General features: G+C 33.9%; 114 protein-coding genes (2 of these 114 cut by a window edge). 68 read left to right on the forward strand and 46 right to left on the reverse strand.

The window, feature by feature from the left end; translation table 11 throughout:
• The 13 genes from AC1EU5_RS14580 to AC1EU5_RS14640 form a co-directional block, all read left to right on the forward strand.
• Positions 1–383, forward strand: partial view of a RagB/SusD family nutrient uptake outer membrane protein gene (locus tag AC1EU5_RS14580; protein ID WP_480193149.1) — the 3' end only. Its footprint begins 967 nt before the window's first position; 383 of the gene's 1,350 nt are visible here — the last part of the coding sequence; the start codon falls outside the window, past its left edge; its stop codon occupies positions 381–383.
• Between the two features lie 218 nt (positions 384–601).
• Complete coding sequence (locus AC1EU5_RS14585) at positions 602–1,303, forward strand: FadR/GntR family transcriptional regulator (RefSeq protein WP_480193150.1); 702 nt, start codon at positions 602–604, stop codon at positions 1,301–1,303.
• Positions 1,304–1,467: 164 nt separating this feature from the next.
• Entirely contained in the window at positions 1,468–2,775 is a 1,308-nt protein-coding gene (locus tag AC1EU5_RS14590; RefSeq protein ID WP_480193151.1) for an MFS transporter, read from the forward strand.
• 20 nt (positions 2,776–2,795) lie between these two features.
• Complete coding sequence (locus tag AC1EU5_RS14595; protein WP_480193152.1) at positions 2,796–3,560, forward strand: SDR family NAD(P)-dependent oxidoreductase; 765 nt, start codon at positions 2,796–2,798, stop codon at positions 3,558–3,560.
• Positions 3,561–3,571: 11 nt separating this feature from the next.
• Positions 3,572–4,327: an SDR family NAD(P)-dependent oxidoreductase gene (locus AC1EU5_RS14600; RefSeq protein WP_480193153.1), complete on the forward strand. Its 756-nt coding sequence runs from the start codon at positions 3,572–3,574 to the stop codon at positions 4,325–4,327.
• 83 nt (positions 4,328–4,410) lie between these two features.
• Positions 4,411–5,415: a sugar kinase gene (locus AC1EU5_RS14605; RefSeq protein WP_480193154.1), complete on the forward strand. Its 1,005-nt coding sequence runs from the start codon at positions 4,411–4,413 to the stop codon at positions 5,413–5,415.
• A gap of 65 nt (positions 5,416–5,480) precedes the next feature.
• A complete protein-coding gene (locus AC1EU5_RS14610; protein ID WP_480193155.1) occupies positions 5,481–6,527 on the forward strand; it encodes a PfkB family carbohydrate kinase in 1,047 nt (348 codons plus the stop codon).
• Positions 6,528–6,534: 7 nt separating this feature from the next.
• Positions 6,535–7,203, forward strand: coding sequence for a bifunctional 4-hydroxy-2-oxoglutarate aldolase/2-dehydro-3-deoxy-phosphogluconate aldolase (locus AC1EU5_RS14615; protein WP_480193156.1), 669 nt, complete (start codon positions 6,535–6,537; stop codon positions 7,201–7,203).
• Positions 7,204–7,214: 11 nt separating this feature from the next.
• Positions 7,215–8,489 (forward strand): Nramp family divalent metal transporter, encoded by a 1,275-nt coding sequence (locus AC1EU5_RS14620; RefSeq protein WP_480193157.1) that lies wholly within the window; start codon positions 7,215–7,217, stop codon positions 8,487–8,489.
• Positions 8,490–8,580: 91 nt separating this feature from the next.
• Positions 8,581–9,090, forward strand: a complete 510-nt coding sequence (locus tag AC1EU5_RS14625) for an EF-hand domain-containing protein (RefSeq protein WP_480193158.1) — start codon at positions 8,581–8,583, stop codon at positions 9,088–9,090.
• 25 nt (positions 9,091–9,115) lie between these two features.
• Positions 9,116–9,853 carry a YHYH protein gene (locus AC1EU5_RS14630; RefSeq protein ID WP_480193159.1) on the forward strand — a complete coding sequence of 246 codons (738 nt, stop codon included), beginning with the start codon at positions 9,116–9,118 and terminating at the stop codon, positions 9,851–9,853.
• Between the two features lie 67 nt (positions 9,854–9,920).
• The gene (locus AC1EU5_RS14635; RefSeq protein ID WP_480193160.1) at positions 9,921–10,484 is read left to right on the forward strand and encodes a toxin-antitoxin system YwqK family antitoxin; all 564 of its coding nucleotides are present in this window, start codon (positions 9,921–9,923) and stop codon (positions 10,482–10,484) included.
• Positions 10,485–10,542: 58 nt separating this feature from the next.
• Positions 10,543–11,157, forward strand: a complete 615-nt coding sequence (locus tag AC1EU5_RS14640; RefSeq protein ID WP_480193161.1) for an SCO family protein — start codon at positions 10,543–10,545, stop codon at positions 11,155–11,157.
• Between the two features lie 206 nt (positions 11,158–11,363).
• Here AC1EU5_RS14640 and AC1EU5_RS14645 read toward each other — a convergent pair whose 3' ends face one another.
• The 3 genes from AC1EU5_RS14645 to AC1EU5_RS14655 all read right to left on the reverse strand — a co-directional run bounded on the left by AC1EU5_RS14645 (position 11,364) and on the right by AC1EU5_RS14655 (position 14,369).
• A complete protein-coding gene (locus AC1EU5_RS14645) occupies positions 11,364–11,783 on the reverse strand; it encodes a hypothetical protein (RefSeq protein WP_480193162.1) in 420 nt (139 codons plus the stop codon).
• Positions 11,784–11,979: 196 nt separating this feature from the next.
• Positions 11,980–12,996: a UDP-N-acetylmuramate dehydrogenase gene (gene murB / locus AC1EU5_RS14650; RefSeq protein WP_480193163.1), complete on the reverse strand. Its 1,017-nt coding sequence runs from the start codon at positions 12,994–12,996 to the stop codon at positions 11,980–11,982.
• 182 nt (positions 12,997–13,178) lie between these two features.
• Positions 13,179–14,369 carry a pyridoxal phosphate-dependent aminotransferase gene (locus tag AC1EU5_RS14655; protein ID WP_480193164.1) on the reverse strand — a complete coding sequence of 397 codons (1,191 nt, stop codon included), beginning with the start codon at positions 14,367–14,369 and terminating at the stop codon, positions 13,179–13,181.
• Positions 14,370–14,517: 148 nt separating this feature from the next.
• Between AC1EU5_RS14655 and AC1EU5_RS14660 the strand changes: the two genes are divergently transcribed.
• On the forward strand, positions 14,518–15,852 hold the full coding sequence (locus AC1EU5_RS14660; RefSeq protein ID WP_480193165.1) for a retropepsin-like aspartic protease: 1,335 nt from the start codon (positions 14,518–14,520) through the stop codon (positions 15,850–15,852).
• A gap of 52 nt (positions 15,853–15,904) precedes the next feature.
• On the opposite strand, the gene AC1EU5_RS14665 is transcribed toward AC1EU5_RS14660, so the two are convergent.
• A complete protein-coding gene (locus AC1EU5_RS14665; RefSeq protein ID WP_480193166.1) occupies positions 15,905–16,360 on the reverse strand; it encodes a DUF1573 domain-containing protein in 456 nt (151 codons plus the stop codon).
• A 124-nt stretch (positions 16,361–16,484) separates the two neighbouring features.
• Between AC1EU5_RS14665 and AC1EU5_RS14670 the strand changes: the two genes are divergently transcribed.
• Entirely contained in the window at positions 16,485–19,121 is a 2,637-nt protein-coding gene (locus AC1EU5_RS14670) for a valine--tRNA ligase (RefSeq protein ID WP_480193167.1), read from the forward strand.
• Here the strand turns inward: AC1EU5_RS14670 and AC1EU5_RS14675 are convergent.
• Genes AC1EU5_RS14675 through rsfS form a run of 7 tightly spaced genes read right to left on the reverse strand, consistent with a single transcriptional unit; the run spans position 19,118 to position 24,575 of the window.
• Positions 19,118–19,387: an acyl-CoA-binding protein gene (locus AC1EU5_RS14675; RefSeq protein ID WP_480193168.1), complete on the reverse strand. Its 270-nt coding sequence runs from the start codon at positions 19,385–19,387 to the stop codon at positions 19,118–19,120. The two genes, AC1EU5_RS14670 and AC1EU5_RS14675, sit on opposite strands and share 4 nt — an antisense overlap.
• A gap of 29 nt (positions 19,388–19,416) precedes the next feature.
• Complete coding sequence (locus tag AC1EU5_RS14680; protein WP_480193169.1) at positions 19,417–20,028, reverse strand: YceI family protein; 612 nt, start codon at positions 20,026–20,028, stop codon at positions 19,417–19,419.
• A gap of 26 nt (positions 20,029–20,054) precedes the next feature.
• Positions 20,055–20,708: a phosphatidylserine decarboxylase family protein gene (locus tag AC1EU5_RS14685; protein ID WP_480193170.1), complete on the reverse strand. Its 654-nt coding sequence runs from the start codon at positions 20,706–20,708 to the stop codon at positions 20,055–20,057.
• Position 20,709: 1 nt separating this feature from the next.
• Entirely contained in the window at positions 20,710–21,504 is a 795-nt protein-coding gene (locus AC1EU5_RS14690; protein WP_480193171.1) for a phosphatidate cytidylyltransferase, read from the reverse strand.
• A gap of 1 nt (position 21,505) precedes the next feature.
• On the reverse strand, positions 21,506–22,105 hold the full coding sequence (locus tag AC1EU5_RS14695) for an LUD domain-containing protein (RefSeq protein ID WP_480193172.1): 600 nt from the start codon (positions 22,103–22,105) through the stop codon (positions 21,506–21,508).
• Between the two features lie 44 nt (positions 22,106–22,149).
• Positions 22,150–24,189: an ATP-dependent zinc metalloprotease FtsH gene (gene ftsH, locus AC1EU5_RS14700; RefSeq protein WP_480193173.1), complete on the reverse strand. Its 2,040-nt coding sequence runs from the start codon at positions 24,187–24,189 to the stop codon at positions 22,150–22,152.
• A 14-nt stretch (positions 24,190–24,203) separates the two neighbouring features.
• Complete coding sequence (gene rsfS / locus AC1EU5_RS14705) at positions 24,204–24,575, reverse strand: ribosome silencing factor (protein ID WP_480193174.1); 372 nt, start codon at positions 24,573–24,575, stop codon at positions 24,204–24,206.
• 76 nt (positions 24,576–24,651) lie between these two features.
• Between rsfS and AC1EU5_RS14710 the strand changes: the two genes are divergently transcribed.
• The gene (locus AC1EU5_RS14710) at positions 24,652–25,383 is read left to right on the forward strand and encodes a biotin--[acetyl-CoA-carboxylase] ligase (RefSeq protein WP_480193175.1); all 732 of its coding nucleotides are present in this window, start codon (positions 24,652–24,654) and stop codon (positions 25,381–25,383) included.
• On the opposite strand, the gene AC1EU5_RS14715 is transcribed toward AC1EU5_RS14710, so the two are convergent.
• Together AC1EU5_RS14715 and pyrE are read right to left on the reverse strand one after the other, a co-directional pair.
• Positions 25,380–25,769 carry an SRPBCC domain-containing protein gene (locus tag AC1EU5_RS14715; protein ID WP_480193176.1) on the reverse strand — a complete coding sequence of 130 codons (390 nt, stop codon included), beginning with the start codon at positions 25,767–25,769 and terminating at the stop codon, positions 25,380–25,382. The two genes, AC1EU5_RS14710 and AC1EU5_RS14715, sit on opposite strands and share 4 nt — an antisense overlap.
• A gap of 12 nt (positions 25,770–25,781) precedes the next feature.
• Positions 25,782–26,420 (reverse strand): orotate phosphoribosyltransferase, encoded by a 639-nt coding sequence (pyrE, locus tag AC1EU5_RS14720; RefSeq protein ID WP_480193177.1) that lies wholly within the window; start codon positions 26,418–26,420, stop codon positions 25,782–25,784.
• Positions 26,421–26,442: 22 nt separating this feature from the next.
• Between pyrE and AC1EU5_RS14725 the strand changes: the two genes are divergently transcribed.
• The gene (locus tag AC1EU5_RS14725; RefSeq protein ID WP_480193178.1) at positions 26,443–27,006 is read left to right on the forward strand and encodes an NUDIX hydrolase; all 564 of its coding nucleotides are present in this window, start codon (positions 26,443–26,445) and stop codon (positions 27,004–27,006) included.
• A gap of 73 nt (positions 27,007–27,079) precedes the next feature.
• Positions 27,080–28,702 (forward strand): SulP family inorganic anion transporter, encoded by a 1,623-nt coding sequence (locus AC1EU5_RS14730; protein WP_480193179.1) that lies wholly within the window; start codon positions 27,080–27,082, stop codon positions 28,700–28,702.
• Here AC1EU5_RS14730 and AC1EU5_RS14735 read toward each other — a convergent pair.
• The 3 genes from AC1EU5_RS14735 to AC1EU5_RS14745 are packed head-to-tail and all read right to left on the reverse strand — an operon-like array spanning position 28,697 to position 31,158.
• On the reverse strand, positions 28,697–29,683 hold the full coding sequence (locus tag AC1EU5_RS14735) for a TonB family protein (protein WP_480193180.1): 987 nt from the start codon (positions 29,681–29,683) through the stop codon (positions 28,697–28,699). The genes AC1EU5_RS14730 and AC1EU5_RS14735 overlap by 6 nt on opposite strands.
• Before the next feature lie 19 nt (positions 29,684–29,702).
• The gene (gene coaD, locus AC1EU5_RS14740) at positions 29,703–30,158 is read right to left on the reverse strand and encodes a pantetheine-phosphate adenylyltransferase (protein WP_480193181.1); all 456 of its coding nucleotides are present in this window, start codon (positions 30,156–30,158) and stop codon (positions 29,703–29,705) included.
• Positions 30,159–30,168: 10 nt separating this feature from the next.
• Entirely contained in the window at positions 30,169–31,158 is a 990-nt protein-coding gene (locus AC1EU5_RS14745; RefSeq protein ID WP_480193182.1) for a D-alanine--D-alanine ligase, read from the reverse strand.
• 127 nt (positions 31,159–31,285) lie between these two features.
• Between AC1EU5_RS14745 and AC1EU5_RS14750 the strand changes: the two genes are divergently transcribed.
• Together AC1EU5_RS14750 and AC1EU5_RS14755 are read left to right on the forward strand one after the other, a co-directional pair.
• Positions 31,286–31,822, forward strand: coding sequence for a PASTA domain-containing protein (locus tag AC1EU5_RS14750; protein WP_480193183.1), 537 nt, complete (start codon positions 31,286–31,288; stop codon positions 31,820–31,822).
• Complete coding sequence (locus tag AC1EU5_RS14755) at positions 31,822–32,847, forward strand: RluA family pseudouridine synthase (RefSeq protein ID WP_480193184.1); 1,026 nt, start codon at positions 31,822–31,824, stop codon at positions 32,845–32,847. The genes AC1EU5_RS14750 and AC1EU5_RS14755 overlap by 1 nt, the downstream gene beginning before the upstream one ends.
• A gap of 6 nt (positions 32,848–32,853) precedes the next feature.
• Here AC1EU5_RS14755 and AC1EU5_RS14760 read toward each other — a convergent pair whose 3' ends face one another.
• A complete protein-coding gene (locus AC1EU5_RS14760; RefSeq protein WP_480193185.1) occupies positions 32,854–33,321 on the reverse strand; it encodes an SgcJ/EcaC family oxidoreductase in 468 nt (155 codons plus the stop codon).
• A 95-nt stretch (positions 33,322–33,416) separates the two neighbouring features.
• On the opposite strand from AC1EU5_RS14760, the gene yaaA reads away from it, so the two are divergent.
• A complete protein-coding gene (gene yaaA, locus AC1EU5_RS14765) occupies positions 33,417–34,175 on the forward strand; it encodes a peroxide stress protein YaaA (protein WP_480193186.1) in 759 nt (252 codons plus the stop codon).
• On the opposite strand, the gene AC1EU5_RS14770 is transcribed toward yaaA, so the two are convergent.
• On the reverse strand, positions 34,172–35,596 hold the full coding sequence (locus AC1EU5_RS14770; protein ID WP_480193187.1) for an L-serine ammonia-lyase: 1,425 nt from the start codon (positions 35,594–35,596) through the stop codon (positions 34,172–34,174). The two genes, yaaA and AC1EU5_RS14770, sit on opposite strands and share 4 nt — an antisense overlap.
• 287 nt (positions 35,597–35,883) lie before the next feature.
• On the opposite strand from AC1EU5_RS14770, the gene dnaK reads away from it, so the two are divergent.
• The 3 genes from dnaK (at position 35,884) to AC1EU5_RS14785 (ending at position 39,948) form a co-directional block, all read left to right on the forward strand.
• Positions 35,884–37,794: a molecular chaperone DnaK gene (gene dnaK, locus AC1EU5_RS14775; RefSeq protein WP_480193188.1), complete on the forward strand. Its 1,911-nt coding sequence runs from the start codon at positions 35,884–35,886 to the stop codon at positions 37,792–37,794.
• A 324-nt stretch (positions 37,795–38,118) separates the two neighbouring features.
• A complete protein-coding gene (locus AC1EU5_RS14780; protein WP_480193189.1) occupies positions 38,119–38,568 on the forward strand; it encodes a DUF7738 domain-containing protein in 450 nt (149 codons plus the stop codon).
• Between the two features lie 90 nt (positions 38,569–38,658).
• A complete protein-coding gene (locus AC1EU5_RS14785; protein ID WP_480193190.1) occupies positions 38,659–39,948 on the forward strand; it encodes an NAD(P)/FAD-dependent oxidoreductase in 1,290 nt (429 codons plus the stop codon).
• Positions 39,949–39,999: 51 nt separating this feature from the next.
• Here the strand turns inward: AC1EU5_RS14785 and AC1EU5_RS14790 are convergent, their stop codons facing one another.
• Positions 40,000–40,455, reverse strand: coding sequence for a CAP domain-containing protein (locus tag AC1EU5_RS14790; RefSeq protein ID WP_480193191.1), 456 nt, complete (start codon positions 40,453–40,455; stop codon positions 40,000–40,002).
• A 135-nt stretch (positions 40,456–40,590) separates the two neighbouring features.
• Here AC1EU5_RS14790 and AC1EU5_RS14795 point away from each other — a divergent pair, with 135 nt between their 5' ends.
• The 4 genes from AC1EU5_RS14795 to AC1EU5_RS14810 all read left to right on the forward strand — a co-directional run bounded on the left by AC1EU5_RS14795 (position 40,591) and on the right by AC1EU5_RS14810 (position 45,250).
• Entirely contained in the window at positions 40,591–41,826 is a 1,236-nt protein-coding gene (locus AC1EU5_RS14795; protein WP_480193192.1) for a glycosyltransferase, read from the forward strand.
• Positions 41,827–41,901: 75 nt separating this feature from the next.
• Complete coding sequence (locus tag AC1EU5_RS14800; RefSeq protein ID WP_480193193.1) at positions 41,902–42,942, forward strand: helix-turn-helix domain-containing protein; 1,041 nt, start codon at positions 41,902–41,904, stop codon at positions 42,940–42,942.
• A 78-nt stretch (positions 42,943–43,020) separates the two neighbouring features.
• A complete protein-coding gene (locus AC1EU5_RS14805) occupies positions 43,021–44,328 on the forward strand; it encodes an NTP/NDP exchange transporter (RefSeq protein ID WP_480193194.1) in 1,308 nt (435 codons plus the stop codon).
• The gene (locus tag AC1EU5_RS14810) at positions 44,318–45,250 is read left to right on the forward strand and encodes an aldo/keto reductase (protein ID WP_480193195.1); all 933 of its coding nucleotides are present in this window, start codon (positions 44,318–44,320) and stop codon (positions 45,248–45,250) included. Before AC1EU5_RS14805 ends, AC1EU5_RS14810 begins: the two co-directional genes overlap by 11 nt.
• A 1-nt stretch (position 45,251) precedes the next feature.
• Here the strand turns inward: AC1EU5_RS14810 and AC1EU5_RS14815 are convergent, their stop codons facing one another.
• Complete coding sequence (locus AC1EU5_RS14815; protein ID WP_480193196.1) at positions 45,252–46,247, reverse strand: GlxA family transcriptional regulator; 996 nt, start codon at positions 46,245–46,247, stop codon at positions 45,252–45,254.
• Positions 46,248–46,364: 117 nt separating this feature from the next.
• Here AC1EU5_RS14815 and AC1EU5_RS14820 point away from each other — a divergent pair, with 117 nt between their 5' ends.
• The 5 genes from AC1EU5_RS14820 (at position 46,365) to AC1EU5_RS14840 (ending at position 48,644) form a co-directional block, all read left to right on the forward strand.
• The gene (locus AC1EU5_RS14820) at positions 46,365–46,679 is read left to right on the forward strand and encodes a hypothetical protein (protein WP_480193197.1); all 315 of its coding nucleotides are present in this window, start codon (positions 46,365–46,367) and stop codon (positions 46,677–46,679) included.
• 3 nt (positions 46,680–46,682) lie between these two features.
• Positions 46,683–47,339, forward strand: a complete 657-nt coding sequence (locus tag AC1EU5_RS14825; RefSeq protein ID WP_480193198.1) for a DUF2461 domain-containing protein — start codon at positions 46,683–46,685, stop codon at positions 47,337–47,339.
• A 2-nt stretch (positions 47,340–47,341) separates the two neighbouring features.
• The gene (locus AC1EU5_RS14830) at positions 47,342–47,677 is read left to right on the forward strand and encodes a TfoX/Sxy family protein (RefSeq protein WP_480193199.1); all 336 of its coding nucleotides are present in this window, start codon (positions 47,342–47,344) and stop codon (positions 47,675–47,677) included.
• A gap of 6 nt (positions 47,678–47,683) precedes the next feature.
• The gene (locus AC1EU5_RS14835) at positions 47,684–48,097 is read left to right on the forward strand and encodes a VOC family protein (RefSeq protein ID WP_480193200.1); all 414 of its coding nucleotides are present in this window, start codon (positions 47,684–47,686) and stop codon (positions 48,095–48,097) included.
• 175 nt (positions 48,098–48,272) lie between these two features.
• Complete coding sequence (locus tag AC1EU5_RS14840) at positions 48,273–48,644, forward strand: SnoaL-like domain-containing protein (RefSeq protein ID WP_480193201.1); 372 nt, start codon at positions 48,273–48,275, stop codon at positions 48,642–48,644.
• A 16-nt stretch (positions 48,645–48,660) separates the two neighbouring features.
• Here the strand turns inward: AC1EU5_RS14840 and AC1EU5_RS14845 are convergent, their stop codons facing one another.
• Both AC1EU5_RS14845 and purE read right to left on the reverse strand, forming a co-directional pair.
• The gene (locus AC1EU5_RS14845) at positions 48,661–50,694 is read right to left on the reverse strand and encodes a M3 family metallopeptidase (RefSeq protein ID WP_480193202.1); all 2,034 of its coding nucleotides are present in this window, start codon (positions 50,692–50,694) and stop codon (positions 48,661–48,663) included.
• Positions 50,695–50,792: 98 nt separating this feature from the next.
• Entirely contained in the window at positions 50,793–51,278 is a 486-nt protein-coding gene (gene purE, locus AC1EU5_RS14850; protein ID WP_480193203.1) for a 5-(carboxyamino)imidazole ribonucleotide mutase, read from the reverse strand.
• Positions 51,279–51,420: 142 nt separating this feature from the next.
• Between purE and AC1EU5_RS14855 the strand changes: the two genes are divergently transcribed.
• The 4 genes from AC1EU5_RS14855 (at position 51,421) to AC1EU5_RS14870 (ending at position 54,798) form a co-directional block, all read left to right on the forward strand.
• Positions 51,421–52,947 (forward strand): GH3 auxin-responsive promoter family protein, encoded by a 1,527-nt coding sequence (locus AC1EU5_RS14855; protein ID WP_480193204.1) that lies wholly within the window; start codon positions 51,421–51,423, stop codon positions 52,945–52,947.
• Positions 52,948–52,961: 14 nt separating this feature from the next.
• A complete protein-coding gene (locus tag AC1EU5_RS14860) occupies positions 52,962–53,603 on the forward strand; it encodes an alpha/beta hydrolase (protein WP_480193205.1) in 642 nt (213 codons plus the stop codon).
• 3 nt (positions 53,604–53,606) lie between these two features.
• Complete coding sequence (locus AC1EU5_RS14865; RefSeq protein WP_480193206.1) at positions 53,607–54,152, forward strand: Crp/Fnr family transcriptional regulator; 546 nt, start codon at positions 53,607–53,609, stop codon at positions 54,150–54,152.
• Positions 54,153–54,219: 67 nt separating this feature from the next.
• A complete protein-coding gene (locus AC1EU5_RS14870; RefSeq protein WP_480193207.1) occupies positions 54,220–54,798 on the forward strand; it encodes an NAD(P)H-dependent oxidoreductase in 579 nt (192 codons plus the stop codon).
• 2 nt (positions 54,799–54,800) lie between these two features.
• Here AC1EU5_RS14870 and AC1EU5_RS14875 read toward each other — a convergent pair whose 3' ends face one another.
• Together AC1EU5_RS14875 and AC1EU5_RS14880 are read right to left on the reverse strand one after the other, a co-directional pair.
• Positions 54,801–55,778 (reverse strand): polyprenyl synthetase family protein, encoded by a 978-nt coding sequence (locus tag AC1EU5_RS14875; RefSeq protein WP_480193208.1) that lies wholly within the window; start codon positions 55,776–55,778, stop codon positions 54,801–54,803.
• Between the two features lie 124 nt (positions 55,779–55,902).
• On the reverse strand, positions 55,903–57,591 hold the full coding sequence (locus tag AC1EU5_RS14880; protein ID WP_480193209.1) for a glutamine--tRNA ligase/YqeY domain fusion protein: 1,689 nt from the start codon (positions 57,589–57,591) through the stop codon (positions 55,903–55,905).
• A 144-nt stretch (positions 57,592–57,735) separates the two neighbouring features.
• On the opposite strand from AC1EU5_RS14880, the gene AC1EU5_RS14885 reads away from it, so the two are divergent.
• The gene (locus AC1EU5_RS14885; RefSeq protein WP_480193210.1) at positions 57,736–57,945 is read left to right on the forward strand and encodes a zinc ribbon domain-containing protein; all 210 of its coding nucleotides are present in this window, start codon (positions 57,736–57,738) and stop codon (positions 57,943–57,945) included.
• On the opposite strand, the gene mgtE is transcribed toward AC1EU5_RS14885, so the two are convergent.
• From mgtE to AC1EU5_RS14905, 4 genes are all read right to left on the reverse strand, one after another.
• Positions 57,942–59,291 carry a magnesium transporter gene (gene mgtE / locus AC1EU5_RS14890; protein ID WP_480193211.1) on the reverse strand — a complete coding sequence of 450 codons (1,350 nt, stop codon included), beginning with the start codon at positions 59,289–59,291 and terminating at the stop codon, positions 57,942–57,944. The genes AC1EU5_RS14885 and mgtE overlap by 4 nt on opposite strands.
• A complete protein-coding gene (gene rsmA, locus AC1EU5_RS14895) occupies positions 59,281–60,057 on the reverse strand; it encodes a 16S rRNA (adenine(1518)-N(6)/adenine(1519)-N(6))-dimethyltransferase RsmA (RefSeq protein WP_480193212.1) in 777 nt (258 codons plus the stop codon). The genes mgtE and rsmA overlap by 11 nt, the downstream gene beginning before the upstream one ends.
• A gap of 19 nt (positions 60,058–60,076) precedes the next feature.
• On the reverse strand, positions 60,077–60,406 hold the full coding sequence (locus tag AC1EU5_RS14900) for a DUF4286 family protein (RefSeq protein WP_480193213.1): 330 nt from the start codon (positions 60,404–60,406) through the stop codon (positions 60,077–60,079).
• A 71-nt stretch (positions 60,407–60,477) separates the two neighbouring features.
• Positions 60,478–62,262: a tetratricopeptide repeat protein gene (locus AC1EU5_RS14905; protein ID WP_480193214.1), complete on the reverse strand. Its 1,785-nt coding sequence runs from the start codon at positions 62,260–62,262 to the stop codon at positions 60,478–60,480.
• A 134-nt stretch (positions 62,263–62,396) separates the two neighbouring features.
• On the opposite strand from AC1EU5_RS14905, the gene AC1EU5_RS14910 reads away from it, so the two are divergent.
• Positions 62,397–62,540 (forward strand): hypothetical protein, encoded by a 144-nt coding sequence (locus AC1EU5_RS14910; protein ID WP_480193215.1) that lies wholly within the window; start codon positions 62,397–62,399, stop codon positions 62,538–62,540.
• On the opposite strand, the gene serS is transcribed toward AC1EU5_RS14910, so the two are convergent.
• The 3 genes from serS to AC1EU5_RS14925 are packed head-to-tail and all read right to left on the reverse strand — an operon-like array spanning position 62,537 to position 66,100.
• A complete protein-coding gene (gene serS, locus AC1EU5_RS14915; RefSeq protein WP_480193216.1) occupies positions 62,537–63,811 on the reverse strand; it encodes a serine--tRNA ligase in 1,275 nt (424 codons plus the stop codon). The two genes, AC1EU5_RS14910 and serS, sit on opposite strands and share 4 nt — an antisense overlap.
• Before the next feature lie 29 nt (positions 63,812–63,840).
• A complete protein-coding gene (locus AC1EU5_RS14920) occupies positions 63,841–65,175 on the reverse strand; it encodes an HTTM domain-containing protein (protein WP_480193217.1) in 1,335 nt (444 codons plus the stop codon).
• A complete protein-coding gene (locus AC1EU5_RS14925) occupies positions 65,156–66,100 on the reverse strand; it encodes a bifunctional riboflavin kinase/FAD synthetase (RefSeq protein ID WP_480193218.1) in 945 nt (314 codons plus the stop codon). Before AC1EU5_RS14925 ends, AC1EU5_RS14920 begins: the two co-directional genes overlap by 20 nt.
• 193 nt (positions 66,101–66,293) lie before the next feature.
• Here AC1EU5_RS14925 and AC1EU5_RS14930 point away from each other — a divergent pair, with 193 nt between their 5' ends.
• The 5 genes from AC1EU5_RS14930 to AC1EU5_RS14950 all read left to right on the forward strand — a co-directional run bounded on the left by AC1EU5_RS14930 (position 66,294) and on the right by AC1EU5_RS14950 (position 73,842).
• Positions 66,294–69,071, forward strand: coding sequence for a TonB-dependent receptor (locus AC1EU5_RS14930; RefSeq protein ID WP_480193219.1), 2,778 nt, complete (start codon positions 66,294–66,296; stop codon positions 69,069–69,071).
• 12 nt (positions 69,072–69,083) lie between these two features.
• A complete protein-coding gene (locus AC1EU5_RS14935; protein ID WP_480193220.1) occupies positions 69,084–70,712 on the forward strand; it encodes an SGNH/GDSL hydrolase family protein in 1,629 nt (542 codons plus the stop codon).
• A gap of 167 nt (positions 70,713–70,879) precedes the next feature.
• Complete coding sequence (gene atpD / locus AC1EU5_RS14940) at positions 70,880–72,394, forward strand: F0F1 ATP synthase subunit beta (RefSeq protein WP_480193221.1); 1,515 nt, start codon at positions 70,880–70,882, stop codon at positions 72,392–72,394.
• A gap of 81 nt (positions 72,395–72,475) precedes the next feature.
• Positions 72,476–72,769 carry a F0F1 ATP synthase subunit delta/epsilon gene (locus AC1EU5_RS14945; RefSeq protein ID WP_480193222.1) on the forward strand — a complete coding sequence of 98 codons (294 nt, stop codon included), beginning with the start codon at positions 72,476–72,478 and terminating at the stop codon, positions 72,767–72,769.
• Between the two features lie 182 nt (positions 72,770–72,951).
• Positions 72,952–73,842, forward strand: a complete 891-nt coding sequence (locus AC1EU5_RS14950) for a hypothetical protein (protein WP_480193223.1) — start codon at positions 72,952–72,954, stop codon at positions 73,840–73,842.
• A 102-nt stretch (positions 73,843–73,944) separates the two neighbouring features.
• On the opposite strand, the gene rseP is transcribed toward AC1EU5_RS14950, so the two are convergent.
• Positions 73,945–75,300 (reverse strand): RIP metalloprotease RseP, encoded by a 1,356-nt coding sequence (gene rseP, locus AC1EU5_RS14955; RefSeq protein WP_480193224.1) that lies wholly within the window; start codon positions 75,298–75,300, stop codon positions 73,945–73,947.
• A 93-nt stretch (positions 75,301–75,393) separates the two neighbouring features.
• A complete protein-coding gene (locus AC1EU5_RS14960) occupies positions 75,394–76,329 on the reverse strand; it encodes a T9SS type A sorting domain-containing protein (RefSeq protein WP_480193225.1) in 936 nt (311 codons plus the stop codon).
• A gap of 72 nt (positions 76,330–76,401) precedes the next feature.
• Here AC1EU5_RS14960 and AC1EU5_RS14965 point away from each other — a divergent pair, with 72 nt between their 5' ends.
• Positions 76,402–77,076 (forward strand): SCO family protein, encoded by a 675-nt coding sequence (locus AC1EU5_RS14965; protein ID WP_480193226.1) that lies wholly within the window; start codon positions 76,402–76,404, stop codon positions 77,074–77,076.
• A 32-nt stretch (positions 77,077–77,108) separates the two neighbouring features.
• On the opposite strand, the gene AC1EU5_RS14970 is transcribed toward AC1EU5_RS14965, so the two are convergent.
• The 5 genes from AC1EU5_RS14970 to AC1EU5_RS14990 all read right to left on the reverse strand — a co-directional run bounded on the left by AC1EU5_RS14970 (position 77,109) and on the right by AC1EU5_RS14990 (position 84,589).
• A complete protein-coding gene (locus AC1EU5_RS14970; RefSeq protein WP_480193227.1) occupies positions 77,109–79,118 on the reverse strand; it encodes a transglutaminase domain-containing protein in 2,010 nt (669 codons plus the stop codon).
• Positions 79,119–79,121: 3 nt separating this feature from the next.
• Entirely contained in the window at positions 79,122–81,026 is a 1,905-nt protein-coding gene (locus AC1EU5_RS14975) for a DUF3857 domain-containing protein (RefSeq protein WP_480193228.1), read from the reverse strand.
• A gap of 38 nt (positions 81,027–81,064) precedes the next feature.
• Complete coding sequence (gene dtd, locus AC1EU5_RS14980) at positions 81,065–81,517, reverse strand: D-aminoacyl-tRNA deacylase (protein WP_480193229.1); 453 nt, start codon at positions 81,515–81,517, stop codon at positions 81,065–81,067.
• Between the two features lie 2 nt (positions 81,518–81,519).
• Positions 81,520–82,458 carry a ribosome small subunit-dependent GTPase A gene (gene rsgA / locus AC1EU5_RS14985; RefSeq protein WP_480193269.1) on the reverse strand — a complete coding sequence of 313 codons (939 nt, stop codon included), beginning with the start codon at positions 82,456–82,458 and terminating at the stop codon, positions 81,520–81,522.
• A gap of 103 nt (positions 82,459–82,561) precedes the next feature.
• Positions 82,562–84,589 carry a dipeptidyl-peptidase 3 family protein gene (locus AC1EU5_RS14990; protein WP_480193230.1) on the reverse strand — a complete coding sequence of 676 codons (2,028 nt, stop codon included), beginning with the start codon at positions 84,587–84,589 and terminating at the stop codon, positions 82,562–82,564.
• Between the two features lie 86 nt (positions 84,590–84,675).
• Here AC1EU5_RS14990 and AC1EU5_RS14995 point away from each other — a divergent pair, with 86 nt between their 5' ends.
• On the forward strand, positions 84,676–85,710 hold the full coding sequence (locus AC1EU5_RS14995) for an SRPBCC family protein (protein WP_480193231.1): 1,035 nt from the start codon (positions 84,676–84,678) through the stop codon (positions 85,708–85,710).
• A gap of 33 nt (positions 85,711–85,743) precedes the next feature.
• Here the strand turns inward: AC1EU5_RS14995 and AC1EU5_RS15000 are convergent, their stop codons facing one another.
• Positions 85,744–86,307: a DNA-3-methyladenine glycosylase I gene (locus AC1EU5_RS15000; RefSeq protein WP_480193232.1), complete on the reverse strand. Its 564-nt coding sequence runs from the start codon at positions 86,305–86,307 to the stop codon at positions 85,744–85,746.
• Positions 86,308–86,369: 62 nt separating this feature from the next.
• Here AC1EU5_RS15000 and AC1EU5_RS15005 point away from each other — a divergent pair, with 62 nt between their 5' ends.
• From AC1EU5_RS15005 to AC1EU5_RS15060, 12 genes are read left to right on the forward strand one after another with little or no spacing between them, the layout of a single operon-like run.
• Entirely contained in the window at positions 86,370–87,485 is a 1,116-nt protein-coding gene (locus AC1EU5_RS15005; RefSeq protein WP_480193233.1) for an NAD(P)/FAD-dependent oxidoreductase, read from the forward strand.
• Between the two features lie 13 nt (positions 87,486–87,498).
• On the forward strand, positions 87,499–88,026 hold the full coding sequence (locus AC1EU5_RS15010) for a YceI family protein (protein WP_480193234.1): 528 nt from the start codon (positions 87,499–87,501) through the stop codon (positions 88,024–88,026).
• A complete protein-coding gene (locus AC1EU5_RS15015; protein ID WP_480193235.1) occupies positions 88,027–89,163 on the forward strand; it encodes an NAD(P)/FAD-dependent oxidoreductase in 1,137 nt (378 codons plus the stop codon).
• A complete protein-coding gene (locus tag AC1EU5_RS15020; protein ID WP_480193236.1) occupies positions 89,160–89,870 on the forward strand; it encodes a methyltransferase domain-containing protein in 711 nt (236 codons plus the stop codon). The genes AC1EU5_RS15015 and AC1EU5_RS15020 overlap by 4 nt, the downstream gene beginning before the upstream one ends.
• Positions 89,871–90,923 carry a type III polyketide synthase gene (locus AC1EU5_RS15025; RefSeq protein WP_480193237.1) on the forward strand — a complete coding sequence of 351 codons (1,053 nt, stop codon included), beginning with the start codon at positions 89,871–89,873 and terminating at the stop codon, positions 90,921–90,923.
• Positions 90,917–91,711: an enoyl-ACP reductase FabI gene (locus AC1EU5_RS15030; RefSeq protein WP_480193238.1), complete on the forward strand. Its 795-nt coding sequence runs from the start codon at positions 90,917–90,919 to the stop codon at positions 91,709–91,711. The genes AC1EU5_RS15025 and AC1EU5_RS15030 overlap by 7 nt, the downstream gene beginning before the upstream one ends.
• Positions 91,712–91,713: 2 nt before the next feature.
• Positions 91,714–92,148, forward strand: a complete 435-nt coding sequence (locus AC1EU5_RS15035; protein WP_480193239.1) for a 3-hydroxyacyl-ACP dehydratase FabZ family protein — start codon at positions 91,714–91,716, stop codon at positions 92,146–92,148.
• Positions 92,145–93,413: a beta-ketoacyl-[acyl-carrier-protein] synthase family protein gene (locus AC1EU5_RS15040; protein WP_480193240.1), complete on the forward strand. Its 1,269-nt coding sequence runs from the start codon at positions 92,145–92,147 to the stop codon at positions 93,411–93,413. The genes AC1EU5_RS15035 and AC1EU5_RS15040 overlap by 4 nt, the downstream gene beginning before the upstream one ends.
• Before the next feature lie 3 nt (positions 93,414–93,416).
• Positions 93,417–93,671: an acyl carrier protein gene (locus tag AC1EU5_RS15045; RefSeq protein ID WP_480193241.1), complete on the forward strand. Its 255-nt coding sequence runs from the start codon at positions 93,417–93,419 to the stop codon at positions 93,669–93,671.
• Between the two features lie 15 nt (positions 93,672–93,686).
• Positions 93,687–94,256: a 4'-phosphopantetheinyl transferase family protein gene (locus AC1EU5_RS15050; protein ID WP_480193270.1), complete on the forward strand. Its 570-nt coding sequence runs from the start codon at positions 93,687–93,689 to the stop codon at positions 94,254–94,256.
• Positions 94,257–94,262: 6 nt separating this feature from the next.
• Positions 94,263–94,688, forward strand: coding sequence for a hypothetical protein (locus tag AC1EU5_RS15055; RefSeq protein ID WP_480193242.1), 426 nt, complete (start codon positions 94,263–94,265; stop codon positions 94,686–94,688).
• A gap of 6 nt (positions 94,689–94,694) precedes the next feature.
• Entirely contained in the window at positions 94,695–95,144 is a 450-nt protein-coding gene (locus AC1EU5_RS15060) for a 3-oxoacyl-ACP synthase (protein WP_480193243.1), read from the forward strand.
• A gap of 180 nt (positions 95,145–95,324) precedes the next feature.
• Here AC1EU5_RS15060 and AC1EU5_RS15065 read toward each other — a convergent pair whose 3' ends face one another.
• The 4 genes from AC1EU5_RS15065 to lpdA form a co-directional block, all read right to left on the reverse strand.
• Positions 95,325–96,296 (reverse strand): ABC transporter ATP-binding protein, encoded by a 972-nt coding sequence (locus AC1EU5_RS15065; protein WP_480193244.1) that lies wholly within the window; start codon positions 96,294–96,296, stop codon positions 95,325–95,327.
• A 124-nt stretch (positions 96,297–96,420) separates the two neighbouring features.
• Positions 96,421–98,565 (reverse strand): prolyl oligopeptidase family serine peptidase, encoded by a 2,145-nt coding sequence (locus AC1EU5_RS15070; protein WP_480193245.1) that lies wholly within the window; start codon positions 98,563–98,565, stop codon positions 96,421–96,423.
• Between the two features lie 93 nt (positions 98,566–98,658).
• A complete protein-coding gene (locus AC1EU5_RS15075) occupies positions 98,659–99,099 on the reverse strand; it encodes a YybH family protein (protein WP_480193246.1) in 441 nt (146 codons plus the stop codon).
• On the reverse strand, positions 99,092–100,492 hold the full coding sequence (lpdA, locus tag AC1EU5_RS15080) for a dihydrolipoyl dehydrogenase (protein WP_480193247.1): 1,401 nt from the start codon (positions 100,490–100,492) through the stop codon (positions 99,092–99,094). Before lpdA ends, AC1EU5_RS15075 begins: the two co-directional genes overlap by 8 nt.
• Positions 100,493–100,641: 149 nt before the next feature.
• Here lpdA and AC1EU5_RS15085 point away from each other — a divergent pair, with 149 nt between their 5' ends.
• Both AC1EU5_RS15085 and AC1EU5_RS15090 read left to right on the forward strand, forming a co-directional pair.
• Complete coding sequence (locus AC1EU5_RS15085; protein ID WP_480193248.1) at positions 100,642–102,024, forward strand: MATE family efflux transporter; 1,383 nt, start codon at positions 100,642–100,644, stop codon at positions 102,022–102,024.
• A complete protein-coding gene (locus AC1EU5_RS15090; RefSeq protein ID WP_480193249.1) occupies positions 102,025–103,479 on the forward strand; it encodes a lipopolysaccharide biosynthesis protein in 1,455 nt (484 codons plus the stop codon).
• 63 nt (positions 103,480–103,542) lie between these two features.
• Here the strand turns inward: AC1EU5_RS15090 and AC1EU5_RS15095 are convergent, their stop codons facing one another.
• Positions 103,543–104,220 carry a hypothetical protein gene (locus AC1EU5_RS15095; RefSeq protein ID WP_480193250.1) on the reverse strand — a complete coding sequence of 226 codons (678 nt, stop codon included), beginning with the start codon at positions 104,218–104,220 and terminating at the stop codon, positions 103,543–103,545.
• A gap of 226 nt (positions 104,221–104,446) precedes the next feature.
• Between AC1EU5_RS15095 and AC1EU5_RS15100 the strand changes: the two genes are divergently transcribed.
• Positions 104,447–104,746, forward strand: coding sequence for a hypothetical protein (locus tag AC1EU5_RS15100; protein WP_480193251.1), 300 nt, complete (start codon positions 104,447–104,449; stop codon positions 104,744–104,746).
• A gap of 91 nt (positions 104,747–104,837) precedes the next feature.
• Positions 104,838–106,721, forward strand: coding sequence for a SulP family inorganic anion transporter (locus AC1EU5_RS15105; RefSeq protein WP_480193252.1), 1,884 nt, complete (start codon positions 104,838–104,840; stop codon positions 106,719–106,721).
• Here AC1EU5_RS15105 and AC1EU5_RS15110 read toward each other — a convergent pair.
• Positions 106,711–107,568 (reverse strand): AraC family transcriptional regulator, encoded by an 858-nt coding sequence (locus tag AC1EU5_RS15110; protein WP_480193253.1) that lies wholly within the window; start codon positions 107,566–107,568, stop codon positions 106,711–106,713. The two genes, AC1EU5_RS15105 and AC1EU5_RS15110, sit on opposite strands and share 11 nt — an antisense overlap.
• 129 nt (positions 107,569–107,697) lie before the next feature.
• On the opposite strand from AC1EU5_RS15110, the gene AC1EU5_RS15115 reads away from it, so the two are divergent.
• The 6 genes from AC1EU5_RS15115 to AC1EU5_RS15140 all read left to right on the forward strand — a co-directional run bounded on the left by AC1EU5_RS15115 (position 107,698) and on the right by AC1EU5_RS15140 (position 114,735).
• The gene (locus tag AC1EU5_RS15115) at positions 107,698–108,924 is read left to right on the forward strand and encodes an ABC transporter substrate-binding protein (protein ID WP_480193254.1); all 1,227 of its coding nucleotides are present in this window, start codon (positions 107,698–107,700) and stop codon (positions 108,922–108,924) included.
• Positions 108,925–109,806 (forward strand): carbohydrate ABC transporter permease, encoded by an 882-nt coding sequence (locus AC1EU5_RS15120; protein ID WP_480193255.1) that lies wholly within the window; start codon positions 108,925–108,927, stop codon positions 109,804–109,806.
• A gap of 2 nt (positions 109,807–109,808) precedes the next feature.
• Positions 109,809–110,633: a carbohydrate ABC transporter permease gene (locus AC1EU5_RS15125; protein ID WP_480193256.1), complete on the forward strand. Its 825-nt coding sequence runs from the start codon at positions 109,809–109,811 to the stop codon at positions 110,631–110,633.
• Positions 110,634–110,639: 6 nt separating this feature from the next.
• Positions 110,640–111,752 carry an ABC transporter ATP-binding protein gene (locus tag AC1EU5_RS15130; protein WP_480193257.1) on the forward strand — a complete coding sequence of 371 codons (1,113 nt, stop codon included), beginning with the start codon at positions 110,640–110,642 and terminating at the stop codon, positions 111,750–111,752.
• Between the two features lie 35 nt (positions 111,753–111,787).
• Positions 111,788–114,121: a glycoside hydrolase family 65 protein gene (locus AC1EU5_RS15135; RefSeq protein WP_480193258.1), complete on the forward strand. Its 2,334-nt coding sequence runs from the start codon at positions 111,788–111,790 to the stop codon at positions 114,119–114,121.
• 116 nt (positions 114,122–114,237) lie between these two features.
• A complete protein-coding gene (locus AC1EU5_RS15140; protein ID WP_480193259.1) occupies positions 114,238–114,735 on the forward strand; it encodes a DinB family protein in 498 nt (165 codons plus the stop codon).
• Between the two features lie 37 nt (positions 114,736–114,772).
• Here the strand turns inward: AC1EU5_RS15140 and AC1EU5_RS15145 are convergent, their stop codons facing one another.
• A protein-coding gene (locus AC1EU5_RS15145) for a hypothetical protein (protein ID WP_480193260.1) crosses the window boundary here: on the reverse strand, positions 114,773–115,343 show its 3' portion. Its footprint extends 485 nt past the window's final position; only the last 571 of its 1,056 coding nucleotides appear in the window; the start codon falls outside the window, past its right edge — the gene reads right to left on this strand; its stop codon occupies positions 114,773–114,775.

A 115,343-nucleotide genomic window follows, 5' to 3' on the forward strand; every position in this document is an offset into this window, starting at 1 on the left:
AAAAAGTTGATATAAATCTTGACCAAGATTGGATAGAGTTAAGACTTTCAGATGTAATTTTATTGTATGCAGAAGCACAAAATGAAAATGGTTCTGATAGCGCAAGTAATATCTTGGCCCTGTTAGATCCTATTAGAACAAGAGCAGGTTTAGCAAGTTTAAGCGGAACTGCTACTACACAAATGGCAGTTAGACAGGTTATTGCTAATGAAAGAAGATTAGAATTAGCCATGGAAGGTGAAAGATGGTTTGACTTAGTGAGAACTGGTACTGTAGATGCTGAAATGGGTGAAACAGTTAATTCTAATTATTATGTTTTTCCAATTCCAAATTCAGAAATTCTTGCAAGTGATGGGGTGATAACGCAAAACCCTGGTTATTAAAAATTTTGAGAGTATTATTATAAGGTGAAATAAATAGAAATGATTTTAAACGAAAGAAGTTTGCATAATGAGTATTTGAATTAGTTAGTTGTTTTGGGTTTTACTGGAAATTAATTTCCAGTAGAACTCACAACTTTAAGAGCCATCTAAAAACAAATTATTTTCGTAAATTTAACAAAGACAGTCTGGTTAACCAGATTTAATAAAATAAGCGAAACATGAAAATTGAAATTCTTACTAAAAATGATAACCCTTCTTTACAAAATCAAATTATTTCTCAGATCAGAGACTTAATTAACTATAAGAACTTAGAGCCGGGTGATAAATTACCATCAGAGCGTATGCTATCCGAACGGTTTGGAGTCACTAGAAGTAATGTAAGGGAAGCCATTCAGAAGTTGGAGTTTTTTGGATTGTTAAAATCTATACCTCAAAGCGGAACTTTTGTTGCCAATATTGGCATCATTGCATTGAATGGAATGGTGGAAGATATTTTAAGGCTCGAAGATCCAGATTTTAAATCATTGGTGGAAACTAGAATATTGTTAGAACTAAAAACCGTTAGGTTAGCATCCATTAGACGTACAAATGAAGATTTAGAACATATAAAAGAAACACTTGATGCTTATAAAGAAAAGGTGCTTAATGGCGAGGATGCTGTTCAAGAAGATCTCTTGTTTCATTTAGCTATTGCAAAGGCAAGCCACAATAGTACAATAAACACTTTTATGCTTACTATTACACCTGAGATCATTACTAATTTTGAAAAATATCATGTTTGTGATAAAGATCAAGCCGTATTGGGTATTAAAGAACATACTGATATTTATGAAGCTATTAAAGCTCAAAATCCATCTTTGGCAAAAGAAAAAATGAAGATTCATTTTAAAGTACTGTATCAATATTGCTATAGTGTTTAATAACTATAATATAAGCGAAGATAAAATTGCACGCTTTTATCTTCAATTTAAAAAAAAGAATTAGGAGGGAAGTAAATACTCTAATTAGACGATACTAGAGAAAATTTTCTTAGCGAGTACTCGCTCTGGTATTAGCCTGTTATTCCTTTCGTTATATTAGAAATATGAAAATAAAAGGCTTACGTTGGTGGGTAATTGGTCTAATTGCACTAGCAACTGTAATAAATTATATAGACAGACAATCACTTAATGTGCTTTGGCCTCAAATATCAGAAGAATTATATCCAGACAAAAACATGGACGAACGAAAAGATATCTTCGGTTGGATATCCTCAATTTTTTTGTTTTCTTACGCTTTTGGCCAAGCCATTTTCGGTAAAATTTTCGACAAGGTTGGAACAAGATTAGGCTTTATTTTGTCTATTGGTTTTTGGTCTATAGCTACGGCTTTACATGCCTTGGCTAAAGGGTTTCTTAGTTTTGCAATTTTTAGATCAATTTTAGGTGTTGCAGAAGCTGGTAACTGGCCAGGAGCAGCCAAAGGAAATGCAGAGTGGTTTCCTACCAAAGAGCGCGCCTTTGCTCAAGGTATATTTAATTCCGGTGCAGCCATTGGCGGTATTATTTCCATTCCGCTGATTGCATATTTAGCAATTTATTTTAGCTGGCAAATGATATTCATTTTTGTTGGCTTAGTTGGCTTGCTATGGTTAATTCCATGGATGTTAATAGTGAAGGCACCTCCGGGAAAACACCCATGGCTTACGGAAAAAGAAAGAGTTCATATACTTGATATTGCTAAGAAAAAGGACTCAGATGATAATCAAATAGCTGAAAAAGAAGAATATAACCCATCAACTGGCAAGGTGTTAACTCACAAGGAAAGCTGGGGGGTGATTTTAGCATCCGCTGCTATCGATCCAATTTGGTGGTTGTTTGTTTTCTGGATTCCTATCTATCTAAACGAAGTTTATGGCATGGATGTAAAGGCTATTGGAATTTATGGATGGGTACCGTATGTGGGTGCAATGATTGGTGCTTGGTTTGGTGGTTTACTTGCTCAAAATCGAATGAAAATAGGTTGGAACACCAATAAAACTAGAAAATTCGTAATTACCTTAGGTTGTTTGATTATGCTACCTTGTTTCTATTTACTTACCAATCCTGGAAGTCCTGCGAATGCCGTTATAATAATGGCAGTTATTTTGTTTGGATTTCAAACAGCCATTGGAAATATTCAAACATTACCAAGTGATTTATTTGGAAAGAAAACAGTAGGAACTCTATCTGGTTTAGCTGGAATGTCAGCAAAATTTGCCGGAGTTGGTCTTACCGCTTTAGTATCTACATTAACTATTGGAGGAAATTACACACCGGCCTTTATAGTTGGTGCTGTGTTAACCATAATTGTATTAGCTAGTGTTTGGCTTTTGATTAAAAAAGTAGAGCCTATTCAACCTAAAACTATTTAACAATAATATAAAAACATAAAATGAGTACACGAAACGGAAAAATAGCAGTAATCACTGGAGCTACAGGTGGCATTGGTTTTCAAGTAGCAAAAAGGCTAGGTAAAGATGGATATACAGTCATGTTAAATGGTATTGAAGATAAAGCTGGAGCTAAGAGGGTTGAAGAACTAAAAATAGAGAGCATTGATGCTGAATACTATGGATTTGACGTTACAAATGAAGAGGCGGTTACATCCAATATTGTTAAAATTGGTGAGAAATATGGTAAAATTGATGTATTGGTAAATAACGCAGGCGGATTAGGTGGAAGGTCTAGATTTGAGAATATGACCACAGAATTCTACAGAAAAGTGATGGCGTTAAACTTAGATTCTACATTTTTTGCCTCAAGAGCTGCAATTCCTTTTTTAAAGAAAAGTGATAATGCATCAATTATTAATTATACTTCTAATGCCGGTTGGAATGCTGGGGGACCAGGTGCGGGTATTTATGGGACTTCGAAAGCTGGAGTACATGCTATTACTAGAGCATTAGCTAAAGATTTAGCTGAATATGGAATTAGAGTAAATGCAGTATCTCCAGGTACTATTGATACCGATTTTCACAAACAAATTAAATCAACAAAGCCAGAAGTATTTGCTTCTTGGGCAAATAATATTATGTTAGGAAGATTGGGTCAACCCGAAGATGTTGCTGGTGTTGTTTCTTTTTTAGCAAGTAAAGATGCTGCATTTATTACTGCAGAAACCATCCAAGTTGGAGGAGGTCAGGCTTTAGGAATATAAAATTTAAAAGTATGGGTAAGCTAAATGGAAAAGTTGCAGTAGTTACAGGAGGCTCTAGAGATATAGGTAAAGCTATAGCAATCAAGCTAGCTAAGGAAGGAGCGAAAGTGGTTGTCAACTATTTTAATTCTGAAAAAGGAGCTCATGCAACAGTTGCTGAAATCAAAGCTGCAGGAGGCAAAGCTGTTGCGGTTAAAGCTGATGTTTCAAAGTTAAGTGATATTCAAAATTTAAAATCAAAATCAGTCGAAGCCTTTGGTAATAAGATCGACATTCTAGTTAATAATGCGGGAGGTCTTTTTGCTCGTAAAACATTACAAGAGTTAGATGAATCATTTTATGATTTAGTGATGAATGTTAATTTTAAGTCAACGGTTTTTGTCATGCAAGCTTTTGAACCTAATATGAATGAAGGGTCATCGATCATCAATATTTCGTCTCAAGCGGCCAGAGATGGTGGTGGTGGTGGGTCGTCTTTATATGCTTCTTCTAAAGGTGCAGTTACAACTTTTACAAGGTCTATGTCAAAAGAATTAGGTCCTAAAGGAATTCGAGTAAATGCTGTTTGTCCTGGATTAATTGGGACAAAATTCCACGATGATTTTACCAAAGATGAAATTAGAACGAAAGTTGCTGCAGCAACTCCACTAAGGAGAGAGGGTATGGCAGAAGAAGTGGCAGATTTAGTGGCCTACTTGGCATCAGATGAATCCTCATTTATAAATGGTAATAATATAGATATTAACGGAGGTTTAGCTTTTAGTTAGCAAGCATTTAATACTATAAATGAGGAGTGCTTTTCCAGATTGAAAGGCTTTTTTTGTAAATCTAATTAAGACTAATCTTAGTTATGAGTCAAATTGTAACATTTGGTGAAATATTAATGCGGCTATCGCCTCTTGGAAATAAAAAATTTATGCAATCTAATCGCTTAGAGTTTTATTTTGGAGGAACAGAAGTTAATGTTGCAATTTCAATTGCGAATTTTGGCGGAAAAGTAAAGCATATATCATGTATATCTAAAGATTTTATAGGCGATACAGCAATTTCATATTTAAGAAAATTTGGAGTTAAAACTTCTTCAATAATACGTTCTGATCAACCTTTAGGAGTGTATTTTTTAGAAGTTGGTGCCGTGATGCGACCTAGTTCTATTTCTTATAACAGATCACATTCCTCTTTTTCAGAAATTAAACCAAGTATGGTAGATTGGGAAACTTCGCTTAGATGTTGTACATGGTTTCATTGGACAGGTATCACGCCAGCGTTATCTGAAGGAGGCTATAAAACATTAAAAGAAGGCTTGGTTTTGGCACGTCAAAAAGGTCTTGAAATCTCAGTAGACCCAACTTATAGAAGTGGCTTATGGAAGTATGGAATAGCCCCCCAAAAAGCGCTTGCTGATTTATTAAATTATTCAACAATTTTTATTGGTGGGATCAACGAAATAAATGAAATTTTAGATACTAATTATAATTATTCTAATGAAGATTTCATTGAAGCAAGTAAACAATTGATAAAAAAATTTCCATCTATAAAAAAAACATTCGATAAAATTAGAACGCCAATTAATGCTTCTTGGCACAAAATACGATCTAGAATGTGGAATGGAAATGAATTTAGAGAGACAAAGGATTTAGATATTACTCATATTGTTGACAGAATTGGCACAGGAGATGCTTTTGCAGCTGGATTAATTTATGGGTTGCAGAATTTTGATGATTATAAAGCTATGGAATTTGCTGCTGCAGCAAGCGCTTTAAAACATACATATGAAGGTGACGTGAATTTTTCAACAGTAGATGAGGTCATGAATATTTTAGAAGGTAATACTTCAGGTAGGTTTTATAGGTAATTTCAGAAAGATTAATATCCGAATTTAAAATAGATTTTTTGAACATTAGTAAAACAACTTAGACAATGAAAAAAGTAGTCACGTTTGGGGAGATCATGCTAAGACTGGCACCGCCAGGTTTTTTGAGATTTTCGCAAACAACAAGTTTTGATATAATATATGGAGGTGGTGAATCTAATGTCGCAGTTTCGCTGGCAAATTATGGTATACCAGTTGATTTTGTGACGCGCTTGCCTAATAATGATATCGGACAATGCGCCATGATGGAAATGCGTAAACGAGGTGTTGGTGTAGATAAGATAGTTTATGGTGGCGACAGATTAGGCATTTATTTTTTAGAAACCGGCGCGGTAAGTCGTGGTAGTAAAGTGGTTTATGACAGAGCACATTCCGCTATAGCGGAAATTGAACCGGGTATGGTAAATTGGAAAGCCGTTTTTGATGGTGTCGCATGGTTTCATTGGACAGGTATCACACCAGCTATTTCTCAAGGTGCCGCAGACGCTTGTCTGGAAGCAGTAAAAATTGCAAGCGAAATGGGAGTTACCATTTCTACTGATCTAAATTATCGTGCCAAGCTTTGGACGTATTGTGATGAAACTCATAGAGAAAAAATAATGACCAAACTTACATCCTATTGCGACATTGTTTTAGGAAATGAAGAAGATGCCGAAAAACATTTTGGGATTCATCCTGAAGGGTTGGATGTACATAAACATGGGCATGATGTAAAAGCTGAGGCTTTCTTGTCTGTATGTAAACAGATGATGAAAAAATTTCCAAAAGCCAAAAAAGTAATCACAACATTACGAGGTTCAATATCAGCATCTCATAATACATGGGCGGGGGTATTGTATGATGGAAATAAGATGTATGAAACACGTCAGTATCAAATAACCGATATTGTTGATCGTGTTGGAGGTGGTGATTCTTTTATGGGAGGATTGATTTATGGTTTATTGAAATATCCTGATGACGATCAAAATGCACTTGATTTTGCTGTTGCGGCATCATGTTTAAAACATACCATAAAGGGAGATGCTAATTTGGTAACGATCTCAGAAGTAGAAAAATTAATGGGAGGCGATGCCTCTGGTAGAGTAGCAAGATAATTTGACCATGGCTAAGTATTCAAGAATAGAAGTAATTAATACGATGAAGGAAACCGGAATGGTTCCTCTTTTTTATCATCCTGATATAGAATTAGGGAAAAAGGTTTTAAGAGCTTGTTATGATGGTGGTGCAAGACTACTAGAATTCACTGCTAGAGGCGATTTTTCCTATGAAGTGTTTTCTGAACTTAATAAGTTTACCTTAAAAGAACTACCTGGAATGATATTGGGTGTAGGCTCAATAACAGACGCGGCAGCTACATCTTTATTTATGCAAATGGGTGCTAATTTTATAGTAACACCATCGTTACGAGAAGATATTGCAATCGTTTGCAATCGCAGAAAAGTTCTGTATTCCCCAGGTTGCGGTTCTTTAACCGAAATAAATAGGGCAGAAGAATTAGGTTGTGAGATTTTGAAGCTCTTTCCAGGATCTACTTATGGACCTGGTTTTGTAAAAGCTATTAAAGGTCCGCAACCATGGACAAGTATAATGCCAACAGGAGGTGTGAGCACAGAAGAATCTAATTTAAAAGCATGGTTCGATGCTGGTGTTACCTGTGTAGGAATGGGGTCGAAACTAATTAGTAAAGAAGTACTTGCAAATAGAGATTTCGATGGTTTGAAATCTACTGTTACTAACACGCTATCTTTAATTAAAAGATTGAGAAAATAATATACCGATAGATGAGTGCTACAAAGACAAAAAAGTCATTTCTTAAAAAACTAGTAGCACTCATTTTAAGTTTTGGTCCTGGCATATTCGCAATTGGTTATACCATAGGAACAGGGAGTGTCACGTCAATGATTGTTGCGGGAAGTACTTATGGGATGCAGTTACTATGGGTACTACTACTTAGTTGTTTCTTTTCAGGTATTCTAATATATGTCTATGGTAATTATACATTAATCACAGGAGAAACAGCCTTGTTTGCCTTTAAAAAACACTTAAAATGGGGTAAAGTCATAGCCGTTTTGATCATTCTCGGAATTACTTTCGGGCAATGGAATTCATTAATGGGTATCATGGGTATTTCTGCAAATATTATCTATGAGATAGTTGCTATTTATTTTCCGAATATCTCCGAATACAAATACGAAACGGTACTCCTTATAGCAGTTGTGGTGACGGCTCTGTTTTATGGGCTTCTCTTGGTGGGTAAATATACTTTCTTTGAAAAGATCCTTGTCATTTTTGTCACCATAATGGGGCTTTCTTTCCTAATCTCCCTTTTTATGGTGTATCCCTTGCCTTCAGACTTAGTAAGTGGACTTATTCCAACGATTCCTGAAGTTCAGGGAGGTAAAATGTTGGTAGCGGCATTTGTAGGAACAACCATGGCGGCTGCAACCTTTCTATCTCGCCCACTTTTTGTAAAAGGTAAGGGTTGGACTATCAAAAATCTACGGCAACAAAAAAAGGATGCTATTATGGCGGCAGTTTTGGTTTTTATTATAAGCGCAGCAATTATGGCGGTTGCAACTGGGGCACTTTTTTATGAAGGTAAGCCAGTAACTCAAGTGCTTGATATGGTTAACACATTGGAACCTGTAGCTGGTAAATTTGCATTGACCCTTTTCTTTTTTGGAACATTAAGTGCTGGTCTTTCATCAATTTTCCCAATCTTACTAATAGCGCCAATTTTAATAGCCGATTACCAATCTGGAAAGTTAGATACGAGCTCAAGACAATTTAAAGTAATCACAGCGTTCGCTTGTCTATTTGCTTTAATTGTTCCAATATTTGGATCGAATCCTGTTGAGATGCAAATTCTCTCACAGATTTTTAATGTGTTTGTGTTACCCTTAGTAATTTTGGGAATTATGCTACTGATAAACAACAAAAAAATAATGCAAGGCCATATTACAAGTATCTATATTAATACAGCACTTATAGCGGCACTGTTTTTCTCGTGTGTTATTTCTTACAACGGGGTTTTGGCATTATTATCCTACTTTTAAATTCTTTGCTATAAAAGTTAAACTTTCGTTAACAACACAAGTTTTTTTGACAGCCTACATCTAAACATCCATAATCTAAAAATTAAAAGAAATGAAAAATAATGTATTAAAAGTAGGAATGTTATTCGGAGCACTGTTAATGATGAATACAACACTAATAGCACAACAATCAGAAAAAAAAGAGAAGCACGGTAAGAGAATGTCAGTTGAAGAAGTCTTTGAAAAGAGAGATGCCAATGAAGATGGTAAGCTGTCTAAAGATGAAGTCAAAGGAAGAATGGAAGCACATTTTTCTAAAATAGATACAGACGAAGATGGATTCATCACCAAAGAAGAGTTAAAAAAAGCAAAAGAAAATAAAAAAAGAAAGGGGAAAGGTAGACATGGAGACAGAGGCCAGAGACCAAGTGCTGATGAACTATTGACTAAAATGGATGCTAATAAAGACGGTAAATTGTCAAAAGACGAAGTAAAAGGGCGCTTAGAAAAACGTTTTGACACAATAGATACGAATGAAGATGGGGTTTTAACAAAAGAAGAGTTAGAAAATGCACCTAAGCCGAAAAGAGGTAAAGGTAAAAAAGGCGGTAGAAGAAATTAATCATTATAGAACTAAAAATCAAAAAATGAAAAACGCATTAAAATTACTGATAGTTGCCGTAACTGTACCATTCGCATATATTGCTTGTTCAAGTGATGATGACGCTATTCCTGAAGAGGAACCCGCTGCAGAATTACATAAAGCATTTGAAGCATTTAATATAGATGCCGTAACAGTATTTTTAGATGGCTCAAATGTAGTAATTGAAACTACAGGTCTTCCAAACCATGAAACAGTGTATTGGGGAGAAGGTAATGCATTGTATAGAGATGAACCCGATGTGGCTTTAACTCCAAGTATTATGTCTAGTAATAATAATGCAGTAACTATTACTGTAGATGCTACTCCAAATTTAACCGGTGGTACAGTAGCAACAAATTTTGATACTATTGGTATTGCTGTTAGCGGGTCTTCAATTTTTAATGATCAAGAAGGCGGTGGACCTTTAGATCAGGCTGCAGCCAGTTTAGACTGGACAGGTGCTCACATTGGCCCGGGTGTATATCACTATCATTTAGAGCCTAAGGCGTTTAGCGATGATGATGATAGTTTAGTAGGTGTTCTATTAGACGGTGTTTTTTTGTATGGAAGAAAATGTAGTTCTATTGGTACATATCCTGATGATCTAGATGCTTCAGGAGGACATACGTCTACAACGCAGTATACGGAAGGAGAAGAAGAGTATCACTATCATATTATTAATGAATTGTATTCTAATACAGGTTCTTATATAGCTTTTGCTGGTCCTTATCAAGGTTATTAAAATGAAATTAATTAACTCACTTTTTTTCATACTCTTTGTCGCACTTTCTTTTACCAATTGTAAGAGAATGTCATCAAATGAAAATGCAGGCAAAGAAACAATTTCTGATACAAAACAGGAACTAGTTATTGATAATCTTACGGTGCCAAAAAGCGAGTTAGTTTTAAATCAATTAGAAGGAAAATGGTATTATAAAAACCAGCCTTTTAATGGTTATTCAGAAAAATATCATTCAAATGGCGCTTTAGGAGAGAAACTAGGATTTTACAATGGTAAAAGACAAGGAGTAGCAAAAAGATGGTCAGAATATGGAGTATTGCGTTCAGAGTTTTATTATGATCAGAATAGATTAGCAGGTAGTTACAAAAACTGGTGGGAAAACGGTCAGTTATCTCAAGAGTCGAATTATGAAAATGGGATAAAACAAGGTGTAGAAAAGCTATGGTACCCATCAGGGCAACTAGCCAAGTTAAGACATCTGATTGACGGTAAGGAAAATGGCTTGCAAAAAGCCTGGTTAGAAAACGGCAAACTGTATGTGAATTATGAGGCTAAGAATGGTTGTATTTTCGGTATGCGTAGAGTCAATTCATGTTATAAATTAGAAAATGAGGTTGTTGTCAAAAGTTAATAGAGTATTCTTTTTACCCTTTTTTATCCTCTTACTTTTTTCTGGGTGTAAAAAAGAGATGAAAAAAGAAAATGCCAAAGTAGTTGAAACGAGTAGGGTAGACTATCTACCATATTATAGTGATGAATCGTTTACACCTAATTGGCTAATCCCAAATAGTGAAGAAGAGAAAAATTTTCATAAAATCCCTGATTTTAAGCTGGTAAATCAGTTGGGCGATACCATTTCTCAAAAAACATTTGACAATAAAATTTATGTAACTGATTTCTTTTTTACCAGTTGCCCTGGCATATGTAAAAAGATGACAGGCAATATGCTCAAGGTACAAGAAGCATTTAAGAATGATGATCAGGTATTGTTATTATCACATTCAGTAACACCTTCTATTGATTCAGTTTCTGTTTTGAAAACCTATGCAGAAAATTTTAACATCATTGATACTAAATGGCACTTGGTTACAGGTGAAAAAGAAGAAATTTATATGCTAGGTAGAGATCATTATTTTGTAGAGAATGACTTAGGCGTTCCAAAAGATATCAATGATTTTTTGCATACTGAAAATTTCTTACTCATTGATAAAAACAAGCACATTAGAGGTATCTATAATGGATTAAATAGAGCTTCTGTAGCCCAACTAATTACAGATATAAAAGCTTTAAAAAAAGAGGGATAAGATTGGTTTTTTTGAGTTTTTAGGTTGTATAGCCTCACTAAAAGGTGAGGCTTTTTTATGGATTTCGCTTATCGGTCTCGTATAATCGTCAGCTACGGGTTTTAAGTTACTGTTTTTGGATTAAGCACTTACGTTAGCAATTTCGAGTGGATCCGGATGTAGTCGAATTCGCCGTAATTGCAGTTATACATTATTGTGTGTTGGTTTTATAATTTATGTTTTCTCCAAATTTCTTCACCTTTGGTTTTTCCGTGATTTGCTATTCCAAGATATGTTTCAAATCGAATTATTTTCCAAATTCCATTTTTCTTGTCAAGAATGAATCGAATACTGCCTACTTTAGGTTCTTTTTCGAAAGTTACTTGATAACGAGTTTTTGATTTTTTTTCAATAATCTCATTTTTAGAAAAAGACAAATTTGAATATCGAGCAGGTTGTCTAAAATTCAATCCAGAAACCGTTCGGTTCTGTTTCCCGTAACAATATTGGTCAAACAACTTGTTGAAATCTTCTGTGAATTCATTTTCTTTATAGTCAAAGTCATTAAACCCTTTCGTTTCTAATTCGTCAGCTTTTTTTGCAAATTCTTTACAAATTTCAATGATTTGTTTTTCTTCTTGTTCCATTCTAATTTTCAATTCATTCGATTTACAAGTTGTCAAGCAAGTAATCGTTATAAAGTAAATCGCTAAATTCCTTAATCTCATCTCGTTCCTCAACTTACGCACAAAGTTTAGACATCGTTTCATTTTAATGAGCTATATCGGTCGATAAGCGAAGTTATCACAAAATGAATTAAGAATCAGGATAAATTGGGAGAGACTAAATGATATTCACCTCAGCTTCTAATTCAATAGTAAACTTATCTTTTACTGTTTTTTGAATTTTTTTAGAAAGCTCAAAAATTTCCTGCCCGCTAGCATTCCCATAATTTACCAATACTAGGGCTTGTTTTTTATGTACTCCGGCATCACCAAAACGTTGTCCTTTAAATCTGCATTGCTCAACTAACCAACCTGCCGGTACTTTTATTTCTGTTTCAGAAACACGGTAATGTGGTACATTAGGATGCTTGTGTTGCAATTGCCTGAATTGATGTACAGAAACCACCGGATTTTTAAAAAAAGAACCACTATTACCCAACTCTTTAGGGTCTGGTAATTTACTTTGCCTAATGGCAATTACAGCATTAGAAACGTCTTTTATTGTGGGATTGTCAATATCATTTTTCTCTAGTTCTGATTGTATAGCACCATAAGAAGTATTTAGCTGATGCCTTTCTTTTGACAGTTTAAAAGTTACATTGGTAATAATAAACTTGCCTTTGGCATGTTGTTTAAAAATAGAGTCGCGATAACCAAAATCGCAATCCTCATTTTTAAATGTATGAACCTTTCTAGTTGCTATTTCAAGAGCTTCTAGCTCAAATAGTACATCTTTTAGTTCAACGCCATAGGCACCAATATTTTGAATAGGAGCAGTACCTACGTTCCCTGGAATTAAAGACAGGTTTTCAACACCTCCAAAGCCTTGATCTAAACACCACAAAACAAATTCATGCCAGTTTTCGCCTGCTTGTACTTTAACATAGATGTCATTTTCATTCGCCAAATACGGAGACAGAATCTCTTTGCCCTTTAAATTGATATGAACTACTAATTGTTCAATATCTTTTGTTAAGAGCATATTGCTTCCTCCACTAAGGATAAAGAAATCGTTATGATTTTCAATTACTTCTTTGAGTTCATTAAAAGAAGTAACGCTTACAAATTGGTTGGCTTTTACATCAATACCAAACGTGTTGTAGGGTTTTAGAGATATGTTTTGTTGGATGTTCAAGTTTTTGATATACAATTTGGGTTTAAAAACTTAGTCAATTCGAGTGAATTTTACGATTAAAATGAGTAAAATTAGTATCGAGAATCATAAGCTTTGCATTAGTAACAGTTCTCGATACAATTTTTCGTCCCTCAAAATCACTCGAACAGACGTAAATATTATATGTTAAAGCATTCAATAAATTACAGGTTGTATTCCACTAATGCTGCTTTTAGAATAGCTACCGAACGTATCATATCTTTTTTATTCAATACATAAGCAATACGTACTTGGTTTAATCCAAGACCTTCAGTGGAATAAAATCCGGCGGCTGGTGCTACCATAATGGTTTCCCTATCTAATTCAAACGTTTCAAGTAGCCATTGTGCAAAATCATCAGTATTTTTAACGGGCAATTCAGCAATGCAGTAAAAAGCTCCTTTGGGTTTCGCTACTTTTACGCCTTCTATTTTTTGTAATTCAGCAATCAATGTGTTTCTTCTATCAACATATTCTTCTTTTACGGCATCAAAGTAATTTTGTGGCGTGTCCAAAGCCGCTTCGCTGGCAATCAATGCATAAGTGGGCGGACTCAAACGTGCTTGTGCAAATTTTAAGGCAGTTTGTATTAACTGTTTATTTTTGGATACAATACACCCAATACGGGCACCACACATGCTGTAGCGTTTAGAAACGGAATCAATGACTATGGCATTATCTATAATAGATTCTTCTTGTAATATTGAATAATGTACTGCACCATCATAAGCAAATTCACGATACACTTCATCAGCAATTAAGAACAAATCGTGTTTTTTAACGATAGAAGCTAATTTTTGAATTTCTTCTCTGCTATACAAATACCCGGTAGGATTACCCGGATTACAAATTAAAATAGCCTTTGTTTTTGGAGTAATCAACTTTTCAAACTCCTCTATTGGAGGCAAAGCAAAATTATCCTCAATTTTAGAAACTACAGGTACGACTTTAACACCTGAAGCAGTAGAAAATCCGTTATAATTAGCATAAAAAGGTTCTGGAATAATAACTTCATCACCAGTATCCATAATACTGCCAAATGTGAATAGTAATGCTTCACTACCTCCCGTGGTTACTACTAGGTCTTTGGCATCAATATGAATGTCGTTTTTGGCATAATATGATGTGAGTTTTTCACGATATACTTCCGATCCTTCTGATCTGGCGTACTCCAAAACATCAATATCGGTATTTTTAACGGCATCTAAAGCTATTTGAGGTGTTTTGATGTCAGGCTGACCAATATTTAAGTGGTAAACTTTAATACCTCTTTTTTTGGCATCTTCAGCATAAGGAACCAATTTTCTGATTGGTGATTCGGGCATTTGTTGCCCTTTTAAGGAAATTGTAGGCATTCAATCTTGAATTATATAGAAAGCAAATTTGCAAAAATTATTTCAATGGCATCTCAACTTTTTGCAATTTATCAGATGTTAAAATTATACTAAAATCTTGATCTAACCCGTTAATTTTTATATATTTAGAAGTGCCTAGCTAGCTTATATGTACACGCTTAAAAAAATAGTACTACCTATTGCGGTACTCTTTTTATGTACTGCACTTTCTTTTTCTCAAGATAAATTCAGAATTATCGGTGGGGGGAAACAGCAGAGTATGTCCTTTAAACTCATTAATAATTTAATCGTTATTCCAGTGGAAGTGAATGGCAGTGAACTGAATTTCCTGCTAGATACAGGTGTAAATAACTCATTGATGTTTAACCTTACTGTTGAAGATTCTTTAAAACTAAATCATACAGAGAAGGTTAGACTTAGAGGACTAGGCGAAGGAGATTACTTAGAAGCTGTGCGATCTAAGAATAATTTTTTTCAAATAGGTAAAATTGCCAATGGTAATCATATGGTATATGTGATTCCAGGAAAAATGTTTGATCTCTCTTCAAAAATGGGAATTTCAATTAATGGTATAATTGGTGGAGACCTTTTTCGTGATTTTATTGTTGATATTAATTATACGAGCAAACGCATTAAATTTTACGATCCAAAGAAATATCAAGATAAAAATGATAATTGTAAGAAATGCCAAGTTTTTGATTTACACTTTCATAGAAATAAACCATACATCTATTTAGCAGTTGAATCAGCAGATGAAGATGTGATTGATGCTAAACTGTTAATTGATCTTGGTGGAAGTGATGCACTATGGCTATTTGATAAATCAAGTGAGAAAATAAAAATACCAAAGAATTATTTTGAAGATTATCTTGGTAAAGGTCTAAGCGGAAATATTTATGGTAAGCGCAGTAAAGTGAATAAGATTTCAGTTGGTAACTATTCGTTTATAAAAGCTAATGTGGCCTACCCTGATTCTTCTTCTATAAAGACTGCTTATAAGCATAAAGGTAGAAATGGTACAATTGGCTCTGAAATCTTAAAACGATTTCGATTGATATTTGATTATGAAAATCAAAAAGTTACATTTAAAAATCCCTCAAAATATTATAGAGATCCGTTTTTATATAATATGAGCGGATTAGAATTATCTCATAATGGTAGTATGATAGTACCAGAGCGAAGAAATACTTTATTACCCGTTGACGAAGGTTCAACCTCTACTATTGAAATCCTTTATAGTTATGTATATGCACTAAAACCATCGTATATTATTGCTGATGTGCGAAAAGATTCTCCTGCAAAGAGAGCAGGGTTGAAAGCTGGTGATATTGTCCTAAGAATTAATGGAAAACCTTCTTATAACTATAAATTAGATCAGATCATTCACATGTTCTCCACCAAGAAAGGAAAAAAGATCAGTTTATTGGTTGATAGAGACGGTGAACAACTGCTATTTGGCTTTACACTTGAAAAAATACTATAAAAAAAAGCGACTCGAAAACCGAATCGCTTTTGTAGTTTTTAAAAAAGTAGATTTAATTATTTTCTACCATACTTTTTTCCTTCTTCTCTAAGATTGACAAGCTACTTTCTTTCAATACGCGCCCTTTTACACGAATGATTTTTTTAGGCTCAGATGCATTAGAAGTAATCGTAATTGTCTTAGAGATTGGCCCAACTCTATTGGTGTCATATTTTACTTTGATCTCACCAGTAGCACCCGGCATAATAGGCTCTTTTGGCGCTGATGGAACTGTACATCCACAACTTCCTTTTACATTAGAAATAATTAAAGGAGATTTACCTACATTTTTAAATTTAAAAACATGAAGCCCATCAGACCCTTTTTCAATGTCTCCGTAGTCTATGATCTTTCTGTCAAATTCAAAAACCGGAGCGTTTGGATCAACTACTTTTGCCTCTGTTTTGTCTTGTGCATTTAATGAAAAACTCATGAGTCCAACAAAAAATATAAGTGCTATTTTTTTCATAAGAATTGTATATTTTAAAGTGTAAAGATAATCTTTTTTTAAGCTAAAATTATAACGAGCAAAGTTTTAACATATTGCCGATAATCGTAACTTTGCACTTCATTTTTATCAAGAACTACGCCAAATGAACATTCCGTCTGCATATGATGCCAGTAAGGTAGAAGATAAGTGGTATGACTACTGGATGAAACACCAATATTTTCATTCAAGACCTGATGAAAGGGAGCCATATACTATTGTGATCCCCCCACCTAATGTAACGGGTGTTTTGCACATGGGGCACATGTTGAATAATACTATTCAAGATGTGTTGATTAGAAGAGCACGTTTACAAGGTAAAAATGCCTGTTGGGTACCTGGAACTGATCATGCTTCTATAGCAACAGAAGCCAAAGTTGTGGCGAAGCTGAAATCAGAAGGAATTGATAAAACCAGTATTTCAAGAGAAGATTTTTTAGAACATGCTTGGGATTGGACCCATGAATATGGAGGTGTTATTCTTGAACAGCTTAAAAAATTGGGATGTTCATGTGATTGGAATAGAACCAAGTTCACCATGGATGATGACATGTATGAAAGTGTGATCAAGGTATTTATAGATTTATACAATAAAGGGCTGATTTATAGGGGGTACCGAATGGTAAATTGGGATCCTCAAGCGAAAACTACACTTTCTGATGAAGAAGTAGAATACATAGAGAAACAGGGCAAGCTATATTATATTAAATATCAAGTAGAAGGTACAGATGAATTTTTGACCATTGCTACGACACGGCCAGAAACCATTTTGGGTGATACAGCCATTTGTATCAATCCAAATGATGAGAGACATCAAAACCTTAGAGGCAAGAAAGCTATTGTGCCTATTTGTAATAGAGTGATTCCTATTATTGAAGACGAATATGTTGATGTTGAGTTTGGTACAGGTTGTCTAAAAGTGACTCCTGCACATGATGAAAATGATAAAGTGCTTGGTGATAAACATGCGCTTGAAGTTATTGATATTTTTAACGAAGATGCTACTTTAAACAGTTACGGATTGCACTATCAAGGAAAAGATAGATTCGAAGTTCGAAAGGAGATTGTAAAAGAACTTGAGGAAAAAAGGCATATTCACAAGGTTGAAGACTATACCAATAGAGTTGGTATTTCAGAGCGTACCAAAGCCATTATTGAACCACGATTAAGTGATCAATGGTTTTTAAAAATGGAAGAATTGGTAAAACCTGCAATTAAAGCGGTTTTAGAGACCAAAGAAGTAAAGCTTTTTCCGAAGAAGTTTGAAAATACATACCGTCATTGGATGGAAAATATTCGTGACTGGAATATTTCACGTCAATTGTATTGGGGGCAACGAATTCCTGCGTATTACTATGGTGATGGTAAAGAAGATTTTGTGGTTGCTCATAGTAAGGAAGAAGCACTTGAGTTTGCAAAAAAGAAAGCTGACAACCAAAAGTTAACAGTTAGCGACCTAACTCAAGATGCTGATGTACTAGACACCTGGTTCTCATCTTGGTTATGGCCTATTAGTGTGTTTGACGGAATTCGCAATCCTGAAAATGAAGAGGTAAACTATTATTACCCTACCAATGATCTAGTAACTGGACCGGATATCTTATTTTTCTGGGTTGCAAGAATGATCATTGCAGGTTATGAATATAAAGAAGAACGACCTTTTGAAAATGTATATTTAACAGGACTGGTTCGCGACAAACAGCGCCGTAAAATGAGCAAGTCATTGGGTAATTCTCCAGATGCTTTAAAATTGATTGAAGAATTTGGTGCGGATGGCGTACGTGTAGGGCTTTTATTAAGCTCAGCTGCCGGGAATGATTTATTGTTTGATGAAGCTTTATGTCAGCAGGGAAAGCAATTTGCCAATAAAATATGGAATGCCTTCAGACTGGTAAAAGGTTGGGAGGTAAGCAACGAAATTGAACAACCAAGTTCAAGTAAAGTAGCGCTAGAATGGTATGAAGCTAACTTTCAAAAAACATTGATAGAGATTGAAGATCACTTTAGCAAATATAGGTTGTCTGATGCATTGATGGCTACCTATAAACTAGTTTGGGATGATTTCTGTTCATGGTTATTAGAAATGATTAAACCTGCATACGGAAAACCCGTCGATGCTAAAACATATGCTTCAGTAATAGCCGTTTTTGAGAATAATTTGAAAATATTGCACCCGTTTATGCCTTTTTTAACGGAAGAAATTTGGCAGTATATTAAAGCACGTACACCCGAAGAAGCATTAATTGTGGCCAAGTGGCCAGACTCTAATAAGCAAGTGCGTGAAGAGCTTATAGAAGAATTTGATTTTGCTTCTGAAGTAATTTCTGGTGTTAGATCTATTAGAAAACAAAAGAATATCCCTTTTAAAGAGCAGTTAGTGTTTTCGGCAATTAATAGTGAAAAGGCAAGTACTACTTTTGATCCAATTATTGAGAAACTAGGAAATCTTGAGTCTATTGAATATGTAGCACAAACTATTGAGGGGGCATTAACTTTTCGAGTAAAATCTAATGAGTATTTTATTCCAATTTCAGGGGCTTTGAATGTTGATGAAGAAATAAAGAAGTTAACTGAGGAACTCAATTATACAGAAGGCTTCTTAAGATCGGTTCAAAAGAAGCTCTCTAATGAACGTTTTGTAAACAATGCTCCAGAGCAAGTTGTGGCTAATGAAAAGAAAAAAGAAGCAGATGCATTGGCTAAAATTGAGACCTTAAAGTCAAGCTTGGCAAGTCTGAATTAAGAGTTAAGCTTTGAAAAATATGAATTGACAACATTAATGTATTTTTCTTTAGCTTCATCTTCAGTCATATTTTCTAACTGAAATAATGCATTGGTTTTAAAAGCATTTATAATAGCTTTTTTACTACTAGGTCTACCTATATCTTTTGTGGCTTTTTTGTAATACGCATATAAGCGCAGTAATACATCTGCCGGAAATGGATCGTAATGGTTATTTATACGTTCTACGGCCTCTTTAAAAGCAATATCTAGTGCTTTTTGATCCATTATTTATTATTGAATTAGCAGAAGATATACTATTTCTTTTTTAAATAAACAGCAGCACCTATGGCCACTTCACTCCAGGTTTTACTTACACCATCAGGACCCTTGTGCAATTCAAAACACGCTTTACTAATAGACTCTAAGGCTGAGTCAGCCTTAAAATCATGGATCAAATCTAAAGTTCCATTTAACTCAACCAATTGACCACTAACAATATAAGTAATAGGAACATCTTTAGTAACCCCATTCATGTTGATAGTAGTGGTTCCAGTACCATCTTCTTTAAGATTTAACTTTCCCGTAAGCGAGGCTGTAGCATCCATAACTCCAAAAAAGAGTTGCTTTAATTTACCATCACGTTCATCGTCACCAGAAAAAAGGCTGCTTACAGGAATGCTAAATTCAGATCCGTTTAAGGCACCAACAGCCGTAGAATCTTCTTTGATATTTGATATCTCTATCTCCTTAAACTGACCTTCCACAGGTATTTTAGAAGTGGTTTTGTACCCTGTCCATTTTACTGTTACTGTTTTAGGTTCAACAGAAAACTTGGCAGGTATAACTTCTTTTTTTACCTCTTTTTTACAAGAGATTGTTGTTAAACTTAAACTTACGACAATGAATATTAATGCTAACTTTCTCATGCTTTGTTTAATATCGTTTATAATTACTATACTTTTTCGGCAATGACAGTTTCACCACCTTTGGCTTTGTCATTTAAAGCTACATTTATCTTCATGTCTAAAGGCAGAAAAATGTCTACTCTTGATCCGAATTTAATAAATCCTGCATCTGCACCTTGCTTGGCTTGATCACCTTCTTTAGCATAGTTAACAATACGTCTAGCCAAAGCTCCAGCAATTTGTCGATACAAAATTTTACCTACACTATTATTTTCTACAACAATGGTAGTCCGTTCATTTTCTTCAGATGACTTGGGATGCCAGGCAACTAAATATTTTCCTGGATGGTACTTGCTAAATTTCACTTCACCACTGATTGGATAGCGTGTTACGTGAACATTCAATGGAGACATAAAGATAGAAACTTGCCTACGCCTATCTTTAAAATATTCTTTTTCTTCAACTTCTTCAATGACTACAACTTTACCATCTACCGGAGCAATGATTTGATCTAAATTTACTACAGTATGCCTTTTGGGATTTCTAAAAAATTGAAGAATTAAAACAAATAAGATCAATAAAATGATCATAATGGCTTTATTCAGCCAAGGTATCAGTATGAATTTATCTGTTAAAAGTATCAATGCTACGAAAATAAGCATTGAGGTAATGATGATTTTATATCCCTCTTTATGAAACATACTAATATGTTAAGTGTAAATACACATACACAAAAGGCACTGCAAAGATCAAACTGTCTAGACGGTCTAAAAATCCACCATGGCCAGGTATGAAGTTGCTGCTATCCTTTACTTGTGCTTCCCGTTTAAATTTTGATTCTATCAGGTCTCCCATAAGCCCAAAAACTGAAACTAAAATGGCTATAATTACCCAGCTTAAAGTAGTTAAGACAGGTATGTATTTTGCAATGACAAATCCTGCTGTTACCGAAGCTAATAAACCACCTACTGCCCCCTCAATTGTCTTATTAGGAGATATTTGCTCATATAGCTTATTTTTCCCCAGGGTACTACCAACCACATATGCAAACGTGTCACTAGCCCAAATCAATACAAAAATACCAATAATTATTTTTGGATGATAATATCCTTCAATAAATGGAATACTTGTTAAGAATACAAATGGCAGTGTAATATATATAGTAGCTAGTAAGAAATGCCCCAATTTACGAGAAGTCATGCTCACTTTAGGATTAAACACTTGACGTATAAAAGGTACAAACAAGGAAATAATAGCAAAAAAATGAAAGTAGTTAGCGTCAATAAATGGTAACCTTACAAAACGAATATAAATAAGGGTTGCAACTATAAAAACCCAATTATATTTTAATTGAATTAATTTTTTAAACTCATAAAGACAAAGCATCATTAGTATATAGAAAAGTATATAAAATGATTCTTTTGAATAGAGCGTAGCACCAACTATAACTCCAATAAAAACAAGACCAGATATCAGCCTTACAATTAGGTTGTTCATACTATAAATCTTCTACAAGTAGTAAATATAAACTTCTTGCATTAGAAATACCATAACTTAAAAAGTCATCTTGTACTCTATTGGGCATATAGTCTTTCACCGAACTGATATTAGTGGGAAAATTCTTTTTGTAGTTTTTACGGATTCCCATAAGTGCTTCACTAGTTGTACGTACCATTTGACTGGTTTTAGCAATCACCACAAAATGACTAGGAAGATCACATATTTTATTTTGAAACACTTGATTTGACGAGAACATAATGCTGCCATTATCTGAGATAAGGTGCTCACAAGTGGTTAAAAATGGCTGGGTTTTAGTTACTCTTGAAGTGCTATTTTTATTAAGAACTGATAGAAAACGATTTAATCGTTGGTCAAAACACAAAGCACTATTCCAATCATTTTCATCAAAAATATACTTTATATTTTCATTAATGTCTTCTAATGAAGTACAATATAAAAATTTACCACCCTTTTTTATGAAGTTATGAACGAAAATATCATCAACAGAAAGATTTTCAATATTACTGGAGGATTGAAAATTATCTACAACAATATCTTCTTCTTTCTTGGGGTTGAATAGTTTTTTTAGGAGATTCATATGAGCTACGCTGAATAACTCAAAAGTAAGAAATATGAAATCATTTAGGCAAATTCTGTTGAAATCTCGCCCCCATTGTTTACATCTTTCTGTATTGCTCCTTCAGTATTTTCTGTTTCTTCAGCCTGCTCCTCAGTCTTTGTCTCAGAAGCTTTTCTGGCTAATGGTTCTTTTTTGAATGGTCTTTCTCCAAAAATCTTAACTAAATCATCACTAAAAATAACCTCTTTTTCAAGTAGCAAGTCTGCTAATTCAACTAGCTCTTTTTTGTGTTTTACCAAGATTTCCTGTGCACGCTGATATTGTGCTTCAATCAATTTAGAAATCTCTTCATCTATCAACTGTGCAGTCTCTTCACTATAAGGCTTAGAAAAATTGTAGTCTGTTTGCCCACTTGAGTCGTAGTAAGTTATATTACCTAATTTATCATTCAATCCATAAATGGTAATCATCGCTCTTGCTTGCTTATTTACTTTTTCAAGATCACTTAAAGCTCCGGTTGATATCTTATCAAAGATGATTTTCTCAGCTGCTCTACCACCCATAGTGGCGCACATCTCATCCAACATTTGCTCAGTTCTAACAATCATACGTTCTTCTGGCAAATACCATGCAGCACCCAAGGATTGCCCTCTAGGAACAATAGTTACCTTCACCAATGGCGCGGCATGTTCTAGCATCCAACTTACTGTAGCATGACCTGCTTCATGGTATGCAATAGTCTCTTTTTCTTTTTGGGTGATTATCTTATTTTTCTTCTCAAGACCACCCACAATTCTATCAACAGCATCTAAGAAATCTTGGTGATGTACAGACTTGTTATCTTTTCTGGCTGCCACTAGCGCAGCTTCATTACATACATTGGCAATGTCAGCACCAGAAAATCCAGGAGTTTGTTTTGCTAAAAAGTCAACGTCCACATCTTTGCCCAATTTTAAAGGTCGTACGTGTACCTCAAAAATTTCTTTACGTTCATTCATGTCAGGAAGGTCTACATAGATTTGTCTGTCAAACCTACCTGCACGCATCAAGGCTTTGTCTAAAACATCGGCCCTGTTGGTAGCTGCCAATACAATAACATTGGTATCTGTACCAAACCCATCCATTTCTGTTAAGAGTTGGTTCAATGTGTTTTCCCGTTCGTCATTTCCACCTGTAATGCTGTTTCTTCCACGTGCTCTACCAATTGCATCAATTTCATCAATAAAAATAATTGAAGGTGATTTTTGAGCGGCTTGCTTAAATAAATCACGTACTCTTGAAGCTCCAACACCCACAAACATTTCAACAAAGTCAGAACCAGAAAGTGAAAAGAATGGTACCTTGGCTTCACCGGCAACGGCTTTAGCTAATAAAGTTTTACCTGTTCCTGGAGGCCCAACAAGTAAAGCACCCTTAGGTATTTTACCACCTAGTTTTGTGTATTTTTCTGGATTTTTTAAGAAATCAACTATTTCTTGAACTTCTTCTTTAGCACCTTCTAAACCAGCAACATCCTTAAAAGAAGTTTGTACTTTTTGATCTTGGTCAAATAGTTTGGCCTTCGATTTACCAATATTAAATATTTGCCCTCCGGCACCACCACCTGCTCCACCAGCAGACATACGTCTCATGATGAATATCCAAATAGCAATAATTAAAATGAAAGGAAGTAAAGGTAAAATGAAATCCCAGATGCTTTCCTGAGTTACGTTTTTGGTGTCAAAAGTAAGATTATACTCTTCTTGTTCTCTAGTAAGATTGTCCTCAAAGTTCTTTAAATCACCTATTTTGTATACATACATAGGGTTCTTTTGATCAAAGAATGGACTCTGTGTATTCTTATTATGTTGTTCTTTTTGCAGCGCATCCTTTTTAATATGGATTTGAGCTACATCGTCATTGGCTATAACTATCTTTTCTATATCGTTAGCCTTTAAAATTTCTTCAAATTCATTTGAAGAAAGCTCTTTAGTTGCCAAACTAGCACTATTAAAGAACTGATATCCTAAAATTAGCGCAAATAAAATTCCATAAACCCAATAAAAATTGAATTTAAATTTAAATTCTTTAAATGGCTTATTATCTTTTTTATCTTGACCCATTAGTTGTTTAAGTTTTAATGTGATGTTTCAATTACAGTGGTTTTAGCATCACCCCAAAGGCTTTCAATGTCATAAAACTCACGAATTTGCTTTTGGAATATATGCACCACAACATTCACATAATCTAGTAAAACCCATTCTGCATTGTTTTCACCTTCTACATGCCAAGGTTTATCTTTTATAGCTTTGCTTACCGTTTTTTGTACTGAACCGGCTATGGCATTTACCTGTGTGTTAGAGTTACCTTCACAGACCACGAAGTAATCACAAACTGTATTTTCAATATCTCTTAAATCTAGAATACTAATGTTCTCTCCCTTTACCTGTTCTATCCCTTTAATTATCTCAGTAATTAACTGATCTGCACTAGCTTTGTGTTTCGTCATTAAGAATCTTTATAATTACTTGCAAATGTATTACTTTTTAAGCTTATTGAAATGCTATATTTGCAATATTCCTACTATGAATATACTCAAACTTGATGCCACAGATTCTACCAATACCTATTTAAAAGAGTTAATTCGCACAACTATAGTTGATGATTTTACTGTTGTTGTAGCAGAAGCGCAAACCAAGGGAAGAGGGCAGATGGATAATATTTGGCACTCTGAAGATGGTAAGAATATAACATTCAGTATTTTATGCAGATTTGATGACTTGAAAATTGATCATGCTTTTAGCTTAAATTGGGCTGTTTCATTGGCTGTTTTTAATGTGTTAAAATTGATAATTCCTGAAAAATTAACAGTCAAATGGCCTAACGACATTTTGTCATCAAAAGGAAAACTGTGTGGTATTTTAATTGAAAACACTGTCAAGAAAGGTAAAATAACAGAGTCAATAATAGGAATTGGTTTAAATGTAAATCAAACGAAATTTCAAGATGGGATAACGGCTACCTCACTCAAAATAATTACTACTCAAGATTTTGACAAAGACCTATTGTTGAATGAACTGCTACAAGAAATAAAACGGCAAATTACTTCCGTGCGAACTAAAAAGTTTAGCATTTTAAAAGCCACATATGAATCGGTTTTGTATAAAAAAGATATTCCGGCTATGTATAAGAATAAAAGTAATAATCAAAACTTCATGGGTAAGATAATAGGAATATCTGATCAGGGCCAACTTTTAGTAGAACTCGAAGATGAGTCCGTTGAGAAATTTAACCCTAAAGAAATTGTCTTTCTTTAGAGTTGTTCTATGTTTTCACTTAATGTATTGATAAACTTTTTTAAAGGTCTTTTCACCATCATAGCCATCATGGTATTCAGTTTGCCATCAAAAACCAGCTGTACATCACTGGTATCATCACCTGTATCACTTACATATCCTGTTAAAGTAAAAGGTACATTATCATTAGCAGACTCTAAAACTACTTTGTTTGGCTCATCAAGTTCTTTTAATTTTAACTTAATAGCAGGCATACCTTTTAAGGCAAAAACGAATCCGTTTTCTCTTGTTTCAAATTTGTCTATATCTTCAGGCATTATTTTTTTAAAATTTTCAACTTTTGCCAGGAAGTCAAACATGTATTGACCGGATTTTTGTACTGATACGGTTGGGCTTTCAATATTCATAAATTAATCATTTTATGGCCACTTACTTGGATTTTCTCTCCATTGTTGTAGCGTTTTTAGTTCTTTATTGTTTATATAATTGGTTTCTATAGCTTGTTCAAGTAAATTCTCATAATTACTTAAGGTTGTCAACTCAATATTAGCAGCTTTAAAATTTTCTTCAGCAAACGAAAATCCATAAGAAAATATGGCTACCATACCTTTAACAATAGCTCCTTCATCTTTTAAGGCATTTACAGCATTTAAACTACTTTTTCCAGTACTTATTAAGTCTTCAACCACCACCACGTTCTGCCCATTTTGTAAATAACCTTCTATCTGATTTTTACGGCCATGTTTTTTTGGTTCTGGCCTAACATATACAAAAGGAATGCCAAGTTCTTGTGCTACTAAAACTCCAATAGCAATAGCCCCTGTGGCAACTCCAGCAATTACATCTGGCTTACCATATTTTTTTTCTATGATCTTTGCTAAATGTTCTCGCAAAAAATCACGAATATTTACAAAAGATAGGGTAATTCTATTGTCACAATAAATAGGAGATTCCCACCCTGAAGCCCAGGTAAATGGATTGTTTGGTTGTAGTTTAATAGCTTTGATTTGCAATAATAATTCAGCAGTTTTTTTTGCCGTATTTTTGTCTGAGACCATATAACAAATGTATATAATTTTTATGAACGATTCGGTTATTTATTTAACTGATGAAATGGAAGCAGAGGGCCATCAATATGATGCAAGTTCTTTAGGAATGATACTTGAAAAAGTTAAAAGCAAAGAGATTTTAGAAGCGAATTTCTATCATGAAGATTTAGAGTTTATGTGGAATGATTTTATAAGTCAATTTAAGATTATAGAAGCAGCTGGTGGTGTAGTTGAAAATGATAAAGGAGAGTTACTATGGATTTATAGAAATGGAAATTGGGATTTGCCTAAAGGGAAAATTGAGAAAGACGAATCAAAAGAATTAGCTGCCATTCGCGAAGTTGAAGAGGAATGTGGAATAGAAAATTTGAAAATTGTTACTCAGTTGCCTAATACCTACCATATTTATGAGTATAAAGAAAAACGCATCTTAAAAATAACTTATTGGTTTAAGATGATAACTGATTGGGATAAAGCATTGAAACCTCAAACTGAAGAAGGCATAACTGACGTTAGATGGTGTAAAAAATCTGAAGAAGATGAATTGTTTGCAAATACCTATGGTAATATAAAATTACTGATTAGAGGACTATAACCTTATTGTTGGTTTCCGTTTTTTCTAGGTGGATTAATTACTATATATTTGCCGGCTTTTAAAAGAAGTAGTTATGACTGAGTTTATTAGGAAGCGAGCGGCAAATGCCAAGAATGACATTTTAAGTGGATTGACTGTTGCACTAGCGTTAGTACCTGAAGCTGTTGCTTTTGCTTTTGTGGCTGGTGTAGACCCTTTAGTAGGTCTGTATGCCGCTTTTATGATTGGCCTAATTACTTCAATTTTTGGTGGTCGTCCGGGGATGATCTCCGGAGCCACCGGGGCATTGGCTGTGGTTATGGTGAGCCTAGTGGCAGAGGGAAATGCTATGGGAGCTGCTGGTGAAAATTTAGGACTTTACTACTTATTTGCTACGGTGATCTTAATGGGTGTTATTCAGATTCTTGCCGGTGTTTTTAAGTTAGGAAAGTTTGTTCGTTTAATCCCACATCCTGTAATGATGGGCTTTGTCAATGGACTGGCAATTGTTATCTTTTTATCTCAGCTGGGTATGTTCAAAGAAGTTGTAAATGGTGAAAAGACTTGGATGCAAGGAACAGAATTATTGACAATGCTTGGTTTAGTTGGGTTGACTATGGGCATCATGTTTGGCTTACCTAAGATAAACAAGAAATTACCAGAAGCTTTGATAGCTATTATTGTGGTTTCTGCAATCGTAATTTTTGGAAATCTTGATGTTGCTACTGTTGGTAGTTTTATTAGAGAAGGTGGTGGTGAAGGCCTTAAAGGAGGGTTGCCTATTTTTCAAACAGAATTGTTTAGTAAAATTCCATTTACATGGGAAACTTTCAAGTTTATTTTTCCATATGCATTGATCTTAGCTGCTATAGGGTTGATAGAGTCATTAATGACTTTGAATTTAGTAGATGAATTGACCGAAACTCGTGGTAATTCAAATAGAGAATGTTTGGCACAGGGCGGTGCAAATATCGTTACAGGATTATTTGGTGGTATGGGCGGCTGTGCAATGATTGGGCAATCTATTATCAACATTAAAGGAGGAGGTAGAGGAAGACTTTCGGGTATTGTTGCAGCGGTAATGCTTTTGATATTTATATTGTTTGCTTCTGGATTGATTGAGCAAATACCAATAGCAGCCTTGGTAGGGGTTATGTTTATGGTGGTGATAGGTACCTTTGCTTGGAGTAGCTTTAGAATTTTAAATAAAATTCCTCTAAGTGATGTTATTGTATTAGTTGCAGTATCTGCATTGACTGTAATCTTTGATTTGGCTATTGCTGTTATTGCCGGTGTTATCATGTCAGCATTGGTATTTTCTTGGGAAAACGCTAAGCGTATACGAGCCAGAAAAAGGGTGAAAGAAGATGGTACTAAGGTGTATGAAATATGGGGCCCGTTATTTTTTGGAAGTATTAAAGCATTTAATGAAAAGTTTGATGTAAAAAATGATCCTGAAAAAGTAGAAATTGATTTTGTGGAATCAAGAATAAGTGATCATTCAGCTTTAGAAGCTATTTTTAATTTGGTGAATAAATATGAAGCAGCTAATAAGCAAATCAAATTGAAGCATTTAAGTGAAGATTGTAAAATGATGCTGTACAAATCAAGTCCTAAATTTAGAGAAGTAATAGTAGAAGATATCGATGATCCTCGTTATCATTTAGCTGCTAACCCGGAACGATTTACAAAGGGCTTGTCTGAGTATAATTTATAATCTGTAGGTAATTGGTATAGCAAATCTTGATTTTACTTTTTTTCCTCTTTTTTCTGCAGGTTTCCAACCCTTCATTAATTTTATTACTCTTATAGCCTCTGCATCAACTTCTGGATAAACTTTTCGAAATGCTTTTGCATTAATTATACTTCCATCTGTATCCACTTCAAAACTTACTAAAACTGTTCCATCTATTCCTTTTTCAATTGCAGTTTTAGGGATTCTAAAATTTTTGGTAATAATTTTTTTAACACCTTTTTGCCCCCTCTTAAATTGAGGTTGAATAAATTCTTCTGTGTAGGTGTAATGATTGCCTTTTTCATCCCAGCTCTCACCCGAGATTAATTTCCCTTTTTTATAATTTTCGTCGTAATACTTTTTACCATCATTATATCTACCTATCCATAGCCCATCTTTTTCACCATTGAGTACGGTTCCTTTATGCATTATACTATTATTTTCTGAAATATAGTGGTAAATACCATTACCTTCTTTTACAGTTTGTTTACCTTCTTTATCCCAAAAGTTCATTAGTAAACTAGGTTTACTTTTTTTTAGAACTTCATTTTCAAAATAGTCAATTTCCATTTTCTTTACTTCGTTATCATACCAATAATCCCATTTCTTAATTTTCTTGGCATTTTTAGTAAAACCACTGCTAGATACTTTTCCATTTTTGTGATAGTAAGTGGTAAAACCTTCATGTGAAATAATCTCTAACCTTCTAGTTTTCGTGGCATATTTTATCATAGAGAAGAAATTGTCAAGATCATTAATAGAGTAAACAGAAATAGAATATAAGTTCTTATTGTCTACTACATTAATACTGTCAACGATGGCGAATTCTTCCGCTAAATCCTTTAATACATGCCTGGAATTTTTATAGAAAATAGTGTCTCCAACTTTTGCGTTATCCAGATTCTTTTGAGAATAACCACAATGAATGATAATGAAAAATGCTAATAAGAATACTGTTTTCATTTGGCAGATTTTTTAGAGTTTACTTTACTCTTACGCTTTCAGGTACCAACTTAGTATAATCACCATTATTACGTATCACGTCTCTGACTATTGAAGATGAAATATAAGAAGTGCCAGCTGAAGTCAATAAAAACACTGTTTCAATAGGTGCTAAATCACGATTGGTATGCGCAATGGCCTTTTCAAATTCAAAATCTGCAGGATTTCTAAGACCACGAAGAATGAATTCAACATCCAATTCTTTACAAAAGTCAACGGTTAATCCTTCATAAGTTACCACTTTTACTTTAGATTCATCTTTAAAGGCATCTTCTATAAATTGCTGTCGCTTTTCTAGTGAGAACATATATTTTTTATCGGCGTTGACCCCTATGGCTACGATTATTTCGTCAAAGAGTTGAACACCTCTTTTTATAATGTCATAATGCCCCAATGTAATAGGGTCAAATGATCCGGGGAATAGTGCTTTTTTCATAATAAATAATTTATTTTCCTCCTTTGGGGGGATTAAGGGAGGCTTCTATAGCATTTCCAAATAGCTCTCCTAAAGAAATACCCGCATGAGCAGCTTGCTGTGGCAATAAGCTGGCATCTGTAAGCCCTGGTACGGTATTCATTTCAAGGAAATAAGGCTCGTCACCTACAAAAATATATTCGCTACGAGAAAATCCACTCATATTTAAAACTTCATATACTTTTTTAGCTATGGTGTTTAAATTTTCCCACTGTAGATTGGTAAGCCTAGCTGGGGTTATCTCTTGAGAAGCTCCTAAATATTTAGCTTCATAATCAAAAAAATCATTACCTGTGACTATTTCAGTAGCAGTTAATACTTTAATTTCACCTTTATGTTGAATAACGCCAATTGATACTTCTATACCATCTAAAAATGATTCTATTAAGATTTCTTGATCTTCTTTAAAAGCAACTTCTAAAGCCTTTTGCAGATCTTCCTGTTTATGAACTTTACTGATACCAAAACTTGACCCCGCACTATTAGGTTTTACAAAACATGGTAAACCGACCTGATCAATAATGGCCTTTTCTTCAATCACATTACCTTGGTTTAGGTAGACAGATTTAGCTGTCTTTATTCCATATTGCTTTAATACACTAAGAGTATCTCTTTTATTAAAAGTGAGTGCCATTTGATAGAATGGGGCAGAGGTGTGCTTCATATCAATAAGGTCAAAATACGCTAAAATGACGCCATTTTCGCCTGGATGACCATGAATGGCATTGAAAACACAATCGAATGTAACCTTATTACCATTTTGGGTAAACGAAAAGTCGCTTTTATCAATTGGGTATTCCTGCTCACCAACTACTACTATCCATTTATTCTTTAATATATGAACTTTATATGGGGTATAATCTTCTTTATCAAGATGTTCATATACCATATTTCCACTCTTTAATGAAATTTCAACTTCAGAGGAGTAACCTCCCATAATAATGGCAATGTTTTTATTCATAGTTTACTACTAGGTCTGGCTTGATGAAAGCATAAAAATACATTTTTATATTGTTTTTTAGTAAGTTTGCCCTCGATTAATACCACCAAGAATGCAACTATTTCAATATTTAAAGAGCGCTATTTTTTTGAGAACAATTATAACCATTGTAGTGACTTCAGTTATAGGAATTTTTTTAATGATAAAGTTGCTGAATATTAGGACCAATCATGGTCAAAAAATTGAGGTGCCAGATTTATCTAAAATGACAACAGCTGAAGCGCATGCTACTTTAGATAAGATCAAACTAGATACTATAGTATTAGACTACGCAAGTTTTAATCCGGAATATCCGCCATTATCAGTTGTTGATCAAAACCCAGAACCTGGAGATTTTGTAAAGGAAGGACGAAAAATATACTTAACATTGAATCCTGAAAGCTATAGAAAGATTGCCATTCCTAATGTACTTGGAAAGACAAAACGACAAGTGGTAACACAGTTAACGTCTTCAGGGTTTAAAATTGGGAGCTCTACCTATGTTCCAGATATTGGTCGTGATGTTGTACGAAAGCTTAGATTTAATGGTGAAGATTTAAAAGTAGGTGATATGATACCAAAAAACTCTACCATTAATTTGGTATTAGGTGATGGTAAACTAGGGAATGATCCTGATGACAACTAATGAACGATACCTCAACTGAAATAGAACAAGACGATCTTTACGAACACTTTAAGTTTGATGCTGCAGAAGGTCAGGAACCTTTGCGTGTAGATAAATTTTTGATGAACTTTATTGAAAATGCTACGCGTAATAAAATTCAACAGGCTATTAAAGCAGGGAATGTATTGGTTAATGACAGGGAAGTCAAAGCCAATTATAAGGTAAAACCAAATGATGTGGTTCGGGTTGTATTGGCGCATCCGCCTCATGAAAATTTATTGGTAGCCGAAGAGATTCCTATTGATATTGTATATGAAGATGACGAGGTTATTGTGGTGAATAAACCTGCGGGTATGGTAGTACACCCAGGTCATGGGAATTATAATGGAACTTTGGTAAACGGATTGATTCATCATATAGAAAATTTACCAAAAAACTCTAATGAACGTCCGGGCTTAATACACAGAATAGATAAAGATACCAGTGGACTTTTAGTAGTTGCTAAAACAGAATATGCCATGGCGCATTTGGCCAAGCAATTTTTTGACAGAACTACAGATAGAAAGTATTTAGCATTGGTTTGGGGAAATGTTGACAATGAAGAGGGAACTATTACAGGTAATATTGGACGAAGTTTTAAAAACCGGTTATTAATGGATGTTTTTCCTGAGGGAGAACATGGGAAGCACGCAGTCACACATTATAAGGTAGTAGAACGATTTAGCTATGTTACCTTGGTTGAGTGTAAGCTGGAAACCGGTAGAACACACCAGATACGAGCACATTTTAAATATATAGGCCATACGCTTTTTAATGATGAGCGCTATGGAGGTGATAAGATATTGAAAGGAACAACTTTTAGTAAGTATAAGCAATTTGTAGAAAATTGTTTTAAAGCATTACCTAGGCAGGCGTTACATGCCAAAACGCTGGGTTTTGAGCACCCCATCACAAAAAAATGGTTAGAATTTGATTCTGAAATACCAGAAGATATGAAAGCCGCATTTGAGAAGTGGAGGAAGTATACGGTGAATCAGAAAGGTTGATTTTTTTCATTTAACTTGTCTATAGTCTACAGCAGTAATTTCACCTTCTTCATTAATAATATGAGTTTCTTTGCCTAGTACTACATCGGTATTATGAGCGGCAATACATAACCATTTATTTCCATTTTTTTGCACTATAAATGTGAATATATTCTTTCTATCGCCTGGATTATTTATTTGATTTATTGCTGTTTGATTACTTAGCTTCATACGGGCATGTACAACAGCAATATCCTCTTGTAAAAATTTCACTTTTGTTTTTCGTAATTCAATAGTAGATTTATTAAATATTTGTTTTAATCCGTAATCATGAGCTTTAAAAATAGCATCTCTGTTGTGCCACCATAACCCAACTACATTTATAAATTCTGCATCTTCAATAAAAAGACTAGCTATACCCTTTGCGTCCCTATTATTCCAAAAATGAATAAAGAGTAGTGGAATATCTTTAGGTTCTTTTGCTGTAATATCCATAAATTTTAACAATTTAACTATCAATTTTAAAAGTACTAAAAGTTTGATGATTGTTGTTTTGAGTTGTACTTTTATCTGGTAAAAGAATCTAGCAAATGAAAATAGTTATCTCACCTGCAAAATCACTGGATAGTGAATCGCAAATACCAACAAATAAATATTCTGAACCTGCTTTTTTAGAGCAATCTGAAAAACTAGCAGGAGTTTTAAAAAAGAAAAGTGCCAAACAATTGTCAAAACTCATGAGCATTTCTGACAATTTGGGTCAATTGAATTATGAGCGAAATCAAAGCTGGTCTTTGCCTTTTACACCAGAGAATGCTAGACAAGCTATTTATACATTTAAAGGTGATGTATTTAGAGGCTTTGATATTGATTCATTACCTGAAGAAAAGTTAGATCAATTACAGGATAAACTTCGAATCTTATCGGGCCAATATGGCTTATTAAAGCCACTTGATTTAATGCAACCCTATCGCTTAGAAATGGGAACTCGATTAAAAGTTGGACGAAAAGATAATTTGTATCAGTTTTGGGATACAACCATTACAGAAGCTTTAAATGAAGAATTAGTTGATGATGAGGTCTTCGTCAATTTGGCCAGTGCGGAATATTTTAAAGCGATCAAACCAAAATTATTAAAGGTTCCCGTGATCACTTGTGTGTTTAAAGACTTTAAAAATGGTCAGTACAAGACAATTATGACCTTTGCGAAGTTAGCACGTGGCTATATGACACGTTATATCACTGATAATGATATAGACACTATAGAAGGTTTGAAAGGATTTGATAGAGAAGGGTACGCTTTTGATGCAAATATATCTACAGAAACAGAGTTGGTATTTACTCGCTAACAATCTGTCAAGCTCACCTTAACTGCTAAACCACCCTCTGAAGTTTCTTTGTATTTATTATGCATGTCTTTAGCAGTTTCCCACATGGTATCTACTACCTTATCCAAAGGCACTTTTGCATGTTCTGGGTTGGTTTCTAATGCCAATTCTGCAGCATTAATAGCTTTGATAGCCCCCATAGAATTACGCTCAATACACGGTACTTGAACCAATCCGGCAATAGGATCACATGTCAACCCTAAGTGATGTTCCATGGCAATTTCTGCAGCGATCATAACTTGATCAGGTGTGCCACCCAATAATTCACACAAGGCACCGGCGGCCATTGCTGATGAAACTCCAATCTCAGCCTGACAACCTCCCATAGCAGCGGAAATAGTTGCCCCTTTTTTAAAGATGCTTCCTATTTCTCCTGCAACCAGTAAGAATTGCTTAATATCTTTAAAATCAGCTTTATGATTTTCTATCACTACATAATACATAAGTACAGCAGGTATAACACCTGCGCTGCCATTAGTAGGTGCAGTAACAACACGGCCTAATGATGCATTCACCTCATTGACACTTAATGCAAAACAGCTTACCCATTTTAGGATTTGCCGAAATTTCACTTCTGTCTTACGGATGGTCTCTAACCATTCATGTGGTGAACTGTAAGGCAATTCTCCTTTTAATTTCTGATGCATGTCATAAGCACGTCTTCTAACGTTTAATCCGCCAGGTAATTTACCTTCGGTATGACAACCTGTATACATACATTCTAGCATCGTGTTCCAGATACGTTGTATTTCATGATTGATTTCATCTTCAGTTCTAATGGATAGCTCATTTCTTAAAACCACTTCTGAAATTGAAAGATCTAGACTACTGCAATAGTTCAACAATTCACTTGCTTTATGAATCGGGTAGGGAAAAACAGAATTAAAAATATCTTCTTTCTTCTTGGCATTTTCCATGGTCTCTTTCACGACAAATCCACCACCAATGGAATAAAAAGTTGATGAAAAAGTATCCTTTTCGGTTAATGCTGTAAAGCGCATTCCGTTTGCGTGAAAAGGTAAAAATTCTCTGTTGAATTTTATATCTTTTTTTGGATCAAAGAGAATGTCAAACTCATTATTGAGTTTCAACATCTTAGATTCATTTATCTTATCAATTGTTCTAGAGATGTTTTCTACAGGAACTGTTTCAGGGTCTGCGCCAGATAATCCTAATTGTAGCGCTAAGTCAGTTGCATGTCCTTTTCCTGTTAAGGAAAGAGAGCCGTACAAATCAACTTTTATGCTTTTTACTTTTTGGAAAATATCAGCACCTTTGAGTTCTTGAATCCATCGTTCAGCTGCACGCCATGGCCCTAAGGTATGGGAACTTGACGGGCCAATGCCAATCTTGAGCATATCAAAAACACTAATGCTTTCCATGAAAATTACTTTTGGCTAAAGTAAGATAAAGAGCAAATATAATCTCATTATTGGGCAAACAAAGTTTGCTATAGTGACCTAATTAAAGTAAATAAATACTGCTTCATTAGTTCTAAACTATGTTAGAACTGACATTCTTAAGAATAATCGAGAGATTCTTTTACTGCCACTATGTCATTTTTAAATAAACTTTCCTGCCAAAGCACCTTAAAAGTACCACTGGCATAGTCATTGACTAGTTTTAATCGTATTAAAAAATCAGAAAACAAAAACAACAAAACAATATTATGAGTAAAATTATAGGGATAGACTTAGGAACAACCAACTCATGTGTTTCTGTAATGGAAGGTAATGAGCCTGTGGTGATTCCTAATGCTGAAGGTAAAAGAACTACACCATCAGTCATTGCTTTCGTTGAAGGTGGTGAAATCAAAGTTGGTGATCCTGCAAAGCGTCAGGCGGTAACAAATCCAACTAAGACGGTTTATTCTATTAAGCGTTTTATGGGTAACAAATATTCTGAATCTAGAAAAGAAGCAGAGCGTGTACCTTATAAGGTGGTAAAAGGAGATAATGATACACCAAGAGTGGATATTGACGGTCGTTTATATACTCCGCAAGAATTATCTGCTATGGTATTGCAGAAAATGAAAAAAACTGCAGAAGATTATTTAGGGACTTCGGTAAGTCAGGCAGTAATTACAGTTCCTGCGTATTTTAATGATGCACAGCGTCAGGCTACCAAAGAAGCTGGTGAAATCGCCGGATTAAAAGTTGAACGTATCATCAATGAGCCTACTGCTGCAGCACTAGCTTATGGAATGGATAAAAAAAATGAGGATAAAAAGATCGTTGTATTTGACTTTGGTGGTGGTACGCATGATGTATCTATTTTAGAATTAGGTGATGGTGTATTTGAAGTGTTATCTACAGATGGTGATACACATTTAGGTGGTGATGATGTAGATGAAAAAATCATTAACTGGTTGGCAGAAGAGTTCAAGAAAGATGAGAATATGGATCTTCGTGAGGACCCAATGGCATTACAACGTTTGAAGGAAGCTGCTGAAAAAGCTAAGATTGAGTTGTCGTCATCTACGCAAACAGAGATCAACTTACCTTATATTACAGCTACTGCAAGTGGCCCTAAGCACTTAGTAAGAACATTAGCAAGATCAAAGTTTGAGCAATTAATAGATGATTTAGTAAAAAGAACTATTGAACCATGTCAAACTGCATTGAAAAATGCCGACCTTTCAACAAGTGATATTGATGAAATTATTTTGGTTGGTGGTTCTACACGTATTCCTGCTGTTCAAGAAGCGGTAGAGAAATTCTTCGGTAAGAAACCTTCTAAAGGAGTGAATCCAGATGAGGTAGTGGCTGTAGGTGCTGCTATTCAAGGAGGTGTATTGACTGGTGATGTAAAAGATGTATTGTTATTAGATGTTACACCACTTTCGCTAGGTATTGAAACCATGGGGAATGTATTTACTAAGTTGATAGAAGCAAATACTACAATTCCAACTAAAAAATCGCAGGTATTCTCGACTGCTGCTGACAATCAGCCATCTGTAGAGATACATGTATTACAAGGTGAGCGTGCTATGGCTGCTGATAATAAAACGATTGGTCGTTTTCATTTAGATGGAATTCCACCAGCGCCAAGAGGAGTACCTCAAATTGAAGTAACCTTTGATATTGATGCAAATGGTATTATTAATGTATCGGCTAAAGATAAAGGTACTGGTAAAGAGCATAACATCAGAATTGAAGCTTCTTCTGGTCTAACAGATGAAGAGATAGAAAAAATGAAAGCTGAAGCGGAGGCGAATGCTGAAGCTGATAAGCAAGCAAAAGAAACTGCAGAAAAAGTCAATGCTGCTGATTCTATGATCTTTCAGACAGAAAAACAATTGAGTGAATTTGGTGATAAGTTGTCTGATGATAAGAAAGCACCAATTGAGTCTGCGTTAGAAGAGTTGAAGAAAGCACATGAGTCTAAAGATTTGGCTCAGATTGATGCTGCAATGGAAAAGATCAATGAAGCTTGGAAAGCTGCTTCTGAAGATTTATACAAAGCACAGCAAGAGGCGCAAGCAAATGGTGCTCCAGGAGCTGATGCCGGCGCAACAGAATCAACTTCTGAAGGAGATGATGTGCAAGATGTAGACTTTGAAGAAGTCAAAGAAGAGTAACAGTTATAAACTGTTTCAATATAGAATCCCGCTTATTTAAGCGGGATTTTTTGTTTTAGCCGTTATATATGATTTACTTAAGAGATTATACTTTTTAAATTAATTTTAGAACAAAACCGTCAGTTCCAGTTTTTTCACTTAGAAAAAGTATCGAGAACAAGGTTTTATCTACTTTAAAATTCTATTCTCGATACAATTTTTCTTCATCATATTCAGAAAAATCACTCGAATTGACGAATTTTTATCAAAATGTCAGTGAGTTTACTTTAGAATGCCTTAAGAAATGAAAATTACATTTACCTCAATGTATTAATACAATAAGTTATGTTTAAGTTCTTTAGTAAGAAAAGAAAGTATATTATTATCAACTGCATTACAGATGAAGTGTTAGTTGATGGTAAAGAATTAACGTTTCCCACTAAACATGATAACCTCGTAGAAACCTTTGGTAAACCTAACCGTAAGTTACAGAAGGATAAAACCTATATATTTTGGGATGCTTTGGGTATATTTTGTGCATATAACAATCCTGAAGAGATTCTATCGGTTAATTTTTATCAGAATAATAAGATAAAAAGCGAGTATAATACAAAACAACAGTTTAAAGGAGGTTTGTTCTTCAATTCCAAGAATATTACTAATGATGAGTTTAGTAAAATATCTTTAGGTAAAGTAGCAATTCATAGGTTAGGTAGTGAAAGCGAAATCAGGTTTGGCTTTAGTTTAGGTATTAATAACAATTTCATTACTAATTTAAGAAGAGTACATAATTAATTTTTTGGTCACTCTGAACAGAATGAATACCAAAAAGGTAATTTTTACCTTAACAAATACTACTTTTACCTGCTCAAATAATAGTAGTTAATGAACATTCCTCAAACGAGTTTCCCAAGAGTGGTAATTATTGGCGGTGGATTTGCAGGTTTAGCAACTGCCAGAGGTCTTGAAAAAAAAGATATTCAAGTTGTACTAATTGATAAACATAATTATCATACTTTTCAACCTTTATTATACCAGGTAGCAACCGGAGGTTTAGAACCGGACTCTATAGCCTTCCCTTTACGGAAACGATTTAACGATGTAGAAGATTTTTACTTCAGGCTTGCTGAGGTGACTATGGTACACCCTGAAGAAAATAAAATAGAAACTTCAATTGGTAGTCTTTCATATGACCATTTAGTAATTGCAACGGGCTCAAAAACCAATTTTTTTGGCAATACAAATGTTGAGAGGTATGCTATGGAAATGAAATCCATTCCTCAGTCATTAAACCTAAGAAGTTTAATCTTAGAAAATTTTGAAGATGCTTTACTGGTAAAAGATCTTGAAAAACGAAGGGCATTGATGAATTTTGTGATAGTGGGTGGTGGTCCAACAGGAGTAGAATTGGCTGGAGCCTTGGCAGAAATGAAGAAAGGTATTCTCCCTAAAGATTATCCTGATCTTGACATTAGGGAAATGAAGATTAATTTAATTCAGGCATCCCCTGAATTATTAAAAGGTATGAGCCCTGAGGCATCCAAAAAAGCAGAAGATTTCCTGATTACTCTAGATGTTGATGTATGGAAAGATTTAAGGGTATTAAATTATGATGGGGAAACTGTTACTACAGATGGTGAGGCTCATTTTAAAGCAGCTACGGTTATTTGGGCGGCAGGTGTCTTAGGAGATGCTATAAATGGTTTACCTACAGAATGTGTTGTTGAACGAGCCAATAGAATAAAAGTAGATCAGTTTAATAAGGTTGAAAACACTACTAATATTTATGCTATTGGAGATGTGGCTTGTATGCAATCAGAAAAATATCCTTATGGGCATCCTATGATGGCGCAACCCGCCATTCAACAAGGTAGATTATTGGCAAAAAATTTATTAGCTGTTATTAGAGGAAAAAGTCAAAAACCTTTTAGTTATAATGATAAGGGCTCTATGGCTACCATTGGCCGCAATAAAGCTGTAGTTGACCTCCCTAAATGGAAATTTCAAGGTGTTTTTGCATGGTTTGTATGGATGTTTGTGCATTTATTTTCATTAATAGGATTTAGAAATAAAGCCATCGTATTTTTAAACTGGGTATACAATTATATTCGTTTTGATAGAGAAACCCGTCTAATCATTCGCCCATATAAGGAGAAAAACAAATATTCATTTTAAATAAAAAAGACCAGTTTTAAACTGGTCTTTCATTTTTTTGAATAGTAAGATTTACTTGAAAAAGATCTGGGTATAATAATATTTACCATTATCATCCTTTTTTACAGCTAGACCAATATGTGTGAAGTCACCTTCAATATTGGCTTTAGACCATAAATTTTCCAAACATACCTGCATCGCTTTTTCTGCACTGATATCATAACCAATATTTTCGGTTATTTCTTCAGCATTCACAGTTTGCTCAAGAGCATCCCAACGAGCATCAAAATTGTCATGGTTTACATCATTTTGTAATGACATATAAGATGCATGTTGAGCAGCCAATGCATCGGCAGCTTCACTTCTTGTCAGTTTAGATTTACCCAGTTTGGCACGATGATTATTTACCATTGTTATCAAGTCATTCGCAACAGCTATTTCATCGTCAAAACTAGTGGTCTTGGTATTTGTCCAAGAAACCATTACAAAAATTAAGGGGAGAGTCCAGAAAAATAATTTTCGACTCATAATATGATTATAATAGGTTTAACTTTATATATAACTCCTTCTAAAACGTTTTAGTATGTCAGATTTATTTTTGTTTTCTACAATATGATTTGATCTAGGCTAAATCCAGTATTTTTGATTTCATAAATTTTTAGTTTGAACGTACTGATAATAGGTTATGTCTGGGTTGAACCAAACGCATCAGCGGCTGGTTGTAGAATGCTTCAACTTATAGAAGTATTTTTAAAACAAGACTGGGAAATAACCTTTGCATCACCTGCACAACGTAATGAAAAAGCAAAGAATTTATCTGAATTGGGGGTTGAAGAAGTGTTCATTGAATTGAATCACGCTTCTTTTGATGTTTTTGTTAAGAAATTAAACCCTGATATTGTACTATTCGATCGTTTTATGATGGAAGAACAATTTGGCTGGCGAGTAGCCGAGAATTGCCCAAATGCAATACGAATTTTAGATACTGAAGACTTCCATTCGCTTAGAAAAGCACGTCATAAAGCTTTAAAAGAAGACAGGTCATTTCAGGAAGAGAATCTACTAATCTTTGATCTTACAAAACGGGAGATTGCTTCAATACTCAGATGTGATTTGTCATTGATGATTTCAGCCTATGAAATGGATCTATTGCTACGAGTGTTTAAAATAAATAAAGAGTTGTTACATCATATTCCTTTTCTCTTAGATAGTATAGATGAAATTCATGTGAATTCATGGAAAGGATTTGAGGAGCGACGACATTTTACCATTATTGGCAATTGTCTCCATGACCCAAATGTGGATGCTATTTTGTTGCTGAAAAAGGTTATTTGGCCACTAATTAGAAAACAACTACCCAATGCTGAATTGCATATATATGTGGCATATGCTACTCAACAGGTAAACGAATTACATAATGAAAAAGAGGGATTTCTAATTAAAGGCTATACGGATAATCCTGAAAGGGTTGTACGAAATATTCGTGTAGTATTAGCACCATTACGATTTGGAGCAGGTATTAAAGGAAAACTAACCGAGGCAATGCTATACGGAGCACCTAGTATGACAACTTCTATTGGTGCCGAAGGGATGCATGGTGATTTAGCTTGGAATGGATTTATTGAAGATAATCCTGAATTATTTGCAAAAGAAGCGGTTGAGTTATACTCCAATAAATCACTTTGGGAACAGTCACAACAGAACGGAATTGAACTGATCAATAAATTCTATGATAAAGAAGGGTTAGGTCATAAGTTTATTGAGCGAATTAAAAAACTGCAACAGAATATAGAAAATCATAGAAAACAAAACTTTTTTGGTGCGTTATTACAACACCATTCTTTACAAAGCACTAAATACTTAAGTAAATGGATAGAAGCCAAGAATAGCAAGTCTTAAAATTATCCTAAAAAGTTCCTGAAATAGTTTCTGATCTAAAAATTAAGCTAACTTAGTGTCAGTTATTTTCAGATATTGAGAACGGCAAAATTAGATAAAAACATAGAGGTGTTAATAGGTAGTTTGGGCGCTGCTCAGAGCCTATACATTTCTTTCTATAGTTTTTTTTACAAGAAACGAGACTTTAAAAGTATTTTACTTGCAGCTTTCTTTTTTACTATAACACTTCGCATCATTAAGTCACTTTCATGGGTCTATATTGAAAATACGCCTAATTGGTTTTTGAATGTAGGTTTTGCGGCTCATACTGCTTTTGGTCCGCTACTTTTTTTATATGTAAGTCATTATTTTTTTGGTAATAAATGGTCTATAAAAAATTGGATACATTTTATTCCTTTTGCTGCATTGCTACTATTTACTTTTAAATTGGAAGCTAATAATTTTTGGAATGTCGGTGGATATCGGTTGCTACTATATCAACAAATGATTTATAGTTTTGTAACATTAATGGTTTTTGGTTATGCCTTTTTTAAAAGGAACAAATTTTCATTAGATAAGAGAGAATGGTTTTGGATAGGTATTTTAACCATTGGAACTTTAGTACTTCAGCTAGCGTATTTTTCTAATTATATTTTAGGACTAACACCCTATTTGCTTGGACCAATTGTCTATGGAGTTTTTGTTTACTTCTTGAGTTTTTTCCTGGTAAAGAACCCTCAGGTACTTCAGAATTTTAAAAAGTATAAGCATATTAAACTTAAAGAAAATGCCTCGGAGATGTATGCTCAGAAAATCGAAGACCTAATGCAAAAAGGCAAACCTTTTATACAACCTGATTTTACCATAAAACAACTAGCAGAAACGTTGAAATTACCCGTTTATATAGTTTCCCACACAATTAATAATTCTTTCTCAAGAAATTTTTCGGAGTATGTTAACGGCTATCGCATTGAAGAGGCAAAAAAACTCTTAGCTAAAAAAGAACATCATCATTTAAAGATTTCGGCTATTGCATATGAGTGCGGATTTAATTCTTTGTCATCGTTCAATATTGCTTTTAAAAGGCAAACTGGTCAAACACCATCAGATTACAAAAAAAGACTTTTGAATTTATAAATCACTCTTTCTTTTTACCAAATCACTCATAGTTTTACAAAGATGAATAACACTTTTGATTTGTTTTAAATCAAGGTTATGCAACATTATTTAGATAAACTATTTATGAAAATGATGATTCGTCCGGAAGAACAAAAACTAGTACTTTGGTCATTCATATATTTTTTTAGCCTGCTATCAGGATATTTCATCCTACGACCCTTACGAGATGAAATGGGTATTATCAATGGGGCTAATAAAATGCAATGGTTATTTACGGGTACTTTTGTTATGATGTTGTTGGTAGTTCCTGTGTTTGGTTTTATTACCAGAAAATATCCTATTAAAAAAGTTCTAAGTATCTCATATTGTTTTTTTGTAGGAAACCTGGTCATTTTTTATGTGTTATTTGCCTTTACAGGAAAGTCAAGTGCATTGGCAAGTACTTTTTTTATTTGGCTGAGTGTCTTTAATTTATTCGTGATATCTCTATTTTGGAGTTTTATGTCAGATGTGTATTCCAGTAGGGCTTCTAAAAGAGTTTTTGGAATTATAGCTGCTGGAGGAAGTCTTGGTGCATTGGTAGGACCTTTAATTTCATCTTTTGTAGCACAAAATTCTTCTATAAAGAACCTACTATTGTTGGCAATCTGTTTTCTTGTTGTAGCAATAATTTCTATAGAAAAAATTGCAAAATTTAAACTTGAGAAACCTTCAAATGATAATTCTAATTTGTTTGACCCTAATAGAGTTCTAAAAAAGAATTTTTGGAAAGGACTTCAAAATGTATTTCAATCAAGGTACCTTTTAACTATAGTAAGCTTTATTCTATTATATACCGCTATTTCAACTTTTTTGTATTTTGAGCAAGCACATATTTTAGAGCAAGCAATTAAAGACAGTAGCAAACGAATTGTTTATTTTTCAAGGGTAGATTTAATAACCAATACTTTGGCAATCACAGGGCAGTTCTTAATTACGAATCGTATCATAAAAAAATATGGTTTAGCAATAGCATTAAGTAGTATTCCTTTGTTATTAGCTATTGGGTTTTTGGTTGTTAGCTATAAATTATCATTATTGTTAATAGCTGTATTAATTGTACTACATCGTGCTGGGAATTTCTCTATTCTAAAACCTTCAAGAGAAATACTATATACTATTTGTAGTAAAGAAGAAAAATACAGAGCCAAGAATTTTATTGATACGGTTATATATAGAGGAGGGGATGCCTTAACGGGATGGGTCTTTACACTGTTTATTTCTTTAGGTTTTGGATTGTCAGCAATCGCTTTAATAGCCATTCCATTAATTGTATTATGGTCACTCACTGGGTATCGCTTGGGAAAAGAACATGCAACAAAAGAAAAAGAATTAATTTTAAATACTGTAAACCATGAAAAATAAAACCTGTAATAGGAGGGAAGTATTAAAATTAACTGGATTAATATCAGCTGGATTATTGACTTATCCTCATTTATTGTCTTTTAGTAGTAAAGAAACTATGAATGAAAGAAGAATTCCATCTTCAAATGAAAAATTACCGGTAGTTGGCTTAGGTACATGGCAAACCTTTGATGTAGGCAATTCAAAAGTTAGAAGGCCTGTATTGTCCCAAGTGCTTATTGAAATGCAAAAGTTAGGAGGAAGGGTTATTGATTCATCGCCTATGTATGGTAGTTCCGAAAAAGTAGTTGGCGATTTAACAGCAGAATCGGGTTTTGCAAACCAATTTTTCTATGCTACAAAAATCTGGACTTCAGGTAAAGATGCTGGTATTCAGCAAATGGAAAGATCATTCAAGTTAATGCAAAGAAAGCAACTAGATTTGATGCAAATACACAATCTGGTGGATTGGAAAATACATGTAAAAACACTCAAAGATTGGAAAGAAAAAGGAAAGATAAGGTATTGGGGTATTACACATTATACAAATGCATCGCATACATCTTTAGAGAAAGTCATCCGGCAAGAAAAACCAGATTTTGTACAGTTCAATTATTCCATAAGAGAGCGGCATGCTGAAAAATCATTATTTAAAACCGTTAGAGAAAATGAAACAGCCGTTTTGATCAATCAACCCTATGATAGTGGTTCGCTATTTAGAATCACTCGTGGCAAACAGTTACCTGAATGGTGTAAAGAGTACGAAATTAATAGTTGGGGGCAATATTTTTTAAAATTCATTCTTTCTAATGAATTAGTAACCTGTGTCATTCCCGGTACTTCAAAACCAAAACATGTTATAGATAATATGATGGCGGGCTATGGTAAAATGCCTGATGTAAAGGGCAGAGAGAAAATGTATAAGTATTTGAAAGAACTCTAGTTTAATAGGTTACCGCTGCTAATTCTCTATTGTATTTATTTTTATACGCCATTGGTGTTAATCCTGTGTACTTTTTAAATACATTTCTGAATGCCTTGGTGTCTATATAACCTACATCATACATTACTTCATTTACATTTTTATGTGTAGATTCCAATTTCTTTTTTGCGGCTTCTACCCGTACACGCTGTATATATTCCAATGGAGTGTTAGCAGTTGCTTTTTTAAAACGCCTTATAAAATTGCGGCGACTTATCGCCAACATAACTGCAAGCTCTTCAACTGATATTTTTTTGGCTACATTATTCTCAATATACGTTTGCGCTTTTTTAACTAGAGAATCTGAGTGCTCTTTTTGCCCATTAAAAATGGCAAACTGATTTTGGTTGTCACGATCCATTTCTATTTCAAAGAATTTTGAAGCAAAAATGGCGGCTTCCTGCCCACAGTATTTTCTGACTAAATGCAAAAGAAGATTCAAAAAAGAATAAGCACCTCCACTTGAATAAATCCCTTCTTGATCGGTGACTATTTTTTCGGGTAAAACATTTATTTGAGGATACATTTGTTTAAATATATCTATCACGACCCAATGCGTAGCGCATTGCTTATGATCCACCAGTCCCGTTTCGGCTAAGAAGAATGCACCAACACATAAGCTGGCAATCTCAGCTTTATTTTTTAATCGCTGTTTGCGGATCCAAGGAATAAAATCTGCATTGTTTTGTAATTCTTGCACAATACTATTTGGAGTGATGGCGGCAATAATGATAAGGTCTGTTTTTTGAATATCATTTAATGTGGCATCACAATGAATAGCAAAAGCACCATCATAGAGTATTGTATCTTTTTCAATACCTACTAAATGAATATTAAAAAAAGGTTCGCCAGTGGTTTTAATCATGTATTGATTGACAGCCGTAAAAATCTTATAAGGCCCAACAACGCTGCTCAAAACCACATTACTTTTAGGAACTAGAATGCTTATATGTTTCATGATTGTTCTATGTTTTAATAATCCAAAGGTATATATTCAATATGGCATAATCAACACTCTAAAGTGTCAAATTTGACCTACTCTCTTATTTCAAATGATACCTAACTTTGATACGCAATGAAAGAAAAACAACTTTTTGAATTCATAAGAACTAAATTTTGTGGTACCTGTGATGGTGTAACCGAAGGCAAGATGATGAGCTCTCCTGCCATTCATTATAAAGGAAAGGTATTTGCTTTTTTCTCACGCAAAAACAAGATGGTCTTTAAGTTAGGAAAGGATTTTAATAATGAAGAATTTGAAATTCCGTTGAACGAATTCAGCCCATTTAAAACCAAGAAACCATTAGTTGGTTGGTATGAAGCTGATTATGAGTATCACCATAAATGGGAAAGCTTGACCAAGCAAGCTTTAGAACCAATGAAAATCTAAGATATGATCTCAAAAACCTATTCTGATTTCTTTAGAGAATTAGAACAAAACAATCATAAAGACTGGTTTCATGCTAATAAAAAGCGGTATGAAGCTAATGTAAAAACGCCATTTTTAGAGTTGCTTTCCGAGTTGATTCCTCAACTCAGAAAATGGGATGATAGAATTCTTGCTGACGAAAAGAAAGCAATGTTTCGTATTAATAGAGATGTACGTTTTTCAAAAGATAAAACTCCGTATAATACATTACTGAAAGCTGGATTCTCCCCAAATGGTAAAAAATCAATGCTACCGGGGTACTATTTAGGTATAAGTGCTGATACAATTTATGTTGGAGGTGGGTTATTTAATGTGAAGTCACCAGAAGTAAAACTGATCCGTAAGCATATTGCAATGAATATCGATGATTTTTTAAACATTGTAAATGCACCAAGTTTTAAAAAACATCTAACCGAACTAAAAGGAGAAAAAGCCAAGCGTATTGATAAAGAGCTAGATGATGTTAGTGAAAGAACTGATTTGATCTATAACAAACAATTTTATGCAATGACCCAGTTGCCATTAAGAACATATTATAACTCATCAGATATAGTAGAAGTAATCTTAGAGCATTTTCAAGCTATAAAACCATTGAATGAATTTTTAAGCAAAGCATTCTAGATATGGTAGTAGATAACCAATATTTAAATTTTGTAAAAGATCAATTAACTGAAATGGGTGATTTTGAAACTAAAAAAATGTTTGGAGGTGTAGGTTTTTTTAAAGAAGGAATTATGTTTGCGATGCTCGGTGGAGGTATTTTTAGATTGCGAGTTGATGAAACGAATAAGGTAGATTTTAAAGCAAAAGGGATGCAACCGTATACTTCATCATCGAAGAAAAAAGGAATGCCATATTATGAAGTTCCAGTAGAAGTTTTAGAAGATAGGTCAGTATTAAAGGAATGGGCTTTAAAAGCGTTTCAAGTAGCAAAAAACAATAAAAAATTACAAGCCTAATAAATTATGACAGCGAATAAAGCATGTATTATCCCGACAATTCACTACAAAAATGCAGAAACAGCCATCGAATGGTTATGCGCTGCATTCGGATTTGAAAAGCACCTTGTAGTCCAAGGAGAAGACAATACAATTATACATGCTCAACTGACATATAGAAATTCGATGATTATGTTAAGTTCTGGAAGTAATAACGAATACGGCAAATTGCTAAAAGTACCCAACAGTTTGAGCGGATTGAATACTCAAGCACCTTATATAATTGTGGAAAAAATTGATGAGCATTATAAAAAAGCTGTTGCCAGAGGTGCGAAAATACTTTTAGAAATTAAGAATCAAGAGTATGGTGGTCGTGGCTATACATGCAGGGATATTGAAGACCATATTTGGAATTTTGGTTCATATAATCCATGGAATTAAGATAAATGGGAAAGCTTGACTAACCAAGCTTTAGAACTAATGAAAATCTAAGACAGATTTCAAAAGCCTATTCTGATTTTTTGGAGGATAGGTCGGTACTAAAAAAATGGGCTTTAAAAGCCTTTGAAGTAAGCAAAAAATATAAGAAATAATTAATCTATAAATCATTAAAATTATGACAACACAACAAGTAGCTGACAGACTAGTAGAACTATGCAGACGAGGTCAATTTGAAACTGCCATGCAAGAATTATACGATTCTAATATTGTGAGTATTGAACCAGACGGGGCTCCTATGAAAGAATCAAGAGGTATTCAAGAAGTGATGGCTAAAGCACAGCAATGGAGTGATATGGTAGAAGAAGTTCATTCAATGAAAGTTTCTGACCCCATTGTGGCCGATAAATTTTTCTCATGTACCATGGAAATGGATTTAACGTACAAGGGTGCGCCACGATCAAATATGGAAGAAATATGCCTATATCAAGTAAATAATGGAAAAATTGTACGTGAAGAATTTTTCTTTACACCAATGCAACAAGGATAAAATAAGAAGAGGACTGTTAGCTTAACAGTCCTGCTCTTTTTAATAATGCTTCATTGCTAGGTTCTTTTCCCCTGAAGCGCTTATATAGCGTCATTGGTTTTTCAGTACCGCCTTGAGACAATACATTTTCTTCCAGTTTCTTTGCTGTTTTTTTATTGAAAATACCCGTTTCCTTAAAATATTCAAAAGCATCTGCATCCAACACTTCTGCCCATTTATATGAGTAATATCCAGAAGAGTACCCGCCTTGAAAGATATGAGCAAATGAAGTACTCATGCAATTTTCAGTCACATCAGGATATAGTTGTGTGTCAGAAAAAGCTTTGGTTTCAAATTCTTTTACAGATTTAATTGTGTCTGGCGAGTCGCCACCATGCCAAGACATATCAAGCAAACCAAAACTTAACTGGCGAAGTGTTTGTATACCTTCTAAGAAGTTCGAGGAGTCCTTTATCTTTTGTATTAATTCCATTGGGATAGGCTCATTGGTTTCATAGTGTCTGGCAAATAAATCTAACGCTTCTTTTTCATAGCACCAATTCTCCAACAATTGACTTGGTAATTCAACAAAGTCCCAATACACTGAAGTGCCAGATAGACTGGGGTAGGTGGTATTGGCCAACATGCCATGCAAAGCATGACCAAATTCATGAAACAAGGTAGTCACTTCATTAAAAGTCAATAATGAAGGCTTGGTTTCTGTTGGCTTCGTGAAATTACAAACAATAGAAATATGAGGTCTTGAATTTTCATTATCTTTTTTCCACTGACTTTTATAAGAAGTCATCCAAGCGCCATTTCGTTTCCCCGATCGTGGAAAGAAATCAGCATAAAATACGGCTATAAAATCACCATTTGAGTTAGTAACTTCATAGGTCATCACTTCCTCATGATAGGTGTCAATATCATTAACCTCTTTAAAGTTAAGGTCAAACAGTTTATTGGCAATGGTAAAAACTCCATTTATTACATTTTCTAATTTAAAATAAGGTTTTAACAACTCCTGATCTAAATCAAATAGTTGTTTTTTTAGTTTCTCGGAATAATAGGCTCCATCCCATTTTTGTAGCTGCTCTATACCATCTTTTTTAGCTAAATCGGCTAACTGATTGAATTCTCTTTCTGCTGCTGGTTTAGCTTTTTCTAATAAATCATTTTCAAAGTTCAGAACGTTATCAGGATTTTCAGCCATGCGCTCTTCTAAAACAAAATCAGCATGAGTTTTATAACCTAATAAATTGGCACGCTCATTACGAAGTTTTACAATATTTAAGACAATTTGTTCATTGTTGTATTCATTTTTTTTAAATGATCTTGCACCAAAAGCTTTTGCTAATTGCTCACGTAATTCACGATCATCAGCATAAGTCATAAATGGCACATAACTAGGATAATCTAAGGTAAATACCCAGCCTTCTTTTTCTTTTTGTTTGGCAATCATTGAAGCAGCTTCTATAGCACTATCAGGAAGGCCTTTTAATTGGTTTTTATCTGTAATGTGTAATTCATATGCATTGGTTTCCGCCAATACGTTTTCGCCAAATTTTAAGGCTAATTTAGCCAACTCCTTATCTATTTCGCGAAGCTTTTCCTTATCTGTTTCATTTAAGTTTGCTCCATTTCTCGCAAAGCCTTTGTATTTTTTTTCGAGCAAAGTGTTTTGCTCAGTAGTTAAATTCAGACTTTCTCTAATATTATAAACAGATTTTACTCGCTTAAACAATGCTGCATTCAGTCGAACATCATTAGAAAATTCAGAAAGCCAAGGTGATACTTCTTGGGCAATCTTTTGAATTTCATCATTGGTTTCAGCGGAATTCAAGTTAAAAAAGATGGACGAGATTCGTTCTAAGGTGTGTCCTGAAAATTCCAATGCTTCAATGGTGTTTTCAAACGTAGGTGTTTCAGTATTAGCAGTTATTATATCAATTTCCGCTTTAGCGTTGTCAATGGCTTCTTTAAAAGCCGGTTTAAAATGCTCCTCTTTTATCTTAGAAAAAGGAGCGGTTGTATGTTTTGTGTTGAATATTTGTAGTAGAGGATTACTCATTTGTTTTAGTTTAAAACCTTTCGACTGCGCTCAAGGTGATAATGAAATATTACTGTTGGAATTAGGAGTTTTCGCCAGTAGCTATCGAGATTAAAAGTTTACTTTTTTAAATCTTCGGAAGCTTTATTTACTTTTTGTTTTAAGCCTTCCTTGTAGTCTAGAATGCTTTGTAACACATCCTCATTGGCACTGCCAATAATTTGAGCAGCTAATATTCCGGCATTCTTTGCACCATCTAATGCCACAGTAGCTACAGGTACACCTCCAGGCATTTGTAATATGGATAGTACAGAATCCCATCCATCAATGGAATTACGAGATTTTACAGGCACACCAATTACAGGTAGAGGACTCATAGAAGCGACCATACCTGGTAAATGAGCTGCACCTCCTGCTCCGGCAATAATCACAGAAATTCCATTTAAATGTGCATTCTTGGCATACTCATATAATTTATCAGGAGTACGATGTGCCGAAACGATATCAACTTCAGTTTCAATATGCAATTCATGTAAGATAGCTATGGCTTCTTGCATGACTGGCATGTCAGAATTGCTTCCCATTATAATACCTACTTTGGCCATTTTAAAAGAAATAGTTTTTTAAAGCATTGAATAGCAATGCTATATTGATATTAAGAAATTTGTATTTTTATTGGCTAAAGATACTACAAAAACAACGTTTTCTAAACTCGTTTTTAGAGTTCTTTTAAAGATAACTAACTGAATGATACCTTTATTTAATACGGTTGTTTCTTGGTTTTTAAAGAAGCGAAAACATCAGATGGAACTTTTTCTAAAGTACCCTATAGATGTTCAGAATGAGTTGTTAATGCGCCTTATTGGGACTGCTCAAAATACCGAGTTAGGTAAAAAATACGACTTTAAATCTATCTATGATTATCGCGCTTTCGCAGAACGCATTCCCATTCAAAAGTATGAAAGCATACAACCTTTGATAGAGCGTACACGAAAAGGTGAGCAGAATATTTTTTGGCCTTCTTCTATTCAGTGGTTTGCCAAATCAAGTGGAACCACCAATGCAAAAAGTAAATTTATTCCTGTAAGTAATGAGGCACTTGAAAACTGCCACTTGAAAGCTGGTAAAGATATGTTGGCTCTTTATATTAATAATAATGAAGATGCCGGGTTATTTAATGGAAAAGGACTACGTCTGGGAGGGAGTAGTGAACTCTACCAGGATAACAACACCTATTTTGGAGACCTTTCGGCAATTATTATTGAGAATATGCCTTTTTGGGCAGATTTTAGCAGCGCACCAAAGACAGAAACCGCTTTGATGAGTGAATGGGAAACGAAAATGCAAGCCATCATCAATGAAACGCTTAGCGAAAATATGACCAGTTTGGTAGGTGTACCTTCTTGGATGCTTGCATTACTAAATGCTGTTTTAGAGCATACAGGTAAACAACATATTTTGGAAGTATGGCCAAATCTGGAAGTCTATTTTCATGGAGGCGTAAATTTCAATCCGTACAGAGATCAGTACAAAACATTATTGCCTAAAAATGATTTCAGATACTATGAGATATACAATGCCTCAGAAGGTTTTTTTGCTATTCAAGATCAGAACAATTCAAGTGACCTTTTGTTAATGCTAGATTATGGAATTTTTTATGAGTTTATACCTATGGATCAATATTTTGGTGAAGACTCTATTGCTATTCCTTTAGAAGAGGTTGAAGTCGACACTAATTATGCAATTGTAATTACAACCAACTCCGGTTTATGGCGTTACTTAATTGGTGATACGGTTAAATTCGTTTCCTTAAATCCTTATAGAATACGTATTACCGGTAGAACCAAACATTATATCAATGCTTTTGGCGAAGAATTAATTATTGAAAATGCTGAAGATGCATTGAAGCAAGCTTGTGAAAAGGTTGGTGCAGCTATTTCTGAGTATACAGCAGCTCCCATTTTTATGGATGGAAAAGCTAAGGGTGCACATGAATGGGTCATTGAATTTGAAAAACCTCCATCTAATTTAGATTACTTTACTGAGTTATTGGATAACGCGTTAAAGTCAATTAATTCAGATTATGAAGCCAAACGTTATAATAATTTGACACTAAGGATGCCTAAAGTAGTTCATGCAGAGAAAGGAACTTTTTACAATTGGTTGAAAAGTAAAGGTAAATTGGGCGGGCAGCATAAAGTGCCTAGACTATCAAATGACCGACAGTTCATTGAAGAGCTTTTAACAAATTCTAAACCTATTCAAAGTTCTTAAATAAGTTTTAAGCTATGCAATCCTTAGAAAAAGAAGTTTCGTATACTTCAACAAATTCCTATGCTACTTTAAATGAGCTCACTGATAAAACTAAAAATATCTGGTTTGTATGTCATGGTATTGGCTATTTGAGTCGTTATTTTCTGAAATACTTTGATAGCTTGAATTCTGAAGAAAATTATATTATTGCGCCACAGGCACAAAGCAAGTACTATTTGGGTTCAAAATATAGACATGTGGGAGCCAGTTGGCTAACCAAAGAGAATACTGCCAAGGAGATTGAAAACGTCCTACGGTATTTTGATGCTGTTGTAAGTGCTGAAAAGATTTCTGAAGATTTAAACTTTATAGTTTTAGGATATTCACAAGGGGTTTCTGTTGTGGCACGTTATGTTGCCAGCAGAAAATTAAAATGCGATCAATTGGTATTTTTATCCGGTAGAGTTCCTCATGAATTAACGGCTGATGATTTTAAATTTTTAAGTAATACCACTAAAGTTTCTTTTGTTTATGGTACTCAAGATGAATATCTAAATGAGCTACTTGTTGAAGAAGAGAAGAAACATTTTTATAAGCTTTTTGGAGAATTAGCTTTAGTAATTCCTTTTAAAGGAAAGCATGAGGTTAATAAAGAAGTGATACTAAGTCTCGTTTAAATTATGACATCTCAATCTTTTTTACTCAATAATTCTGAAGTTGTTCAGGCACTTCAGAGCATTATGCAATATGAAAAGTATCCTAAGCATCACATCTTGCACGAAGCAGGTAAAATATGCAACCATATGTATATTTTAACTTCTGGAGTTGCTCGGGTTTTTTACCATAGAGAAGATAAGGATATCACTTGTCATATAGCAGTTGAGCAAGAGAGTGTAACAGCCATAGATAGTTTTATTCAGCGTGAAAAAAGTAAATACAATATTGAAGCACTTGAAGTTTTAGAGGTCTTTAAAATTTCACATTCAGATTTAGAAAATTTATTTAAAGAAAGCCCAGAATATGAACGCTTAGGAAGACTATTTTTACAACAAATTTATGTTGATTTAGTTGAGAGAATGGATGACCTGCAATTACGCACTGCTCAAGAAAGATATACTATTTTAATGGCAAAAAAGCCTGAACTTTTTCAAAGGGTTGCTTTAAAACATATTGCTTCTTATTTAAATATTTCCCCAGAAACTTTAAGCAGGATTAGAGCAAAGTAATTTCTTGATATTTGTCAAGGAGATTCTAGTATTTGTAAAATACATTTGTATTTATGGTATTTTACAAATGAAGAAAATAGTAATAATTAATGGTCATCCTGATAAAGAAAGTTTTGGATTTGGATTGTTTGAATCTTACAAGAAAGGAGCTGTTAAATCTAACGCTCAACTAAAAGAGATAATTATACGAGATTTAAGTTTTAACCCTAACCTTGAATTTGGTTATAGAAAGAGAACTGAATTAGAGCCTGATTTATTAGAAGCGCAAGAAAAAATTAAATGGGCAAATCATATTGTTTGGATTTTTCCTGTTTGGTGGGGATCTTACCCTGCAATTATGAAAGGATTTATTGATAGAGTTTTTCTTCCAGGATTTGCTTTTAAAAAAAGAGAAAACTCTGTTTGGTGGGATAAGTTTTTAACGGGCAAATCTGCAAGAATTATTTCGACTTTAGATCAACCAGTATGGTATTACAGATTATTTAATAGAAGCCCCAGTCATTCGGCAATGAAAAGATTAACAATGCAATTTGTAGGAGTTAAAAAGGTAAAAACTACTACAATTGGCTCACTCAGATTATCAAAAGATTCATATCGAAAAAAGTGGCTACAAAAAATTGAAAAAATAGGAGAAAGACAACAATGAAATCAGACCTTTCGTTCTATTACATAATTCACCATTTCTATTAAAGAACTTTTATATGGTGATTCAGGGTAATTTTCAAGAATAGTGAGCGCATTATCTTTATAGTCGTGCATTTTTTGAGTTGTATACTCTATTCCGCCTTGTTGCTTTACAAAGGCTATTACCTCTTTTACACGTTTTTTATCTTTATTGTGATTCTTAATAGAATTGATTAACCATCTTTTTTCACTCTTAGAGCAATTATTTAAGGTATAAATGAGTGGTAAGGTCATCTTACGTTCTTTAATGTCTATACCTGTAGGTTTGCCTATTTTCTCTTCGGTATAATCAAAGAGGTCATCTTTTATTTGAAAAGCTATTCCTATCAACTCACCGAATTTCCGCATACGCTGAATTTCTTCCTCATGAGCATCTACAGATGCAGCACCTATACCACAACAAGCAGCAATTAAAGTAGCCGTTTTTTGTCGTATAATCTCAAAATAAATTTCTTCAGTAATGTCTAACTGACGTGCTTTCTCAATTTGTAATAATTCACCTTCAGTAATTTCTTTTAATGCTATAGAAACTAATTTTAGTAAATCAAAATCATCATGATCTACAGAAAGCAATAAGCTTTTTGAAAACAAATAATCACCAACTAAAACGGCGATCTTATTTTTCCATAAAGCATTAATAGAAAAGAAGCCTCTACGTTGATTACTGTCATCAACTACATCATCATGTACAAGTGAACCAGTATGAATCAATTCTATGAGAGCAGCGCCACGATACGTTTTTTCTCTAAAATCACCATTAGATACCATTTTAGCAACTAGAAAAACAAACATAGGGCGCATTTGCTTTCCTTTACGACGAATGATAAAATGAGTAATCCTATTTAGAAGAGGTACTTTGGAGATCATTGACTCTTTGAATTTTTGTTCAAAGAGTTCCATTTCGTCTTGAATGGGAGATTTTATGTGTTCTACTACTTTCAAATAGTCATTATTTGTCACTTCGAGTGATCCACTAAGGTAGATTGCATCAGAAGTATATAGTTATAAAATTTACTTGTCTTCGATACTATTTTCTTTTAGAAAACCACTCAGACTAACGCAAATTTTATCTGTTCTTCTTTTCAATCTTAGCCCAGCTATCGCGTAACGGTACAGTTCTATTAAACACCAGATGTTCAGGTGTACTATCAGTATCTGTACAGAAATACCCAAGACGTTGAAATTGATAACGTTTTCCTGGCTTTGTGTCTTTTAAACTAGGCTCTACAAAGGCATTTTTATTGATAACCAGAGAGTTTGGATTGATAAATTCTTTAAAATCTTTGTCTTTATGTCCATCAGGTGCTTCGTCATTAAACAATCTGTCGTACATTCTGACTTCTGCTTTCACCGCATGCGCAATGGAAACCCAATGCAAAGTACCTTTTACGCGTCGCATACTTTCTTCAGTACCACTGCCACTTTTACTTTTAGGGTCATATGTGCAATGAATCTCTGTTATTTCACCAGTCTCATCCTTTACACAAGATTCAGCCTTTATGATATATGCATTCTTTAACCGAACTTCTTTCCCTAGTTTTAGCCTAAAAAATTTTTTATTGGCTTCTTCTCTGAAGTCTTCACGCTCAATATATATTTCCCTTGAAAAAGGCACTTTTCTGCTACCTGCGCTTTCATCTTCAGGGTTGTTCTCTGCATCTAACCATTCTTCTTGACCTTCCGGATAATTTGTAATTACCAGTTTTACCGGATTCAAAACTGCCATCACACGAGGAGCAGTTTTATTTAAATCATCGCGCACACAGAATTCTAACAAGGCAACATCGGTTACATTATCACGTTTAGCAATGCCAGCTACTTCACTAAATTTTCTAATAGCATTCGGGGCATACCCTCTTCTCCGCAGACCTGAAATGGTTGGCATTCTAGGGTCGTCCCAACCGGATACAAGACCTTCTTGTACTAATTGCAAAAGCTTGCGCTTACTCATCACCGTATAACTCAAATTTCTACGAGCAAATTCTCGCTGTTTAGGACGCTGACCTCCATCATAAATTTGATCTAAAAACCAATCATACAATTTGCGATGTGGTTTAAACTCTAAAGTACATAAAGAGTGTGAAATGCCTTCAATGTAGTCTGATTCACCATGTGCCCAGTCATACATAGGGTAGATGTTCCAATTAGAACCTGTTCTATGATGTGCTTTTCTCAGTACACGATAAATAATTGGGTCACGCATTAACATATTTGGCGAAGCCATATCAATTTTAGCGCGCAATACATGAGAACCTTCAGGAAATTCACCATTTTTCATTTGCTTGAATAACTCTAAATTTTCTTCTACTGATCGATCTCTATTGGGGCTATTCGTTCCGGGTTCAGTAGGTGTTCCTTTTTGCTTGGCAATCTCTTCAGAAGACTGGTCATCTACATAGGCTTTTCCTTTTTTAATAAGTTCTATTGCCCAATCATATAACTGCTGAAAATAATCTGAAGAATACAACTCATTTTTCCATTCAAAACCTAACCATTGAATGTCATTTTTAATAGCGTCTACATATTCTTGTTCTTCTTTGGCAGGATTGGTATCATCAAAACGCAAATTTACCGGTGCATTATATTTTAAACCTAAACCAAAATTTAAACAAATAGAAGAAGCATGACCTATATGTAAATAGCCATTAGGTTCTGGCGGAAAGCGAAAACGAAGCTTATTTTTTTCCAATCCATTTGCTAAATCTTCCTCAATGATTTGTTCTAGAAAATTCAATGATTTTTTCTCTTCAGACATCTCTAAAAATTGAAAGGCAAAATTAACTAAAATTATTACATGAGAATGCGTTAAAAGCAGATCATTGACAGATACATTTGTGTAACTTTTTATTGTATGTAGATACTAATAGTATACACTCATTAATCAAAAACTTTTATCAACATGAAAAACCTTAACTATACCTGCCCCAAGTGCAATCATAAGAATTACAAAATTGGCGAGCTAAGAGGTACTGGTGGTACCTTATCATCTATTTTTGATATTCAAAATCAAAAATATACTTCTGTAACCTGTGAGCGATGCACATATACGGAGTTTTACAAAGCTAAGGTGAATGATCTAACAAATATCTTCGACTTCTTTACAACCTAAAACCCGAGGATTAATTTGGCAATATAGAAAAACAAGAAGATTCCAAAAATATCATTGCTGGTAGTAATAAACGGTCCTGTGGCGATGGCAGGATCTATACCTCTTTTGTCTAAAATAATAGGTACAAAAGTGCCAATAAGCGCTGCTACAACAATAACACTTACCATTGAAATCGCTATGGTGATACTGATATCAATATTTGTGTGCATGACAAAACCAGCTAAAATAACCAGTACCCCCAGTACAATTCCATTAATTAAACTCAACCCAACTTCTTTCATTAATCTATTGAACAAACTGCCCTTTACAGTATCATTTGCCAAACCTTGAACAATGATTGCAGAAGACTGTACACCAACGTTTCCAGCCATGGCAGCAATCAAAGGTGTAAAGAAAAATAGCTCTTTATAATTAGCAAGTGCCCCTTCAAACCCTTCCATAATAATCACTGAACCAAGGCCACCTATAAGTCCTAATATTAACCAGGGTAGTCGCGCACGTGTTAATTCTATAATGCTATCATCGGCTTCAACTTCTTGCGTAATACCAGCAGCTAATTGATAGTCTTTTTCTGCTTCTTCTTTTAAAAGGTCTACAATATCATCTATAGTAATTCTTCCTAATAAAACTTTATTATCATCAACAACGGGGATGGCTTCCAAGTCATATTTTGCCATAATTTTAGCCACTTCCTCGCCATCTTCATTTACATGCACAGAATCTACATTTTCTATAAAGATATCCGCTATTTTTTGTTCATTTTTGGCTATGATCAAATCTTTTAAAGATAGTCTTCCAATGAGTTGATCTTGTTTATTAACTACATAAATAGAATGCACACGCCTTACATCTTTGGCTTGCCCCCTAATTCTGCGTAAGCAACCTGCTACCGTCCAGGTTTCATAAACCTTAACGAGTTCTTTAGCCATTAAACCTCCGGCAGAATCTTCATCATATGCTAAAAGCTCTTTTATTTCAGCTTTATGCTCTTCATCTTCTATTGCTGAGATTACATTTTGCTGCCTTTCTTCTGGAAGCTCAGCAACCATATCAGCGGCATCATCGGTGTCTAATTCTTCAAGTTCTTCGGCAATTTCTTTTGCAGAGAGATTTTTCAAGATATTCTCACGAATATCTTCATCAAGTTCCATTAAGATATCTGATGTAACCTCACTATCTAAGAGTTTAATGATGTAAATAGCTTCATCAAAACTCATTTGATGCAATACTTCTGCAATATCAGCATAGTGAGCATCTCCTAAAGAATCAAGAACGGCTTGATCTCTTCCTTTAGAAATATATGCTTCTAGTTGTTCAAGAAGCTCTTTGGTAATCTCAAATGGCATTGCTAGCTATTTTTTGCGTCAGATTGATAAAATCCTGAACAGACAGTTGCTCAGGACGTTGCGCAAATATAGCATCTTCTCTTAATTTATCTGGTAGGTTGAAAGATTTTAAACTACTGCGAAGCATTTTTCTTCGTTGATTAAAGGCCGTTTTAACGACTCTAAAAAATAAAGATTCATCAACAGGTAATGAATAATTTTCTTTACGGGTTAGTCTGAGAACACCTGAATCTACTTTAGGCGGTGGGTTAAAAACTGATGGAGGTACAGTAAATAAATATTCTGCATCATAAAAGGCTTGAGTGAGTACCGATAAGATACCATAGATTTTTGATCCTGGTTTTTCACAAATACGTTGGGCTACTTCTTTTTGAAACATACCTGCAAATTCAGGAATGCGATGTCTGTTTTCTATAGTTTTGAAAACAATTTGCGAAGAAATATTGTATGGAAAGTTACCAATAATTGCTAGTGGCCTATTTTCAAAAAAATCGTCTAAGTTGATCTTTAAAAAATCTTTAGAAATAATGCGATCAGCAAGGTTTAAATAATGAATCTCTAAATAATCTACAGATTCTCTGTCAATTTCAATAACATGTGTTGTGAAGTCTTTTTGAAGTAGATACTTGGTCAAAACCCCCATTCCAGGTCCAATTTCTAGGACATCTTGATAATCTTTTCCAGCTAAAGAATTGGCTATTTTTTGAGCTATATTTTCATCTTTTAGAAAATGTTGCCCCAGATGTTTTTTTGCTTTAACAGACATTTAAAAGTATAGTAGAGTTTTAATTACTAGCTACTATAGGATAAAACTCATCAATAACCCGAAGTTCTGTTCTAAAGGCTACCATTTTATCGGCAAATTTTTTCATACCATCTTTTCGGAGTTTACCAGCATCATATTTATAATAATCATCTAAATCTTCTCTTGTTTTAGCTGTATATTGTATGGAGTAGGTAGTACCGCCCATTTCTTCTTCTACGAGAACTTGGGCCATTTTAGCACTTACAAAACGTCCTGTTTCTAAAACTTCATTTATATGCTGTTTAATCCAAACAAGCCATTCGGCATGTACACTATCGTCAATATTTATAGTTACGTTGTATATATACATCTGTTTAATTTAATAATTATCTAATGAGTCGATTCAGGGTAATAAACTTTCAAATTGACACATCTATTAAATTAATTGATTTGATCACCTCTCAATTTCCTAAAACGCTTACGCGCATCTACTAGGTATATGCTTGAAGGATAATCAAAAATGATCTTTTGATACATTTCTTTTGCCTTTTCAAGATCATTTAAATGCGTTTCATACAATTCTCCTAACCTAAAATAAGCATTATCAACTAATATACCCTCTTTATCTAACTCAATTATTTTTTGATAGTTATGCTCAGCAAAATCAAATTGTTGGGTTTTTTCGAACAATTCTCCTTGCTTAAATAATGCTTCATCTTGAACTGTATGATCTTTGTAGGTGTTGAGGATTATATTTAAGCTATCAATAGCTTGATTATTTTTATTTTGAAAAGCCAATAAATCTGCTTTTGCGTATGATTGTAGTGCTTTTGGAATGGAATCATATCCTAAATTATCAGATATCAATAAATGAAGTTCAACAGCATCATTAGCAATTAATTGCGATGTAGAACCTTTCAATACTTTTAGTTGTGCTAAAGCCCATTTAAAGTCTCCCTTAAAATAGGATGTTTGTGCCACTTTAAAGCGCGCTTCCTGAGCTAGTGTACTGTTTTTAACTTTGGTTTGAACCTGAGTGTAATTGATCAGTGCTTGGTTGAATTTTCCTGTATATACTAAGACATCAGCCAATTTAACTTTGATAGAGCCATGTTCTAACTCAGAAGTTGATTTTTCTAAAGCACCTTTTAAAATTTCTATTGCTTTTTGAGGTTCGTCTTTTTTAAAGGTTAAAAAATCAGCATATGAAATTTGTAAATCTATAGTAGTATTATCAGTACCATATTTATCCAATAGTCTATTGAATTTAGCCTCCACAGAATCGATTTCTATTTCATTGTTGGCAGTTTTTACATCACTATCTAATAAAAACAACTCTGCATCAATAATCATTTCAGGAATATTGGCATTTTCTAAAACATATGAAAAAGCATCCTTTGAAGTTGTGTAATCATTATTATCAAATGCTATTTGACCAACTTCTAATACTCTAACCAATGCTTCACCAGATCTTCTAAACAATGCTTTTTCTTGTATGAGTGCTTTGCCATAATCGCGTTGCTGCATGTACAGCCAACTGAGTAATTTATTCCAGGAATCGTTGGGTGATGTTTGTAATCGTTTTAACAATAATTTTCTGAAAAGAATATTATTATTGTCTTGGTTATCATCAGTAACAAACCTACCAGCATAACGTTGTACTGTTGAATAATAACTATCATTTTTCTCAACCATACTTAAGTAAGCGTCAAACATTTTTTCTATTTCACCTTGCTCAGCATATATGGCTGCCAGGTACGGAAAATAATTGGAATCAGGATTAAGCTTCATACCCAGAGAGTAGGCTTTAATTGCATATTCTAATAGGTGATTTTCTTTAAAAGTGTTACCTATTTGATTTGCTTCAAATGGAAATTCTGGAATTGCCTTTAAAGCTTTATCATAGTAAGGTAGTGCCTCTTCTTTTTTATCTTGTAGCTGTAAATTATAACCTAATTCAATATTAAGATAACTATGTTCAGGGTATAAGTTAATCCTGTCTTGAATCAATTCATCGGCTTTTTGAAAATCTTCAGTTAATTGATAACAAGAGAGCAGTTTTTTAAAATAATCACGTCTAACTTTACTTTTTTGATAGAGTTGTTTGTAAATAGAAGCTGCTTTTTCATACTCTCCTTTTCTGAAGTATCGATAGGCTAATTGAGAGTTTTGCGAATAGCCAATTGCAGTAATTAAAAGGAATATGGCAATAATTTTTATCCGCATAACGTTATAGTACTGCTTCAAAGGTAGTAAAAGAAGTGTTAAAAATTTGATAAATCTATATGGTAAAAAGAATTACGCTGTAACATTTTGGCATGACATTTGTCTTAAGTATAAACAACTAAATTATTTTTACAATGATCGAATTAAAGAAACACTACGAAAACTCAAAATTCAGAGCGAAACTTTTTATGAAAAATGGTAACATAGCAGCTTATCTAAATGAATTAATTGCTATGAATCGTTATAAAAAGCTAATGCTTTCCGTTGCTAATAACTAGTCAATTACAGAAAAACCGGTATATTTTTGTAGTACTTCAGGAATTTTTATGCCTTTTTCTGTCTGGTAATTTTCTAGGATACCTGCCAGTACCCTTGGCAACGCTAAAGCACTTCCGTTAAGAGTATGCACGAGTGCTCTTTTACCCTCCTTATTTTTAAATCTTAATTTTAATCTGTTAGCCTGAAATGTTTCAAAATTTGAAACAGAGCTAATTTCCAACCATCTGTTTTGCGCAGTTGAATAAACTTCAAAGTCATACGTCAAAGCAGAAGTAAAGCCAAGATCACCTCCGCAAAGCCTTAAAATTCTATAGGGTAATTTTAATTCTCTAAGTATTTCTTTTACATGCTCTACCATACCATCTAAAGCTTCATAAGATTTGCTTGGATGCTCAACGCGTACGATTTCTACTTTGTCAAATTGGTGTAGTCTATTCAGGCCTCTGACATGCGCGCCATATGAACCGGCTTCTCGCCTGAAACATGGTGTGTGCCCAGTGTGTAGGATAGGGAAATCATCCTCTTTTAGCATAACATCACGATATAAATTGGTTACAGGCACTTCTGCAGTAGGTATCAAATATAGATTATCTCCGGTTACATGATACATTTGTCCTTCTTTGTCAGGAAGTTGTCCTGTGCCATAGCCAGAAGCCTCATTTACTAAGTGAGGTACTTGAACTTCATTATATCCCGCATCGGTATTTTTATCTAAGAAGTAACTGATTAATGCACGTTGCAATTTGGCACCTTTTCCTTTGTAAACAGGAAAACCGGCACCTGTTATTTTAGCACCCAGATCAAAATCTATGATATCATATTTTTTTGCCAACTCCCAATGAGGTAAAGCATTTTCATCTAATGTTGGAATCTTACCTTCTTTGAAAACTTCCTCATTATCCTCTTCATTAGAACCACTTGGCACCAAATCATTTGGAATATTTGGCAATTGATATAATAGCTCATTTAACTCATTTTGAGCATAGTTTAATTGTTCTGCAAGTTGTTTTGATTGCTCTTTTAATTGACCTGTTTTTTCCTTTAATAAATTTGCTTTTTGAGTTTCACCAGACTTAAACAATGTGCCAATTTCTTTTGATAAGGAATTAGATTCCGCCAATACAGTGTCGAGCTCTGCCTGTGTTGATCTTCTTGTTTCATCTACTGAAATTACTGCATCTACTAACTTTTCAGCATTAACAAAATTTCTAACCGCAAGCCCTTTTAAGACTTTGTCCTTATTTTCTCTTATAAAAGCAACTTGTAACATGATCTTTATTTAATAAGTCAGCAAAGATACTATTTGCGATCCTTTTTTTGAAGTTTATTTTCAAATGGTAAAAGCCATTCACTATGTTTAAAATGATCCCATTTGATGTTGGTCAAATCTATAGTATCATTAACCAAAGATTGATATGGTCTTCCATTGACACTAACCTTTGAAGAAGCGTAGACTCTAATACCTTTTCCTTCTTTTGCATATTGCTTCTTAAGATGTTGAGCAAATTGCCAGATTGCATCAGGTTTTGAACTTACAGTTCGCTGTTGTTTTTTAGTTAGATAATCATCTAGAAGAATTCTCTCTTTTTTATTAGTTTCTTTATCAATTACTGTAAAAGTAGTGTATCCACCTTTTGCCCTTAGCATCATTCGCCAACTTAATCGGTGCCCTTCTTCTGTCCACAATACATTATCTTTTATAAACCAATGTCGCAGGGGTAATGCAATTTGAATTGTAAAATAAACTAATAAAAAAGGAATGAGCCATTTCTTATAATCAGGAATGATAATTTCATTTTTGTCATAAAGCGGTTTCTTTTTCAAGAATAAATTTCTGGTAACTGAAGGTTTGAAGAAAAAGACTGCAAAAGCCAGACTTAAAAATGGAAATATGCCTACCTGAAACACAATAGCATTGAACAAATGAAAAAATATAGACAAGCAAAAAGCAAAAATACGTGTTCGCTTGATCAATAGTAATGGAACGATCAGTAGATCAAACAGCAATCCGCCATAACTTAAAAAATAAGGAAACCACTCTGTTTTAAAAAGACCACCAACCAGCGGATAATCTGCTTTTGAAAGTAAAAATAACCGTGCAGGAATTGCTTGTAACCAATCGGGATAAATCTTTGCAATTCCTCCATAGAAATAGACCAAACCTATTTGTAGCATTAAAATAAGGGATGTCCAATAGGGAACAGAAATAGCTTTTAAATTTTGATTTCTTTTTACATCAAAAGATAGGTAGTTATTGGCTGGTTGAAAGATCATTAAAAAACTGAGTAAGGCAGTTAAATAATAATGATTGTTATAAGATGTCTTTTGCATTAAATAAGTAGCAGACCACATCAAGAAGAAACCTACCATAGCTAATCTATAACGATAACCTATCATAACGCAAAAACCGAAAATCCCCATAATAATGTAATAGACATACATTCCATTTCCTGGTAAGGGTTGTAAAAATTCAAAGCCTATAAAATTGAAGGTGAATTTTGGCTCAACCATCGTTTTGGTAACCCAACCGGTAAGAATGGCTCCCCATGACTCTAGAAAAAGTAATAAACCAAAAATGATTCTAAAAACAATTAACGGCGAATTGTCTATATGTCTAAAAAGTAACCTTTCCACTCTTAATCAATTCTCGTGCTTTTAGTTCGTCTCTTTTTATCTGTGAAAATAAAGCCTCTAATGAATCAAACTTTTTCTCATCACGTAATCTTTTTAATACACCAACTTGAATTTTTTCACCATACAAATTGCCATCATAATCTAAAACGTGCACTTCAACAGTTTGTTTTGATCCATCAACAGTAGGACGCTTACCAATATTCATTAAGCCAAAATAACGATCGTTTTCAAGTTGAGTTTCAACAATGTAAACACCAGATTCTGGTATGAGCTTATATTCTTCTTTAATATCAATGTTAATAGTTGGGTAGTTGTATTGGCGTCCTAATGCTTTTCCTTGCACTACATTACCAGTCAATATATAGTTATAGCCCAAATAAGAATTGGCTTTTTCAATGTTACCTTCCTCTAATGCACTTCTTATCTTAGTTGAACTAATTGTAATATCCTTTAAATCTTTGGCAGGAATTTCTTCTAATTCAAAGTTTAAGAGCTTACTGTATTCTTGTAATTGCTCAAAACTACCTTCGCGATTTCTACCAAATCGATGATCATATCCAATGATGAGTTTTTTGGTTTTTAAATTATCTATTAGTACTTCCCTAACAAAGTCAAGAGCTGTTAATCTTGAAAATTCCTTGGTAAAGGGTTGTACTATTAAATTATTAAGACCACTTTTTTCCAGCAGTGCTATTTTTTCATCAATAGTATTCAATAGTTTCACTCCATTTCCTTTTTGTAATACAATTCTAGGATGCGGGAAAAAAGTAAGAATTACCGATTCACTCCCGCTTTTTCCAGAATCTAAAGTGAGTTTTTTTATAATTTCCTGATGCCCTAAATGTACACCGTCAAAAGTTCCGATGGTGACAACTGAAGTAATATTTGATTTAGAAAAATTGTGATACGAATGAAAAATCTTCACTGAAAGTGGCTAAGAAATTTTATGCTAAACTATTAAAAATGAAAAATGAACAACAAAATTAATCAATCTATTTCTAAGTTTTCAATAGAGCAAGTCATATTTTTAAGAATTCTCAAGAAAATGGGGCTCTTGCTATTGGATGGTATAAAAAAAATTGTATTTTGCGACTTTGTTAACCATTTAAATAAACATTATGAATAAACTTTTTACTGTTGTTTTTGCACTATTCTTTGGCATAACAGTATATGCACAAACAGTAGTTTCTGGAACCGTCCTTGACGCGGGTAATGACCAGCCACTACCTGGTGTTACTGTTAGGGTTGAAGGTAAATTTATTGGAACCAGCACTGATTTTGACGGAAATTTCACGTTAGAAGTTGCTGAACCACTTCCTTTTAAAATTGTTTTTTCTTCTGTAGGTTATGAAAGCCAAACAGTTGAAGTAACAGAAAATAATCAAAAATTAGATGTAAAACTTGTTGAAGGAACTCAACTGGATGAAGTTGTAGTTTCTGCCTCAAGAACTCCCGAAAGCGTAAGAGAGTCTCCAGTAACTATTGAGAGAATGGATGCTCGAGCCATAAAAAATACTTCAACTGCTAATTTCTATCAAGGTCTTGAGAACCTAAAAGGTGTAGATGTAAATACAAGTAGTTTAACTTTTAATTCTGTAAATACCAGAGGTTTTGCTACGTTTGCAAACACGCGTTTCGTTCAATTAATTGATGGAATGGATAACTCCTCACCTGCATTAAACTTCGTGCTAGGTAATTTAATTGGTATTAATGAGTTGGATGTTCAAAGTGTAGAATTATTACCAGGAGCCTCTTCAGCATTATATGGAGCTAATGCCTTTAACGGTATCTTATTTATGACTAGTAAAAACCCTTTTGAGCACCAGGGAATTAGTGCTTATGTAAAAACAGGTTTAACTTCTCAGGAAGCAGCTGGAGACAATAATTTTGTTGATTTTGGTATAAGAGCAGCTCATGCGTTTAGTGAAAAGTTTGCTGCAAAAGCTTCATTTTCTTACCTAAAAGGTACAGATTGGTTTGCCACTGATACAAATCAATACAGTGATGTAGGAGCTACTGTAGGAGATCCTGATTTTATTATTCCTGCTGAACCGTCAAGATACGCACATGATGGGTTGAACATTTATGGTGATGAAATTTCTACCTCTGCTTTAGGAACAGACCTTAGAGGAGCAGGAGTTTTATTAGAGCAAATGGGATTAATACCTTCTGGCGCCGCAGCATTATTACCAGCGGTTGATGTTGGGCGTACCGGATATAGAGAACAAGATTTAACTGATTATGATGCGGAAAGTTTAAAAGCTGATTTTTCGCTGAATTATAGACCTTTTGAAAATGATATAGAAGTTATTTGGAATTCTCGTCTAGGGTTTGGAGGGAGTATATACCAAGGGGCTAATAGATATCAGTTAAAGAATTTCTTCATACAGCAACATAAACTGGAAGTTAAAGGAGATAATTTCTTTGTAAGAGGATATACCACCGCTGAAGATGCTGGTGATTCTTATGATATGCGTTTTACAGGTATCAATATGAATAGAGTAAATGCTCTTGAATGGTTTGGTACTTATGCAGGAACTTATGTGCAAAATGTTTTAGGCGGTGCGACAAATGAACAAGCACACGCGGCTGGTAGAGTAGCGGCCGACGCAGCCTACAGACCTGAACCAGGTACTCCTGAATTTAGAGCTTTATTTGATCAAGTAACATCTGATCCTGATGTTGCTACAGGGTCTAAGTTTTTAGATAATACGAAGTCATATCATGCAGAAGGGAATTACAATTTTTCAAAAATGTTAAATGATGCAGTAGACCTTCAAATAGGAGGATCCTATAGACAATATGCATTAAATTCATTTGGTACTATTTTCACCGATTATGATGGTCCTATAAAATATGATGAGATAGGTGCTTACATACAAGCCAGTAAAAAGTTTGCCGATGAGCGATTAAAACTTACAGGATCTATAAGATATGATAAGAATGAATTTTTTGATGCAAATATTTCACCTAGAGCTTCATTAGTATATTCAGCAGGTGAGAATAGAAATCATAACTTTAGAGCTTCTTTTCAAACAGGTTTTAGAAACCCAGATACACAATCCTTATTTATAGGCTTTAATGTGGGTAGAGCTATATTGGTTGGTTCATCACCTGACAACTTAGATAGAATATTACCTGGTACTGATTTAACGGCAAGAGATGCCTATTTTGATTCGTATACAAGAACTTCTGTAGATGCATTTTCTGCAACAGGAGATGCTAGTCTTTTAGTTCAAGCGCCAACAGATTTAGTAGCTCCTGAAAAAGTAACTGCTTATGATGTTGGATATAGAGGAAGAATTGCTAAGGTAGATGTAGATTTGAATGTCTACTTAAATAGTTATGAAGGTTTTATAAGTCAGGAAGTTGTTATTACACCTAATGATGGAAGTACTGCCGATGCTTCAGGTATTCAAGATCTTGCTACAGGTAACTTCACTGCTTTTCAAACCTATACGAATTCTTCTGCAGATGTTTCCTCTTATGGAGCAAATATTGGATTAAATACAAAAATTGGTGGATTTGACATTGGTGCGAGTTACACATATGCTAAATTGGATTTCGACCAAGAAGATGATCCTGATTTTCAAGTTGGTTTTAACACACCAGAGCATAAGGTGAAGTTTTCTTTTGGGCACACAAAATTGTTTGAAAATTTTGGCTTTAACATTAATGCTAGATGGCAAGATGAATTTTTATGGCAAGCCAGTATTGCCAATGCACTAGTATCTGAAAGAACTGTTATTGATGCTCAAGTTAACCTAAGAATACCTAAGTTAAAATCAACCATTAAAGTGGGTGCATCAAATATTGGTGGTGACGAATATAGAAGTGCGGTAGGAGCAGGAGCAGTGGGATCACAGTATTTTGTTTCTCTGGTAATTAACAATTAAAATAAAATGAAAATGTATTCAAAATATAAATATGTATTGTTGGCTTTAATGTCGCTTGCTTTTGTTGCTTGTGAGATAGATGATACCGTAGAACCTAATTTGCCGCCGGTTGCAGAATTACCTGCACTAAATACAAATGGTCTAGATTTTTCTAATTATGTTGCTCTTGGTGCGTCATTTACTGCAGGTTTTACTGATGGGGCTTTATTTTTAGCTGGTCAAGAAAATTCTTTTCCTAACATTTTAGCACAGCAATTTGGTACGGCAAACTTTACACAACCTTTAACAAATGATAATATTGGAGGTTTACTTTTTGGAGGTACGGAAATTCAAGGACCAAGATTGTTTTTTAACGGAGCTGGTCCAGCAACATTAGATGCTACACCTACGAATGAAGTTACAGCGGGTACTTCGGGTCCATATAGTAATATGGGAGTTCCAGGAGCTAAGAGTTTTCATTTATTGTTTGATGGATATGGAAATCCTGCTGGATTATTAACAGATCCGGCTACTGCAAATCCATTTTTTGTAAGAATGGCATCTGCTGGAAACGCAACGATGTTAGGAGATGCTTTGGATCAAAATCCTACATTTTTTACATTATCTGAAATAGGAGGTAATGATGTATTAGGCTATGCTACTACTGGAGGTGATGGGACTAACCCAATAACACCATCTGACGGACCACCGGGTGTGGGCTTTGACCAAACTTTTGGTGCTATTGTAGCCCAATTAACAGGTATAGGTGCAACAGGTTTAGTTACTAACGTACCTTATATTACAGATTTACCGCACTTTACGACAGTTCCACATAATCCTTTAGATCCAAGCGATGAAACTTATGGTCCATTGATTCCAACATTGAATTCTGTATTTGGAGTTTTAAATTTAGCTTTTGTGGATGCTGGGGTGCCAGAAAGAGCTATTACATTCTCAACTAGTGAAGCAAGTCCAGTAGTTATTAGTGATGAGACACTGTCAAACGAAGCTCTCAATATAAGAGATGCATTAATCCCTAGTCCTGCTTTTGAAGCTTTACTACAGAGTTTTCAGCTTCCTACAGATGATTTGACAAAAGCTACAGTTGCAACTTTATTGGGTGGTGCATATGGTCAAGTTAGACCTGCAACTGCTGCTGATTTATTTGTGTTACCAAGTAGCTCTGTAATAGGTACAGTTAATGAAGGCGTTGTTGGTGCCCTTGTTGGTCAAGGAATACCACTTGCAGTAGCTGGTCAATTTGCTGTAGAGGGTATTACGCTACCACTAGAAGATAAGTGGGTATTACTACCTAGTGAGCAAACAGAGATTATTAACGCTACAGATGCTTATAACGCTACTATAGAGGCAGTAACCAATACAAATCCAAATGTGGTTCTTGTAGATCTTAATAGTGTTTTAACGCAAGCCGCAACAGAAGGTCTAGGCGTACCTTTTGATGATTTTGTTATGACTGCTGATTTAGTTTTTGGTGGTTTAGTGAGTTTAGATGGAATACATTTAACATCTAGAGGATATGCATTAATGGCCAATAAATTTTTAGAGGCTTTGGATGATTCTTTTGGTACTAATTTTATTGAATCTGGAACCACAGCTAAAGCTTTAGATTATCCAATAATCTATCCTCCTTCTTTACAATAGGTAGTGAAATAAACAATAGGAAAAATGCCTTCAAAATGAAGGCATTTTTTTATGCTTAAAAAAGACCTCAAACAACTTTAATTTTTAAATTAAAAAAGTATCTTTGCAGCGCGAAAACCAGAAGCGTTTTCCTTCAGTTAAAAAGCATAATATTAAATAAATAAGTAATGTCAAAAGTTACAGGTAAAATTGCACAGATCATAGGCCCGGTTATTGACGTTGAGTTTGCAACAGAAAATGACTTACCTCAGATTTATGATTCATTAGAGATTACAAGAGAAGATGGTACAATGTTGGTTTTAGAAGTTGAGCAACATATAGGTGAAGATACCGTTCGTTGTATCGCTATGGATTCTACTGATGGTTTGAGTAGAGGTTATGAGGTTGTATCTACAGGTAATCCTATTCAAATGCCAATAGGTGATGATATCTATGGTCGTCTTTTTAATGTAACTGGTGATGCTATTGATGGATTAGGTGATTTACCTAAAGAAGGTAAAGATGGTTTACCAATTCACCGTGAAGCTCCTAAATTTGAGGAGTTATCTACATCAACTGAAGTGCTTTTTACAGGTATTAAGGTAATTGACTTAATTGAGCCTTATGCAAAAGGTGGTAAGATTGGATTGTTTGGTGGAGCAGGAGTTGGTAAAACAGTATTGATTCAGGAATTAATCAATAACATCGCCAAAGGACATGGTGGTCTATCAGTATTTGCTGGGGTAGGTGAAAGAACACGTGAAGGAAATGATTTATTGCGTGAAATGTTAGAGTCGGGCATTATTAAATATGGTGATGATTTCATGCACTCTATGGAAGAAGGTGGATGGGATCTTCAAAAAGTAGACAAAAAAGACATGAAAGATTCAAAAGCAACATTTGTTTTTGGTCAGATGAATGAGCCTCCTGGAGCACGTGCTCGTGTAGCTTTATCAGGATTGACGATTGCTGAATATTTCCGTGATGGAGCAGGAGATGGACAAGGGAAAGACGTATTATTTTTCGTTGATAATATTTTTAGATTTACCCAAGCCGGTTCAGAGGTGTCTGCACTTTTAGGACGTATGCCATCGGCGGTAGGATATCAGCCTACATTAGCAACTGAAATGGGTGCTATGCAAGAGCGTATTACTTCTACTAAAACAGGTTCTATTACATCTGTTCAGGCGGTGTATGTACCTGCGGATGATTTGACAGATCCTGCGCCTGCAACAACATTTGCGCACTTAGATGCAACAACGGTATTATCTCGTAAAATTGCAGAGCTAGGTATTTATCCAGCTGTGGATCCGTTAGATTCTACATCTCGTATCTTGACTCCTGAAATTTTAGGTGATGAGCATTACAATACAGCTCAACGTGTAAAAGAATTGTTACAACGCTATAAAGAGTTACAAGATATTATTGCTATTCTTGGTATGGAAGAATTGTCAGAAGAAGATAAGTTGGTAGTTCATAGAGCTCGTAGAGCACAACGTTTCTTATCGCAACCTTTTCATGTTGCAGAGCAATTTACAGGTATTCCAGGTGTATTGGTAGATATTAAAGACACCATTAAAGGCTTTAATATGATCATGGATGGTGAGTTGGATAAATATCCTGAATCTGCCTTTAACTTAAAAGGTTCTATTCAGGAAGCAATTGATGCCGGTGAGAAAATGCTAGCTGAGGCAGAAGCGTAAATATAGTTCAGAGATGTGAGTTCAGAGTTTAGAATGTTTAACTCATAGCTCATAGCTCATAACTCATAACTCATAAAAAAGATGTATTTAGAAATTGTAACACCAGAAGCTGTTATATTTAGTTCCACTGTAGATTCTGTTACAGTACCAGGTATTAATGGTGAATTCCAAATGCTGGAAAATCACGCTCCAATTGTATCATTGTTAGCTGAAGGAGAGGTGAAAATACATGTGCATACTCAAGAGCATTTAGAGTTTGATGAACTAAGTGGGCATTTAAAACCTCATATTGATGATGATAGGGTTCTTGTTATGTCAATTGATTCAGGTACTATTGAATTAAATGAAAATAAAATCATTATTCTAGCCGACTAGAATTAATATCAAATTTGATAATATAAAAAACTCGAAGCATCTTGTGCTTCGAGTTTTTTATATTATACTGATTATGTTTTATTTTCATCTTTTTATATGAAGTTTTTTCTTTTATTTTAGAAGTAATAATAATGTATCAATTGTTCCGTTAGAATATTATGATTTTCCAAAACCAAATTAATATGAAAAATTTAAATTTAGTACTTGCTTTTATAATTGGGAGCAGTGTCTTATCATGTTCTTCTGATGATACTTTACAAAGTGATACTAAAAATTTAGTTTCAATATCAAAAGAATATTACTCTAGAAATAATACCACCCCATACTTAACTAAAAAGTTAAAATTCGATGATGATAAGTTGATTAGTATTGAATATTCCGATGGCAGTTATGATAAAATGGAATATAAGGAAAGTTTGATACACAAAATTTCAGAGTTTGATTCGAATTCCAATTTGGAATGGGTAACAACATATATTTATGACGGTTCTAAAAGATTGATATCAAAAAAAGTAATACCCTTTAATGTTGGCATTGATGTAAGTCGGGAAAAAGAGGTAATATATGATGGAAATAAAATCAACACTACTTTATCTTGGAGTGATGGTGGAATGCAAAAAAATATTATTTCAATAAATGATGCAAACCAAATGGCAAATGATGAGCTGTATGACCCAAACGATCTGCTTATTTCTACTTATGTTTTTGAATACAGTAATGATGATTTATCTCAAGTGATTAATAAAAAGCAAGATGGTAGCACTTTTTTCAAAATTCAGTACTCTTATTTAGATAAGAAAACAACAGATTCTTATAACTATACAAAATACTTATTTGGTGAGGAATGGAAAAACAATTCTTCATTGAATAAGCAAAGTGGTTTAGGAGATTTTGACTCTTTTGAAATAAGTGAAAAATATATTAAGGGGTATGTCATGTCTGGCGATATTTCTGAAACAGTCACATTTGAATATGAATTTGATTCAAATGACAATATACTGAAACAAACACGAAATTTAATCGATATAAATGGTGTTAGTTATAGGACTGTTTCTAATTATCAGTACCAATAAATGAACAACTACAGAGCAAATAATAATATAGTCGTTCTAATGAATAATTTGTACTTTTCAGTTAATTCTTTGATAAATATTAAACTAATTAATGACTTGTTTTTAGAATTTACCGCTAACCCATCTGTAAACATCATTACCGTTTGCAAACAGCAATAATCCCATAAGAATTACAAAACCAGCTACTTGCGCGTATTCTAAAAACTTGTCACTAGGTTTTCTCCCAGAGATCATTTCATACAGTGTAAATACCACATGACCACCATCTAATGCAGGAATGGGCAATAAGTTCATAAAACCAAGCATAATAGACAAAAAAGCCGTAATGCTTAAAAACGTTTGCCAGTCCCATGTTGCTGGGAAAATACTACCAATAGTAATAAATCCTCCTAATCCTTTATAGGCTCCTGTTTTAGGGTTTAAAATCTTTTTAAACTGTTTGATGTAATTTACTAGTGTAGTATAACTCTTCTTGATCCCAGCAGGAATGGCTTGAACAAATGAATAGTTCTTAGTTTTGAGATTGTAATAACCCATTTTACTCATGTCTAAAATGGATAAACTTGCAGGGTAAATCTCAAATTTTCCTTCATTACTAACTTTTGCAGGAACTATAACATCTTCACCATTCCTTTTTATAGCTACAGAAACATTTTGTCCTTTATTAGATTCCAATAAGTTCGCAACTTGATCAAAATACTTTGTAGACTCATTATTGATAGAAACAATAACATCTTTAGATAACAATTTACCGTTAGAATTTAAAGAACTATCAGGTATTTGACCAACAACAAATGGCATTCTTGGATATAAAAAACTGCCTTGATCTCTATCACGATCAACTAGTTTTGAAATAAAATCAATAGGAATTTCCCTTTCAAGAATTTTTCCATTTCGTTCTATGGTATATGAGCTTCCGTTTACAAATTCAGGTAAAAGATTGCTGAATTTCTCAACTTCATTACCATCAATTCTCAACACTTTATCGCCTGTTTCAAGACCTAGATCCTTCCCTAGTTCATCTTGAACCCAAATACCATCTGTTAAATTTTCATTAGGAAGGTATTTTTCGCCCCAAATATTTAGTATTAAGATGTATAATAGAATTCCTAATATGAAATTCACTGTAACACCACCTAACATAATAATCAATCTTTGCCATGCTGGTTTTGATCTAAATTCCCATGGTTTAGGCTCTTCTTTCATTTGCTCAGTATCCATACTTTCATCAATCATACCAGCAATTTTCACATAACCTCCTAGTGGTATCCAACCAATACCATATACTGTTTCACCAACCTTCTTCTTAAACAGTGAAAACTTATAGTCAAAAAACAGATAAAATTTCTCTACCTTGGTCTTGAATAATTTTGCAGGGATAAAATGCCCCAATTCATGTAGCACAATCAATATTGACAAACTCAATAAGAATTGTGATACTTTTATAAAAATTTCCATTTCAAAAAATCCTTTTCTTTAAGCCTACAAATGTAAGATTTTAGAGTTAAAAACAGCTTTGTTAATTGGGTTAAATAGACGTTAAATTTTGGTCTATTTTTTAAGGATTGTCTTTTGAAGTGTTCCCTTAGAAGTCTCGATTTTAACTAAATGTACCCCTAAAGCTAAGGGTTCCAAATTAATGGTCGTAGTCAATGCGTCTGTTTTTTCAAGTACTAATTTGCCCAACATGTTATAAATAGATACTCTTTCTACTATAGCTTCGCTCGTATTTCGAATCTGAAAATCACTAGTTGCGGGGTTAGGGAATAAAGTGATTGTGGCATTGAGCTTTTCTTGATCAACACCCAATTTTACACTATTGTTGCTTGAAATCAAATGATGTTCGGGGTCAATAATAACTTGTTCCACTTTAAATGAAATATTACCAGTAAAATTTTGATCATTATCACTTACCTCCAATCGTATCAATTTTGATTCCCCATTAGTACCTTGTACTTCAATAGGAACTGGCAGTTCATAAAAAATGGCATCAGCATCCTTTTGCGTTTGCTTTAAAGAAAAATGCATGTCGCCTGAACTCTTGTTTTGAAACCAAGTAATTTCATATGATGGATGTCCATTTCCTTTAAACCAATCGTTAAAAAAAAAGGTTAATTCTTCACCACTTATGTCTTCAAGATAGTATTTAAAATCTTCAAGATCGGCTGTGCTATTTTCTTTAACTAAATATGATTTATAATTTTCAATACCCTTATAAAAAGCTTTGTCACCAATTTTATATTTCAGCATATGCAATATCATAGCCATTTTAGAGTAGTTAACCTTTGGAATATTTGCATCTGAAGTAATTCTTTGAATTGTTTCCTTTCTCCAGTCTGTTCGGTCCGTATCAAAGGTTGCAAAAGAATTATCTTCTATAGAATTTAATAATTCAGACAGATAAGAATTTTGAAGACTTATATTACTATTTTGACTAAAGACAATAGCCGAAAATAACAACACGCATATTTGTACAAATCTATTCATAGCAATAACTTTGCAGTATGTTTGAGTGATTGGGGAGTAGGTTAGTGTACACAAATATAAAAAAAACTGTCAATGAATGGCTTATTAAATAAAAAATCAATATCAACATTATTGTTTATAGGGCTTATTTTTGGTTTGGCAGTAATCATTGGCAATTATTTATTGACTCCTAAAGAACGTTTACCTGTATATAGCCCATCAGATGTAAACCCTAGATTGGTAGATTATTCATTACAACACAAAAAGAGCAATCATATAATTGCCAACTTTAAATTAATCAATCAAAAGGGCGATACTGTTACTAACAAGAACTACGAAGGCAAGATTTATGTGGCCGATTTTTTCTTTACCAGATGTGCTACCATTTGCCCCATCATGACGAATAACATGGGGACTTTACAAGAGCATTTTAAAGATGATAAAGAGATTATGTTTTTATCACATTCTGTAACCCCCGTTATGGACAGCGTCCCTATTTTAAAGCAATATGCAAAAGACAAGGGTGTTATTGACGAAAAATGGAATGTAACTACTGGTGATAAAAAGCATATTTACGATTTAGCTCGTAAATCTTATTTTGCCGTCTTAGATGAAGGAGATGGAGGCGTACAAGATTTTATTCATACTGAACAATTTGTTCTGGTTGATAAAAAACGGCGAATTAGGGGGTTCTACGACGGTACTGATAAAAAAGATATGGAGAGGGTTATAAAAGACATAAATGTTCTAAAAAAAGAAAACAAATAAAAACCCCCAATGAATTCGTTGAGTTTTTATTTTTACATTTTGGTTAAAACAACTTTTTCAAGTTGCTTATCAATCACCATTTTATAAAATTCTTTTAAAGATTTATAATACTCAGGTGTTAAAATAGGAGTTTTTATTTCCATGTTAGACAATACTTGTATTTTATCGTCTGTAGTCGCAATAATAAATTTATAAGAACCTAAATTATCAGGTAATGCATATGCGCCATTTTCTGGTTTTGATTCTATTGTATAACCTTCGGGTATTGTTATGTTTATAGAATACTTTTCTTCCCAAGCTGATGTGAAATCTATAGGATACTTCCTGTCTTCTAATTTAAAAGGATTTTCTTTTTCTGTTAAAAAGAGTAGCGGAGAAAAATACATTTTATCTCCTATAATCTCAACTTGATTGTCGGCTTCAAAATTTATTGTATGCATCAGTGGTTTACCAATATCCTCTTTATTTCTAACTTTTAACTCTGTAATTTCAATACCGTCATTCTTTTCTTCAAGTTGTCCAATTAAATCTTCCTCACTTAGTTTGTTATATTTATTACGATAGTTCAAAGCAGATAAGTTGTCGTAGCTCACTCTGTAAGACCCGCTTAATAAAGCTTCAGTATCTATTTTGGCATTTAAATAGATTTTTTCAGAAGTAGCTTTATTGGGAAACAAATTTACTGATGTAGATTTACCGTCATCACTAACAATTCTACCTTGCCAGTTTAAATCTCTAACTGGTAAAATATTAGGTAAGCTATATTTTTCGGTCGCATCTAATAAAATCATATCATCTTGAGCCTGGACACATGCAATGACATAATTAAAGCCTTCACTTGTTGGGAAGAGGGGAATACCATGATCACGTGTACTTACTAAAACGGGGTTAGCTTTAAGACCAGCTTCACGAAGCATAGCAACTAAGGTTAAATTAATTTCAGCAACATTACCGGTTCCGTCTTTATAAGCTTTTTTTACCCCTTTATCACAATACTTACTTTGATAATTATCCCACTTAATTTTATCCTTAACAAATTGAAAAATTTTAATAATTTTTTCTTGTGCTGGAGCAGTTTTGCTTACTAATGAAGCTAAATCATCTTTAAAATGCGAAGTTTTTTTTAGTTGCTCTCCAAAATTTGAATTTTTATAAATTGTCTCAGTCACATTTTCCCAAGTAGTATTATAATACTTATGTGATCCATATTTAGGCTTATAAGCCGTTATTTCAAATTCTAAGGTAGATATATAATTATCTAAGTTGTTTACATATGGTTCTTTAACGAGCGCAGGTATATCCTTTTGAAAGCAGTGAATAACATTTGACTGATAATCAATTTTATCTTGACTGAAAGTAGTAGTAGCAACTCGACCATCGCTTCTATTTTTAGAATTTAAAATTACATTTGAAGCTTTCGTACTTTTATTAATGTTAATTGGTAAAAAACCTTTAGACTTGTTTTTGAATATAAAAAATTCTGGCGTGGTTACTTTTGTGTCTATATATTTTATTGGGATCGTATATTGGAAAACCATATCATTAATATTCCAATAGTAGGGAGAAGTAATGGTGTATTCCCATTCAATAACGCTACCCTCAGTTAAATTAGGCATTGTAAATTTTTTACTTTTCCAATATTTATTTACTTCTTCATCAAATATTTCTTTATTACTCAGTTTGATCTTTTCAATTTTACCATCAATTAAATTAAAGGTATATGCCTTTATAGATGCACTTTCATCTTCATCAGCCTTGTAAAGATTTATTTTTTTTGTTGCCCAATCATAACCTTCTTTATTGTAAATTTTAATGCGTTCATGAATTCTAGTTTTCAATTCCCAGCCATTACCCTGATTGTATTTATAAAAGGTTCTTCTTTTTTTGTATAAAATAGCTGCATTAGCACTAGAGTCTAAAGGGTAGAATTTTTCTTCCAGTTCTTGCTTTGAGACTTTTCCAAATTTTACACTTTGAGAAAAAGTTAAATGAATAGAAAATAACAAGAATAAAAGAGTGGCTATTGTAGGTTGCTTATACATGGTTTATTTTTTTATGAGTACTATTTTGGTTTTGTCGTATTTTGCTATTTTTTTTCTAAAATTTCTATACGCATTGTAGTCTTCTTTTGGGTGAAATCCCTTTTTAAGAGAGAACACCCTTGAATATTTTAATTTTTTATCAGAAATCTTTTCTATTGAGAATTTATATGCTCCAAATTTATTTTCTATTGTAATATCTTCTGGTAAAGCCTCTATTTTGTACTCTTCTGGTAAAGTAATTTCAAATACATCGTTATCTACAAAGCCTCTTGAAATTTTTAGAGGTAGTTTTCTGCTTCTATATCTTTTAGGAATTTTAGAAACTCTATTAAAAGTATTTGCAATAAATAGCATTCTGTCTCCGCTAAACGTAGCATAGTCTTGGGCTTGTATGATTACACTTTCTTTAAAAATTATACTATCTCTATCATTAGAAAAGTTGTAATCATTAACAATAATATTATTTAGATAAGGCCAATAGTCGTTCTTGTAATATTGTTTTACTTCTCTTTCAGGCTTGTTTTCCAAATCATAATGTTGGTTATATTGAATACCAGCAGAATTAATTTTCACCTCACCTTTAATATCACCCTGATCATTTATTTTGTATTTGGCAAATGTGTTTTGAAAACTTTCATTATCTTTTTGAATATTAGTATGTTTTATTTCTCCGCCTTCAGGCTTTATTATCAATACATCTCTATCATCTGTAAAAGTACCTTGATATCCAAAAGGTACGGTTTGACTTGTACATTCTAGCCAATAATCTCTTTCTTTAGCAGGAACATATAAAAAGGCATGATTTCCCTGTACGGAAACAATATCTTTTTCTATGTTTATAATATTTCTGTCGCCATAAACTGCAGTATAATAGGATTCTACACCAACTTCATCCATTAATGCTTTTGTATAATTCGTCAACGCTTTACAATCTCCATAACTCAATTTATCTACATCGCTTGCCAGCATTGGCATCCAACCACCAATACCTACTTGTACACTTATATACCTCGTCTTTTTCTGCACAAAGTCATAGACAATTTTTGCTTTTTTTACAGGGTCATCTATTCCTTTTACTAAATTCTTGATGTTCATTTTTGCACTCTCTGGCAATTCCATTCTATTGGCGATGAGATTGTCATACATCCATTTACCAAATTCTTTCCAGCTGTCAGCTTCACCATCATAACCTTCTAAATGGAATTTATTGGAGGCGAGCATAGCATAAGGCAAAATTTCCAGATAAGATGGTGAATAAACTTCGTATTTAATTGCTAGGGCATTATTAATTTTATACGAAATTTTAGAGTTTGTTGATTTTTTAACAACGTTAAATTCTTCAAATTTTTTCTCAGAACTTTTCAAGTCAATATCGTCTGGAAAACTTATAGTATAAGTGCTTTTTTGTATGCTCTGGTTATAAGAATCAAAAGGATACCATCTATTTATAAAAGCCGTATTAGGGGTTTCAATCTCATACTCATAGCTAATAGTATATGGGTAAGAAGTTGGCACATATCGATAATACTTTATTCTACCATCATTAAATAGAGAAATCCCATCTGCCGCTGCATAATCTTTAATATCTTTCTTAGAAACCTTATGTACTTCAGCACCTAGAGAATTATAAATAAAAATTTTTAATGACTTTACTTTTCTGTTTTTATCGTAATGAACTGTGATTTTTGACTGATCATCCCCGAGTTCATTTAATACTGTGATAGCCTTTTTAATTTTCACTATCATTTTTCTCTGAGAAACTAAGTCAATATTAGTTTCATCAAAACGAATAACAGAATTAGCGTTTTTTGTAAGGCTATCAGGTATACTTAGGACGCTCAGGTCTTGAGCATATAATGATTGGGCGTTATAAATTAGTACAATAAGCAGTAATCCTATACTTTTCATAGCTGAAGGATAGTTTAGCGAAAGACCAAATATAGAAATTATTCTCTATTCTTCGAATCTATACTAATTGTTACTGGCCCGTCATTCAATAATGCAACTTTCATATCCGCACCAAAAATGCCTGTACCTACTTTCTTGTTCAAATTATTCTCTAATGTTTGAATAAATTTTTCATAAAGCGGAATAGCAATTTCTGGTTTTGCTGCTTTAATATAAGAAGGTCTGTTTCCTTTTTTTGTAGAAGCGTGTAGCGTAAATTGACTCACAACAATAACCTCACCATCTATATCTAAAATTGACTTATTCATAACATTGTTTTCGTCATTAAAAATGCGCAGATTGACAATTTTTTTACAGAGCCATTCTAGATCGTCCATCATATCATCATTTGTAATTCCTAATAAAATAAGTAATCCTTTTTCAATAGAACTTATTTCTTTTCCCTCTACGCTTACAGAGGCTTTGCTCACACGCTGAATAACAACTCGCATACTTAGGCGTAATGATCTATTCTGTAGTTTTCATCTTCATCTTCTAGCAATTGAAGATAACTTCTGTATCTAGAAAAAGCAATTTCTTCCTTTTCTACAGCATTTAATATAGCACAGCTAGGCTCATTAACATGCAAGCAATTGTTGAATTTACATTCACTTTTAATAGCCAGAATCTCAGGGAAGTAATCTCCAACTTCATCTTTTTCAAAATCCACTACGCCGAATCCTTTAATACCCGGTGTATCTATAATATATCCACCAAAAGGTAATTCAAACATCTCAGCAAACGTGGTGGTGTGTTGACCTTGCCTATGCTGTGAAGAAATTTCAGCTGTTTTCAGGTTGAGATCAGGCGCAATTTTATTAATAAGTGTAGATTTGCCAACACCAGAATGTCCTGAAAACATATTCACACGGCCTTCCATAATTTTTTTAAGTTTGCCAATATTTATGTTATCAATGGCAGAAACATCAAGGCATTCATAGCCTATATTTCGATAAATTTCTTGTAGTTTATGCTTCTCTTTTACCAGCTCTTTGCTATAAATGTCTAGTTTGTTAAACAAAAGAATTGCAGGAATAGAATAAGCCTCTGCAGTAGCTAGAAAACGGTCAATGAAGCTTGTGAAAGTTTCAGGTTCTTTTAAGGTCACCAGTAAAAATACCTGATCAATATTAGCAGCAATAATATGTGTTTGCTTTGATAGGTTAACAGATTTTCGGATAATGTAATTCTTACGATCATGAATGTTTGTAATAAGTCCATTCTTTGAATCACTTTCTAATTCAAGATCAACTAAATCACCTACCGTCACAGGATTAGTACTTTTGATTCCTTGAATCCTAAATTTTCCACGAATTCTACACTGAATGTAAACTCCATCTTTTGTTCTTACCGTGTACCAGCTTCCGGTTGATTTGGTTACAACACCTGTCATATTCATAAAAGCAAAGCTATCAAATTTATAATCAACTTATAATAAAAAAATCCGCTCCTTTTAAGAAACGGATTTTTGATCGATTTCTCTGTTAAAAAAGTGTCTAATTTTCTTCCGGTAAATTGCTATACTTTTTTGAATAGTCTAGCATTTGTTCTTCAAAAGATGTCGGTTGAACTACTTTAATTACAGTAATTTCTCCTGTATCATTAGTTTCTGGAACTAAAACAGGATTCACAAAACCACTATAAGGAGCAGCTTTGAACTTACTATTACGTTCTAAAACCTCTTTATGAATATCTTGATCTACTTTTACACCGTATGTCTCCACTAACGTTTTTGCCGCCTCATAGTCTCCCTCTGATTTTATACGCTGTGTTTCTTTTAATAATTGTCCAAATAATTCACGTAGTTTGACATAGTCTTTAACATTAAAATACGTTTTTCCATCTCTGGTTATTTTTTCAATTACACCATCTTCCCGACCTTTTTCAAATGCCCAAGCTGAAATCCATTGTCTGTTGCGCATGTGCGCCTCTTCTACGTCTGCTCCAGGTTCTAAACGTACTAATTGGGTCATCAAACCATTTCTAATATACCCATCGTAAGCAGCTTTCCCTGTCGCTTCCCAATCTTCAACAAGTCCAAGTTCTTGCAACTTAGGGTCCATCAAATAATACAAGCCAATTAAATCAGCCCTACCTTCTTCTAAGGTTGAAGCATAGCTTTTAAGTGTTTCTTTTGGTGTACCTATGCCTTCATTAATTTTACCTGATGCATGACCAACAACTTCATGTAAGGCAGTATGCAATTTATCTGCTAACTTTCCATACTTTTCTTCTAATTCAATTTCTTCTTCGTCATATGCAAACTCTTTCAAACGTCCTGAACCTCCGGCATTTCCATAGGCACTAGTAATATTTCCTAGTGAAACCGACTTTGAACCATGTTCCTGGCGAATCCAATTATTATTGGGTAAGTTAACACCAATAGGTGTACTTGGTGACGCATCACCCGCTTCTCCAGCAACGTTTATAGTTTTGTAAGAAACACCTACAACATTCTCTTTTTTATGAGCAGGGTCTAAGGGTGCATTATCTTCAAACCATTGTGCATATTCTGAGAGTACAGCCATTTTCTTTGACATATCAAAATCTTTGATTTCAACGATGGTTTCATAAGAACCTTTATAACCTTTAGGATCATTATATACCTCAATAAAGCCATTGATCCAGTCAATATTTCCGTCAGTAGATTCCACCCAGGCGATAGCATAATCATCCCAAATTTTTAAATCACCTGTTTGATAATACTTGATTAATAAGTCTATGGCTTTGGCTTGTTTTTCATTTTCAGCAACATCTTTTGCCTTTTCGAGCCAGTAGATTATTTTATCTATGGCATTGCCATACATACCACGAGATTTCCAAACTTTTTCAACTAGTTTGCCATTTTCTTTTACTAATTTAGTATTTAACCCTTTTTCTATAGGTCTTTTTTTGTCTACTTCAATAGCACCATAGTAAGCATCTACATCTGCTTGAGTTACATCTGGTCCGTAGAAGTTAATAGCTGATTCTAGAACAATATCAGCATCCTTTGAAAGGTTTACTTTTTTAGTGTCTTTATCATTAAAAATAACATTAAATGCTTCCCGATCTAAGCTGGTTTTAGTTGCTTCCAACAAAGTTTTAAAATAATCTGAGGTAAAAGCAGGTTTGATTTTATCATTAGAATAATGATGATGAATACCATTTGAAAACCATACGCGTTTTAAATACGTCTCAAAAGCTTTCCAATCATTAGTACTTTTATCACCTTCAAAAGAGGTGTAAATATTTTCAAGTGCTTTTCTAATTTTTAAGTTATGACGATAATTCTGATCCCACATAATATCACGACCAGCTAAGCCTGCTTGGGTAAGATAATATACCAACTTTTGTTCTTTTAAGGACAGTTCCTCAAAACCGGGAATCTGATATCTTAAAATTCTTAAATCAGCAAACTGATCAACTAAATACTCAAATTTTTCAGGCTCTTTTTCAGAAATCTCTTCTTTCGGTTCTTTTTCTTTACAAGACCATAATAGACTTATAATCAGAATACTATAAATGAATTGTTTTAAGTGCATTTGTTTAATTTTTATGTCGCTCAAAGGTAAATAAAATTGACTTAATTATTTATATTTGTGGTCATTATAACCTAACTTAACGAACTATGAAGATTCTAAAATATCTGCTACTGCTTTTATTGGTGGTAGTAATTGGTGGGGCAATTTATGTTGCTACGCTTGATAGTAATTATGATGTAAAACGCTCTAAAATAATCAAAGCACCTGCTGCTATTGTGTTCAACAATGTCAATGATTATAAGAACTGGCCAGAATGGTCGCCATGGCTTGAACAAGAGCCTCAAGCTACCGTCACTTATGGAGATATTTCAAAAGGAGTTGGAGGAACTTATGGATGGAATGGTGAAATACTAGGAGAAGGGAGTATGGAGACACTAGCATCTGTACCAAATGAGTCAATTGATCAAAAGATTAAATTTGTTAAACCTTTTGAATCAGAATCTGATATTTACTGGACATTTTCACCTGTTGAAAATGGTACAGCTACAGAAGTAACCTGGGGTATGAAAGGCGAAATGGGATTTGTTGACAAAGCTTTTATTACGTTTGGAGGAGGTATGGATAAAATGGTAGGACCAGATTATGAAAGAGGATTATTTAAAATGGATAGTGTACTTACTGCTAGTATGAAAAAATATTCAGTGAAAATTGATGGGGTAACAACCCATAGTGGAGGGTATTATATTTACAATACAACTTCATGTAAAATAGACGAAATGCCGGCTAAGATGGCTGAAATGATGCCTAAAGTAGGGGCATATGCCGCAAAAAATAAAATTACTATGGCCGGACCTGCTTTCTCACTATATCATAAATGGGATCAGGAAAACAACGCGGTAATTTTCTCTTGTGCAGTGCCTGTTACTGAAAAGGTAATTACAGATAGCGATAGTGGAATCTTAACGGGGGAATTGAAACCATTTAAAGCATTAAAAACTACGTTAACAGGTAATTATGAAAACTTATTTGAAGCTTGGACAACTGCAGACAAACATATCAAAGAGAACAATTTAGAAGAAATTCATGGTCATCCAGCTCTTGAAGTATATGCTAATGATCCCATGGAGTTTCCCAATCCGGCTGATTGGATAACAGAAATTTATATCCCTGTTAAAGGATAAAAAAGAAAAAGCGAAACATTTGTTTCGCTTTTTTTATACCTCATTGTATCTAAAACAATCTGTGGTATGGTCATTCACCATACCGGTGGCTTGCATATGTGCATAAATAACGGTAGAACCTACAAACTTGAACCCGCGTTTTTTCATGTCTTTGGAAATAGTATCTGATAACTCCGTAGTCGCCGGTACTTCTTTCATCGTTTTAAAAGAGTTTTTTATCGGTTTTCCATCGATAAACCCCCAAATGTATTTTGAAAAAGAACCAAACTCTTCTTGAGTTTTCATAAAAATTTGCGCGTTAGAGATTGTCGCTTTTATTTTAAGTTTATTTCTGATAATGCCTGCATCTTGTAATAATGAATCGTATTTTGATTCACCATACTTTGCAATTTTTTTATAGTCAAAATTGTCAAACGCCTTTCTAAAATTTTCTCGCTTTCTTAAAATGGTAATCCAACTTAACCCAGCTTGAAAGGTTTCCAAAATTAAAAACTCAAATAATGTTTCATCATCATAAACAGGTTTACCCCATTCTTTATCATGGTATTCCATATATAAAGGATCAGTACCACACCAAGAACATCTTTTTTTATCCATTTCTATCAAAATTTCGTCTAAAGTAACATTTTTAAGGCTAAAAATTCATGTATATTTAAAACATGAATTTCAGTTATTGGGAGCTTAAATCCTGGTTTTCAAATGTAGATTTTACCATAGTAGGTAGTGGTATTGTAGGTCTGAATTGTGCGCTTTATTTGGGAGAGCATTTTCCTAAAGCTAAAATATTAATCCTTGAAAAAGGAATACTCCCACAAGGAGCAAGTACTAAAAATGCTGGTTTTACTTGTTTTGGGAGTTTATCTGAAATCATTGATGATCTTAAGGATCATTCGGAAGATGAGGTTATTGAACTCGTTGAAAAACGTTGGAAAGGCTTGCAATTGCTAAGAAAGAACCTGAGTGATAAGGCAATTGATTTTCAGAAATATGGGGGATATGAGTTGTTTACTGATAGAGCACTTTTAGAAGAATGTGTAGGAAATGAAAAGAGGATTAATGAATTGCTAAAACCCATTTTTGAAAAAGATGTTTTCTCGTTTAAAGAGAACCATTTCGATTTTAAACGCGTAGAAGACAAAATTAGTTATAACCGATTTGAAGGACAGTTAGATACGGGTAAAATGATGGAGGCTTTACTTTATAAAGCGCTATCATCTGGCATAAAAATATTAAACACTATTGAAGTAGAGGATTTTACAAATTTGAAAGATAGTGTTGAAGTTAAAACAGATTACATAGAATTTAAAACGCGAAAACTTTTCATCGCAACCAATGGTTTTGCAAATCAGTTATTGAAAGAAGATGTAAAACCTGCAAGGGCGCAGGTATTAATTACCAAGCCTTTCAAAAACTTACATATTAAAGGAAGTTTTCACTTAGATAAAGGTTATTATTATTTTAGAAATATTGATAATAGAATTTTACTAGGTGGTGGTAGAAATTTAGATTTCAAAACTGAAGAAACAATGAAATTTGGTCAAACTGAGCTAGTACAAAATAAGTTGGAAGAACTTTTAAAAACTATCATTTTACCAAATACTAAATTTGAAATTGATCATGCATGGAGTGGTATTATGGGTGTGGGAAATCAGAAAAAGGCCATTGTTAAGCAACTGGATGAAAATGTGTTTTGCGGAGTACGATTAGGTGGTATGGGCGTGGCTATTGGCAGTAGTATAGGTAAGGAGTTGGCAGAAATCATGTCTAATAATTAAAATAATGAATGTAATGAGAAAAAAAATATCCTACTTTTTAATTTTTGTATTGGTTTTATCGGTTGAAAGTCAGCTTGTTGCTCAAAATTCTAAAGTTACTTTTACTATCAAAAATATGGGTTTTAAAGTGAAAGGTAGTTTTAGTGATGTGTCTATTCAAAGTAATTTTAACAAAAACGACCCTGCAAATAGCTTCATAAACGGAGTTATTCAGGTAAAATCAATCAGCACTAAGAATAAGAAAAGAGATAAGCACTTACTTGAAGACGATTATTTTGATGAACCTAAGTTTAAACAAATTAAATTAAAATCTACCAAGATTGAGAAATCTACTACTAATGGGTATTTGTTGAAAGCTGATTTAACGATTAAAGATGTGACCAAAAAAGTCTCTATCCCAATAATAGTTATAGAAAATACTTCTTCTGTAACCTTAAAGGCTAATTTTAATCTAAATAGAAGAGACTACGGTGTAGGTGATAAAAGTTGGGTGATGTCAGACACTGTTAAAATTCAAGTAATACATACATTCACTAAATAGTTGGTATATAACACTGAAATAGATGTTGTCATAATTGGCGGAGGTTTAGCAGGATTGATCTCTGCAATTCACCTTTCAAATAATGGACTAGAGGTTGTACTTGTAGAAAAACATGCTTACCCTAGGCATAAGGTTTGCGGAGAATATATATCAAATGAAGTGCTACCTTATCTCAATTCACTTTCATTTGATCCTTTTCAATTTGGGGCGCATTCTATCAATACATTAATGTTGAGTAATAAGAACAACAAAGTTTTAGAAACTGATTTGCCTTTGGGTGGTTTTGGGTTAAGTCGTTTTACTTTGGATTCTGAGTTATTAAAAAGAGCAAAAACTAATGGTGTTGAGGTTATAAATGATAGTGCGACTAATGTGGTTTTTAAAAAAGATTCATTTGTAGTTTCTACAAAAGAAAATAATATATTCAGATCAAAGTTAGTTATTGGTGCTTTTGGCAAAAGATCTAATTTAGATGTGAAGCTGAATAGACCTTTTATAAAAAGGACATCTCCTTATTTAGCGGTTAAATTTCATGCAGAAGGTGAATTCCCTGATCATTTGGTAGGATTACATAATTTTAATGGGGGTTACTGTGGTGTATCAAAGGTGGAGAATGATATCATTAATATATGTTATTTAGCTAGTTATAATTCCTTTAAGAAATTCAAAAGTATTGATGATTTTCAGAAGCAAGTATTTTTTGAGAATCATTTTTTGAAAAAAGTGTTCGAGAATACAGCTTCAGTTTTTGAAAAACCTTTGACCATAAGTCAGGTATCATTTGCAACGAAAAAGCCAATTGAAAACCATATCATAATGTGTGGTGATACAGCCGGAATGATACATCCCTTATGTGGTAACGGCATGGGTATGGCAATTCGATCGGCTCAAATAGCTTCAGAGTTAATAATAGATTACTTTAACGGGAAAATTGTGGATAGGTATGAGTTGGAGAGAAACTATACGAAAGCTTGGAAAAAAGAGTTCAATTCAAGATTGAATACTGGGCATTTATTGGCAAGATTATTTAAGATGAATTATTTTTCAGATATTATGTTAATGAGTTTACAAAGCTTTCCTGCGTTATTGCCAAAAATTATAAGTAGAACACATGGTACAATGCCAGTAACAACATGAGTATATTAGTAGATACAACATATAGAAGTGATGTTACTGAGATCATGGATGATTTTTCTTTTGAAGGTCCATCTTTATATAAAACTTTAGACCAGATAGCATTGATAAATAAATGGTTGGGTGGAAATAAAGTAACTTTAAATGGTGTAAAAGAACTTATTAAAGACTACCCGAAAGAAAGAACAATTACTATTGTTGATTTAGGTTGCGGGGAAGGTGATATGCTACGAATGTTATCAAAGTATGGAACAAAAAGGGGGTTGAAGTTTGAGCTAATTGGGGTCGATGCTAATAAATTTACGATTAATTATGCCAAAAAAAAGTCTGTTGCTTTTCCCGAAATTAAATATGTCTATCAGGATGTTTTTTCTGAAGGTTTCGAAAAGCTATCATATGATATTGTAGTAGCCACTTTATTTTTCCATCATTTTAAAGAAGAAGAAATCGTAGCCTTATTAAAATCTACGTATCATAAAAGTAAATTAGGATTGGTTTTCAATGATTTGCATCGTCATAAAGTTGCATACTATCTTTTTAAATTAGTGAGTGCAGTTATTCAAAATCCTATGGTAACACATGACGGTTTGGCATCTATACTGAGAGGATTTAAAAAAGAAGATTTAGATCAGATTGCTCAAAAAACAAAATTAAAAGGCTCATTAACATGGAAGTGGGCCTTTCGTTATCAATGGATTTTTAAAAAATAAATGGCAGTAAAAATTACAACTGTAGCCAAGCAGCTACCTCAATATACAAGAACTACTAAAGAAATAGTACCCTATTTGAAGAAATGGTTGTCTGGGCAGGAAGAACGATTTCAGCGTAAGGTCCTAAAGATCTTTGAAAATGCCAATGTAGATAGACGTTATTCTATTATGGATGCAGAAGAAGTGTTTCATAATACTTCTTTTGAAGAGAAAAATGATATTTACGTTAAGGAAAGTATCCAGCTTGCTGAACAAGCCTTAAAAAAATCACTTGAAAAAGCGAAGTTGAAGCCTACCGATATTGATTTCATTATTACTGTAAGCTGCACAGGTATTATGATTCCTTCTTTAGATGCTTATTTAATTAATAGGTTGCAAATGAGGCAGGATATTGTGAGACTTCCGGTAACGGAAATGGGTTGTGCAGCCGGGGTCTCCGGAATTATATATGCTAAGAATTTTTTAAAGGCAAATCCAAATAAAAGAGCTGTAGTAATTGCTGTAGAGTCGCCAACAGCAACATTCCAATTAGAAGATTTTTCAATGGTTAATATTGTGAGTGCTGCCATTTTTGGCGATGGTGCTGCAAGTGTGATACTGTCTTCATACGGTGATGATATCGGTCCAGAAATAGTAGATGAGGCTATGTACCATTTTTACGATGCAGAATCTATGATGGGTTTTAAATTGGTAAATACGGGCTTGCAAATGATCTTAGATCAAAAAGTACCAGAAACTATAGCAAAACATTTCCCTGAAATTATTCATCCTTTTTTGCAAAAGAATAATTTGTCAATAGAAGAAATTGATCATTTGATTTTTCACCCGGGTGGAAAGAAAATAGTACAGACAGTTGAGGATTTATTCGGATATTTAGGAAAGAATATAAACGATACGAAAGAAGTATTAAAATTGTATGGTAATATGTCAAGTGTAACCGTATTATACGTATTAGAACGTTTTTTAGACAGGCAGCCATCTAAAGGAGAAAAGGGACTCATGCTCAGTTTTGGCCCTGGATTTTCAGCACAAAGAGTATTATTAGAATGGTAAAAGAATTTGAACATAAGAATTATTGGACTGTTGTTTTAGGAGGTTCAAGTGGCTTAGGTTTGGCTAGTGCTAAAAAATTAGCGCAGCATGGTATGAATATTTGTATTGTGCACAGAAACAGGAGATCAGAGCTTCAGAAAATTGAGGAAGAATTTCAAATGATTAGAAATGAAAATGTTTCCTTGATTACTTTTAATGAAGACGCTTTTAATGAAAGTAAAAGAATAGATATTATTCAAAGATTGCAGGAGGAAGTAGGGCAAGGAAAAATAAGAACCTTGGTGCATAGTGTGGCTAAAGGCAATTTAAAACCGATGGTATCGGATGGAAAACCAAATTTAAAAAATGATGACTTTCATTTAACGATTGATGCCATGGCAATTAGTTTGTATGATTGGACTAAAGAATTACATAAACATAAATTATTTGCAGAGGATGCCCGCATAATTAGTTTTACAAGCGAAGGGAATAGGAAAGCTTGGCGACATTATGCTGCTGTTTCTGCTGCAAAAGTTACACTTGAGGCGATTTCAAGAAATATAGCCTTAGAATTTGCACCTTTTGGTATCAAGTCTAATTGTATACAAGCAGGAGTAACAGATACAGCTTCATTAAGGGCAATTCCCGGTGCTGAAAAGTTAAAAGAACATTCTATAATGAGAAACCCTTATCAACGACTTACAACCCCAGAGGATGTAGCTGATGTTGTATACCTGTTGAGTAAAGATGAGGCAGCTTGGATTAATGGTACCATAATTCCTGTTGATGGGGGAGAACATATACAATAAGTATGACTTTCAAAGAAATTTTGACCTTATTACCATATACAAAGCCTTTTCTCTTTTTGGATGAACTATTAGAAGTTACGGAAAATGGTGTCAAGGGGATATATAAATTGAAAGAGGATGAATTTTTCTATCAAGGTCATTTTAAAGAATATCCTGTAACACCGGGTGTTATTCTAACGGAGATTATGGCGCAAATAGGTGTAGTGTGTTTAGGAATTTATTTATTACAAAATGAACTTAATAATACCGATAAACCAAAAATTGCTTTGACGTCCAATCAAGTAGATTTTTACTTGCCGGTACATCCAGGAGAGCAAGTAACAGCTATATCAAAAAAAGTATATTTTAGATTTAATAAGTTGAAATGTGAAGTGAAATTATTGAATCAAAAGGGAGAATTAGTGTGTAAAGGATTAATCTCCGGAATGCTTAAATGAATAAAAGAGTTGTCATAACAGGACTTGGTGTGGTAGCCCCTAATGCAGTTGGAATCGATGCATTTACATATGCACTCAAAATGGGTAAATCGGGTGTTCAGTTTTATCAAGAACTCAAAGATTTAAATTTCTCCTGTTGTGTAGGGGGAATTCCAGAGGTTAGCGAATATTTAAAACGTCAATATTTTACTGAGCTACAGCTAAAGAGTTTTAATAGCTCGGGTATTCTATATGGCTGTATTGCAGGAATAGACGCTTGGAAAGATGCTGAGTTGCATGTTGATACTGATTCTGTTGATTTTGATTCCGGTACCATTTTTGGAACGGGCACTTCAGGTGTAGAAAAGTTTAGAGAAGCCATTTACAAGCTTGATGATAAAAAAGTGAAACGCTTAGGTAGCACTGTGGTTGCACAGACTATGGCAAGCGGCATAAGCGCCTATCTAGGAGGAATGTTAGGTCTCGGTAATCAGGTTACTACAAATTCTTCCGCATGTGCCACCGGAACGGAAGCCATTTTAATGGGTTATGAACGCATTAAATCAGGTCAGGCAAAACGAATGCTTGTGGGTAGTTGTAGTGATCATGGTCCTTATTTATGGGGAGGTTTTGATGCTATGCGGGTAATGACTTATAAGCATAATGAAATGCCAGAACAAGCTTCAAGGCCAATGAGCGAAACTGCTTCTGGTTTTGTGCCCGGTAGTGGGGCAGGTGCTTTGGTATTAGAATCTTTAGAGAGCGCTTTAGCTAGAAATGCCGTTATTTATGCCGAGGTTTTAGGAGGTGCCGTAAATTCAGGAGGGCAACGGAATGGAGGAACCATGACAGCTCCCAATTCCGTAGCTGTTCAAGAGTGTATCAAAAGAGCCTTGGAGAATTCTGAAACGAAGCCTGAGAATATAGATTTGATAAATGGACATTTAACAGCAACTATTAAAGATCCAGTAGAAATAAAGAATTGGACCGAAGCTCTGCAATTAAAAAATCAAGATTTTCCATATATTCAATCAGTAAAATCTACAATTGGACATTGTCTTGCTGCTGCTGGATCGATAGAAAGTGTAGCTGCTGTATTGCAAATTAAGGAAAGTTTTGTTGCACCGACTATTAACTGTGAAGACTTACATCCTGAAATAATAGGCTTAATAGATAAAAGTAAAATCCCTCAAAAGAAAATAGATCAAGAAATTAATATTGTTGCAAAAGCGAGTTTTGGTTTTGGTGATGTCAATGCTTGTATCCTTTTTAAAAAATATAAATAATAGATGACTAAAGAAGAACTTATTTCGTCCTTAAAAACAATTGTAAAACCCTATGTGCAAAATGAAGATGCTTTTAATGAACTATCAGAAGAAACTGACTTCATCAATGATTTGAAAATCAATTCGGCTAATTTGGTAGATGTAGTGCTAGATGTAGAGGATGAGTTTGATATTGAAATAGATAATGAAGCTATGGAAAAAATGCTCTCTGTTAAGACTGCTATAGAAGTCATTACTGAGAAACTGAATAAAAAGTAACTCTTTTTGAAAGGAATGATAGGAAATGATATTATAGATCTAAACCTTGCAGGTATACAGAGTCATTGGCAACGAAAGGGATTTTTAACTAAAGTGTTTACTAAAAAGGAAATAGCTTTTATTTGGAATAGTTCAGAACCCTTTTTAACTGTTTGGTTATTGTGGAGTATGAAAGAAAGTGCTTATAAGGGATATACACAGAAATCTAAAAAACGATTTTTTAACCCTAAAAAATCGGAATGTGAGTTGATTTCAGAAGGCAAAGGAACCGTTAGAATAGAAGGTTCCACGTTTAAAACAGAGTCAATCATAAATACTACTCACATCCATACTACAGCAGTCATCAATGATATTTATTCAACATATTCATCACATATTTTTGAGATAAGTGATAATCAGAGTATTGCGGTTTATGCAGAGCTCAAGGCTGGTATTTCTAAAATTGAGAACCTTAAACCTGAATCATTGAACATTTTGAAATGTGGCTTAGGAATCCCAAAGGTATATTATCATAATAAAAAAATGCAATGCAAGTTTTCACTTTCGCATCATGGAAGGTTTGGTGCTTATGCTATTTTAAATTAAAAACGAATGAAAGAATTTATTAGTTATGTTAAGCATAAACTGAATGTTGATAATAAGCTTATTATTACGTATGCAGTAGTATATTTCTGTTGGGGTTTATTAATGGATAAATTTGGAGCTTCTGTTGAAATTGCTAGGTTTACCTATTGGTGGCAAGTGATTACAGTGTATGTATTGTATATGGTTCCAGTATCGTTGCTACTTCGAGGACTGCCATTTCATATGCAGTATGCTTATGGTTTAATAGCGATGGGGTTGTTAGAATTTGGAGGCTATGCGCTGCAAACATCCTACGCCTACCCAGATAATCTACTTGATCAAGTCTTTAATATCAGAAATTTTAGCTTGGGAATGGCCTTGTTTTTTGCTCTATACTTCCCGTTAGGAAATGCGCTTGTCAAGAAGATATATACTTCTATTTTTAAAAGATAGGAATTAATGAATTCTATTAAAGATCAGTTATACAATGCATGTCTTGATTTTATAAAAAACAAAGAAACAACTGTTCTTAAAACAATAAAATCTCATAAGGAAGCACTAAATTCTGAAACTAAAAGCAGTGCTGGCGATAAACATGAAACTGGGAGAGCAATGCTACAGCTAGAAATGGAAAAAGCGAGCCAACAATTAGAAGTTGTATATGCTATGAAAGCTGTTTTAGGTAAATTGGATATATCTACAACATCGGAAGTTGTAAAGCTTGGTAGTTTGGTTTTGACTGACACTGTTGCCTACTTTTTATCAATAAGTGCTGGTGAGATCAAAATTGACAATGATTTTTTTTACGCTGTTTCAGCTAATTCGCCTATAGGGAAATTACTTATTGGTAAAAGAGCTGGAGAAACAATCATATTCCAGAAACTTATCACTATAAAAAAAATTTATTAATAAATATTATCTTTTAGAAGATATAATAACGTCACTTCGAGTGATCTGTAAAAGGCAAATAGTATCGAGAAGTTTTGAAAAACGAAAATTTACTTGTCTTTGATACAATTTTCTTTTGAAAACTACTCGTACTGACGTAAATTTTCTTATTAGTTATTGACTTTAATCAAGGTTTTGTAGTTAATTCTTATTTAACTTTTTTAAAATATCTTCATCAATTGCAAAGTAAACTTCAGTTCCATTCTCCAAAAAGATGGAGTGCTTAATGTATAATTTGGTATCCTTATAATGACATTTTATTAAGTAATGATTACCTCTAAAATAGGATCGTTTTACTATAGCTTGATAATTAGATTTTTCTACAATTTTTATTTGGTGCGGATACACAATGAAAGTCCCAAATTTTGTGCTTTTAGAAAATTGTGAAATAATAAACTCATTAAATTCATCAAAAAAAGAAGCTACTAGCCTGTTTTGAGGGTTATGATATAATACTTCTGGGGTTCCATAAGCAATGGTTTTTCCTTCGTATAGAAATAATAAATTGTCAGCAAAAGAAATGACATCATCCTTATCATGAGTTGCAATAATGCTTGTAATTTCATTCTGCTTTAGATACCCAAATAAGCTACGACGCAATGATTGCTTTTTTAGATTATCAATGTGACTAAAAGGCTCATCTAGTAGTAATATTTCTGGCTCTTTTGCTAATGCTCTGGCTAGTGCCACACGTTGTTTTTGACCACCGCTTAAATACTTCACTTTAGTTTGGGCAAATTCTTCAAGTTCAACAACTTCAATAAGTTCATCAATGCGTTGCTGTTTCTTTTCAGGGTACAAATTTGATAGAAACTCACCAATATTTTTCTCTACGGTGGTATAAGGCATTAAGTCAAATTCTTGAGTCACGTATTTCATGAAATCGGGCCCAGCAATTAAATTATACTTAGGCCCTAAGATTTGTTCACCGTGCCAATAAATGGCACCTCTATGCAAATCATATTTACCATACAATAATTTTAACAAAGTACTTTTTCCAGATCCGCTTTCACCTGCTATGCCTAAACATTCTCCTTTTTCAACATGAAAAGAAAGGTCATTAATTACTTTTTGCCTGTGGTAGGCAAATGATATGTTCTTGATTTCTAACATAAAAAATGCGTCATTGCAAGAATAGTATCCAATTTTCGGGAGCTATTAGAGGTAATCAGCTTTGTTAGCAAATTACCCCTTCGTTTTAACGAATTGCAATGACGCTTATTTTACTTGATATAAATTAATCTTTGTATTGAGACGTTAATTCTTTTATGCCCATGTTGTACAAAGTAAACCCAAAAATATCAGCATATTGTTCAATGGTTTTACTTACGGGGGTACCGGCACCATGCCCAGCATTTGTTTCTATTCTAATTAACGTAGGATTATCTCCTGACTGTTTGTCCTGCAATTCAGCGGCAAATTTAAAACTATGTGCAGGTACAACTCTATCGTCATGATCTCCTGTGGTAACTAGTGTTGCGGGATATTGAACTCCCTCCTTTACATTGTGCACTGGTGAATAGCCTTTTAAGTACTCAAACATTTCTTTACTCTGTTCAGCGGTTCCATAGTCATAAGCCCATCCGGCACCAGCTGTAAAGGTATGATAGCGAAGCATGTCTAGAACACCAACCGCTGGTAAAGCTACCTTCATTAACTCTGGACGCTGTGTCATGGTAGCGCCTACTAACAAACCTCCATTAGACCCACCACGAATAGCTAAATATTCAGGCGAAGTATATTTGTTCTCAATAAGATATTCCGCAGCAGCAATAAAATCATCAAATACATTTTGCTTTTGTAATTGTGTACCTGCTTTATGCCATGCTTTTCCATATTCACCTCCACCTCTTAAGTTAGGAACCGCATAAATGCCTCCTTGTTCCATCCATACTGCATTTGCAATACTAAAGTTTGGAGTCAAACTAATATTAAATCCACCATATCCATATAAAATAGTAGGATTTTTTCCATTCAATTCTAGCCCTTTTTTATGCGTAATGATCATAGGTACTTTAGTACTGTCTTTAGACATATAAAATACCTGCTTAGATTCAAATTGATCACTGTCAAAACCTATGGATGGTTTTTTATAAACTTCATAATTAGCCGTTTTAGGGTCAAATTTGTATATGGTATACGGATTGGTATAATTGGTAAATCCAAAATACAATTCTCTATCTTCTTTCTTGCCATTAAAACCACCCACACTGCCAACACCAGGCAATTCTATTTCTCTTATTAGTTTTCCGTCATAATCATATTGCTTTACTTTAGAAATGGCATCAACCATATATTCTGCAAAGAAATAACCACTTCCGGTACTCGGGCTCAGTACATTCTTGGTTTCTGTAATGAAATCCTTCCAATTTTCAGGAGTAGGATTTGAGGCATCAACAGTTACTATTTTCTTATTTGGAGCATTTAAATTGGTAACCATGTATAATTTACTACCCACGTTGTCAATGATGTTAGTATCACTATCAAAATTATCCAATACAGTTACTAATGCTGCATTTGGCTTAGTGAGATCTTTGATAAATAAGTCATTGCCTGAAGTAGACTTTGCTCCTGAAATAATCAAATAACGATCATCTTCAGTTACTCCTCCAAAAACATACCTTCTTTTTTGCTCCGGGGTTCCACCAAAAATAAGCTTATCATCTTTTTGTTTGGTGCCTAGTTTGTGGTAATACAATTTATGCTGATCTGTTTTGGCTGATAATTCACTTCCCTTCGGTTTATCATAGCTTGAGTAATAAAACCCATCATTTCCTTTCCAAGAAATACCACTAAATTTTACATCTTTTATGGTGTCTTCTTTAATTTCTTTTGAGATTACATCCATCACTATGACCTTGCGCCAGTCTGAACCACCTTCAGAAATAGAATATGCTGCTATACTACCATCTTTAGAAAAAGTTAAACTTCCTAATGAGGTTGTACCATCTTCTGAAAACGTATTTGGATCTAAGAAAATTTCAGGCTCTTCATCTCCTTTTTGACGGTATACCACATATTGATTTTGAAGCCCGTCATTCTTATAAAAGTAAGTGTAATCACCTTCTTTAAATGGTGCCGAGAATTTTTCGTAATTCCAAAGTTTTTCTAGGCGTTCTTTTAATTGATCACGGTAGGGTATTTGATCTAAGTAATCAAAAGTAACTTTATTTTGTTCTTTTACCCATTCTCCTGTTTCATTAGACATATCATCTTCAAGCCAGCGATATGGATCTTGAATTTCTGTTTCAAAATAAGTATCTACAGTGTCAACTTTTTTCGTTTCAGGATAGCTTAATGCCATTTGAGGTTCAGGTTTTGAATCGGTTTTACATGAAAAAATCAGCAAAGAAATTGCCGATATAATTAAGATTTTCTTCATAAGAGTTTAATTTAATTGAAGTTTCGCAAAGCTAATTAAAAAAGGCACACTATTAAGTGCGCCTTTTTGTTTATAACAAAAGATTAAGATTTTCTAAGAAGAATGGTCGGCAATGATCTTCCATTCACCATTTATCTTTTTTAGAATAAGTGAAAAATGACCGCTTGCATCTCCCACTTTTCTTTTTAAATAGAATTTACCTACTACAAAAACTATATTTTTATTCAGTTGTTTAAACTCCAATAAATCAAAAGTAAGAGCACCCGTATGATCTTTGGTAGGATACCCTTTTTTATAATTTTCTAGTGTTTGTTGCCAGCCATAGGTTAGTCCTTTGCTGCCTATAAACATAAGACTATCTGACTTTATATAGCCTTTCATAAAAGCTTCTATATTACCTTCGTTCCAATCTTTGGCTTGTTGCGTCATCATATTAGTAATTTCCTGTTTTGACGTTTCAAAATCGGATTGCGAGAATCCAATGTAGGAAATCAGTAAACTAAAAACTGCTATGAGCCTAAACTTATTATACATGTAAAGGTCTATTATCTGTTGCTGCCAATGCTGCTTCTTTAATAGCTTCAGCAAATGTAGGGTGCGCATGGCTCATACGTGCAATATCTTCTGCAGAAGCTCTATATTCCATAGCAACAACAGCTTCTGCAATTAAATCTGCTGCACGAGCACCAATCATATGAACGCCTAAGATTTCGTCTGTGCTTTTATCAGCCAAAATCTTAATGAAACCATCTAAATCCATACTGGCACGACTACGACCTAAGGCACGCATAGGGAATTGCCCAGATTTATAGGCTATACCAGCCTCTTTTAATTCTTCTTCGGTTTTACCGACAGCAGCAACTTCTGGCCATGTATATACCACTCCAGGAATTAGATTGTAATCAATGTGGGGTTTTTGACCGGCAATGATTTCGGCTACTAAAGTGCCTTCTTCTGAAGCCTTATGTGCTAGCATTGCACCTTTTACAACATCACCAATGGCATAAATATTAGGAATGTTGGTTCGCAAATGATCGTTCACTTCAACGCGACCCCTTTCATCTAATTTTATACCTGCCGCTTCAACGTTTAAACCATCTGTATAAGACCTACGCCCAACAGATACCAAACAATAATCACCCTTAAATTCTACTTCTTCCCCTTTTTTATTATTGGCTTTTACAATGACTTCATCACCTTTTCTTTCTACAGATTTCACTTGGTGTGAAGTATTGACTTTGAATTTTGCTTTTTTAAATACTTTGGTCAGTTCTTTTGCAAGTGCCCCATCCATACTAGGGATGATGCGATCCATATACTCTATTATGCTTACTTCTGACCCTAATCGCCTGTAAACTTGCCCTAATTCTAAACCTATTACACCACCACCAATCACCAATAAGTGCTTTGGTATTTCTTTTAATTTTAAAGCTTCGGTAGAAGTTATGATGCGTTCTTTATCAATCTCAATAAATGGCAATGAAGATGGTTTGCTACCTGTTGCAATTATGATATGTTTCGCTTCAATTTCTTCCTTTTTTTCTCCATCAATAGCAATATGCGTAGCATCTTTAAAACTACCAACTCCAACATATACATCTATTTTGTTCTTATCCATTAAAAATTGAACACCACCAGTAGTTTGATCAACCACAGCTTGCTTACGAGCAATCATCTGCTTCAAATTCACTTTTATGTCGCCTGAAATGTCAATGCCATGTTCTTCAAAATGTTTAACGGCATCTTCATAATGATGCGAAGAATCTAACAACGCCTTTGAGGGTATACACCCCACATTTAAGCAGGTACCGCCAAGGGTGTTATATTTTTCAATAATGGCAGTTTTCATACCCAATTGGGCACAACGAATGGCGGCTACATAACCACCAGGACCAGAGCCAATAATGGCTACATCATATGAATTCATAGAGTGTTTTTAATCGTTAAGAAGTAACAAAAGTAGTATAAATAGTTCATTTGTTAAATAGCTTAACGGTTTAATTATATTGACGCTATTTTTATAAATAATGCTAATTTAAATCAGTTAACTTTACAGGCTGAAATCAACAACCAGCCTTGAATTTAAAGAACTATACTTCTGAGTTTCGTTATAACCTAAAACTAGCCTATCCAGTTATTTTGGGAATGATTGGGCATACGCTAGTAAGCTTTATTGACAATATCATGGTAGGGCAATTGGGAACAGCTGAATTGGCAGCAGTTTCTTTAGGAAATAGCTTCATTTTTATTGCCATGTCCTTGGGTATTGGGTTTTCAACCGCTATAACCCCCTTAGTTGCTGAGGCAGATGGTGCCAAAGATATTGAAAAGGGAAAGCAGGCATTTAATCATGGATTGTTTTTATGTACCATTCTAGGTATAGCACTTTTCTTTTTCATTTTATTGATAAAGCCATTAATGTATAAAATGGATCAGCCAGTTGAGGTGGTTAAATATGCAATGCCTTATTTAGACTTAGTTGCATTTTCATTAATTCCACTAATTATGTTTCAGGCATTTAAACAATTTGCTGATGGTTTATCTCAAACCAAGTATGCTATGTGGGCTACCATTCTAGCAAACGTTATTAATGTAGTATTGAATTATGTATTGATATTTGGTAAGTTAGGTTTTCCAAAACTTGGAATTATAGGAGCCGCTATTGGCACTTTGGCTTCAAGGATAATTATGCTCGTTTTTTTATGGTTGCTTTTGAAATCAAAAGATAAGTTTAAGCCTTTCTTTGAACGTTTCAGTTTCACTAATATTAAGAAGTCTATCCTGAAAAAGATTATTAATTTAGGATTTCCGTCTGCACTACAAATGTTTTTTGAGGTTGCTATTTTTACAGCAGCCATTTGGTTGTCTGGTGTATTGGGTAAGAATCCACAAGCGGCTAATCAAATTGCATTGAACTTATCATCTATGACATTTATGGTAGCTATGGGGTTAAGTGTAGCCGCTATGATACGGGTAGGGAATCAAAAGGGATTGAAAAATTTTAGGGAGTTAAGACGTATAGCGATTTCCATTTTTTTACTAGTTATCTTTTTAGATGTCATTTTTGCTTCCGTTTTCTACCTATTTAATACGCAATTACCTAGGATCTATGTTGATGAATCTGATTTAGTAAATAAGGTAGATAATTTAGAGGTGATAGCTATTGCAGCCAAGCTATTATTGGTAGCGGCAGTTTTCCAAATTTCTGATGGTATTCAGGTGGTAGTTTTAGGTGCGCTTAGAGGGTTACAAGATGTAATAATACCTACAGTCATTACATTTATTGCTTATTGGATAGTTGGTTTCCCTATTAGTTATTTTTTAGGAAAAGAAACTGCTTATGGCAGTACCGGAATATGGATTGGTTTATTGGCCGGTTTAACAGCTTCTGCCATATTGTTGTATATTCGATTCAATTACTTAACCAAAAAATTGATAGCTCAAAATCAAACAATATAAATGGGTATTGTTTTAAATCAGTCGTTTAAGAATACACTCATTCTTTTTTTAGGTTTTACCATTGGAGGTATTAATGCCTTATTTCTATATGTTTGGTTTTTGAAAGAAGATTACTATGGATTAGTGGTTTTTCTGTTATCGTCGGCCAATATTTTGATGCCACTATTAATTTTTGGTATGCAGCATACCATTATTAAATTCTTTAGCTCATATAAGATAAAGCAAGAGCGAGATCGCTTTTTGAATTCGGCCTTGTTCCTACCTTTATTGGTCATTATTCCTATTGGGATTTTAGGAATGTTTTTATATGAGTTTATTGCTGATTGGCTTTCTTCAAAAAATGCCATTATCAAACCCTATTCATACCTCATTTTTTTAGTTGCCATTTTCATGGGATATTTTGAAGTATTCTATGCATGGAGTAGGGTACAGTTGCAGTCAGTTTTTGGTAATTTTATCAAAGAAGTATTTGCCAGAATTTCTGCTACCATATTATTATTGGCAGTATTTATGGAATGGATAACCAATGAACAATTTATTTATGCCATAACAATTGTATATTTTTTGAGAGTGCTCATTATGATGCTATATGCATTCAGCATTTATAAACCAACAATTGCTTTTAAACTACCGGATAACTTAAAAGAAATCTTGTCTTATTCTTTTTATATTATTATGGCAGGCTCAGCAGCGGGAATTCTACTTGAGATTGATAAATTTATGATTCCCAAAATAGAAGAAATAGCCAAAGTTGCTTATTACGCTGTTGGTGTTTATATTGCTTCTGTTGTTGCCATTCCTTCAAGGGCTATGCAACAAATTATAAGTCCGTTAACCGCTAAAGAACTGAATGCTGATAATTTAGATGAAGTAGAAAATTTGTACAAAAAAAGCTCTATTAACTTATTAGTAGCAGGTGGTTTGTTGTTTTTATTGATCAATTTAAATGTTAAGGATTTGTACTTGATAATTAACAAACCTGAGTTTTCTGTTGGAGTATTCATTGTGCTTTTGATTTCTATTTCAGAATTGTTCAAGTTGGCTTTAGGTAGTAATGGAGCCATTTTAACCAATTCAAAATACTATAGAGCTTTTTTCTACTTATCAATTGCTATGGCCTTGAGTGTTATTTTCTTAAATCAATGGTTGATTTCTATTATGGGAATCAATGGTGCTGCTTTGGCTACACTTCTAGTGGTTGCAATTTTTAGTATCATCAAAATAGTATACATTCAACAAAAGCTGCATATGCAACCTTTTACCAAGAATACGGCATATGTATTACTCTTGATACTGCTAATTTTTGTTCTTTTTAATTTTTGGAATTTCCCGTTTCACCCTATTATTAATATTATACTAAAGACAATACTTATTAGTTTGATTTATGGTTTGGCTGTATTGAAGATGAATGTCTCTAAAGATATTAATGAAATGGTCAAAAAATATTTAAAATAAAAATCCCGCCTTCATGACAAAGGCGAGATCTTCCGCTTACTCTAATTCCCTATTCGGCTCTTATTAATCGTCATCCTCTTGACGCTTTTTCTTATAAGCTTTTCTTCTTTTTATGATCTTTCCATTTTTATGGAATTTTCCTTTTTTTGATTTATAGTAATAGTAATCATCATCCTCACCATAATCTTCGTAATCGTCATAGAAATCGTCATCATAGAAAAAATCATCGTTGTAATCATAAATACGGCCATCAGTATAAAAATCATCATGATATCTATATCTTGGTTTTACATGGCCAAAATAACGAACATTGCCATATCTATCATACCTAATATTCAAACCTCCAACTCTTGCCATTCTTCTATGCCTGTAATCAATAAACACCGAACCTATTCTTGATACTTTGCCAAATCGGTTATAGTTTATCCAAACATTACCAACGCGTTTTACTCTTCCAAAATAATCTCTTTGAATTCTCAGTCCTCTATGAGGTATTCTCTTTTTATACCTTCTACCATTTCTGTAATAGTACTGAGTTCTAAAATTTCTACGTGTTCTAAAATCTAGATCCCCGTTAGGAAATACATAGAATTGAATACCGCGTTCTACAAATTCTATGGTGCGGGTTCCATAGTAATTACGATAACCCTTTTTACCGTTAGATTTTTTCGCCCCATGATCGGCTTCAACAGTAGAAACCATCATGAAAATTCCTAAGATTGCTAGTAGTCCTTTTTTCATAATATATGGTTTTAAGGATTATGTCTACTCTATACGTTTTTCGACTTCCACGTTTTATAGTGAATTTTCAAAGAGCATGCCAAAAACGAAAATTTGTTTTAAATAACTGTAAATCAATATTTTAAAAATATATTTTAATGGGTCGCTCTTGTTTAATTGATTTTACATTTTTTTAACAAGCATGTGAAATCAAAGTTTTATCTTTGTCAAGATCAATTAATCTAGCATGTTTAGAAAAGTTGTAGGGCAATTTTTTTTAATCATATTCCTTGTTTGCACAGTAATGCCAACAGTACTTTCTTTGGTGGATACAAGTGTAGAAACAGTAATTTTAATTGATATAACCGAAGAGGAAAATAAAGAGAAGGAATCTTCAAAGGATTTGGAAGTTAAAATTTTGCAAATTAATAATTCCAATGTTTCCAATGTTGATGCATCTATAGCTGTGTTAGCAAATTACCTTAACAAGTCATATCAGATTCCTGACTTGAACTTGCATCTTCCCCCACCAGATTTTTTAGCATAATTTTTCAATTTTTTTAGTTAGAGTATAACTCTAATTGATTCTTAATAAATTCTCAACCCTAATAAATCAATAACATCAAAATATAACCAGAATGAAAAATTTATTTTCTAATATTAGAGGAGATGCCTTCGGGGGTATTACAGCAGGTATTGTTGCTTTACCGTTAGCATTGGCATTTGGGGTGTCATCAGGTCTTGGTCCAAGTGCCGGATTGTATGGCGCCATTTTTATAAGTTTCTTTGCAGCACTTTTTGGAGGTACAAATACCCAAATATCAGGGCCTACAGCTCCTATGACCGCAGTAAGTATGGTAATTATCGCCACTATTATTGCTGCTAATGACGGAGATGTAAATAAAGCACTACCGGCCATTTTAACCGTATTCTTATTGGCAGGGCTCATGCAAATTGGCTTAGGGCTTATAGGGCTGGGTAAGTATATTAGGTATATTCCTTACCCTGTGGTGTCTGGCTTTATGACTGCAATTGGAGTTATTATTTTGGTAACTCAGATTTTACCTTCTATCGGTTATTATCCGAAAGAAGATATGGAATATGTAAATCAATATAAAGCACAAGCAGAAGAAGTCATTTTAGAAAATATCTTGAAGGAAGAAGCGGATGAAGGTATTTTAGTTTTAGAAGATTTTAAGGAAACAATCAGCAGAGCTGAGAAAATTACGGAGGCAGATATTTTAAAAGAATCTACAACCTTGGCAGGAAAAGATGCTTCTGGTGTTGTGGGAGCTTTGAGAGTATTACCAAGAGCTTTGAAACATATTAATTGGCTTGAAGTTATGCTTGCTTTAGGAACAATTATCATTATATACGGATTTAAACGCATAACTACCAAAGTGCCCAGTACGCTTGTCGCACTAATAGTCATGTCAGCCATAGCTATTATTGGAGGCTTGGATTACAGGCCGATACCGGAGATTCCTGAAGGATTGCCTAAGTTTCAAGCTGGTATATTTTCTAATTTTAGCCTTGGCAACTTAACCCCCTACATTTTTACGGCCTTGACTTTGGCATTACTAGGTGCTATTGACTCGCTTTTAACCAGTGTGGTGGCAGATAATATGACCAAAACAAAACATAAACCAAATCAAGAATTAGTAGGGCAAGGTATTGGTAATAGTATTGCATCACTTTTTGGTGGTATTCCTGGTGCAGGTGCTACAATTCGTACGGTGGTGAATATTAATTCTGGTGGTAAAACAAGGTTATCTGGTATGATTGCCGGACTGTTACTATTCATAATTTTATTGGCAATTGCTCCTTTAGCCTCCAAAATTCCGGCAGCCGTGCTTGCAGGTATATTAATTACAGTGGGTATAGGCGTTATGGATTATAAAGGCTTGAAAGCCATTCCGTCTTTACCAAAAGATATTAAACTGGGGCCATTAAAACTAAGTTCTGAGGTAATGATCATGTTGATTGTTTTGATCTTATCTACTTTTTGGAACTTGGTATATGCTGTAGGTATAGGATTGGTAATTGCTTCTTTAATGTTTATGAAAAAAATTGGTGATTTGACAGCTGAGCGATCGGAAGTATTGCCTATTGAAAAGGGATGGAAGGATGAAGCCAGTTTCCCGTCTAATCTTAAGGAAGAAGTGTTTATCAAGCACATCAAAGGGCCATTGTTCTTTGGATCTACAAGTGATTTTCAGGCATTGGCACTGCAAATACCTCAAACAGCCAATACTGTCATTATGCGTTTAGATAGGATGCAATATATGGATCAGTCCGGCTTATATGCCATGGAAGATATGATTCAAGATTTACAAACAAAAAATGTAGAGGTATTGTTCGTTGGTTTATTGAAACAACCAAGATATATGATGGAGCGTATTGATATTATTCCTGATTTTATACCTAATGAACATATCTTTGAAACTTTTGATGATTGTGCCACTTGGGTAAAAGAAAATGTAAAAGATACTGTTTCAAGTATTGACTTGGCTAATGGGTAAGTAATTGCCTGTATGTTTTAGGCGTTTTATTTGTAATTCGCTTAAAAATTTTATTGAAGTGAGATAGGTTAGAAAATCCTGTTTCATAAGCTAATTGATAAATAGGAACGGTAGTAGATTGTAACATTTGTTTACATACATGGTTAACACGTAACTCATTAATATATTCTACTACCGTTTTTCCTAATACTTTTTTAAAGAATCGGCAAAATGCTGAAGTATTCATAGACGCTAGTTCAGCCAACTCATCAACCCGTATTTTCTCTCGGTAATTAGAATGAATATAATCGCATACTTTTAATATGCGTCGCTCATCGTTTTTTGTATATTCTTTGTTGTAGGATGTACTGCACAATAGCTTTGAATATTGATCATCATGCATAGTTCGTAATAACTTTATTAAAGAAAAATACTTTTCAAATCCTTGGGAATTTTCAACTTGTTTAAGAAGTTTTACATAGGTAGGATTTTCTTTTAAGTTTAAAGAAATGCCAAATAAGGCCTTGTTAAAAAGTTGATTTAGAAAAGAGAATTCTTGAAGAGTTAAATCAAAGATAGTGGCATTAAATTGAATGACATAAGTTTTGATCTTTTTTGAAGAAGCATTGAAAACATCATCTGTAATCCAACAATGAGGTAAATTACTCCCAACTAACACTAAGTCACCATCAGTAAAATCTTCAACACTTTCTCCAATAATTCTATGACCACTTCCTTTTTTAATATAACATATTTCTATCTCTGGGTGGTAGTGCCAATGAAAACCAAAGTGATTAGCCTTTACCCAGAAATCACTAAATGAATTTTGGTTATTTTCTGTAGCAATTTTCTGAAAATCGGGTTTCATAATACACTATTTATGCTTTTAAAGTTAAAATTTACGTTAAATATGCAAAAATACCATTAATTATTGCAAAAATAACTGAATTATTAAAATCTTTTTTACCATAAATTTGACAAGAATTAACTGATATTTATGAGAACCCAGCAATTTTTCACCTCTTTTTTTGCTGTTCTTCTTTTTATTTCATGTACGAATGAAACGAAGGAAATGCGTTTTTCAAGTTGGCAATCAAGTCCTACTGAAGAGCGCTTGGTGAGAGCATCTTTAGAAGGTTTTGAAAAAGTGCATCCTGAAGTTCTATATGATTACCAACCAATCCCTGGAAATTATACCGAAAAAATGCAATTGATGCTGGGTACGGGTAAGGCTCCTGATCTTTTTTGGTTAAAAGGAGATACTTCTCCTGCCTACCTAAATTTTAATGTATTACAGCCTTTAGATGAATTGTTAGCTCAAGATCCTTCGTTTGATGTGGACGATTTTTTTCCTGTTTTTAAAGATGCTTTTAAAAAGGATGGCAAATATTATGGCTTTGGAAAGGATTTTAACGCCTATGTTCTTTTTTACAATAAAGAAATGTTTGCAGAAGCCGGATTAGATACAGTTCCAACCAATTGGTCTGAGCTTAAAAGTTTTGCTAAAAAATTAACAAAAGATACGGATAGTGATGGTAAGATTGATCAATATGGTTTAGCTATTGAACCCACTATAGATATGCTCTTCCCGTTTGTGTATCAAAATCAGGGTGAGATGATCTCTGATGATGGTAAAATTAAAGTGGCTGATGAGGCATTTATAGAAGCCTTAGAGTTTTATATAGCTATGTATAAGGAAGGAATGGCTACTATTCCCGCAGATCAAGGTGCAGGATGGAATGGTGATGTTTTTGGAAGAAAACAGGCCGCAATGGTTGTTTCTGGAGGATGGCTAATTCCATATTTAAAAGAAAGTTTTCCTAATATGGAGTACGGAATTGCAGAACTCCCAAAAGGAAAAGTTAAAGCTACAGTAGCTTTCTGCAATGCCTATGTTATTCCTAAGCAAAGTAAACACCAAGAAAACGCTTGGACACTTTTATCATACATGGTTGGCAAAGAAGGAATGAAAATATGGACATCTTCAGGCATTGCGATGCCAACACGTAAAAGTGTAGCAGAAGAAAACGGATTTTATGAGCACCCGGTATATAGTATTTTCATGAACAGTGCAGATTATGCTAAAATGTATAAGATAAATATGAAAGAACGGTGGTTTGATGAAAGTGAGGCTATGATGCAGTCTGTTTTTTATAAAGATAGAGAGCCTAAAGAGGCACTAGTGGCTTTAGCAAAACGATTAGAACGATTTAAATTGAACTAAATGAAGTTTTCAAGTAGAAAAAAGGAACAATGTTTTTGGGCGTATCTGTTTTTGGTATTTCCACTGCTATTACTATCCATTTTTGTATTCTTTCCTATCGGGTTTGCTTTTGTAGTAAGTTTCTATGATTGGAACTTATTAATACCAGATAAACCATTTGTTGGGCTTGGTAATTATATTGAATTATTCCAAGATGAGGTCTTTATAAAAGCCATAAAAAATACTATCATCTACACGATGGGTGTGGTGCCGGTTCAAACTTTTTTGTCCTTATTTCTGGCATTTATAATGAATCAAAAGTTAAAAGGACGGGCGTTTTTTAGAACCGCCTTTTATATTCCGGCTATTACATCTTCAGTAGTTACATCTATTATTTTCGTTTGGATCTATTCAAAACCTGGGTTACTCAATTATCTTTTGAGTTCTATAGGAATTCATTCTGATACAGATTGGTTGACAAACCCTACTACTGTATTACCTGCCATCATGATGTTGAATGTTTGGACAACCTCAGGCTATTTTATGGTATCCTTTTTAGCAGGTTTACAAAATATTCCTACCAGTTTATATGAGGCTGCCAAAATTGATGGAGCCAGTAGATGGCAGCAATTCTGGAAGATCACAGTACCTATGGTGCGTCCGGTAACTTATTTTGTGGTTGTTATGAGTTTGATAGGCTGTTTTCAGGTGTTTGACCAGATCTTTGTTATGAGTAGCGGAGGACCCGATAACGCTTCTACTACTATGAGTTATTTTGTGTACCAAAATTCGTTTAAATACTTCCGTTTTGGTTTTGGAGCAGCATCAGCGGTAGTATTGGCGATCATTATATTTATAGTGACTGCAGTACAGAAAAAATATTTTCCACCTGAAGCCTATTAATCATGAAGAAGCTTAAGATAGAGAAAATATTGTTTTTAAGTGTATTGGGCATTATGACCTTAATTTATATTGGTCCATTCTTATTTTCATTATCCATTTCATTCAATGCCGATAAGAATGTATTTGAATGGCCTATAGAATTCCTGCCAAGTAAACCCACATTAGAAAATTATATCAATGTGTGGAAGGAATTACCATTCGGTAAATGGTTATTTAATAGTGTTGTAGTTACTACTATTCAAACAATATCAAATGTGTTTTTTGCGGCTTTAGCAGGTTTTACGTTCGCTAGATTAGAATTTCCTGGAAGGAAACTCATTTTTACATTAATGTTGAGTAGCTTAATGATTCCGGGTATTATTTTACTGGTACCAAAGTTCATTGTTTTAAATGAATTATCTATGATAAATAGTTATGGGGGTTTGATCTTGCCGGGACTAGTTGGAATTACTAACATCTTTTTGATGAAGCAATTTTTTGAAACAATTCCTAAAGATTTAGAGCAGGCTGCATTGATTGATGGTTGTGGTTATTTCCGGATTTTCTGGCAAATATTTTTACCTATTTCAAAACCGGCATTGGCTGCCGTGGCTATTTATACATTTCAAGGTTCATGGAATGAATTTTTATGGCCAGTCATTGTATCGTATACAGAAGATATGTATACACTTCCATTAGGGATGGCAAGCCTTCGTAACGAATTGTTAACAGATTGGCCCTTGTTGATGGCTGGTACCATCTTAATCTCATTACCTACACTGGCGATATTCATCATTTTTCAACGATATTTTGTGCAAGGAGTTTCAAGTTCCGGTTTAAAAGGATAACAACGTATGGCAACAATAGAAATTAAAAATTTAAAGAAAGTATATGATGGAGCTGATAGCGCTACCATAGAAAATGCCAATCTAAGTATTCAGGATAGAGAATTTATTGTCTTAGTGGGCCCTTCGGGTTGTGGTAAATCTACCTTGCTGCGAATGATAGCAGGCCTAGAAGAAATTACTGACGGAGAGTTGCGGATTGATGGAAACCGCATGAATGAACTTTCACCTAAAGATCGTGATATTGCTATGGTCTTTCAGAATTATGCATTATATCCGCATATGACGGTATTTGAAAATATGGCATTTGGTTTAAAATTGCGTAAAGTTCATAAAGATGAAATCAAAAAGCTAGTAGAAAATGCAGCTGAAGTGTTGGGCATAACCCATTTGTTGGATAGAAGACCTAAAGATATGTCTGGTGGGCAACGACAACGTGTTGCTATTGGGCGATCTATAGTGAGAAACCCAAAAGTATTTTTATTTGACGAACCTCTTTCAAACTTAGATGCCGCTTTACGTGTGCAAATGCGTGCTGAAATTAAAAAATTGCATCGAGAATTAGAAGCTACTATTGTATATGTTACACATGATCAGATTGAAGCCATGACCATGGGTGACCGCATTGTAGTACTTAAAGATGGTGTTATTCAGCAATTTGATACTCCTATGAATTTGTTTAATAACCCCTCTAACAAATTTGTTGCTGGCTTTATTGGTAGTCCATCAATGAATTTTATTGATGGAGAAATAGTCATGGAACATGAACCAACATTTAAATCGAAGGATCTAAAATTTACCGTGCCTGAAGATTTACAACCTAGCCTAAAATCTTATGCAGGTAAAGAAGTGTTTTTTGGTTTTCGTCCAGAGTACATTTATGATAAAAATTTTGAAAAAACGAAGCGTTTATCTCAGAGTATGGATATTACTATCAATAACGTAGAACCTGTTGGAAGTGAAAGCTATAACTATTTTCATTTTAATGGAAACCCTGATTATTCTTTTTGTTTTAGAAGTGATTCAAGTCATTTGTATAAATCTGGTGACACCGCAAGCATAGGTGTAGATATAGAACGACTTCGCTTTTTTGATAAAGCTACAGAACTAAGGATTTTTTAGTTTTAAAATTCAAAATAAAAATACGAGCAATTAGTATGATTGAAGAAAACTACATGCGTTATGATAAAGGAGAAGGAGACTTTAAAAATTGGATAGTTTCCGAATCGAATTTCAAACGAAAATATCAAGGAAAGTGTGAAGTAGTCATGTGTTTGGGTAATGGTTACATGGGGGTTAGAAGTGCAACTGAAGAAAGTTACTTAGGGCAAATACGTAACTTTTTTGTGGCAGGTACTTTTAATAAGGCATATGAAAATGAAGTAACTGAATTACCCAACGCCGCTGACGTTTTTGGTATTCAGATTCATATAGATGATGAACTGTTTTCCCTTGAAAAGGGAAGTTTCTCAGGTTATGACCGTTCGTTAAACTTGAATAATGGTGAATTAACCCGTGAGTTTATTTGGACAAGCCCAAGAAGTAAATCATTTCACTTTGAATTCAAAAGGTTTATATCTTTTGATGACCTGCACTTAATGGCATCTCATATTTCCATCACTCCCTTAGGTTGCCAAGCTAATATTATAATAAAATCAGGAGTAGATGGTCAGGTGACCAATTCCGGAGCTCAACATTTTGTAGAAGGTGAGAAACGTATTTTTGATAAAGAATATCTACAGTTGCTTCAAGAGACCTCAGAATCAGGTATTACGTTTGTTCATAACACCTTTCATGATTTTAACGCTAGTAAAACAAAACTCACATCACGATTTGAGATGGATAGGCGTCAAGTGTTAATGGTTTTTGAAGGTGAGTTACAAGATAGAAAACCATTGGTGTTCTCAAAGACATCCAATATTTATACTACCCGAGATAAAGATAGTAGAGGAAAATCTTTGGATGAGATACGAGAATTTTCAGTTGATCAACTTAAAGAACAATCAGCAAAAGGATTTGATACATTATTTAAAGAAAGTGCATCAGCCTGGAAGATCTATTGGGAGCAAATGGATATCAAAATTGAAGGTAAAAATGACTATGATCAATTAGCCATTCGTTTTGCACAGTACCATTTAATGATCATGACTCCAAAACATGATGCTAGGTTTGGTATTGGTGCCAAAGGCTTATCAGGTGAAGGTTATAAAGGGCATTCTTTTTGGGATACCGAAATATTTATGGTGCCATTCTTCACCTATACCTTTCCTAATATTGCAAGAAGTTTATTAGAATACAGGTACCATACTTTAAAAGGAGCCAGAAAAAAGGCGAAAGAGAATGGCTATAAAGGAGCTATGTACCCTTGGGAGTCCGCATGGGCAGATGACGGTGAAGTTACACCGGTTTGGGGTGCTGTAGATATCATTTCTGGTGAAGCAACCAAAATTTGGAGTGGATTTATAGAACAGCATATCACCTCTGATGTTGCGTTTGCTGTATGGCAGTATTATATGATTACCAATGATGAAGATTTTATGCAGCAATATGGTTATGAAATTTTATTGGATACAGGTATTTTTTGGGGAAGTAGATTGGAATGGAATGAAAAGAAACAACAATATCATATCAATGATGTGGTTGGCCCAGATGAGTATAAAGAACATGTGAACAATGATGCTTTTACAAATCATACGGCTAAGTGGTGTATGGAAAATGCTATTCATTATTACGAGCTCTTAAAATCTGAAAAACCTGAAATTTTTAAAACACTCAATGAAAAATTATCATTGGATGCTGAAATAGAAGAATTAAAGAGTAAATATAATAAAGTATATATTCCTAAGCCGAATGAAGATAATGTTATTCCTCAGGATGATAACTATTTAAGCTTAAAAGAAATTGACCTTACCAAGTATAAAAATCAAAAGCAAGTTGGTTTAATTTTTAGGGATTTCAACTTACATCAGATCAATCAGATTCAGGTTTCAAAACAAGCATCAGTAGTTATGTTAATGTATTTACTAGAGCATAAATTTAGTGCAGAAATCAAGGAAGTCAACTACAATTATTATGAACCCAAGACCTTGCATGATTCCTCACTTAGCTTATCAACACATTCCGTTCTAGCGTCAGACCTTGGTAAGAAGACCTTGGCTTATGAACTTTTTGAAAGAGCTTCTAGAATAGATTTAGGACCTAATATGAAAAGCTCAGATCACGGTATTCACGCGGCATCTTTAGGAGGTGTATGGCAAATGGTAGTTTGTGGTTTTGCAGGTGTTAGAATGTTAGATGGAAAACTGCGTATTGACCCTAAATTGCCAGATAGTATAAAGAAAATAACGTTTCCTTTAACCTGGAAATCAAGCAAGCTTACTGTAACGGTAAATTCTAATACGATTAAAATTTTAAACCCTGGAACTTCAGTTGAATTAAGTGTAAATGGTGCCAATTATGTAGCTGATGCAGAGACTTTGATCCACTTCTAGTAAGGAAAGATTTTTGTTAATAGTTTTTTAATATTCCACAAAAGATTAAAGTTGTTGGCGTAAATTAATTATTATATTTGCGACTAACCATCAAATTTTATAACTGACAATTCAATATGATTGACGCTATTAAGAGCAATTTGCACAGGGGTGTTAGATTGTTAAACAGCATAAGTGATAGCCAATATAGCGATACCACCGTTCAACCTTACCATTCTAGTATTGGCAGCCATATGCGCCATATCTTAGATGTGTTTGATTGTGTTTTTTGTGGACTGGAAACAGGGTTGATTGATCTGACTGCAAGAAAGAGAAATCAGTTGGCAGAGCAAAAAATTGCTTTTGGCTTGGCTTATTTTGAAGATACTTTTCAGAAATTAGATGGTTTAGCAAATATAGATTTAAATCAGCATGTAGAAGTAACTGATGACCTTGGTTTAGGAATGGTTTCTGCTAAATATACACTGGCGTCGGTTTTGATACAGGCACATAGTCATGCTATCCATCATTTTGCTAGTATAGGGTACATTATATGTGATTTAGGTATAGAATTACCTGATGCCGATTTTGGGTACAACCCTTCTACACCAAGATGTAAAGAACAAGAAGCTTAAAAGATAGTTTTAACACTTTAAAGAGGCTTAATTCATATTAGGAATTAAGCCTCTTTATTTTTTTTGAATAGGAGCGTAGCCAGGCAATGTCTTTTAAATAGGGAATCACTTTTGGGTACGCAACATTATATTTTTTATGATTAGTTCTTGCAATTTTATCCATGATACTCCAATGACTTTTTATAGACTTTAATGCACTTAAATACGTAGCACCACCTGTAGGATCATACATATGTGTAGGTTCAGCAATAATACCATTGATTTCTAGAACTTTAAAGTCTTCTCCTTTTTTTACTTTTTCAAAAGAATCATACTTAATGTCTAAACGCCCATAAAACCAACCATTAATCTGTTTGTTCAGCTTATCTATAGCATGATGCAATTTTTCATCAATCAAATGATTGCCATTGATGAATTGTGTACCTCTGGCATGATTGCCAATAACAGAAATGATCTGTTCTTCATCTTTTTCAAGAATATCATTTATAATATTCTTATTTATACGTTTAAGGTATTCATAATATATTTTAGCGCGCTCATCATTTAATATGAGTTCTGAGATTGTTGAAACACCATCACCTTTAATAGTCAAGAATTTCTTTAGGGTT

The sequence above is a fragment of the Maritimimonas sp. 2405UD52-3 genome (assembly GCF_056591715.1).

What these genes read in the sequence shown, in the direction of transcription:
- AC1EU5_RS14585 (WP_480193150.1), top strand. Translation starts at nt 602, where the DNA reads ATGAAAATTGAAATTCTTACTAAAAATGATAACCCTTCTTTACAAAAT.
- AC1EU5_RS14590 (WP_480193151.1), top strand. Translation starts at nt 1,468, where the DNA reads ATGAAAATAAAAGGCTTACGTTGGTGGGTAATTGGTCTAATTGCACTA.
- AC1EU5_RS14595 (WP_480193152.1), top strand. Translation starts at nt 2,796, where the DNA reads ATGAGTACACGAAACGGAAAAATAGCAGTAATCACTGGAGCTACAGGT.
- AC1EU5_RS14600 (WP_480193153.1), top strand. Translation starts at nt 3,572, where the DNA reads ATGGGTAAGCTAAATGGAAAAGTTGCAGTAGTTACAGGAGGCTCTAGA.
- AC1EU5_RS14605 (WP_480193154.1), top strand. Translation starts at nt 4,411, where the DNA reads ATGAGTCAAATTGTAACATTTGGTGAAATATTAATGCGGCTATCGCCT.
- AC1EU5_RS14610 (WP_480193155.1), top strand. Translation starts at nt 5,481, where the DNA reads ATGAAAAAAGTAGTCACGTTTGGGGAGATCATGCTAAGACTGGCACCG.
- AC1EU5_RS14615 (WP_480193156.1), top strand. Translation starts at nt 6,535, where the DNA reads ATGGCTAAGTATTCAAGAATAGAAGTAATTAATACGATGAAGGAAACC.
- AC1EU5_RS14620 (WP_480193157.1), top strand. Translation starts at nt 7,215, where the DNA reads ATGAGTGCTACAAAGACAAAAAAGTCATTTCTTAAAAAACTAGTAGCA.
- AC1EU5_RS14625 (WP_480193158.1), top strand. Translation starts at nt 8,581, where the DNA reads ATGAAAAATAATGTATTAAAAGTAGGAATGTTATTCGGAGCACTGTTA.
- AC1EU5_RS14630 (WP_480193159.1), top strand. Translation starts at nt 9,116, where the DNA reads ATGAAAAACGCATTAAAATTACTGATAGTTGCCGTAACTGTACCATTC.
- AC1EU5_RS14635 (WP_480193160.1), top strand. Translation starts at nt 9,921, where the DNA reads ATGTCATCAAATGAAAATGCAGGCAAAGAAACAATTTCTGATACAAAA.
- AC1EU5_RS14640 (WP_480193161.1), top strand. Translation starts at nt 10,543, where the DNA reads ATGAAAAAAGAAAATGCCAAAGTAGTTGAAACGAGTAGGGTAGACTAT.
- AC1EU5_RS14645 (WP_480193162.1), bottom strand. Translation starts at nt 11,783, where the DNA reads ATGGAACAAGAAGAAAAACAAATCATTGAAATTTGTAAAGAATTTGCA.
- AC1EU5_RS14655 (WP_480193164.1), bottom strand. Translation starts at nt 14,369, where the DNA reads ATGCCTACAATTTCCTTAAAAGGGCAACAAATGCCCGAATCACCAATC.
- AC1EU5_RS14660 (WP_480193165.1), top strand. Translation starts at nt 14,518, where the DNA reads ATGTACACGCTTAAAAAAATAGTACTACCTATTGCGGTACTCTTTTTA.
- AC1EU5_RS14665 (WP_480193166.1), bottom strand. Translation starts at nt 16,360, where the DNA reads ATGAAAAAAATAGCACTTATATTTTTTGTTGGACTCATGAGTTTTTCA.
- AC1EU5_RS14670 (WP_480193167.1), top strand. Translation starts at nt 16,485, where the DNA reads ATGAACATTCCGTCTGCATATGATGCCAGTAAGGTAGAAGATAAGTGG.
- AC1EU5_RS14675 (WP_480193168.1), bottom strand. Translation starts at nt 19,387, where the DNA reads ATGGATCAAAAAGCACTAGATATTGCTTTTAAAGAGGCCGTAGAACGT.
- AC1EU5_RS14680 (WP_480193169.1), bottom strand. Translation starts at nt 20,028, where the DNA reads ATGAGAAAGTTAGCATTAATATTCATTGTCGTAAGTTTAAGTTTAACA.
- AC1EU5_RS14685 (WP_480193170.1), bottom strand. Translation starts at nt 20,708, where the DNA reads ATGTTTCATAAAGAGGGATATAAAATCATCATTACCTCAATGCTTATT.
- AC1EU5_RS14690 (WP_480193171.1), bottom strand. Translation starts at nt 21,504, where the DNA reads ATGAACAACCTAATTGTAAGGCTGATATCTGGTCTTGTTTTTATTGGA.
- AC1EU5_RS14695 (WP_480193172.1), bottom strand. Translation starts at nt 22,105, where the DNA reads ATGAATCTCCTAAAAAAACTATTCAACCCCAAGAAAGAAGAAGATATT.
- ftsH (WP_480193173.1), bottom strand. Translation starts at nt 24,189, where the DNA reads ATGGGTCAAGATAAAAAAGATAATAAGCCATTTAAAGAATTTAAATTT.
- rsfS (WP_480193174.1), bottom strand. Translation starts at nt 24,575, where the DNA reads ATGACGAAACACAAAGCTAGTGCAGATCAGTTAATTACTGAGATAATT.
- AC1EU5_RS14710 (WP_480193175.1), top strand. Translation starts at nt 24,652, where the DNA reads ATGAATATACTCAAACTTGATGCCACAGATTCTACCAATACCTATTTA.
- AC1EU5_RS14715 (WP_480193176.1), bottom strand. Translation starts at nt 25,769, where the DNA reads ATGAATATTGAAAGCCCAACCGTATCAGTACAAAAATCCGGTCAATAC.
- pyrE (WP_480193177.1), bottom strand. Translation starts at nt 26,420, where the DNA reads ATGGTCTCAGACAAAAATACGGCAAAAAAAACTGCTGAATTATTATTG.
- AC1EU5_RS14725 (WP_480193178.1), top strand. Translation starts at nt 26,443, where the DNA reads ATGAACGATTCGGTTATTTATTTAACTGATGAAATGGAAGCAGAGGGC.
- AC1EU5_RS14730 (WP_480193179.1), top strand. Translation starts at nt 27,080, where the DNA reads ATGACTGAGTTTATTAGGAAGCGAGCGGCAAATGCCAAGAATGACATT.
- AC1EU5_RS14735 (WP_480193180.1), bottom strand. Translation starts at nt 29,683, where the DNA reads ATGAAAACAGTATTCTTATTAGCATTTTTCATTATCATTCATTGTGGT.
- coaD (WP_480193181.1), bottom strand. Translation starts at nt 30,158, where the DNA reads ATGAAAAAAGCACTATTCCCCGGATCATTTGACCCTATTACATTGGGG.
- AC1EU5_RS14745 (WP_480193182.1), bottom strand. Translation starts at nt 31,158, where the DNA reads ATGAATAAAAACATTGCCATTATTATGGGAGGTTACTCCTCTGAAGTT.
- AC1EU5_RS14755 (WP_480193184.1), top strand. Translation starts at nt 31,822, where the DNA reads ATGAACGATACCTCAACTGAAATAGAACAAGACGATCTTTACGAACAC.
- AC1EU5_RS14760 (WP_480193185.1), bottom strand. Translation starts at nt 33,321, where the DNA reads ATGGATATTACAGCAAAAGAACCTAAAGATATTCCACTACTCTTTATT.
- yaaA (WP_480193186.1), top strand. Translation starts at nt 33,417, where the DNA reads ATGAAAATAGTTATCTCACCTGCAAAATCACTGGATAGTGAATCGCAA.
- AC1EU5_RS14770 (WP_480193187.1), bottom strand. Translation starts at nt 35,596, where the DNA reads ATGGAAAGCATTAGTGTTTTTGATATGCTCAAGATTGGCATTGGCCCG.
- dnaK (WP_480193188.1), top strand. Translation starts at nt 35,884, where the DNA reads ATGAGTAAAATTATAGGGATAGACTTAGGAACAACCAACTCATGTGTT.
- AC1EU5_RS14780 (WP_480193189.1), top strand. Translation starts at nt 38,119, where the DNA reads ATGTTTAAGTTCTTTAGTAAGAAAAGAAAGTATATTATTATCAACTGC.
- AC1EU5_RS14785 (WP_480193190.1), top strand. Translation starts at nt 38,659, where the DNA reads ATGAACATTCCTCAAACGAGTTTCCCAAGAGTGGTAATTATTGGCGGT.
- AC1EU5_RS14790 (WP_480193191.1), bottom strand. Translation starts at nt 40,455, where the DNA reads ATGAGTCGAAAATTATTTTTCTGGACTCTCCCCTTAATTTTTGTAATG.
- AC1EU5_RS14805 (WP_480193194.1), top strand. Translation starts at nt 43,021, where the DNA reads ATGCAACATTATTTAGATAAACTATTTATGAAAATGATGATTCGTCCG.
- AC1EU5_RS14810 (WP_480193195.1), top strand. Translation starts at nt 44,318, where the DNA reads ATGAAAAATAAAACCTGTAATAGGAGGGAAGTATTAAAATTAACTGGA.
- AC1EU5_RS14815 (WP_480193196.1), bottom strand. Translation starts at nt 46,247, where the DNA reads ATGAAACATATAAGCATTCTAGTTCCTAAAAGTAATGTGGTTTTGAGC.
- AC1EU5_RS14820 (WP_480193197.1), top strand. Translation starts at nt 46,365, where the DNA reads ATGAAAGAAAAACAACTTTTTGAATTCATAAGAACTAAATTTTGTGGT.
- AC1EU5_RS14825 (WP_480193198.1), top strand. Translation starts at nt 46,683, where the DNA reads ATGATCTCAAAAACCTATTCTGATTTCTTTAGAGAATTAGAACAAAAC.
- AC1EU5_RS14830 (WP_480193199.1), top strand. Translation starts at nt 47,342, where the DNA reads ATGGTAGTAGATAACCAATATTTAAATTTTGTAAAAGATCAATTAACT.
- AC1EU5_RS14835 (WP_480193200.1), top strand. Translation starts at nt 47,684, where the DNA reads ATGACAGCGAATAAAGCATGTATTATCCCGACAATTCACTACAAAAAT.
- AC1EU5_RS14840 (WP_480193201.1), top strand. Translation starts at nt 48,273, where the DNA reads ATGACAACACAACAAGTAGCTGACAGACTAGTAGAACTATGCAGACGA.
- AC1EU5_RS14845 (WP_480193202.1), bottom strand. Translation starts at nt 50,694, where the DNA reads ATGAGTAATCCTCTACTACAAATATTCAACACAAAACATACAACCGCT.
- purE (WP_480193203.1), bottom strand. Translation starts at nt 51,278, where the DNA reads ATGGCCAAAGTAGGTATTATAATGGGAAGCAATTCTGACATGCCAGTC.
- AC1EU5_RS14855 (WP_480193204.1), top strand. Translation starts at nt 51,421, where the DNA reads ATGATACCTTTATTTAATACGGTTGTTTCTTGGTTTTTAAAGAAGCGA.
- AC1EU5_RS14860 (WP_480193205.1), top strand. Translation starts at nt 52,962, where the DNA reads ATGCAATCCTTAGAAAAAGAAGTTTCGTATACTTCAACAAATTCCTAT.
- AC1EU5_RS14865 (WP_480193206.1), top strand. Translation starts at nt 53,607, where the DNA reads ATGACATCTCAATCTTTTTTACTCAATAATTCTGAAGTTGTTCAGGCA.
- AC1EU5_RS14870 (WP_480193207.1), top strand. Translation starts at nt 54,220, where the DNA reads ATGAAGAAAATAGTAATAATTAATGGTCATCCTGATAAAGAAAGTTTT.
- AC1EU5_RS14880 (WP_480193209.1), bottom strand. Translation starts at nt 57,591, where the DNA reads ATGTCTGAAGAGAAAAAATCATTGAATTTTCTAGAACAAATCATTGAG.
- AC1EU5_RS14885 (WP_480193210.1), top strand. Translation starts at nt 57,736, where the DNA reads ATGAAAAACCTTAACTATACCTGCCCCAAGTGCAATCATAAGAATTAC.
- mgtE (WP_480193211.1), bottom strand. Translation starts at nt 59,291, where the DNA reads ATGCCATTTGAGATTACCAAAGAGCTTCTTGAACAACTAGAAGCATAT.
- rsmA (WP_480193212.1), bottom strand. Translation starts at nt 60,057, where the DNA reads ATGTCTGTTAAAGCAAAAAAACATCTGGGGCAACATTTTCTAAAAGAT.
- AC1EU5_RS14900 (WP_480193213.1), bottom strand. Translation starts at nt 60,406, where the DNA reads ATGTATATATACAACGTAACTATAAATATTGACGATAGTGTACATGCC.
- AC1EU5_RS14905 (WP_480193214.1), bottom strand. Translation starts at nt 62,262, where the DNA reads ATGCGGATAAAAATTATTGCCATATTCCTTTTAATTACTGCAATTGGC.
- AC1EU5_RS14910 (WP_480193215.1), top strand. Translation starts at nt 62,397, where the DNA reads ATGATCGAATTAAAGAAACACTACGAAAACTCAAAATTCAGAGCGAAA.
- serS (WP_480193216.1), bottom strand. Translation starts at nt 63,811, where the DNA reads ATGTTACAAGTTGCTTTTATAAGAGAAAATAAGGACAAAGTCTTAAAA.
- AC1EU5_RS14930 (WP_480193219.1), top strand. Translation starts at nt 66,294, where the DNA reads ATGAATAAACTTTTTACTGTTGTTTTTGCACTATTCTTTGGCATAACA.
- AC1EU5_RS14935 (WP_480193220.1), top strand. Translation starts at nt 69,084, where the DNA reads ATGTATTCAAAATATAAATATGTATTGTTGGCTTTAATGTCGCTTGCT.
- atpD (WP_480193221.1), top strand. Translation starts at nt 70,880, where the DNA reads ATGTCAAAAGTTACAGGTAAAATTGCACAGATCATAGGCCCGGTTATT.
- AC1EU5_RS14945 (WP_480193222.1), top strand. Translation starts at nt 72,476, where the DNA reads ATGTATTTAGAAATTGTAACACCAGAAGCTGTTATATTTAGTTCCACT.
- AC1EU5_RS14950 (WP_480193223.1), top strand. Translation starts at nt 72,952, where the DNA reads ATGAAAAATTTAAATTTAGTACTTGCTTTTATAATTGGGAGCAGTGTC.
- rseP (WP_480193224.1), bottom strand. Translation starts at nt 75,300, where the DNA reads ATGGAAATTTTTATAAAAGTATCACAATTCTTATTGAGTTTGTCAATA.
- AC1EU5_RS14960 (WP_480193225.1), bottom strand. Translation starts at nt 76,329, where the DNA reads ATGAATAGATTTGTACAAATATGCGTGTTGTTATTTTCGGCTATTGTC.
- AC1EU5_RS14965 (WP_480193226.1), top strand. Translation starts at nt 76,402, where the DNA reads ATGAATGGCTTATTAAATAAAAAATCAATATCAACATTATTGTTTATA.
- AC1EU5_RS14970 (WP_480193227.1), bottom strand. Translation starts at nt 79,118, where the DNA reads ATGTATAAGCAACCTACAATAGCCACTCTTTTATTCTTGTTATTTTCT.
- AC1EU5_RS14975 (WP_480193228.1), bottom strand. Translation starts at nt 81,026, where the DNA reads ATGAAAAGTATAGGATTACTGCTTATTGTACTAATTTATAACGCCCAA.
- dtd (WP_480193229.1), bottom strand. Translation starts at nt 81,517, where the DNA reads ATGCGAGTTGTTATTCAGCGTGTGAGCAAAGCCTCTGTAAGCGTAGAG.
- rsgA (WP_480193269.1), bottom strand. Translation starts at nt 82,458, where the DNA reads ATGACAGGTGTTGTAACCAAATCAACCGGAAGCTGGTACACGGTAAGA.
- AC1EU5_RS14990 (WP_480193230.1), bottom strand. Translation starts at nt 84,589, where the DNA reads ATGCACTTAAAACAATTCATTTATAGTATTCTGATTATAAGTCTATTA.
- AC1EU5_RS14995 (WP_480193231.1), top strand. Translation starts at nt 84,676, where the DNA reads ATGAAGATTCTAAAATATCTGCTACTGCTTTTATTGGTGGTAGTAATT.
- AC1EU5_RS15000 (WP_480193232.1), bottom strand. Translation starts at nt 86,307, where the DNA reads ATGGATAAAAAAAGATGTTCTTGGTGTGGTACTGATCCTTTATATATG.
- AC1EU5_RS15005 (WP_480193233.1), top strand. Translation starts at nt 86,370, where the DNA reads ATGAATTTCAGTTATTGGGAGCTTAAATCCTGGTTTTCAAATGTAGAT.
- AC1EU5_RS15010 (WP_480193234.1), top strand. Translation starts at nt 87,499, where the DNA reads ATGAGAAAAAAAATATCCTACTTTTTAATTTTTGTATTGGTTTTATCG.
- AC1EU5_RS15020 (WP_480193236.1), top strand. Translation starts at nt 89,160, where the DNA reads ATGAGTATATTAGTAGATACAACATATAGAAGTGATGTTACTGAGATC.
- AC1EU5_RS15025 (WP_480193237.1), top strand. Translation starts at nt 89,871, where the DNA reads ATGGCAGTAAAAATTACAACTGTAGCCAAGCAGCTACCTCAATATACA.
- AC1EU5_RS15030 (WP_480193238.1), top strand. Translation starts at nt 90,917, where the DNA reads ATGGTAAAAGAATTTGAACATAAGAATTATTGGACTGTTGTTTTAGGA.
- AC1EU5_RS15035 (WP_480193239.1), top strand. Translation starts at nt 91,714, where the DNA reads ATGACTTTCAAAGAAATTTTGACCTTATTACCATATACAAAGCCTTTT.
- AC1EU5_RS15040 (WP_480193240.1), top strand. Translation starts at nt 92,145, where the DNA reads ATGAATAAAAGAGTTGTCATAACAGGACTTGGTGTGGTAGCCCCTAAT.
- AC1EU5_RS15045 (WP_480193241.1), top strand. Translation starts at nt 93,417, where the DNA reads ATGACTAAAGAAGAACTTATTTCGTCCTTAAAAACAATTGTAAAACCC.
- AC1EU5_RS15050 (WP_480193270.1), top strand. Translation starts at nt 93,687, where the DNA reads ATGATAGGAAATGATATTATAGATCTAAACCTTGCAGGTATACAGAGT.
- AC1EU5_RS15055 (WP_480193242.1), top strand. Translation starts at nt 94,263, where the DNA reads ATGAAAGAATTTATTAGTTATGTTAAGCATAAACTGAATGTTGATAAT.
- AC1EU5_RS15060 (WP_480193243.1), top strand. Translation starts at nt 94,695, where the DNA reads ATGAATTCTATTAAAGATCAGTTATACAATGCATGTCTTGATTTTATA.
- AC1EU5_RS15065 (WP_480193244.1), bottom strand. Translation starts at nt 96,296, where the DNA reads ATGTTAGAAATCAAGAACATATCATTTGCCTACCACAGGCAAAAAGTA.
- AC1EU5_RS15070 (WP_480193245.1), bottom strand. Translation starts at nt 98,565, where the DNA reads ATGAAGAAAATCTTAATTATATCGGCAATTTCTTTGCTGATTTTTTCA.
- AC1EU5_RS15075 (WP_480193246.1), bottom strand. Translation starts at nt 99,099, where the DNA reads ATGTATAATAAGTTTAGGCTCATAGCAGTTTTTAGTTTACTGATTTCC.
- lpdA (WP_480193247.1), bottom strand. Translation starts at nt 100,492, where the DNA reads ATGAATTCATATGATGTAGCCATTATTGGCTCTGGTCCTGGTGGTTAT.
- AC1EU5_RS15090 (WP_480193249.1), top strand. Translation starts at nt 102,025, where the DNA reads ATGGGTATTGTTTTAAATCAGTCGTTTAAGAATACACTCATTCTTTTT.
- AC1EU5_RS15095 (WP_480193250.1), bottom strand. Translation starts at nt 104,220, where the DNA reads ATGAAAAAAGGACTACTAGCAATCTTAGGAATTTTCATGATGGTTTCT.
- AC1EU5_RS15100 (WP_480193251.1), top strand. Translation starts at nt 104,447, where the DNA reads ATGTTTAGAAAAGTTGTAGGGCAATTTTTTTTAATCATATTCCTTGTT.
- AC1EU5_RS15105 (WP_480193252.1), top strand. Translation starts at nt 104,838, where the DNA reads ATGAAAAATTTATTTTCTAATATTAGAGGAGATGCCTTCGGGGGTATT.
- AC1EU5_RS15110 (WP_480193253.1), bottom strand. Translation starts at nt 107,568, where the DNA reads ATGAAACCCGATTTTCAGAAAATTGCTACAGAAAATAACCAAAATTCA.
- AC1EU5_RS15115 (WP_480193254.1), top strand. Translation starts at nt 107,698, where the DNA reads ATGAGAACCCAGCAATTTTTCACCTCTTTTTTTGCTGTTCTTCTTTTT.
- AC1EU5_RS15120 (WP_480193255.1), top strand. Translation starts at nt 108,925, where the DNA reads ATGAAGTTTTCAAGTAGAAAAAAGGAACAATGTTTTTGGGCGTATCTG.
- AC1EU5_RS15125 (WP_480193256.1), top strand. Translation starts at nt 109,809, where the DNA reads ATGAAGAAGCTTAAGATAGAGAAAATATTGTTTTTAAGTGTATTGGGC.
- AC1EU5_RS15130 (WP_480193257.1), top strand. Translation starts at nt 110,640, where the DNA reads ATGGCAACAATAGAAATTAAAAATTTAAAGAAAGTATATGATGGAGCT.
- AC1EU5_RS15135 (WP_480193258.1), top strand. Translation starts at nt 111,788, where the DNA reads ATGATTGAAGAAAACTACATGCGTTATGATAAAGGAGAAGGAGACTTT.
- AC1EU5_RS15140 (WP_480193259.1), top strand. Translation starts at nt 114,238, where the DNA reads ATGATTGACGCTATTAAGAGCAATTTGCACAGGGGTGTTAGATTGTTA.